The sequence below is a fragment of the Nocardioidaceae bacterium SCSIO 66511 genome (assembly GCA_023100825.1).
Lineage (GTDB): Bacteria > Actinomycetota > Actinomycetes > Propionibacteriales > Nocardioidaceae > Solicola.
In genome coordinates, this window is the sequence record CP095846.1 from 2,068,619 (window position 1) to 2,183,961 (window position 115,343).

General features: G+C 67.3%; 111 protein-coding genes and 4 tRNA genes (2 of these 115 running past the window's edge). 85 read left to right on the forward strand and 30 right to left on the reverse strand.

Annotation, left to right across the window (positions count from 1 at the left end; genetic code table 11):
• From MU582_09685 to MU582_09700, 4 genes are all read left to right on the forward strand, one after another.
• Nucleotides 1–142: the 3' end of an SRPBCC family protein gene (locus MU582_09685; GenBank protein ID UPK76892.1), read on the forward strand. The gene continues 314 nt to the left of window position 1, outside the view; the window shows 142 of its 456 coding nt (coding positions 315–456); its start codon lies off the left edge, out of view; it ends in the stop codon at nt 140–142.
• Complete coding sequence (locus tag MU582_09690; protein ID UPK76893.1) at nt 139–1,242, forward strand: FGGY family carbohydrate kinase; 1,104 nt, start codon at nt 139–141, stop codon at nt 1,240–1,242. Before MU582_09685 ends, MU582_09690 begins: the two co-directional genes overlap by 4 nt.
• A 17-nt stretch (nt 1,243–1,259) precedes the next feature.
• The gene (locus tag MU582_09695) at nt 1,260–1,823 is read left to right on the forward strand and encodes a hypothetical protein (protein UPK76894.1); all 564 of its coding nucleotides are present in this window, start codon (nt 1,260–1,262) and stop codon (nt 1,821–1,823) included.
• A 73-nt stretch (nt 1,824–1,896) separates the two neighbouring features.
• Nucleotides 1,897–2,658 (forward strand): ion transporter, encoded by a 762-nt coding sequence (locus MU582_09700; GenBank protein ID UPK76895.1) that lies wholly within the window; start codon nt 1,897–1,899, stop codon nt 2,656–2,658.
• 30 nt (nt 2,659–2,688) lie between these two features.
• Here MU582_09700 and MU582_09705 read toward each other — a convergent pair whose 3' ends face one another.
• The 3 genes from MU582_09705 to MU582_09715 all read right to left on the reverse strand — a co-directional run bounded on the left by MU582_09705 (nt 2,689) and on the right by MU582_09715 (nt 8,012).
• Complete coding sequence (locus MU582_09705) at nt 2,689–4,842, reverse strand: RecQ family ATP-dependent DNA helicase (protein ID UPK76896.1); 2,154 nt, start codon at nt 4,840–4,842, stop codon at nt 2,689–2,691.
• A gap of 112 nt (nt 4,843–4,954) precedes the next feature.
• Nucleotides 4,955–7,546, reverse strand: a complete 2,592-nt coding sequence (secD, locus tag MU582_09710; protein ID UPK76897.1) for a protein translocase subunit SecD — start codon at nt 7,544–7,546, stop codon at nt 4,955–4,957.
• Nucleotides 7,547–7,613: 67 nt separating this feature from the next.
• Nucleotides 7,614–8,012, reverse strand: coding sequence for a hypothetical protein (locus MU582_09715; protein UPK76898.1), 399 nt, complete (start codon nt 8,010–8,012; stop codon nt 7,614–7,616).
• Nucleotides 8,013–8,135: 123 nt separating this feature from the next.
• Between MU582_09715 and MU582_09720 the strand changes: the two genes are divergently transcribed.
• The 3 genes from MU582_09720 (at nt 8,136) to MU582_09730 (ending at nt 11,649) form a co-directional block, all read left to right on the forward strand.
• A complete protein-coding gene (locus MU582_09720; protein UPK76899.1) occupies nt 8,136–9,422 on the forward strand; it encodes a phosphodiester glycosidase family protein in 1,287 nt (428 codons plus the stop codon).
• 122 nt (nt 9,423–9,544) lie between these two features.
• Nucleotides 9,545–10,432, forward strand: a complete 888-nt coding sequence (locus MU582_09725; GenBank protein ID UPK76900.1) for a virginiamycin B lyase — start codon at nt 9,545–9,547, stop codon at nt 10,430–10,432.
• Between the two features lie 53 nt (nt 10,433–10,485).
• A complete protein-coding gene (locus MU582_09730) occupies nt 10,486–11,649 on the forward strand; it encodes a hypothetical protein (protein UPK76901.1) in 1,164 nt (387 codons plus the stop codon).
• A gap of 722 nt (nt 11,650–12,371) precedes the next feature.
• On the opposite strand, the gene MU582_09735 is transcribed toward MU582_09730, so the two are convergent.
• From MU582_09735 to MU582_09765, 7 genes are all read right to left on the reverse strand, one after another.
• Nucleotides 12,372–13,703, reverse strand: a complete 1,332-nt coding sequence (locus MU582_09735) for a C1 family peptidase (GenBank protein UPK76902.1) — start codon at nt 13,701–13,703, stop codon at nt 12,372–12,374.
• A gap of 48 nt (nt 13,704–13,751) precedes the next feature.
• Nucleotides 13,752–15,107, reverse strand: a complete 1,356-nt coding sequence (locus tag MU582_09740) for an NAD(P)/FAD-dependent oxidoreductase (protein ID UPK76903.1) — start codon at nt 15,105–15,107, stop codon at nt 13,752–13,754.
• A gap of 176 nt (nt 15,108–15,283) precedes the next feature.
• Entirely contained in the window at nt 15,284–15,883 is a 600-nt protein-coding gene (locus MU582_09745) for a hypothetical protein (GenBank protein ID UPK76904.1), read from the reverse strand.
• A 15-nt stretch (nt 15,884–15,898) separates the two neighbouring features.
• Entirely contained in the window at nt 15,899–16,954 is a 1,056-nt protein-coding gene (locus MU582_09750) for a C40 family peptidase (GenBank protein UPK76905.1), read from the reverse strand.
• Nucleotides 16,955–17,038: 84 nt separating this feature from the next.
• Entirely contained in the window at nt 17,039–17,887 is an 849-nt protein-coding gene (locus MU582_09755) for an FTR1 family protein (GenBank protein ID UPK76906.1), read from the reverse strand.
• Nucleotides 17,888–17,927: 40 nt separating this feature from the next.
• Nucleotides 17,928–19,157 carry a ribonuclease D gene (locus MU582_09760; GenBank protein UPK76907.1) on the reverse strand — a complete coding sequence of 410 codons (1,230 nt, stop codon included), beginning with the start codon at nt 19,155–19,157 and terminating at the stop codon, nt 17,928–17,930.
• 3 nt (nt 19,158–19,160) lie between these two features.
• Nucleotides 19,161–19,742: a DUF3000 domain-containing protein gene (locus MU582_09765; protein UPK76908.1), complete on the reverse strand. Its 582-nt coding sequence runs from the start codon at nt 19,740–19,742 to the stop codon at nt 19,161–19,163.
• A 70-nt stretch (nt 19,743–19,812) separates the two neighbouring features.
• On the opposite strand from MU582_09765, the gene hemE reads away from it, so the two are divergent.
• The 5 genes from hemE to MU582_09790 all read left to right on the forward strand — a co-directional run bounded on the left by hemE (nt 19,813) and on the right by MU582_09790 (nt 24,659).
• Nucleotides 19,813–20,865, forward strand: coding sequence for a uroporphyrinogen decarboxylase (hemE, locus tag MU582_09770; GenBank protein UPK76909.1), 1,053 nt, complete (start codon nt 19,813–19,815; stop codon nt 20,863–20,865).
• Nucleotides 20,862–22,286: a protoporphyrinogen oxidase gene (gene hemG, locus MU582_09775; GenBank protein UPK76910.1), complete on the forward strand. Its 1,425-nt coding sequence runs from the start codon at nt 20,862–20,864 to the stop codon at nt 22,284–22,286. The genes hemE and hemG overlap by 4 nt, the downstream gene beginning before the upstream one ends.
• The gene (locus MU582_09780) at nt 22,283–22,990 is read left to right on the forward strand and encodes a chlorite dismutase family protein (protein UPK76911.1); all 708 of its coding nucleotides are present in this window, start codon (nt 22,283–22,285) and stop codon (nt 22,988–22,990) included. Before hemG ends, MU582_09780 begins: the two co-directional genes overlap by 4 nt.
• A gap of 446 nt (nt 22,991–23,436) precedes the next feature.
• Nucleotides 23,437–24,018, forward strand: coding sequence for a dihydrofolate reductase family protein (locus MU582_09785; GenBank protein ID UPK76912.1), 582 nt, complete (start codon nt 23,437–23,439; stop codon nt 24,016–24,018).
• Nucleotides 24,019–24,050: 32 nt separating this feature from the next.
• The gene (locus MU582_09790) at nt 24,051–24,659 is read left to right on the forward strand and encodes a dihydrofolate reductase family protein (protein ID UPK76913.1); all 609 of its coding nucleotides are present in this window, start codon (nt 24,051–24,053) and stop codon (nt 24,657–24,659) included.
• Between the two features lie 15 nt (nt 24,660–24,674).
• Here the strand turns inward: MU582_09790 and msrB are convergent, their stop codons facing one another.
• The 9 genes from msrB to MU582_09835 form a co-directional block, all read right to left on the reverse strand.
• On the reverse strand, nt 24,675–25,079 hold the full coding sequence (msrB, locus tag MU582_09795) for a peptide-methionine (R)-S-oxide reductase MsrB (GenBank protein UPK76914.1): 405 nt from the start codon (nt 25,077–25,079) through the stop codon (nt 24,675–24,677).
• A gap of 31 nt (nt 25,080–25,110) precedes the next feature.
• Nucleotides 25,111–25,638, reverse strand: a complete 528-nt coding sequence (locus MU582_09800; protein UPK76915.1) for a hypothetical protein — start codon at nt 25,636–25,638, stop codon at nt 25,111–25,113.
• A 43-nt stretch (nt 25,639–25,681) separates the two neighbouring features.
• Nucleotides 25,682–26,773, reverse strand: coding sequence for an ATP-dependent DNA ligase (locus MU582_09805; protein UPK76916.1), 1,092 nt, complete (start codon nt 26,771–26,773; stop codon nt 25,682–25,684).
• On the reverse strand, nt 26,770–27,504 hold the full coding sequence (locus MU582_09810) for a pyrimidine reductase family protein (GenBank protein ID UPK76917.1): 735 nt from the start codon (nt 27,502–27,504) through the stop codon (nt 26,770–26,772). Before MU582_09810 ends, MU582_09805 begins: the two co-directional genes overlap by 4 nt.
• A 105-nt stretch (nt 27,505–27,609) precedes the next feature.
• Nucleotides 27,610–28,359, reverse strand: coding sequence for a sirohydrochlorin chelatase (locus MU582_09815; protein ID UPK76918.1), 750 nt, complete (start codon nt 28,357–28,359; stop codon nt 27,610–27,612).
• Nucleotides 28,360–28,417: 58 nt separating this feature from the next.
• Entirely contained in the window at nt 28,418–29,137 is a 720-nt protein-coding gene (locus MU582_09820; protein ID UPK76919.1) for a phosphoadenylyl-sulfate reductase, read from the reverse strand.
• Nucleotides 29,134–29,304 carry a hypothetical protein gene (locus MU582_09825; GenBank protein ID UPK76920.1) on the reverse strand — a complete coding sequence of 57 codons (171 nt, stop codon included), beginning with the start codon at nt 29,302–29,304 and terminating at the stop codon, nt 29,134–29,136. The genes MU582_09820 and MU582_09825 overlap by 4 nt, the downstream gene beginning before the upstream one ends.
• Complete coding sequence (locus MU582_09830) at nt 29,301–30,989, reverse strand: nitrite/sulfite reductase (protein ID UPK76921.1); 1,689 nt, start codon at nt 30,987–30,989, stop codon at nt 29,301–29,303. The genes MU582_09825 and MU582_09830 overlap by 4 nt, the downstream gene beginning before the upstream one ends.
• Nucleotides 30,990–31,358: 369 nt before the next feature.
• Nucleotides 31,359–32,225 (reverse strand): NAD(P)H-binding protein, encoded by an 867-nt coding sequence (locus MU582_09835; protein UPK76922.1) that lies wholly within the window; start codon nt 32,223–32,225, stop codon nt 31,359–31,361.
• Nucleotides 32,226–32,309: 84 nt separating this feature from the next.
• Between MU582_09835 and MU582_09840 the strand changes: the two genes are divergently transcribed.
• Both MU582_09840 and rsgA read left to right on the forward strand, forming a co-directional pair.
• Nucleotides 32,310–33,032: a TetR/AcrR family transcriptional regulator gene (locus MU582_09840; GenBank protein UPK76923.1), complete on the forward strand. Its 723-nt coding sequence runs from the start codon at nt 32,310–32,312 to the stop codon at nt 33,030–33,032.
• Between the two features lie 260 nt (nt 33,033–33,292).
• Nucleotides 33,293–34,369 carry a ribosome small subunit-dependent GTPase A gene (rsgA, locus tag MU582_09845; protein UPK76924.1) on the forward strand — a complete coding sequence of 359 codons (1,077 nt, stop codon included), beginning with the start codon at nt 33,293–33,295 and terminating at the stop codon, nt 34,367–34,369.
• A 4-nt stretch (nt 34,370–34,373) separates the two neighbouring features.
• Here rsgA and MU582_09850 read toward each other — a convergent pair whose 3' ends face one another.
• From MU582_09850 to MU582_09870, 5 genes are all read right to left on the reverse strand, one after another.
• Nucleotides 34,374–35,783, reverse strand: coding sequence for an amidase (locus MU582_09850; protein ID UPK76925.1), 1,410 nt, complete (start codon nt 35,781–35,783; stop codon nt 34,374–34,376).
• 90 nt (nt 35,784–35,873) lie between these two features.
• Nucleotides 35,874–36,206 (reverse strand): hypothetical protein, encoded by a 333-nt coding sequence (locus MU582_09855; GenBank protein UPK76926.1) that lies wholly within the window; start codon nt 36,204–36,206, stop codon nt 35,874–35,876.
• A gap of 186 nt (nt 36,207–36,392) precedes the next feature.
• Nucleotides 36,393–36,467 (reverse strand) — tRNA-Val (locus MU582_09860).
• Nucleotides 36,468–36,490: 23 nt separating this feature from the next.
• Nucleotides 36,491–36,561: transfer RNA gene (locus MU582_09865), tRNA-Cys, on the reverse strand.
• A 39-nt stretch (nt 36,562–36,600) separates the two neighbouring features.
• Nucleotides 36,601–36,672, reverse strand: a tRNA-Gly gene (locus tag MU582_09870).
• Nucleotides 36,673–36,768: 96 nt separating this feature from the next.
• On the opposite strand from MU582_09870, the gene MU582_09875 reads away from it, so the two are divergent.
• The 4 genes from MU582_09875 to MU582_09890 all read left to right on the forward strand — a co-directional run bounded on the left by MU582_09875 (nt 36,769) and on the right by MU582_09890 (nt 38,673).
• Nucleotides 36,769–37,590, forward strand: a complete 822-nt coding sequence (locus tag MU582_09875) for an aminodeoxychorismate lyase (protein ID UPK76927.1) — start codon at nt 36,769–36,771, stop codon at nt 37,588–37,590.
• A gap of 42 nt (nt 37,591–37,632) precedes the next feature.
• A tRNA-Val gene (locus tag MU582_09880) sits at nt 37,633–37,704 on the forward strand.
• A gap of 197 nt (nt 37,705–37,901) precedes the next feature.
• On the forward strand, nt 37,902–38,411 hold the full coding sequence (locus MU582_09885) for a potassium channel family protein (protein UPK76928.1): 510 nt from the start codon (nt 37,902–37,904) through the stop codon (nt 38,409–38,411).
• Between the two features lie 19 nt (nt 38,412–38,430).
• Nucleotides 38,431–38,673, forward strand: a complete 243-nt coding sequence (locus MU582_09890) for a hypothetical protein (GenBank protein ID UPK76929.1) — start codon at nt 38,431–38,433, stop codon at nt 38,671–38,673.
• Nucleotides 38,674–38,696: 23 nt separating this feature from the next.
• Here the strand turns inward: MU582_09890 and MU582_09895 are convergent, their stop codons facing one another.
• Nucleotides 38,697–39,062, reverse strand: coding sequence for a dihydrofolate reductase family protein (locus MU582_09895; protein UPK76930.1), 366 nt, complete (start codon nt 39,060–39,062; stop codon nt 38,697–38,699).
• A 168-nt stretch (nt 39,063–39,230) separates the two neighbouring features.
• On the opposite strand from MU582_09895, the gene thrS reads away from it, so the two are divergent.
• The 26 genes from thrS to MU582_10025 all read left to right on the forward strand — a co-directional run bounded on the left by thrS (nt 39,231) and on the right by MU582_10025 (nt 62,389).
• Nucleotides 39,231–41,207, forward strand: a complete 1,977-nt coding sequence (gene thrS / locus MU582_09900; protein ID UPK76931.1) for a threonine--tRNA ligase — start codon at nt 39,231–39,233, stop codon at nt 41,205–41,207.
• Between the two features lie 41 nt (nt 41,208–41,248).
• Nucleotides 41,249–41,752: an HIT domain-containing protein gene (locus tag MU582_09905; protein UPK77140.1), complete on the forward strand. Its 504-nt coding sequence runs from the start codon at nt 41,249–41,251 to the stop codon at nt 41,750–41,752.
• On the forward strand, nt 41,745–42,350 hold the full coding sequence (locus MU582_09910; protein UPK76932.1) for a CDP-alcohol phosphatidyltransferase family protein: 606 nt from the start codon (nt 41,745–41,747) through the stop codon (nt 42,348–42,350). Before MU582_09905 ends, MU582_09910 begins: the two co-directional genes overlap by 8 nt.
• The gene (locus MU582_09915; GenBank protein ID UPK76933.1) at nt 42,347–43,210 is read left to right on the forward strand and encodes a phosphatidylinositol mannoside acyltransferase; all 864 of its coding nucleotides are present in this window, start codon (nt 42,347–42,349) and stop codon (nt 43,208–43,210) included. The genes MU582_09910 and MU582_09915 overlap by 4 nt, the downstream gene beginning before the upstream one ends.
• A gap of 6 nt (nt 43,211–43,216) precedes the next feature.
• Nucleotides 43,217–44,323 (forward strand): glycosyltransferase family 4 protein, encoded by a 1,107-nt coding sequence (locus MU582_09920; GenBank protein ID UPK76934.1) that lies wholly within the window; start codon nt 43,217–43,219, stop codon nt 44,321–44,323.
• On the forward strand, nt 44,320–44,898 hold the full coding sequence (locus tag MU582_09925; GenBank protein ID UPK76935.1) for a hypothetical protein: 579 nt from the start codon (nt 44,320–44,322) through the stop codon (nt 44,896–44,898). The genes MU582_09920 and MU582_09925 overlap by 4 nt, the downstream gene beginning before the upstream one ends.
• A 256-nt stretch (nt 44,899–45,154) precedes the next feature.
• On the forward strand, nt 45,155–46,003 hold the full coding sequence (pdxS, locus tag MU582_09930) for a pyridoxal 5'-phosphate synthase lyase subunit PdxS (protein ID UPK77141.1): 849 nt from the start codon (nt 45,155–45,157) through the stop codon (nt 46,001–46,003).
• Between the two features lie 12 nt (nt 46,004–46,015).
• Nucleotides 46,016–46,588: a hypothetical protein gene (locus MU582_09935; protein ID UPK76936.1), complete on the forward strand. Its 573-nt coding sequence runs from the start codon at nt 46,016–46,018 to the stop codon at nt 46,586–46,588.
• Nucleotides 46,589–46,866: 278 nt separating this feature from the next.
• Nucleotides 46,867–47,394 carry an alternate-type signal peptide domain-containing protein gene (locus tag MU582_09940; GenBank protein UPK76937.1) on the forward strand — a complete coding sequence of 176 codons (528 nt, stop codon included), beginning with the start codon at nt 46,867–46,869 and terminating at the stop codon, nt 47,392–47,394.
• A 19-nt stretch (nt 47,395–47,413) separates the two neighbouring features.
• Entirely contained in the window at nt 47,414–47,944 is a 531-nt protein-coding gene (locus MU582_09945; GenBank protein ID UPK76938.1) for a hypothetical protein, read from the forward strand.
• Nucleotides 47,934–48,518 carry a signal peptidase I gene (locus tag MU582_09950; GenBank protein UPK76939.1) on the forward strand — a complete coding sequence of 195 codons (585 nt, stop codon included), beginning with the start codon at nt 47,934–47,936 and terminating at the stop codon, nt 48,516–48,518. The genes MU582_09945 and MU582_09950 overlap by 11 nt, the downstream gene beginning before the upstream one ends.
• Nucleotides 48,515–49,069, forward strand: coding sequence for a SipW-dependent-type signal peptide-containing protein (locus tag MU582_09955; GenBank protein ID UPK76940.1), 555 nt, complete (start codon nt 48,515–48,517; stop codon nt 49,067–49,069). The genes MU582_09950 and MU582_09955 overlap by 4 nt, the downstream gene beginning before the upstream one ends.
• Nucleotides 49,070–49,076: 7 nt before the next feature.
• Nucleotides 49,077–50,168 carry a signal peptidase I gene (locus MU582_09960; GenBank protein ID UPK76941.1) on the forward strand — a complete coding sequence of 364 codons (1,092 nt, stop codon included), beginning with the start codon at nt 49,077–49,079 and terminating at the stop codon, nt 50,166–50,168.
• Entirely contained in the window at nt 50,165–50,773 is a 609-nt protein-coding gene (gene pdxT / locus MU582_09965) for a pyridoxal 5'-phosphate synthase glutaminase subunit PdxT (protein ID UPK76942.1), read from the forward strand. Before MU582_09960 ends, pdxT begins: the two co-directional genes overlap by 4 nt.
• A gap of 53 nt (nt 50,774–50,826) precedes the next feature.
• Entirely contained in the window at nt 50,827–51,588 is a 762-nt protein-coding gene (locus MU582_09970) for a YebC/PmpR family DNA-binding transcriptional regulator (GenBank protein UPK76943.1), read from the forward strand.
• A 3-nt stretch (nt 51,589–51,591) separates the two neighbouring features.
• The gene (locus MU582_09975; protein ID UPK76944.1) at nt 51,592–51,990 is read left to right on the forward strand and encodes a hypothetical protein; all 399 of its coding nucleotides are present in this window, start codon (nt 51,592–51,594) and stop codon (nt 51,988–51,990) included.
• A 46-nt stretch (nt 51,991–52,036) separates the two neighbouring features.
• A complete protein-coding gene (locus MU582_09980; protein UPK76945.1) occupies nt 52,037–52,873 on the forward strand; it encodes a MerR family transcriptional regulator in 837 nt (278 codons plus the stop codon).
• Nucleotides 52,870–53,235: a VOC family protein gene (locus MU582_09985; GenBank protein UPK76946.1), complete on the forward strand. Its 366-nt coding sequence runs from the start codon at nt 52,870–52,872 to the stop codon at nt 53,233–53,235. The genes MU582_09980 and MU582_09985 overlap by 4 nt, the downstream gene beginning before the upstream one ends.
• Before the next feature lie 248 nt (nt 53,236–53,483).
• Complete coding sequence (gene ruvC / locus MU582_09990; protein ID UPK76947.1) at nt 53,484–54,011, forward strand: crossover junction endodeoxyribonuclease RuvC; 528 nt, start codon at nt 53,484–53,486, stop codon at nt 54,009–54,011.
• Nucleotides 54,008–54,616: a Holliday junction branch migration protein RuvA gene (gene ruvA / locus MU582_09995; protein ID UPK76948.1), complete on the forward strand. Its 609-nt coding sequence runs from the start codon at nt 54,008–54,010 to the stop codon at nt 54,614–54,616. The genes ruvC and ruvA overlap by 4 nt, the downstream gene beginning before the upstream one ends.
• Nucleotides 54,617–54,626: 10 nt before the next feature.
• Nucleotides 54,627–55,724 (forward strand): Holliday junction branch migration DNA helicase RuvB, encoded by a 1,098-nt coding sequence (gene ruvB, locus MU582_10000; GenBank protein UPK76949.1) that lies wholly within the window; start codon nt 54,627–54,629, stop codon nt 55,722–55,724.
• A gap of 113 nt (nt 55,725–55,837) precedes the next feature.
• Nucleotides 55,838–56,239: a preprotein translocase subunit YajC gene (gene yajC / locus MU582_10005; protein UPK76950.1), complete on the forward strand. Its 402-nt coding sequence runs from the start codon at nt 55,838–55,840 to the stop codon at nt 56,237–56,239.
• Nucleotides 56,239–58,110, forward strand: a complete 1,872-nt coding sequence (gene secD, locus MU582_10010; protein ID UPK76951.1) for a protein translocase subunit SecD — start codon at nt 56,239–56,241, stop codon at nt 58,108–58,110. Before yajC ends, secD (MU582_10010) begins: the two co-directional genes overlap by 1 nt.
• Nucleotides 58,110–59,228, forward strand: coding sequence for a protein translocase subunit SecF (gene secF / locus MU582_10015; GenBank protein ID UPK76952.1), 1,119 nt, complete (start codon nt 58,110–58,112; stop codon nt 59,226–59,228). Before secD (MU582_10010) ends, secF begins: the two co-directional genes overlap by 1 nt.
• The gene (locus MU582_10020) at nt 59,225–59,779 is read left to right on the forward strand and encodes an adenine phosphoribosyltransferase (GenBank protein UPK76953.1); all 555 of its coding nucleotides are present in this window, start codon (nt 59,225–59,227) and stop codon (nt 59,777–59,779) included. The genes secF and MU582_10020 overlap by 4 nt, the downstream gene beginning before the upstream one ends.
• 255 nt (nt 59,780–60,034) lie before the next feature.
• Nucleotides 60,035–62,389: a bifunctional (p)ppGpp synthetase/guanosine-3',5'-bis(diphosphate) 3'-pyrophosphohydrolase gene (locus MU582_10025; GenBank protein UPK76954.1), complete on the forward strand. Its 2,355-nt coding sequence runs from the start codon at nt 60,035–60,037 to the stop codon at nt 62,387–62,389.
• An 80-nt stretch (nt 62,390–62,469) separates the two neighbouring features.
• On the opposite strand, the gene MU582_10030 is transcribed toward MU582_10025, so the two are convergent.
• Both MU582_10030 and MU582_10035 read right to left on the reverse strand, forming a co-directional pair.
• Complete coding sequence (locus tag MU582_10030; GenBank protein ID UPK76955.1) at nt 62,470–63,387, reverse strand: hypothetical protein; 918 nt, start codon at nt 63,385–63,387, stop codon at nt 62,470–62,472.
• A gap of 165 nt (nt 63,388–63,552) precedes the next feature.
• On the reverse strand, nt 63,553–64,785 hold the full coding sequence (locus MU582_10035) for a DUF349 domain-containing protein (GenBank protein ID UPK76956.1): 1,233 nt from the start codon (nt 64,783–64,785) through the stop codon (nt 63,553–63,555).
• A 160-nt stretch (nt 64,786–64,945) separates the two neighbouring features.
• On the opposite strand from MU582_10035, the gene MU582_10040 reads away from it, so the two are divergent.
• From MU582_10040 to MU582_10100, 13 genes are all read left to right on the forward strand, one after another.
• Complete coding sequence (locus tag MU582_10040) at nt 64,946–65,650, forward strand: MBL fold metallo-hydrolase (protein UPK76957.1); 705 nt, start codon at nt 64,946–64,948, stop codon at nt 65,648–65,650.
• Nucleotides 65,647–66,999: a histidine--tRNA ligase gene (gene hisS / locus MU582_10045; protein UPK76958.1), complete on the forward strand. Its 1,353-nt coding sequence runs from the start codon at nt 65,647–65,649 to the stop codon at nt 66,997–66,999. The genes MU582_10040 and hisS overlap by 4 nt, the downstream gene beginning before the upstream one ends.
• Nucleotides 66,996–68,747, forward strand: a complete 1,752-nt coding sequence (gene aspS, locus MU582_10050; protein UPK76959.1) for an aspartate--tRNA ligase — start codon at nt 66,996–66,998, stop codon at nt 68,745–68,747. The genes hisS and aspS overlap by 4 nt, the downstream gene beginning before the upstream one ends.
• A 117-nt stretch (nt 68,748–68,864) precedes the next feature.
• A complete protein-coding gene (locus MU582_10055) occupies nt 68,865–70,631 on the forward strand; it encodes an ABC transporter substrate-binding protein (protein ID UPK76960.1) in 1,767 nt (588 codons plus the stop codon).
• 207 nt (nt 70,632–70,838) lie between these two features.
• Entirely contained in the window at nt 70,839–71,861 is a 1,023-nt protein-coding gene (locus MU582_10060; GenBank protein ID UPK76961.1) for an ABC transporter permease, read from the forward strand.
• Nucleotides 71,862–71,914: 53 nt separating this feature from the next.
• Nucleotides 71,915–73,672, forward strand: coding sequence for an ABC transporter substrate-binding protein (locus MU582_10065; GenBank protein UPK76962.1), 1,758 nt, complete (start codon nt 71,915–71,917; stop codon nt 73,670–73,672).
• A gap of 95 nt (nt 73,673–73,767) precedes the next feature.
• Nucleotides 73,768–74,760 carry an ABC transporter permease gene (locus tag MU582_10070; protein ID UPK76963.1) on the forward strand — a complete coding sequence of 331 codons (993 nt, stop codon included), beginning with the start codon at nt 73,768–73,770 and terminating at the stop codon, nt 74,758–74,760.
• Nucleotides 74,761–74,795: 35 nt separating this feature from the next.
• Entirely contained in the window at nt 74,796–75,917 is a 1,122-nt protein-coding gene (locus tag MU582_10075) for an ABC transporter ATP-binding protein (GenBank protein ID UPK76964.1), read from the forward strand.
• Nucleotides 75,910–76,941: a dipeptide ABC transporter ATP-binding protein gene (locus tag MU582_10080; protein ID UPK76965.1), complete on the forward strand. Its 1,032-nt coding sequence runs from the start codon at nt 75,910–75,912 to the stop codon at nt 76,939–76,941. Before MU582_10075 ends, MU582_10080 begins: the two co-directional genes overlap by 8 nt.
• 166 nt (nt 76,942–77,107) lie before the next feature.
• Nucleotides 77,108–78,094: an ABC transporter permease gene (locus tag MU582_10085; GenBank protein ID UPK76966.1), complete on the forward strand. Its 987-nt coding sequence runs from the start codon at nt 77,108–77,110 to the stop codon at nt 78,092–78,094.
• Between the two features lie 44 nt (nt 78,095–78,138).
• A complete protein-coding gene (locus tag MU582_10090) occupies nt 78,139–79,881 on the forward strand; it encodes an ABC transporter substrate-binding protein (protein ID UPK76967.1) in 1,743 nt (580 codons plus the stop codon).
• A gap of 67 nt (nt 79,882–79,948) precedes the next feature.
• Nucleotides 79,949–80,947, forward strand: a complete 999-nt coding sequence (locus tag MU582_10095) for an ABC transporter permease (GenBank protein UPK76968.1) — start codon at nt 79,949–79,951, stop codon at nt 80,945–80,947.
• Nucleotides 80,944–81,993 (forward strand): ABC transporter ATP-binding protein, encoded by a 1,050-nt coding sequence (locus MU582_10100; protein UPK76969.1) that lies wholly within the window; start codon nt 80,944–80,946, stop codon nt 81,991–81,993. The genes MU582_10095 and MU582_10100 overlap by 4 nt, the downstream gene beginning before the upstream one ends.
• A 1-nt stretch (nt 81,994) precedes the next feature.
• Here the strand turns inward: MU582_10100 and MU582_10105 are convergent, their stop codons facing one another.
• Nucleotides 81,995–82,570 (reverse strand): GNAT family N-acetyltransferase, encoded by a 576-nt coding sequence (locus MU582_10105; protein ID UPK76970.1) that lies wholly within the window; start codon nt 82,568–82,570, stop codon nt 81,995–81,997.
• A gap of 107 nt (nt 82,571–82,677) precedes the next feature.
• On the opposite strand from MU582_10105, the gene MU582_10110 reads away from it, so the two are divergent.
• The 19 genes from MU582_10110 (at nt 82,678) to MU582_10200 (ending at nt 101,244) form a co-directional block, all read left to right on the forward strand.
• Nucleotides 82,678–84,006 carry a replication-associated recombination protein A gene (locus MU582_10110; GenBank protein UPK77142.1) on the forward strand — a complete coding sequence of 443 codons (1,329 nt, stop codon included), beginning with the start codon at nt 82,678–82,680 and terminating at the stop codon, nt 84,004–84,006.
• 153 nt (nt 84,007–84,159) lie between these two features.
• Nucleotides 84,160–84,780 (forward strand): hypothetical protein, encoded by a 621-nt coding sequence (locus MU582_10115; protein UPK76971.1) that lies wholly within the window; start codon nt 84,160–84,162, stop codon nt 84,778–84,780.
• Nucleotides 84,777–85,034, forward strand: a complete 258-nt coding sequence (locus MU582_10120; protein ID UPK76972.1) for a DUF6167 family protein — start codon at nt 84,777–84,779, stop codon at nt 85,032–85,034. Before MU582_10115 ends, MU582_10120 begins: the two co-directional genes overlap by 4 nt.
• The gene (gene alaS, locus MU582_10125) at nt 85,031–87,724 is read left to right on the forward strand and encodes an alanine--tRNA ligase (protein UPK76973.1); all 2,694 of its coding nucleotides are present in this window, start codon (nt 85,031–85,033) and stop codon (nt 87,722–87,724) included. The genes MU582_10120 and alaS overlap by 4 nt, the downstream gene beginning before the upstream one ends.
• Nucleotides 87,724–88,179, forward strand: coding sequence for a Holliday junction resolvase RuvX (gene ruvX / locus MU582_10130; GenBank protein UPK76974.1), 456 nt, complete (start codon nt 87,724–87,726; stop codon nt 88,177–88,179). The genes alaS and ruvX overlap by 1 nt, the downstream gene beginning before the upstream one ends.
• The gene (gene mltG, locus MU582_10135; GenBank protein ID UPK76975.1) at nt 88,176–89,381 is read left to right on the forward strand and encodes an endolytic transglycosylase MltG; all 1,206 of its coding nucleotides are present in this window, start codon (nt 88,176–88,178) and stop codon (nt 89,379–89,381) included. The genes ruvX and mltG overlap by 4 nt, the downstream gene beginning before the upstream one ends.
• A complete protein-coding gene (locus MU582_10140) occupies nt 89,375–90,187 on the forward strand; it encodes a shikimate dehydrogenase (GenBank protein ID UPK76976.1) in 813 nt (270 codons plus the stop codon). The genes mltG and MU582_10140 overlap by 7 nt, the downstream gene beginning before the upstream one ends.
• A gap of 113 nt (nt 90,188–90,300) precedes the next feature.
• Entirely contained in the window at nt 90,301–91,797 is a 1,497-nt protein-coding gene (locus tag MU582_10145) for an FAD-binding oxidoreductase (GenBank protein UPK76977.1), read from the forward strand.
• A gap of 19 nt (nt 91,798–91,816) precedes the next feature.
• Complete coding sequence (locus MU582_10150; protein UPK76978.1) at nt 91,817–92,506, forward strand: A24 family peptidase; 690 nt, start codon at nt 91,817–91,819, stop codon at nt 92,504–92,506.
• Between the two features lie 37 nt (nt 92,507–92,543).
• A complete protein-coding gene (aroC, locus tag MU582_10155; GenBank protein UPK76979.1) occupies nt 92,544–93,722 on the forward strand; it encodes a chorismate synthase in 1,179 nt (392 codons plus the stop codon).
• Nucleotides 93,719–94,249, forward strand: coding sequence for a shikimate kinase (locus MU582_10160; GenBank protein ID UPK76980.1), 531 nt, complete (start codon nt 93,719–93,721; stop codon nt 94,247–94,249). Before aroC ends, MU582_10160 begins: the two co-directional genes overlap by 4 nt.
• Nucleotides 94,246–95,340, forward strand: coding sequence for a 3-dehydroquinate synthase (gene aroB, locus MU582_10165; protein ID UPK76981.1), 1,095 nt, complete (start codon nt 94,246–94,248; stop codon nt 95,338–95,340). The genes MU582_10160 and aroB overlap by 4 nt, the downstream gene beginning before the upstream one ends.
• A 2-nt stretch (nt 95,341–95,342) precedes the next feature.
• A complete protein-coding gene (locus MU582_10170) occupies nt 95,343–96,431 on the forward strand; it encodes a Xaa-Pro peptidase family protein (protein UPK76982.1) in 1,089 nt (362 codons plus the stop codon).
• Nucleotides 96,432–96,995, forward strand: coding sequence for an elongation factor P (gene efp, locus MU582_10175; GenBank protein ID UPK76983.1), 564 nt, complete (start codon nt 96,432–96,434; stop codon nt 96,993–96,995).
• A gap of 17 nt (nt 96,996–97,012) precedes the next feature.
• A complete protein-coding gene (gene nusB / locus MU582_10180) occupies nt 97,013–97,423 on the forward strand; it encodes a transcription antitermination factor NusB (GenBank protein UPK76984.1) in 411 nt (136 codons plus the stop codon).
• A gap of 196 nt (nt 97,424–97,619) precedes the next feature.
• Nucleotides 97,620–98,270 (forward strand): ABC transporter permease, encoded by a 651-nt coding sequence (locus MU582_10185; GenBank protein ID UPK76985.1) that lies wholly within the window; start codon nt 97,620–97,622, stop codon nt 98,268–98,270.
• A 61-nt stretch (nt 98,271–98,331) separates the two neighbouring features.
• A complete protein-coding gene (locus tag MU582_10190) occupies nt 98,332–99,480 on the forward strand; it encodes a betaine/proline/choline family ABC transporter ATP-binding protein (protein ID UPK77143.1) in 1,149 nt (382 codons plus the stop codon).
• The gene (locus MU582_10195) at nt 99,480–100,274 is read left to right on the forward strand and encodes an ABC transporter permease (GenBank protein ID UPK76986.1); all 795 of its coding nucleotides are present in this window, start codon (nt 99,480–99,482) and stop codon (nt 100,272–100,274) included. The genes MU582_10190 and MU582_10195 overlap by 1 nt, the downstream gene beginning before the upstream one ends.
• A 1-nt stretch (nt 100,275) precedes the next feature.
• Nucleotides 100,276–101,244, forward strand: a complete 969-nt coding sequence (locus tag MU582_10200) for a glycine betaine ABC transporter substrate-binding protein (GenBank protein ID UPK76987.1) — start codon at nt 100,276–100,278, stop codon at nt 101,242–101,244.
• Nucleotides 101,245–101,313: 69 nt separating this feature from the next.
• Here MU582_10200 and MU582_10205 read toward each other — a convergent pair whose 3' ends face one another.
• Nucleotides 101,314–101,787, reverse strand: a complete 474-nt coding sequence (locus MU582_10205) for a transcriptional regulator (protein UPK77144.1) — start codon at nt 101,785–101,787, stop codon at nt 101,314–101,316.
• 278 nt (nt 101,788–102,065) lie between these two features.
• Between MU582_10205 and pyrR the strand changes: the two genes are divergently transcribed.
• From pyrR to MU582_10250, 9 genes are all read left to right on the forward strand, one after another.
• Nucleotides 102,066–102,647: a bifunctional pyr operon transcriptional regulator/uracil phosphoribosyltransferase PyrR gene (gene pyrR / locus MU582_10210; protein ID UPK76988.1), complete on the forward strand. Its 582-nt coding sequence runs from the start codon at nt 102,066–102,068 to the stop codon at nt 102,645–102,647.
• Nucleotides 102,644–103,612: an aspartate carbamoyltransferase catalytic subunit gene (locus tag MU582_10215; protein UPK76989.1), complete on the forward strand. Its 969-nt coding sequence runs from the start codon at nt 102,644–102,646 to the stop codon at nt 103,610–103,612. Before pyrR ends, MU582_10215 begins: the two co-directional genes overlap by 4 nt.
• Nucleotides 103,605–104,897: a dihydroorotase gene (locus tag MU582_10220; GenBank protein UPK76990.1), complete on the forward strand. Its 1,293-nt coding sequence runs from the start codon at nt 103,605–103,607 to the stop codon at nt 104,895–104,897. The genes MU582_10215 and MU582_10220 overlap by 8 nt, the downstream gene beginning before the upstream one ends.
• Nucleotides 104,898–104,931: 34 nt before the next feature.
• Nucleotides 104,932–106,041 (forward strand): glutamine-hydrolyzing carbamoyl-phosphate synthase small subunit, encoded by a 1,110-nt coding sequence (gene carA, locus MU582_10225; protein ID UPK76991.1) that lies wholly within the window; start codon nt 104,932–104,934, stop codon nt 106,039–106,041.
• Nucleotides 106,041–109,352: a carbamoyl-phosphate synthase large subunit gene (gene carB, locus MU582_10230; GenBank protein ID UPK76992.1), complete on the forward strand. Its 3,312-nt coding sequence runs from the start codon at nt 106,041–106,043 to the stop codon at nt 109,350–109,352. The genes carA and carB overlap by 1 nt, the downstream gene beginning before the upstream one ends.
• Nucleotides 109,349–110,215, forward strand: a complete 867-nt coding sequence (locus tag MU582_10235) for a dihydroorotate dehydrogenase electron transfer subunit (protein ID UPK76993.1) — start codon at nt 109,349–109,351, stop codon at nt 110,213–110,215. Before carB ends, MU582_10235 begins: the two co-directional genes overlap by 4 nt.
• Nucleotides 110,216–110,305: 90 nt before the next feature.
• Nucleotides 110,306–111,226 carry a dihydroorotate dehydrogenase gene (locus tag MU582_10240; protein UPK76994.1) on the forward strand — a complete coding sequence of 307 codons (921 nt, stop codon included), beginning with the start codon at nt 110,306–110,308 and terminating at the stop codon, nt 111,224–111,226.
• Entirely contained in the window at nt 111,219–112,034 is an 816-nt protein-coding gene (gene pyrF, locus MU582_10245; GenBank protein ID UPK76995.1) for an orotidine-5'-phosphate decarboxylase, read from the forward strand. The genes MU582_10240 and pyrF overlap by 8 nt, the downstream gene beginning before the upstream one ends.
• A gap of 405 nt (nt 112,035–112,439) precedes the next feature.
• Nucleotides 112,440–115,205: an aconitate hydratase gene (locus tag MU582_10250; protein UPK77145.1), complete on the forward strand. Its 2,766-nt coding sequence runs from the start codon at nt 112,440–112,442 to the stop codon at nt 115,203–115,205.
• Between the two features lie 69 nt (nt 115,206–115,274).
• On the opposite strand, the gene MU582_10255 is transcribed toward MU582_10250, so the two are convergent.
• A protein-coding gene (locus tag MU582_10255) for a glucose 1-dehydrogenase (protein UPK76996.1) crosses the window boundary here: on the reverse strand, nt 115,275–115,343 show its 3' end. 690 nt of this gene lie beyond the right edge of the window; the window shows 69 of its 759 coding nt (coding positions 691–759); the start codon falls outside the window, past its right edge; its stop codon occupies nt 115,275–115,277.

Below are 115,343 nucleotides of genomic sequence, written 5' to 3' on the forward strand. Positions count from 1 at the left end.
GCAGCGGGTCACGGTCGGCCGCCGACTGCTTCGTTTGGCTGCGCCGTTCGCTCGCCCGGCGCTGCGCTGGAACCACGCGGTGATGATGCGATCGGGCGAACGCGGCCTTGCTGCGTATGTGTCTCGTCCGGCGGTGCAGTGAGGTTCGCAGGCGTCGACATCGGTACGAGCGGACTGAAGCTCGCGGTGCTCGACGAGACGGGAGCGGTGGTCGCGGAGCGGGCTGCTGCGTACCGCACCCTCGAGTCGCGACCGGGGTGGTGCGAGATCGACCCGTACGAATGGCTGCGTTCCTTCGACTCGGTCGCCGCTGATGTGCACGGCGCGACGGCGATCGGCTGCACCGGCCAGATGCACGGCGTGGTGCTGACCGGGCGTGACGGCGAACCCGTACGTCCCGCGATTCTGTGGCCGGACCGGCGCGCGAGCGACATCGTCGCGGAATGGGTACGCACGGACACCCTCGCCGATCTGGGCACGCCGCGCCTGCCCGGTTATGCCGCGGCCATCCTGGCGTGGCTGCACCTGCACGAGCCGACGACGGCGGCGAAGGTGGAGACCGTGTGGTTCGCCAAGGACTGGCTGCGCGCGCAGCTGACCGGCGATCGCACCGCCCGCACCGACCGATCGGATGCCGCGGGCTCCCTGCTGTGGGACCCGCGCACGCAAGACTGGTCCGACACCGCGGCCGAGACCGCCGGTATCGATCGACGTCGGCTGCCCGCTGTACGCCCGTCGGCCGAGGTCGTCGGGCACTGGGGTGGCGCATCGGTCGTCGTCGGCGCGGCCGATACGGCCGCGGCGCTCGTCGCGTACCGCGAGATCGACGATGGAGGGTCGAGCGCGGTCGCGTACGTCAACCTCGGCAGCGGTTGCCAGGTGCTGCGTGCCGACACCGACTGGCATCGACCGGTCGATACCGCAGAGGCGGTGTTCGCCGACGCGGGAGCCGGTTGGTACACGATGTATGCGTTCGACGCCCGCGCCATGCCGTCTCGTGGGACGCTGCTCGATGCGGTAAGTGATGCCGTGACGCGGCTGAACGTCGGCCGGGTTGTCGTCGGAGGAGGCAGGGCAAGTGATCCCGAGCTTCGCGCAGCGCTGGCGCGGAGGCTTGAGCTACCCCTCGCGTACGCTCCGTTACGGAGTCTTTCGGCATGTGGGGCAGCGATTCTTGCCGCACAGCCGATAGCACCTAGGATCGGTCTCCGACGCGGAACCGTCGAGGTGAGCCCGGACTGATCTGGAGGAGAAGCACGATGAGGCAGTACGTAGCCGCAACAGTCGTGCTCGCATGCGTCCTGTCCGGCTGCGCGTCGGCGCAGGACATCGCCACCGACGTGCCGAAGGGCGGAGACAACGGCAAGGGCAACCACGGCGGCAAGCGCGACAACGGCGGCAACACCGACGGCAAGAAGAAGCAGAAGAAGAACAAGAACAATAAGGGCAAGAAGAAGCCGCTCGAGGTGAAGCTGCGCAACGTCGTGGGATCGGTCAAACGCTTCTCCAGCCCGTCGAAGAACATCGGCTGCCAGATCACCGGCGACGGAGTTCGGTGCGATATCAACAAGCGGCGGTACAAGCCGCCGCGCAAACCCGCCTGTGACCTCGCCTTCGGCAACGCGCTCTCGGTCGGTGACGGCGAGCCGGACTTCGTCTGTGCCGGCGACACCGTGCTCGGCGCCAGCACGCAGCTCGGCTACGGCACGGCGACCCGCGTCGGTGACTACGGCTGCCAGAGCAGGCGCGACGGAATGCGCTGCTACAACCTGCGTACTGGGCGCGGATTCCTGCTGTCCCGCGAGCTGTACGAGTTCTACTGATCGGTAGTCAGCGGCGACACACCATCGTCGACGATCCGGTACCGAACGATCCTGGGTGCGAGAGACTTTCCGAGTGACGCTACGAACCCGGCTGCGACAGCTGACCGTCGTCGACATCGCGATGATCGTGCTCGCGCTGGTGTCGGTCGTTCTCCTGCTGTATGCGGACTACGGCAATGTCGACGACAAGACGTACGACCGCCTGCGGATCATCGACATCGCGATCTGCGCCGTGTTCGCGGTCGAGTTCATCTGGCGTTGGCGGCGAGAGGGGTGGCGCCGAAGCTTCTTCTGGCGCAACTGGTTCGAGATCCTCGGCATGATCCCGCTGTCGTACCCGGCGCTTCGGTCGTTCCGGCTGTTGCGGGTCGTTGTCATGGTGGCACGACTCGCTCGGCTCACCGACCGCGCCGCCGGTGCGCCGTTGAGTGACCGGATCCTGTCGAAGGTGCTGTCGCCCGTCGTCGAACAGATCAAACATCCGATCACGCTGGCCGTGCTCGAGGAGGTGAGCGAGGTCCTGCGCGCGGGGCAGTACAACCACAATGTCGCGCGGGCCTTGGAGGAGAACCGCGACGAGCTACGCGCGATGATCCTGGAGAAGATCAAGGAAGACCGTCGGATGGGGCGCCTGTCGATCCTGCCCTTCCACGACCGGGTGATCGAGGCGAGCACCGACACGTCGATGCGGGTCATCCTCGCCGTCCTCGAAGACGCGCGTACCGAGGAGCTGATCAACGACGTGCTGCGGGAGAACATCCTGCAGATCCGTCACGACGTACGCGAGCTCGGCGTCTCCGGTGCGGCTCGCGAGGCCGAGTCGAGAGAGATCTGAGCTCCGCCGCGGGTTGGAGACGGCCGGTCGTTACGCGTCGGTCGCCAGCACCAGCGGAAACACGGCCTCAGCGCCGGCAAGCCGCAACGTACGGGCGGCAACGGCGAGGGTCCAGCCGGTGACGACACGATCGTCGAGGAGCAACACGCGCCGGCCGATGACACCGGAAGGGTCCGACAGCGCGAACCGCTGCGCGACCGCGGCGAGTCGTTGTGCGGAGTTCGTCGCGCCTTGACCGGGCTCCGCGTGGCCGTCGATGCGTAGCCGGGCGACGACCGGCCAGCCCGTGTAGCGGGACATACCGTCGGCGAGGTGCTCGGTGAGGAGTGGTCGCGTGAGCGAGTCGACTCCGACAATGGCATCGGGACCGCCGCCGTCGGGCCACTCCCAGTCGTCGAGCACCGCGACGAGTGCATGTCGCAGCGGCACCGGGGCCTCGCGGTCGGGCGCGCCCGCCGCGAACAGATCGCGTACGTGCTGGCCCAGACCGAGATCGGTCATTCGGGCAACGGCCATGCCCTGCTCCGCCTGCTCGCCGGGTGGGATCTTGCCGCGCAGGTCGACTCCGAGGTTGGTCATCGCGCTGGGCCACATCCGCCGCGGCGCGATGGCGACGCCGGCCCTGCCGAGCCACTGGCGCGCGGCGTCCATCGCCTCGGTCGAGACCTCGGTCGGCAGCGCGAGAGCGTCGCAGTTATCGCACCGCCCGCATGGCTTGGCCTCCGGATCATCGAGCGCCGCACGGAGGAACTCCAGGCGGCACCGCTCGCTCGACTCGTACTCGAGCATCATTGCCTGCTCGCGTTCACGCGCCTGGGCAACGCGCTGGTAGCGCTCGGCGTCGTACGTCCACTGCTCGCCGGTCGACTCCCAGCCGCCACGTACGCGGCGCACCGCACCGTCGACGTCGAGCACCTTCAGGAGCATCTCGAGACGCGTCCGGCGAAGCGCAACCCGCGTCTCGAGTGTCGCAACGGAGATCGGACCGGCCGCATCGGCGAGCGCGTCGAGGGTCTCGTGCACCTGCTCGCCGGGCGGGAACGACAACGAACCGAAGTACGCCCACACGGCGCGGTCCTCCTGACCGGGCAGGAGGACGACGGTGGCGTTCTCAACGGCGCGGCCCGCGCGGCCGACCTGCTGGTAGTACGCGATCGGGCTCGGGGGTGCGCCGACATGGACGACGAAGCCGAGATCGGGTTTGTCGAAGCCCATGCCGAGGGCGGAGGTGGCGACGAGCGCCTTGACTCGGTTGTGCAGCAGGTCGTCTTCGGCGGCGAGGCGCTCGGCCTGCTCGGTCTGGCCGGAGTACGCGCGTACGTCGTGGCCGCGCTCACGCAGGAAAGCCGCGATGTCTTGGGTCGCGGCGACGGTGAGGCAGTAGATGATGCCCGAACCGTCGAGCTCGTCGAGGTGGTCGGCGAGCCAAGCCAAGCGACTTGCCTGGTCGGGCAGGCGTACGACGCCGAGGTGCAGCGACTCGCGGTCGAGGGTGCCGCGCAGCACGAGCACGTCGTCGAGCGTCGCCGTGCCGGTGACGGACAGCTGCTCGGCGACGTCGGCGGTCACGCGTTCGTTTGCAGTCGCGGTCGTGGCGAGCACCGGGATGCCCGCGGGTAGGTCGGCGAGCAGCGTGCGGATACGCCGGTAGTCGGGGCGGAAGTCGTGGCCCCAGTCGGAGATGCAGTGCGCCTCGTCGACGACGAGCAGGCCGGCGCTGCGGGCGAGGTCGGGCAGGACGTTATCGCGAAACGACGGGTTGTTGAGCCGCTCGGGGGAGACCAGCAGCACGTCGACCTCGCCGCGGGTGATCGCGTCGTAGGTCTCCTGCCAGGCCTCCGGGTTGGTGGAGTTGATCGTGACCGCACGGATGCCCGCTCGCTCGGCCGCGTCGATCTGGTTGCGCATCAGCGCGAGCAGCGGCGAGACGATGACGGTCGGGCCGGCGCCCTCGTTGCGACGCAGCGCGGTGGCGACGAAGTACACCGCCGACTTGCCCCACCCGGTGCGTTGGACGACGAGTGCCCGACGACGGCCGACGGCGAGCGCTTCGATGGCGGTCCACTGGTCGTCACGCAGCCGTGCATCGGGCGAACCGACCAACGCCTGCAGTACGGACTCCGCCCGCGCGCGTATATCGGCGGGGGAGTCGGCGGCGGGCGGGTGGCCGGACGGGTCAGTCATGCGAGTGACCGTACCCAAGGGTGCGGACAATCCGCCAAGCCCGCTGAGCCGGACGTACGAGCGTCGACACGCGCTCGTGTCGCATGGAGCGTCCCGCTCAGCGGGCAGGAGATCAGAGTTCGCCTGACTCCCGGCCGCCGGCCGCGACATTCGCGTACGGGTCGGCGACCTTGTTCTTCTTCTTCGCCTCGGCTCGTTCCGCGGGCCAGATCCGCTCCATCAGCAGCGCAAGCGGCGATGCGGTGAAGATCGAGGAGAAGATGCCGATGCCGAGACCGAGCAGCAACGCAATCGAGAAGTCGGTCAACGACGAACCGCCGAGGAACGCCAACGCGCCCAGGATGAACATCGCGCCGAGACCGGTGTTGATCGTACGCGGCAGCGTCTGCAGCAGCGCATCGCTGGTCACATCGGACAGAGTCCGGTCGGGCTCTTCTCGTCGTCGTTCTCGGATGCGGTCGAACACGACGATCGTGTCGTTGACCGATAGGCCGATGATAGACAGGATCGCGGCCAGGAACACGCCGTCGATGGGCTTGTCCAACCAGGCGAAGACACCGACCACGGCGATCACGTCGTGCACCATCGCGAGTACGGCCGACAGCGCCCACGTCCAGCGGAACCGGAACGCCAGATAGATCATCTGGGCTGCGACCGCGACACCGAACGCGATCAACGCCTTGTTGCGGAGCTCCTCGCCCAGCGTCGGCTCGATCGTCGTCGCGCTCTCCTGCACGACGTCCTCGCCGACGGACGCGACGGCCGCCTCGACCTCCTTCGCCTCGTCGTCGGAGATCTCGTCGGTACGAACGCTGATGTTGGGGATGTCCTGGTTGGCGTTGCCCGACTCCTGGACGACCGCCTGCGGGAAGCCGGCGTCGGCGACCGCTGCGCGTGCGTCGTCGACATCGATCTCCTGCGAGGTGGAGTACTCCAGCACGCGGCCGCCGGTGAACTCGACGCCGAGGTTCATCCCGCGCACGAGCATGCCGCCGATCGCGACGATGACGATCGCCGCAGAGACCGCCAGCCAGGTGGTACTGCGCTTCATCAGCCGCACGCCGCTGTTGTTCAGCCACTCGCGGATCTTTCCTTGGCCGGCGATGCCGGTGATCGACGGGTGGTTCTTCGCCCAGGCGCGGCGGACGAGCCAGTCGGTGAGGACCCGCGCGATCAGCAGCGCGGAGATCATCGAAGCGATGACACCGAGCGACAGCGTGACACCGAAGCCCTTCACCGGACCGGAGGCCAGGAAGAACAGCAGCGCGCCGGCCAGCAACGTCGTGACGTTGGAGTCGATGATCGCGCTCCACGCCTTGCGATAGCCCGTGTCGAGTGCCGGGCCGAGGCCCTCGCCTCGTCGCTTCTCGTACTCCTCACGCGCTCGTTCGAAGATCAGCACGTTCGCGTCGATCGCCATACCGATCGACAGCACGAAACCGGCGAGGCCCGGCAACGTCAGGGTTGCTCCGAGCATCACCAACATCGCGTACGAGATCGCGGCGTACGACGCCAGCGCGATGGTCGCCATCAGGCCGACGAGGCGGTACACGAACAGAATGAAGATGCCGGTGACGGCGATACCGATGATCGCCGCTTCGATGGAGGCGTCGATCGCCTCGTCGCCGAGGGTCGGGCCGACGACGCGCTCCTCGATCGGTTCGATCGGCACCGGCAGGGAACCGCCCTTGATCAGGGTTGCGAGATCGTCTGCCTCGGCGTTGGAGAAGTCGCCGGTGATCTGGGTGCTGCCTTGGTTCTGGACGCCGTCCTGCACCTCGGGTGAGGAGATAACCTCGCCGTCGAGCACGATCGCGATGCGGCGCTTCGGGTCACCGAGCTGGTTCTGCTGTGCGGCGGTGGTGATCTGCTCCCATTTGTCGCCGCCCTTGCCGCTGAAGTCGATCGCGACGACCCAGGCGTTCGTACCTTCTTGCTCCTGCTGGGCAGATGCGTCCTTGACGTCGTCGCCGGTGAGCGCGGCCGGGGCGAGCTTGATGATGTCGCCGCCCTCGGTCTTCATCACCGCGGGCTTATTCGGGTTGATCTGCTCGATTCCGGCCTCGTCGTCGGACTCCTTCGACGAGCCGTTGTCGCCGGAGTCCTCGCCGTCGGAGTTTTCGTCGGAGGTCGAGCCCTGGTCGGAGCCTTCGTCGGACCCGGAACCGTCCTTCGGCTCGTCGCCGTCCTCGGGCGCGACCCGATTGGCGCCGTCGTTCGCGGGCGACTGCTGGTCTTCCGGCAGCTTCTGTCCGGGGAGGTTCTCGTCGCCGTTGTTGCTGTCGTTGCCGCCTTGAACCTGTTCGTTCTGCTCGAACTGCTTGAGCTCCTGCTCGGTCGCCGACCCGGTGACCGTATGGAAGGTCAGCTGGGCGGTCGTGCCGATGACTTCCTTGGCCTGCTCGGGATCCTGCTCACCCGGCAGCTCGACGATGATGCGCTTCTCGCCGGAGCGGGTCAGCGTCGGCTCGGAGACGCCGAGCGCGTCGACGCGACCGCGCAGGATCTCCAGCGTTCGGTCGGTCGCCTCGGCGTCGGCGTCGACCGTTTCGGTGCTTTTCGTCTCGTACGTGAGCTGCGTGCCGCCGGACAGGTCGAGGCCAAGCGTGGCGGAGTTGGTGAGGGCGGTGTAAACCGCGATGACGACGATGAGCAACGCCGCGACGGCGCGCCAGATGGGCGCCTTTGAGCGTGAGGATGCCAAGGGACTACTCCGGAGGAGGGAGCGGCGGTGAGCCGCTCAGGGGGTCAGCGTGGGGTCGGAAGCGGCGTCAACGCGGCGGCGCGCGGCCCTGCGGAGTGGTGAGGTCGTACGAATGCCAAGGAGCCACGACCGGCTCGGCGACGGCCAGCGTATCGCTGGGTAGGTCGAGGTCCGGCTCATCGGCCGTGACGGCCAGCGGTGTCCACGGAACGGCGCGGTGCAGCGGTTGCTCGGAGCGATCGACGCCGACGCTGACCCGGGTCTTCGTCGGCTGATGGCCGACGATCTTCTCCGAGTCGACGGTGTGTGTGGTCACCGGTGCTGCCGACGCGGTGTTGGCGCTGGCGATGATTCCCGCCATCGACGCGATGACGAACGCAACGCCGGACAGCACGCTCACCACGGCCGACGGCATGCGTGAGCGCCGCGCTGTACGCGCGGTCACGGTGTCGGGGCGGGTGAGCACCGGGACAGTCTAGAGGAGAGGTCCGAACGCGTGGCGTACGGCACATGCCGGCCACCGACGGCTCACCCTCTCGTCACGAGGAAGCATCCGCACGGAAACGCTCGATTCCTAGCGTCGTCGGCCATGGTGACAAAAAGAGCAATGGTGATGGCGACCGTGGCCGGGGGAGTGGCGGCGTTGGTCCTGGGGATGCCAGGGGTCGGTACTGCCGACGATCCTGCGTCCTCGAAGGCTGCGGGCGGTGAACGAGCCGGAACGCTTCCGCTCGGTGACGACGATCTGGTCGAATCGCGAGACACTCGTTCGCTCGCTCCAGGCGTGACGCTGACCAGCATCGTGCGTGGTGATGAGCCCGCCGAGGAGGACGAGTACGAGACCACGACTCGCGGTCCGTGGCAGGTGCAGGTGCTGCGGATCAACCCGCGAAAGGCCGACGGGCGGTTGTTCGCGATCTACGGTGCGGATCTGGCGAAGACGGAAACGACCTCCGCACTCGCTGAGCAGTCCGGAGCGCTTGCGGCGATGAACGCGAGCTTCTTCACGTTCACGGCGTCCGAGGAGTACCCCGGCGATCCGGTCGGTACCGGGATCTACGACGGCACGCTGCTCAGCGAGCCCGTCCGAGAGAACCCGAACGCGCTCGCCGTGCTGGTCGACAGCCGGCGGGATCGGGTACGGATCGAGAAGCCGTCCTGGTCCCGTGTCGTCACCAACAAGCGGTCGGGCCACAGCGCCCAAGTCGAGTACCTGAACCATCCGCCGGTCGTACCCGAAGACTGCGCCGACCTCGACGACCAGCGGGAATGCACGACCGACGGCGACCTCTCGCTGTTCACTCCGCAGTTCCACGAGCGCACTCCGAGCGGTGCCGGGTTCGAGGCGGTTCTCGATGCCCGCGGGTGTGTCGTTCGTACTGCTCGAACGCGGGGCACGGCGCTCGAGCCGGATCAGACCGCCCTGCAGGCCACGGGCCGTGACGTACTTGCCCTCGAGCTCGCTGCCGGCAACGGCTGTGTCCGGCAACGCGAGGTCCTGACCGATGAGAGCGGTCGGCGGTTGCGGGTCGGTGAGGACACGTTTGGTGTCACGGGCAGGTACGAGCTCGTCCGCGACGGCGAGAACGTCGCGCCCGGCGTCAGCGACGACTTCACGAACCGGAACCCCCGCTCGGCGATCGGCACCACCCGCGGCGGGGAAATCGTGCTGTTCACCGTCGACGGCCGCCAGCCGGCGAGCGTCGGGTCGACCTTGCAGGAGACCGCAGAGGTCGCGAGGTCGCTCGGGCTGGTCCAGGCGGCGAACCTCGACGGGGGCGGCTCGACCACAATGGTGGCAGAGGGCGAGGTCGTGAACTCGGTCAGCGGCACGCAGGAGCGGTCGGTCGGCGACGCGCTGGTCTACACGAGGTAGGGATCGGGGATCCCGTGGCCGGCATCGCGAGTGATCGCGGTGTCGGCACGCTCTCGCTCCCTTGGTACGGTGCCCGCCCTTATCCGGACGGGCGCTGAGCGTCTGTATTTCCGAGGAGTTCGATGACAGACGTCACGATCGAGAAGGTCGTCGTAGCCGAGTCCGACGCCGGTCCGTACGCCCTGACGACCGGCCCGGACGGTGCGCTGTGGTTCACGCTCGTACACAGCTCCCAGGTCGGGCGGTTGGTGCCGGGCGAGCAGCCCGTACTGCACCAGGTCGGCGATGGCGCCGGGCCGACGATCGTGACGAACGGCCCGGACGGCGCTGTCTGGGTAACCGAGTACCACGGGCATCGACTCGCTCGCGTCGCCATAAACGGCGCGGTCGACGAGTTCGAGGTTCCGACGCAAGAGGCAGGTCCGTACGGGATCGCCGCCGGGCCGGATGACGCACTGTGGTTCACCGAGATCAACGCCGATCGCATCGGCCGGATCACGACCAGCGGCGCGGTGAGCGAATACGAGCTGCCCGTGGAGAAGGGCGCGTTCCCGTCGGCGATCGTTCGTGGCCCCGACGATGCTCTGTGGTTCACGATGAACCAGGCGAACGCGATCGGGCGCATCGACACAAGCGGAGCGGTCGATGTCCACCCGCTGCCGACCGACGGTGCTGCTCCGGTCGGCATCACGAGCGGATCCGATCGACTGTGGTTCGTGGAGATCGATGCCGGCCAGGTGGGTTCGATCGACCTCGCCGGTGAGATCACGGAGTACCCGTTGCCCGACCGAAGCGCGCGGCCGCATGCGCTCGTTGTCGCCTCCGACTCGGCGGTCTGGTTCACCGAATGGGGCGCCAACCGGATCGGCAGACTCGCGCCCGGCGGCGCGATCGAGTCGTACGACCTGTCGACGGCCGGCTCGGAGCCGCACGGCATCGCAATCGGCCCGGACGGCGCCGTTTGGGTGGCTCTCGAGACCGGTGCGCTCGCTCGAGTGACGGTCGGGTGACGACACCGGGCATTGACCCGCGCGGTGGGCCGACGACTCGCTAAGGTGCGGCCATGAGCCAATCGCCCTCGGGAGACGATCCAGTCGTACGCGCGCTCGATGAGCTCGTTCGGTCGGGGCAGATTCCGCCGGAGCGGGCCCGTGCCGCGTACGAAGGAAGCCTTGGCCGCAACACACCTCCGCCCGCGAGCGACCCGCCGACCGGCACGGTCGATCAGCCGGGCCGCCAGCTCGGACTCGAGAACGCCGCGATCGCCATCGGTGTCGGACTGCTCGGCGCCACGGTTGGCATCGCAGCGACCTTCTCGCGCGAGACGTCCGACCTCGACGTGTCGAACTTCCTGCTCGGCGTGATCGCGTCGCTCGCACTGCTCGGCGGTGCGGGCGCCGCGTACTTCTTCGTCAAGGACGACGTGCGTCGGCGCAACCTCGCCGCCTGGCCCGGCGCGATCGGCGCCGCCGGTGCAGGTGTGATGCTGGGTGTGCTGCTCGACGACGATCCGACGACCGGCTATCTCGCCGGTGCCGTCACCACGCTGCTCGCCGTGGTCGGGTACTACCTGGTCCGTCGCGGCGCGTACGTCGTGGTCGCGATCCTCGGCTTGCTGAGCATCTACGGCTCGCTGGTCGACGACATCGTCGACCTGGGCAGTTCCGAAGGCGACAGCACCGCGCTGTCGGTCTCGGCAGCCCTGATGGTCTTCGCGATCGGGGTCACGGCTGCCGGATGGCGGCTCCCGACGCGCGATCTCGGCGCCATCTTCGTCGGAGCCCTGACCGTGGTCGCGTACGCGGGCCTGCTGGTGGTGCTGACGGTCGTTGCGGCCTTCGAGCGATCGTTCGGACCTGCGACGTCAAGCGTTCTCGGTGCGGCGTCGGGTTCGTCGCGTGACGCCGACCGGTTCAACGACGACATCTCCTTGACACTGCTGTTCGCGGCGATCCTGGTTGTCGGCTGGGCGGCGTGCTCCGTGCTCACCGGGCACACGGGCTATCGCGTGCTGATGCTGGTGATGGTGTCGTCGGTCGTACCGCTCGCCGTCGTCGGCCTCGCGGTCGAACACCCATCGTGGTGGAGCCTCGGCGCGGGTGTCATCGGCGCCGTCATGCTCGGGGCCGTCGGCCTGCGCGCGCTCGGGCTCATCGGCGATTTCGGGCAACGCCCGCCTTCGCGCCCCAGCGGCGGAGGCCCGATCGACCTCGACCAGCCGCACTGAGGTCGTTTGTACGCCTTTGGTGCGACTACCCGACTGCCCGGTTCCGGCACGCTGTCGGCCCCGACTTCCTTTGGCTGGGTAAAAGACGCGGCGACGCGCGGAGGCGGCTCTTCGGTTCGGTTGCTCGGCGGCTTTCCCGGCACTTTGGGGTGGTTTCGGGGTAAGGTTGGGTGCTTCCCAAGGCGGGTTGTCACGGTCCACGGGACGTGTCCCTTGGGTCAGTGCGGTTTGCCGTGGGGCGTACGACTGCGGGCTGCGGTTTGCCTTGGTACCAAGGCAAACCGCACGACGGTTGGCGCGAGGCGGTACGACTGAGTGAACTCCTGCCACGGCAGCCACGTACGTACCGACGGGCACGGCAACCTGTCACTCTGCACGGTGTCCCTGCCGTGCACAGTGGAGTTTCACCATGTCTACTTGGTAAAGCACCACCACCGACCCCGCAAAAGCCGACCGGAACCCGTTAGCCGGCGGCGAACCTCACCCGATAGCTGCGGCTCCCGCGTCGCCGCGTCTTTTGCCGAGCCGTCCCAGTGGGGAAGGCCGACAGCGCCGAGAATCGGGCAGTCGGTTGGTCGTACCGAAGGAGCGGGAAAGCCGACAGCGACGAGGAGTAATGCGTCGGGTGGTCGCACTGAGCCGGATTCAAAGCCCTCCGCTGGGCCGCACGTTTCGGCCCGATTTCGGGCGATTCTGGGGCAGATACGTGCGGCCCAGGCGGGCTACGCGAGGGCTCCCATCGGATCCCAGGCCGGGAGTACGACCGGCTCGGAGTCCATCGCCTGCTGCAGCTGAGCGGGCAACGACGAGCGGCGTACGGCGATCTCGAAGACGTGCTCGCCGAACCAGTTGTCGTTCATGGTGTAGAAGCCCTTATCGGCGCGCTCGGTGCCCCAGCTGTTCTCGACCCGCCAGCGTCGCGGCTCACCGTCGACGAGGTCGACGCCGGTGAAGAGCATCGCGTGGGTCATCAGCGAGTCGTGGAACAGCAGCCGATCGGCCTTGTCCATTGTGCTGTCGCTTCGGTAGACCGCGTCGAAGTCGTAGAGCTCGGCGTCCCACATGCCGAGCTCGGGGTTACACATCTTCTCGGTGTCGCAGCCGAACCACACGGGCTCGCCGCCCACGATCGCGTCGACGGCGAGCGACTTCATCTGCTCTGCCTCGACGTTGAGGTACGTGACGGGCGGTCCTCCGACGACGTTGCCGAGATGCTCGACGGTGTACGTACGCCCGTACGTGCTCTTCGGCCGCGGATCGTGTACGACGCAGACGTACTCGTCCAGGGGGACCGTCACGTAGCGTTCGGCGAACTCCAGCGGAGTCATCTCGCCGTCGCGGTGGAAGCCCTTGTCCTTATCGGCCCACTGCCACAGGAACGACGCAGGGGGAGTGCCGAGATGGATGCTGAGCAGACGGTGGATCGCTGCGAGCGCTGACTCCTTGTGCGACTGCAGCGCATCGGCGTCGTCGCCCGCGGCGGCGCGGGTACGAAGATCGAGCGCTGCACGGCGCAGGACCGCAGAGATATCGCGGTTCATCGGGGCGGTCTTGCTGGACGACCAGGTCTCGGGCATCGCGACCTTCGGTACCAGGCCGTGCTTTCGTACGAGCGCGGTGAACATGTTCCACTGCCCACCGTCCTCGGCCGGGGTTTCGAGCAGATGCGCCACCGTGCGGTCGTCGACGTCACGGTCGGCGGTCGCGATGATCGACTCCAGCCAGTGGTTCGCCTTCTCGAACTTGTCCCAGAACAGCAGGTAGTTCTGGGAGAACTCGAAATCTTTCACGCCCAGCTTCCTCGCCGCACCTGCGCGCAGGAGGTTCGTACCGGCGAACAGCCAGCAGCGTCCGCTCTGCTTCTGGTCGGTGGCGTCCCAGTCGTCGAGCAGGTTCGAGACCGAGTGGTCGATGCTCGTCACGACCCGGCGGTCGAGCGCGATGTCGTTGACGGGGGTCTTCGTGACGGCGTTCTGCATCATCCGCAGCGTCGGGTCGGAGTCGAACTCCTTCCCGAGGCGGTCGAGCAGGTCGATGGACAACGCGCGAGTCATTGAGGTCCCCTCGTGAACGGTAAGACAGTACGAACAGCCTATGGGTTGCTACGTGAGGTCCGCGACCGCCGTCTCGATGGCGCGATGGAAGGTCGGGTACGCCCAGAGCGAGTGGGCCAGCGTAGCGACGGGAACCTCGCTGCGGACGGCGACGGCGAGGGCGCCGAGCACCTCGCCGCCCGACGGACCCGCGCTGGTCGCTCCGACGAGTACGTCGCGATCGGCATCCACGACGAGCTTGATGAATCCTTCGTTGCCGACCTTGTGCAAGAAGCCGCGGGTGCTCGCGGTCAGGTCGGTGTAGCCCGTATGTACGCGCACGCCCTGCTCACGCGCCTGCGACTCCGTGAGACCGACCGCGCCGATCTCGGGGTCGGTGAACGTGACGCGGGGGAGCGCGCGATAGTCGCCGTCGGGTCCTTCGTTGCCGAGGATACTGCGCACGGCGATTGCCGCCTGGTACATCGAAACGTGGGTGAACGCGCCCTTGCCGGTGATGTCGCCGATCGCCCACAGCCCATCGGACACACGCTGTTGCGCGTCGGTATCGATCGAGCGCGCCGACTCGTCGATGCCGAGTGTGTCGAGTCCGATGTCGCCGATGTTGGGCGTACGCCCGGATGCGACCAGGAGCCGCTGCGCGTAAACGACCTCGCCGCTGACGGTGACCGCGAACTCGTTCCCGTCGTGAGCGACCGCCGACACCGCGGCTCCGGTGCGTACGTCGATGCCCTCGCGCTCGAACACTGTCGCAAGCAGTGCGCTCGACTCCGGCTCCTCCGGCCCGAGGATCCGCGGTGCGGCCTCGAGAACTGTTACCTGCGTGCCGAAACGGGCGTACGCCTGAGCGAGCTCGAGCCCGATCGCGCCGCCGCCGATGACGATCAGCGACTCGGGGAGGTCATCGGACTCGAGGATGCCGTGGTTCGTCCAGTACGGCGTCTCGGCGAGCCCGTCGATCGGAGGCACAGCGGCCGAAGTGCCGGTGTTGAGCAGGATCCCGCGTCTCGCTGAGTACTCGGCATCGCCGACTCGTACGCGCCCGCGCCCGGTGATGACCGCCGTGCCGCGGACCAGGGTGGCGCCGCGACGGGCGAGACGCTCGGCAGCGACGGTGTCGTCCCAGTTGTCGGTCGCTTCGTCGCGGATGCGGCGTGCGGCGATCGCGAAATCGGCGCGGACGTCTGCAGTGCCGGCGAGCTCGGGAACGCGGCGAGCCTCGGCGAGGGCGTTCGCTGCGCGGATCAGCATCTTCGACGGGATGCAACCCCAGTAGGGACATTCGCCGCCCACCAGGCTGCGCTCGACGGCGACGACATCCAAACCTGCCTCCGCGAGCTTGCCCGCGGCATCCTCGCCACCTGGTCCGGTGCCGATCACAATGACATCGCACTCGGTTGGCACGCTCGTCCCCTCTCGACGTCTGTGCCTTGACGGTACGCGCACCGAACCTCGTACGCACGCGGCGACGTGGGGGAGAGCCCGGGTGCGTCGGGCCGGGAGCGCCTCACGGCGCGTGGCCGCTCGTAGCGGCTTCATTTTGGGACCCGGGGCTACCGCGGCCCGACGCAGGGACGAGCCTAACGCAACAGGCCAAGTCTTTCCTGTCGGGCGGCGTGCTGCAGGGCCTGCCCGGTTTCGACCAGCCGGGCCGCGCTCAGCGTCGAACTGGGCGGGTCGTCGGCGAGGTGCGCGCGTCCGACGCCGACGAGGCGGGCGAACGCTGCGGCGCGGTCGAGAGTGCTGGCCAGATCGGAGCCGACGACGCCGCGGATCAGCGTGTCGACGAGCTCAGCGACCTCATGCGGGCCAGGTGGGTCGACGACACCGGCGATGACCTCGTCGACGGGTGCGAACTGCTTACCAGCCGCGAACTCGCGCGCCGCCAGCTCGGGCTCGCGACGAACCCACGTACGGAGTACGTACAGCCGCCAGAGGCACCCGGGAAGTGAATCGTCGGGCGCACCGGCCCACAGCTCGGCAAGGGAGTCCAGACCCTCGTCATCGGCGAGATGGAGGACTCGGTCGACGATCACCTGATCGTCGGTGTCGCGTGCACCGCGCACGAGCAATGCAGCGACGCGTGCACCGGCTTCGAGGCGCTCGGCCGGGTCGGGCGCACCAGGCTGATCCTCGAACATCTCAGGACCGGGCATCGCCGGTCTGTCGAACTGGCTCACCGCACCAGCGTACGGTCAGTGCGCGTCGGGGAGAATGCGGCGGGCACCGGCGTACTCCCAGTAGTAGCGATGCTCTTTCAGTGGTACGTACTCCAACGGACTCTCCTCGGTGTCGGAGTTCGATGGCGCGTCGATGACGTACCCGTCGCCCGCGTACATGCCGACGTGGTGGATGCGGCTCTCGCCGAAGAACACGAGGTCGCCGGGGCGCAGGTCGTCCTCGGCGACGGGGGTGCCCGTCTCGAACTGAGGGCCGGCATCGCGCGGGATGCGTACGCCGTGCACCGCGTACACGGTGTGGGTGAAGCCGGAGCAGTCGAACCCGTACGCAGAGGTGCCGGCCCACAGGTACGGCAGGCCGAGGAACTCCTTGCCGGTGCGCACGAGGTCGTTACCGGACGGCGCGGGGATGTCGCTCTCGTCGTCATAGACCGCAACGTCGTCGGCGGGCAGCCAGCCAGGACCCTTGGGGGTTGCGACCCGGACCGAGTCGCCCACCCGGCGCAGCTTCGGGAGCCTGGTGTTCATCGAGAGGTCCATCATCGTCGCGCCACCGCGGCGCCCCTTCGTCAGGCGTGTCGAGGTCGACGTGACCATCGCGAACGGTCGCGAGTCGAGCGCGTCACCGTACTTTTCGGCTTGCCGGAGCTGCGCTGCCGGGACCCAGCCCGGGTAGCCGAGGTCGTTGCGCGGCGTCGGCTGACCGTGCACCGCCACCTTCACCCAGTCGCCGGACGTCTCCAGCACGCTGACTTCCGTGCCGAACAACGCCTGCGTTTCGAGGTCGCCGATCAGGTCGCGCCGCTCGGCGAGCGACATCGTGTCGATCCAACCGGAGATGTCGACCGGGTCGCCGGTCGCCTGCGCATCGAGCGGCCGGTCGCGACCGGGCTCGACCCACGCGGTCGCGACCGAGACGTCGACGTACGCGGTGTCACCCGGCTGCGGGAAGGCAGCGGGTGTTGACACCTCGTCCGGCGCGGACGTGGCCGCGCCTGTCATGGTGCCGGAGATGGTTACTGCCGCGAGGAAGACGGTTGCGGTACGAGTACGGATCGATGACAGACGCATGGCGGTACCTCCGTTCCGTACCATTTCGTACCAGAGCCCTTACCACAAGGGGTTTCCGGCGACAGTGGTCGAGTCCGCGCCGGGTCAGCGAGTGCGAGACGCCTCGTCGGTGCGAACCGGCGCCGGCTTCTTCGTACGCGCGCCGCGAAGGAACAGTGTCATCACCGGAATGAGGTACGCGAGCCATACTCCGACCTGTAGCCAGGTGGGGTTCGGCTGGAAGTTGACCGTGCCCTTGAGCAGGGTGCCGACCCAGCTGTCGGGCGGGATCGTCTCGCTGATGTCGAAGGCGAGGTTGTAGAGCCCGGGCAGGAAATCGGCCTCCTGCAGATCGTGGAAGCCGTACGCGAGTACGCCCGCGGCGACGACGATCAGCAGTGCTCCGGTGATCGTGAAGAAGCGAGACAGGTTGATCCGGAGCGCACCACGGTAGATCGCGTACCCGAGCAAGGTCGCCACGGCCAGGCCCAAGACGATGCCGAGCAGCGGTACGGCGGTACTCGATGACGACTGCGCGGCCGCCCAGAAGAACAGCGACGTCTCGACACCTTCGCGTCCGACGGCGAGAAATGCGACCGTGGTCAGCGCCAGAGGGCCGAGTTCGAGCGCCTGGTCGAGCTTGCCTTGCAGCTCGCCCTTGAGCCCGCGTGCGGCGCTGCGCATCCAGAACACCATCCAGGTCACGAATCCGACCGCGATGATCGACAGGCTGCCGCCGAGCAGCTCTTGCTGCTCGAACGTCATCGCACGCGAGGTGAACTGCAGAACCGCCCCGATGGTGAGCGCGAGCACGATGGCGATGCCGACGCCGAGCCAGATCGCCGGCAACTGGCCTCGACGACCGGTCTTGACGAGATATGCGACGAGGATGCTGACGATCAGGGCGGCCTCGAGTCCCTCGCGCAGACCGATCAGGAAGTTCGCCAGGAGCATGTGCTCTCCTCGCTCGGACGGTTAGGTGTGCCTAACCAACCTACAGACCGTCGAGGACTTCCGCGAGACCAGGGGCAGTCAGATCGACCTGCCACTGCCGCGCGCCGTGGGTGGTGAGCGCGGCCGCGACGTTGTCGGGTGAGACGGGATCGGGGGGTTCCCAGGCGAGTCGACGCACGCTGTCGGGTGCCAACAGGTTCTCGGCGGGCAGGTCGTGCTCCTCGGCGAGCTGCGTGATGACCTCGCGAGACGCGCCGAGTCGCGCGGCCGCGGCCGGGAACTTCTCGCTCCAGGCACGTGCCGGAGGCGGACCGTCGTACCTGGCCGCGACACCGGGTAGCTCCGAGTCGGGTAAGGCGAGGGCGGAGCCGACGGCGTCGACCCATTCGTCGAGATGTCTGCGGGCAGACCGGTTGCGCATCGCGGGCAGCGCCCGCAGCGCGGACCGATCGCGCGGTTGTGCCGAGGCCACGGCGACGATCGAGGAGTCCTGCAGCACGCGGCCGGGCGCGGTGTCGCGGGAGGCCGCGATCTGGTCACGGGCGTTCCACATCGCACGTACGATCGCGAGCTGGCGTCGCCCGCGCGCGCGGTGGATGCCGGAGGTGCGTCGCCAGGGCTCGCTTCGCGGTGCCGGACCGGTGAAGTCGAGCAGCGCCTCGAACTCCTGCGCCGCCCACTCGCGTTTGCCCGAAGCCTCCAGGCGCTCCTCGATGGCGTCGCGCAGCTCTGGGAGCACCTCGACGTCGAGCGCGGCGTACTCGAGCCAGGGTTCGGGCAGTGGCCGAGTCGACCAGTCGACGGCCGAGTGCTCCTTCGCGAGGGTGTGGCCGAGCAGGGTTTGTACGAGGGACGCCAACCCGACCCTCGGGAGGTTCAGCAGCCGGCCGGCGAGCTCGGTGTCGAAGAGTCGGCGGGGGACCAACCCGATCTCGCGCAGGCACGGGAGGTCCTGGGTGGCTGCGTGCAGGATCCACTCGGTGTCACCGACGACGTCGTCGAGCGGAGTGAGGTCGTCGAACGCGACCGGGTCGACCAGATGCGTTCCGGACCCGCGCCGGCGTAGCTGCACGAGGTACGCGCGCGCGGAGTACCGATAACCGGATGCGCGCTCGGCATCGAAGGCGACCGGGCCTTCGCCTTCGGCGATCGCGGCAATGGTCTCCGCAAGCGCGTCGGCGTCGTCATCGACCGCAGGCAGGGGTTCCCTGAGTCGCAGGGGTGGCAGGCTCTCCTCGGAGGAGGAGGCGTCGGAGTTGCCTTCGGTCAAGACCTATCCTCTGCGGGCTCGGCGGCTCGGCAGCATCGCGACGCCGGGCGCAAGGGGCGGTAACCCTGCGACCGTACACAGCAGATCACCCCAGGCGGAGACGTGGCCCCCGATATCGGAGGTCGGAGTCCAGGAGGCGCGGATCTCGAGCTGACCCGATGATCCGTCATCGGCGAGGCCGCCGAATCCCTCCGACGCGATCGTGGTGACGCTGCCACTCGGCGCGATCAGAGTCGCGTCGTTCGCTTCGAGCGCATCGGTGAGCCAGGTCCAGCCGACCTCGGCTATCACCGGGTCTCGAAGCATCTCCGGGTCGACGTCGGCACGGGCGAACGTGACGAGGCGGAACGTGCCGTGCCACGCATCATTGCCCGTCGGGTCGTGCAGTAGGACGATGCGTCCGGTGCCGACCTCGTCGCCCGCGACGAGGATGTCGCCCGTCATCGCCGCCGAGTACGGTGCGATCCGCTGGGGAGCGGGCATGTCCTCGCATCGGATCTCGGGGCGCAGAGGGGCGGCTCGCAACTGCTGGAGGGCGCTCTCAAACTCCGGAGGTGGGCCGTCCAGCTCCTTTCCGGCTGCCATACCTGCAGCCTAGGCTGAGCAGGCCAGACCTGACGCCTCGACTCGCCGCGCCACCTGCGACGATTACCGCGTGTCGTCGCCATCTGTCTCCGATAGTCCGTTCCTCGCCGCCTGCAGGCGCGAGAGTCCCGCGCACGTTCCCGTGTGGTTCATGCGCCAAGCGGGCCGCTCGCTTCCCGAGTACCGAGCCGTACGCGAGGGCGTGCCGATGCTCGAGGCGTGCGCGACACCCGACCTGATCGTCGAGATCACGATGCAGCCGGTGCGCCGGTACGGCGTCGACGCGGCGATCTTCTTCTCCGACATCGTGGTCCCGCTCAAGGCGATCGGGGTCGACCTCGACATCGTCCCCGGCACCGGTCCGATGGTCGAGCGGCCGATCCGCAGCGAGGGCGAGCTGTCGCAGCTACGTGACCTCGTACCCGACGACGTGCCCTACATCAGCGAGGCCGTGACGGCGCTCGCCGGCGAGCTGGGCGGTACCCCGCTGATCGGCTTCGCCGGAGCACCCTTCACCCTCGCCTCGTACCTGATCGAGGGCGGCCCGTCGCGCGACCACCGGCGTACGAAGGCCCTCATGTACGCCGAACCACAGCTGTGGCACGCGTTGCTCGGACAGCTCGCCCGCATCGCTGCGGCCTTCCTGCGGGTCCAGATCGAAGCCGGCGCGAGTGCCGTGCAGCTGTTCGACTCGTGGGCTGGTGCGCTGTCGCCGGAGGACTACCGGACGTACGTCCAGCCGCACTCGGCCGCAGTGCTGGCCTCGGTCGCCGACCTGGGCGTACCCCGCATCCACTTCGGCGTCGGCACGGGTGAGCTCCTCGCCGATATGGGTGATGCCGGCGCGGAGGTGGTCGGCGTCGACTGGCGGGTTCCGCTCGACCAGGCGACGCGACGGATCGGTCCCGAACGAGCCGTCCAGGGCAACATCGACCCGACCTTGGTGTTCGCGCCGACCGAGGTCATGACCGATGCGGCGGCACGCGTACTCGATGCGGGTGCGGCCGCGCCGGGCCACGTCTTCAACCTCGGTCACGGCGTATTACCGCAGACCGATCCGGACGCGTTGTCCAGGCTCGTCGACTTCGTGCACTCGTACGAACCCGCGACGGGTCGCGCATGAGTCAGCCCGCACGACCGAGGATCGCCGTCGTCGGCGCGGGCATTGCGGGCGCCGCTGCGGCCGAGGAGCTGAGCGTCCTGCTCCCCGATGCGGAGTTGCTCGTCCTCGAGTCGAGCGATCGGCTCGGCGGCAAGCTGCATCGGGTCGAACTCGCCGGCGCAACCGTCGACGTGGGCGCGGAGTCGATGCTTGCACGGCGCCCGGAGGCGCTCGACCTCGCGACGAGAGTCGGCCTTCGCGACGCGATCATCCACCCCGTCACGACCAAGGCCGCACTGTGGACCCGTGGGTCTCTGCGCCCGCTCCCACCGACCGTGATGGGCGTACCCGCCGATGTCGATGCGCTCGCCGAGAGCGGGGTCATCTCGCGCGTGGGCATGATCCGCGCCGTCGTACCGCGCCGGCGCACTCCGCTGACCGCGGATGTGTCCGTCGGCGACTATGTCGCGGCGCAGCTCGGCGACGAGGTCTGCGACCGACTGTTGGAGCCGCTGCTCGGCGGGGTGTACGCGGGCCACGCGCGTTCGTTGTCGCTGCTGGCCGCCGCACCGCAGATCGCCGCACTCGCCGACCGAGACGGGTCGTTGATCGAGGCGGCCGCGCAGGCCCGACGCGAGAAGCCGGACCCTGGCGGTCAGGTGTTCGCCGGGCTTCGTGGGGGAGTCGGTCAGCTCGCGCCCGCCGCACTCGAGTCGTCGGGCGCAACGGTCCGTCGCCGCGCGACCGTACGAGAGCTTCGCCGGTCTCCGCGCGGGTGGCAGCTGACGGTGGGACCGACCACCGATGTCGAAGTGATCGACGCCGACGCCGTCGTCCTCGCGACTCCCGCAGCGCCGTCGGCTCGGCTGCTGTCAGGCATCGCAGAGGCGGCCTCGACCGAGCTCGCGTCGCTCGAGTACGCCAGCATGGCGATCGTGTCTTTGGCCGTGCCACGGGCCGCGATCGACGGCCTCCCGCACTCGTCGGGATTCCTGGTGCCGCCCGTCGACGGTCGGGTGATCAAGGCCGCGACTCTCTCTTCGCGTAAATGGGGCTGGGTCGACGAGGCGAGCGGCGATCTTGTCGTCCTGCGCGCGTCGGTCGGGCGGGCGGGTGAGGCAGAGCTCCTGCAGCGTGCCGACGACGAGCTGGTCTCGCTCGCGGTCGCCGACCTTCGCGCCGCCGTCGGCCTACGCGGCGAGCCGGTCGACTCACATGTCCAGCGGTGGGGCGGAGCGCTGCCGCAGTACGCGGTCGGCCACCTCGACCTCGTCCGCCGAGTCGAGGAGTCGATCGCTGCCGTGCCGGGTCTCGAGGTCGCCGGAGCCGCGTACTCCGGCGTCGGTATACCCGCCGTGATCGCTACCGCGCGTCGGGCGGCCGAGCGAGTGGCGAACCACCTACGTTCGCGCACCGGCGCAAGGGAGACAATGGAGCCATGACCCGAGCAGCGAACGCCGGCAAACGCGCCAAGGAGATCAACGACACGATCCGCTACACGATGTGGTCGGTGTTCCGGCTACGCGAGCAGATCGGCGAGGGGGAGCGGGCCTGGCTCGCGCAGCCCGTCGAGGAGTTGTTCGAGCAGCTCGAGCGCAAGGACGTCACGATCCGCGGCACGTACGACGTGAGCGGCCTTCGCGCCGACGCCGATCTGATGATCTGGTGGCATTCGGAGTCCTCGGACTCGCTGCAGGACGCGTACAACCAGTTCCGCTCGACCGGGCTCGGCCAGCGGATGGACGCGGTCTGGTCGCAGCTCGCCGTGCACCGCCCGGCGGAGTTCAACAAATCGCACGTACCCGCCTTCATGGCCGACGAGGAGTCACGCGCGTACCTGTGCGTCTACCCGTTCGTACGGTCCTACGAGTGGTACCTGCTGCCCGACGACGAACGCCGCGACATGTTGCGCGAGCACGGCATGCAGGCTCGCGACTACCCGGACGTACGCGCCAACACGGTGCCTGCGTTCGCACTCGGCGACTACGAGTGGATCCTGGCCTTCGAGGCCGATGAGCTCTATCGGTTGTCGGACCTGATGCGTGAGCTGCGTGCCAGCCGGGCGCGCCGCCACGTGCGTGAGGAGATCCCGTTCTACACCGGTCGCCGCCGCCCGATCGGCGAGATCGTGCAGTCGATGCCGTAGGTCGCGTCGGCTTCAGCGCTTCTTACGGGCGAACACTCGCCGCCTCGGCGCTCGTCGCTGTCGGCTTCCCGTCCAACTTCGGTACGAGTACCCGCCCGCCCCGCTGGCTTCGCTGTCGGCCTTCCCTGCGTGGTCGGACGGGCTAAAGACGCGGCGACGCGGGAGCCGCAAGTACGGGGCTCGGTTTGCTTGCCGGCTTTCCCGATTCGGTGGCCCATGCGGGCCGGTGGTGGTCGTTCACCAAGTAAACATGGTGAAACTCCACTCTGCATGGCAGATTCGCCGTGCAGAGTGGCAGGTTGCCGTGCCCGCTGGTACGCCGGAGGCCACCGTGGGAGGAGTTCACTCACGCGCGCCGTCCGCCGTCGCTATGGACCGCCGCCGATGAGTTTCGCCGCTGATCGTCGTCTGTCGTTCGTACGCATCGACGAGCACCAGGAGTCAGCATGACCGCGATCTACACCTTCGACGTGTTCTCCAGCCTCGACGGGTTCGGCTCCGTCAGCGGCGGTGACTGGAGCGGTTACTGGGGCAAACAGGGTCCGGAGCTGCTCGACCACCGCCTGGCGCTGTACGACGAACCACAGCGCATGGTCTTCGGCGCCAGCACGTACCGGGCTTTCGCGCAGATGCTCGCCGAGAGCACCGACGACTCCGACGTACGCGACCCGTGGGTCACGCGGATGCGTCATCTCCCTGCAACGGTCGTTTCGAACACGCTCGAGGAGCCGCTCGACTGGCCCGACGCAACCGTCGTTCCCGGCGACGCCGTCGACGTGGTCGCCCGGCTGAAAGCGGAGTCCGCGGTGCCGTTGCGCTCGCACGGCAGCTTGTCCATGAACCGCGCGCTTATGGCTGCCGGTCTGGTCGATCGTGTTCAGGTGACGGTGTTCCCGGTGATCACTGGCGAGAACGGATCCGAACCGGTGTTCGCGGGCGCTGCCGATTTCGACCTGGACCTGATCGAGACACGCACGTTGGACGGGCGCACCCAGCAACTCATCTACCGGCCCAGCCTGCACGGTTGAGCCTGGGCGCAACGCAGAGATCGAGGAAGCTCATGACCAGAGTCATCGCAGAACAGACCATCTCGGCAGACGGCTACGCTGCCGGACTGAACCAGTCGGAGGAGCGCCCCTTCGGCGACGACGCCGGCGATGGGTGGGGCAACCGGCTGCACGCGTGGATGTTCGACGACGGCGAGGAGAACGCCGCCGAGGTCGAACGGATCAATGCCGCGGGAGCGGTTGTCATGGGGCGGAACATGTTCGGTCCGGTACGCGGGGAGTGGGATCGGCAGTGGAACGGCTGGTGGGGCGACAACCCGCCGTTCCACGCCCCGGTCTTCGTACTCACCCACCATCCGCGCGATCCGCAGCCGATGGAGGGTGGCACCACGTACTACTTCGTCACTGACGGCATCGAGTCGGCGCTGTCACAGGCGCGCGAGGCGGCGGGCGACGCCGACGTCTCGATCCACGGCGGTGCGAGCACCATCAACCAGTATCTCGCCGCCGCCCTCGTCGACGAGCTGCGGCTGCACGTCGTGCCGGTCACGATGGGTGCGGGAGTGCGCATCTTCGACGGTGTACCACCGCTGAGCCTGCGGCAGCTGGACTCGCGGGTCGCGAGCTCGGTGACGCATCTGAGCTACCAGGTGCTGCCCTGATCGTACGAGGCAGAGCTACGCCGACGGATTGAGCCGCAGCGCCACGCCGTTGATGCAGTAGCGCTGGTCGGTCGGCGTCTGGTGCCCCTCACCCTCGAAGACATGGCCAAGATGGGAGCCGCAGTTCGCGCAGCGCACCTCGACGCGCTTCATGCCGAGCGAGTTGTCCTCGATGTACTCGACCCGATCTTCGGCGAGCGGCGTCCAGAATGCCGGCCAGCCGCAATGCGCATCGAACTTCGTCTCGCTGGAGAACAGCTCCGCGCCGCAGCCGCGGCATGCGTAAACGCCGACAGTTTCATCGGTCTCGTACGGGCTGCTGAACGGGCGCTCGGTGCCGGAGTTACGGAGTACGTCGTACTCCTGCGGGCTCAGCTCGGAACGCCATTCGTCATCGGTCTTGGTCACGTCGTACGCCATGCTTCCAGCGTACGACCGCACCGAAGGGGCGCTACATTCCGTCGACGCCCTCGCCGGCTCCGGCGCTCTGCTCATCGAGCGTCTCGTGCTCCAGCAGATGCAGGCACGGCACCTCGAGCTTGCGTCGCGCGCGCGAGGTCCAGTCGAGGTGGAAGAACTCGGAGACGACATGCGGCTCGGTCAGCACGATCGCCTCGCTGCCGTCGACCTTCTTGATCAGTGACGCCAACGCGCGTACCGGATCTTCGCGGGTGAGCTGGGCGGTGGTCTGCTGCCGGCGCTGCTGCAGCAGGGCGACGCTTGCGTCGAGTTCCTGCTGCGCGGTGTTGTCGATGCTCTCCTGGATCATCTCGACCTCGCTGGAGTCCGGCGAGACCACCGGGACGAGTTCGGGGCCGCCGAGGGCGCCGAGAGAGGTGGTGAGCTGACCGGCGGCATCCTCGACCGGCATCACCAGGTGATAGCGGACGGGCTCGTCGAGTGCTTCGTGTAGGGCGACGACCTGATCGGCGTCGACCTCGGTGAGCTGATGCTCGATCAGGAGTGCGACGTTGTACATCGGGAATCCCTCTCTCCTCGGAGGCGTCCCCCGTACCCTAACTTTACCCCTCGCCGCCCGCCGAACCGAGCACTTCCGCCAAGTCGAAGGACACGACCTCCTCGAGCTGGGCGTACGTGCACGACGTCGGCTCCCGGTCGGTGCGCCAGCGCTTGAACTGCGTGGTGTGCCGGAACCTCGTGCCTTCGAGGTGGTCGTACCCCACCTCGGCGACGAGACGGGGTTCGAGGGGTACGAACGACAGGTCTTTACCGGCGTTCCAGCGACTCTCGCCGCCCGGTCGGCGATCTCCGGTCTCCGGGTCGTCGCCGGCGTAGGCGCCCCACGGATGCTCCGACATCGGAATGCGGAGCCGGTCGAGCTGCGGCACCATCTCGGCGCGCACCTCGGCGCGGAATGATGCGCTGACGCCGACATGCTGGAGCACGCCCTTGTCGTTGTAAAGACCGAGCAGTAGCGAGCCGAGCAGCGGCTTCTCAGGTGTCGACGTCTTGTGCAGCCGGTATCCCGCGACAACGACGTCGGCAGTACGTGTGTGCTTGATCTTCAGCATGCTGCGTTCGCCCGGCGCGTACGTAGAACCGAGGAGCTTGGCCACGACACCATCGAGGCCGGCGCCCTCGAACTGGTCGAACCACACGTTCGCCTCGTTCTCGTCCTGCGTCACAGGCGTCAGGTGCAGCGGCGCTTCGACCGATGCAAACGCGTCGATGAGCCGCTCGCGCCGGTCTGCGTACGCGACCCCGAGCAGATCGTCGTCGCCTTCGGCGAGCAGGTCGAATGCGACGTACGAAGCGGGTGTCTGTTCTGCGAGCAGGTTGACCCGTGACTCCGCCGGATGGATCCGGTTCAGCAGATGCTCGAACTCCAGGCGGCCGTTGTCGACGATGACGGCCTCGCCGTCGAGCACGCACCTGCTGGGCAGCGCCGATTCCGCGATCGCGCGGGCGACCTCCGGGAAGTAGCGCGTGAGCGGTTTGGTCGACCGTGCGTACAGTTCGACGGAGTCCTCATCGCGAAACACGACGCAGCGGAAACCGTCCCACTTCGGCTCGTACGCGTAGCTGCCGCCCGGGATCCGGGTGACCGACTTCGCGAGCATCGGTTTGAGCGGGGGCTGGAGCGGCAACGTCATGAGGTCCTCCGGTTGCGTACGTAGCGGGCGAGGAGGACGTCGTCCTCATAGAGCAGATGTCCGAGGGTCAGCGCCCGGTCGACCGTCTGCGAGCCGACGCTGATCCGAGTCGCGCCGTCGGCTGCCAGCCGCGGGGCGACGGTCAGGCACAGCTCATCGACCACATCTGCCTCGATCAGCGCGCCGAACAACGACGGGCCACCTTCACACAGGATTCGGTTCAGGCCGCGTTCGGACAAGGCCGCGGGGACCGCCGCGAGGTCGGTCTCGTCGTAGCCGGCAACGATCACATCGCAGTGTTCGCGTAGCGACTCGACTCGTTCGGCCGGTGCGCTGCCGGCGGTGACGACAAGGGTCGGCGCGGCCGTGGATCCGCGATGCACAAGGGGCTTCGGCACATCCAGGGAAGCCGACACCACTGCGATCTGGGGGAGCGGTGCCAACCCGAGAGACTCGCGGAGCTCGCCGTCGACCTCATCGGGACGGACCGGTTCGTACCCTTCGTGGCGGGTCGTGCCGGCCCCGACGAGGATCACATCCGCCAGGCTGCGCAGTAGAGCGAAGACGCTTCTGTCGACGGCCGGGGAGATGCTCGCCGACAGACCGTTCGCGCCGGTTGCGGCGCCGTCGACCGTCGATACGAAGTTGGCGCGGAGCCAGGTTCGGCCCTCGGGATACGCGTACGCATCGATGAGTCCGGCCTTGTCCGGGACCGGCGAGATGAACGACATACCCCGATCCTGCCATTGACCGCCCCCGGGCCCGCATGTTCGACGAGAAGCGGCAGGCGTGTCTCGTACCGAACGTGCCGGACCGGGGACGTCGGGGTGCGACGATCAAGCGGGGATGGGCACCAGGTCGACCGCACCGACTGCGTAACGCGCGAGTACGACGCGGGCGATCTCCTCGTCGACCCCGAGCGGCGCCGACACCGCGACCGCGCCGGCTTCGAGCGCGAGCTCGGCCGCGCGGTCGGGCAGGAAGCCCGGCGCGAGGAACATCGAACCGACCGCGATGTGCCGCCTGCCGTCGGCTCGGAATGCGCGTACGGCCTCACCCGTCGCCGGGGGAGCAGCGGTCGCGAATGCGGCGACCGCCGGCAGGTTATGGCGCACGCCCCAGGTACGGGCCGCACGTTGCATCGCCTGGTTCGCGGCCGAGTCGCTGGAGCCTGCGGCCGCGAGGACCAACGCGTCCAGCTCGCGTACGCGAGCCTCGGCCAGAGCCGTACGAAGGCGCTTGTCGAGCAGGTCGAACAGCGCCGCTTCGACGCCGAGAACGTCGGTCGCATGTACCCGGAGATCCGGGTGCCGAGTCGTCGCCGACGCGATCACTGCGGGGATGTCGACCTTCGCGTGGTACGCATCGCTGATCAGCAGCGGCACGATCACGATCTCGTCGTACCCCTCGGCGTACAACCGGTCGATCACATCGCCGGCGAGCGGATCGGACAGCTCCAGGAAGGCCGGTTCGACTCGCAGGTCGGGACGCATCCGCGCGACCTCGTTCGTGAGTGCTGTGATGGTTGCGGCTGAGCGCGGGTCTCGGCTCCCGTGTGCGAGAGCGACCAGTGCCGGTGCGGTCACTGTGTATTCCTCCTCTGCGGATGGTCGTTGTTGTTCTTGTTCATCAGTGAGCGGCGGGTCATGCGTGTATCCCGCATTCGGTCTTCGAGCGCCCCGCCCAACGCCCGCTGCGGACTTCGGCGCCGGCCTCGACTCGCTGCGTGCACGGCCAGCATCCGATCGACGGGTAGCCGTCGTACTGCAGCGGATTGACGAGCACGCCGTTCTCCTGGATGTAGCGGTCGACGTCATCGGACGTCCAGCGGGCGAGCGGCGACACCTTCACTTTCTGCTTGCCGGCATCCCACCCGACGACGGGAGTGATGACTCGGTTGTGGGTCTCCTCACGGCGTAGCCCGGTCGCCCATGCCTCGTACGAGCCGAGCGCCTGCTGCAGCGGCTGCACCTTGCGGAGGAAGCAGCAGCGATCCGGACTGGACGCGAACAGATCCTTGCCCTCACTGGCATCCTGCGCGGCGACGCTCTGCTCCGGCTCGACCGTGATCAGGTTGACCGGCATCGTCGCCGCCACCGCGTCACGCGTACCGATCGTCTCGGCGAAGTGGTAGCCCGTGTCGAGAAACACGACGTCGATGCCGGGCGCGACCTTCGAGGCGATGTCGATCAGCACAGCGTCGGCCATCGACGACGTGACGCAGAATCGCTTGCCGAACGTCTCGACCGCCCACTGGACGATGATGGACGCGGGCGCGAGCTCCAGCTCGGCACCGGCGACCGTCGCGATGTCGCGGAGCTCGTCCGCGCTGCGACGGTCGACGCCGATATCGGTGATCGTCATGCCGATGCACCTCCCTGTGTGTACGTACCGGAGAGCAGCCCCACGAAGCGCAGACCGAATGCCCGCATGCAGGAGCGGCACTCCCACTCGCCGTGCTTCTCACCGTGTGGGCGAAGGTCTTCGTCGCCGCAGTACGGGCAATGGAACGGAACGGCGCGCCTGCTCATCTCAGCACCGCCTCGTCGGCGCGCCCGACCCATTGGGCGAACAGCTCACCGTCTTCGCGCTCGGCGAGGTACGTACGCGTGAGCCGCTCGACGTAGTCGGCCAGGCCGTCGCCGGTGACCTTGTGCGCGCGCAGCTTGCGGCCGAATCCCGCTTCGAGTCCGAGTGCACCGCCGAGGTGCACCTGGAAGCCCTCGACCTGCTCGCCGTTCTCATTGACGACCAGCTGGCCCTTGAGGCCGATGTCGGCGGTCTGGATCCGCGCGCAGGAGTTCGGGCAGCCGTTGACGTTCACGCTGATCGGGGTGTCGAGCTCCGGTACGCGGCGCTCGAGTTCGTCGATCAGCTCGGCGGCACGGTCCTTGGTGTTGATGATCGCGAGCTTGCAGAACTCGATGCCCGTGCAGGCCATGGTGTTTCGGCGCCAGGCCGACGGCCGCGCGTACAGGCCGAGGTGCTCGAGCGCTCCGATGAGTGACTCGACGCGATCCTCTTCGATGTCGAGGATCAGCAGCTTCTGGTGCGCGGTCGTTCGTACGCGACCGCTGCCGTGCTGCTCCACGACGTCGGCGACCTTGGCCAGCAGCGAACCCGACACCCGGCCGACGGTCAGCGCGGCGCCGACGTAGTAACGGCCGTCCTGCTGCTTGTGCACCCCGACGTGGTCGCCCGGTGTGTGCGGTGCCGGCGCCTCCGGTCCGTCCGCGAGCGGGCGGCCGAGATACTCGGTCTCGAGTACGTCGCGGAAGCGCTGCACGCCCCAGTCGGCGAGTAGGAACTTCAACCGGGCACGCGTACGCAGCCGACGGTAGCCGTAGTCGCGGAAGATACCGGTGACGCCTGCCCACACCTCCGGGACGTCCTCGAGCGGAACCCAGACACCGAGCCGCTGGGCGAGCATCGGGTTGGTGGACAGGCCACCACCGACCCAGAGGTCGAAACCGGGTCCGTAGTCGGGGTGCTCGACGCCGACGAAGGCGATGTCGTTGATCTGCGGCACCGTGTCGTGGCTCGGATGGCCGCTGATCGCGGTCTTGTACTTGCGCGGGAGGTTGGAGAACTCCTTGCTACCGATGTAGCGGCGTTCGATCTCCTCGACCGCCCACGTGCCGTCGATGATCTCGTCGGCGGCGATACCGGCGACGGGGCTGCCGAGGATGACGCGCGGGCAGTCACCGCACGCCTCCTGCGTGGTCAGGCCGACCGCCTCCAGCTTGCTCCAGATGGTGGGGACGTCCTCGATGCGTACCCAGTGCAGCTGAATGTTCTGCCGGTCGGTCAGGTCGGCGGTGTCACGGCCGTACGTGGTCGACAGTTCGGCGATGGTACGGAGCTGGCCGAGATCGAGTTGGCCGCCGTCGATGCGTACGCGGAGCATGAAGTAGCTGTCCTCGAGCTCCTCGGGCTCCAGCGTCGCGGTCTTACCGCCGTCGATGCCGGGGCGGCGCTGGGTGTAGAGGCCCCACCAGCGGAAGCGTCCACGCAGGTCGACGGGGTCGATCGACGCGAAGCCGCCGTGCGCGTAGATGTTCTCGATCCGGGCGCGGACGTTGAGTGCGTCGTCGTCCTTCTTGACCTGTTCGTTGGAGTTCAGCGGCTCGCGGTAACCGAGAGCCCACTGTCCGCTGCCTTTCTGGGCTTTGCGTGGCTTCGCGTTACGTACCGGAGCGTCGGTCGTCGTGGTCATGGAGCGCGTCCTTCGAGCTGGTGGACACGCGGGGCTCGGGCGTCAGAGGTTCATTCGGCGCTGAACGAAGAGGCAGCCCGGCGACCGCGTGCCCGAGGGGAGTTCGGGCGGGTCAGACCGGGCGACACATCATGCTGCGCACACGACCGAGGTCGACGTGACGTCGAACCACCAGGTGTGTGGAAACCGCAGCGAGCATGGCAAGAAGTCTCGGCGACGGGAGCGCCACCTGACAAACACTGATCTTACTATTTGGACTTTGCGCCCGAATAGTAAGATCGTGTTCGATGGAGACGTGGATCGTCGCAGGTCAGCGTCTTGCACAGGCTGAGCCGTGCGACGCCGATCACAGCCGTGGAGCGGCCCGTTTCAGTCCGCTTCGGTGAGGTGGGCGCGAAGTGCCGCGCTCAGTGGAGTGGGCTCACGGCCGATCAGATCGGCGAGGGCGGGGTTCACTGTTGCGAACTCCTTGGCCCGGCTGGCCATGAAGATGCCGATGAACTGTCGGGCGTACTCGGCGGGGACGCCGTTCTCGATCAGACGCTCCGAGAAGGTGTCGTCCGGTTCTGTCGTGCGCACGCACGGGCGTCCGGTGGCCCCGGTGGCGATCCGGGACACATCGTCGAAAGTGAATGCTTCCCCGGCCGTCAGTGGGGGAGTTGGGCCATTGAAGCGGCCCTCGTCGGCGAGGATCGCGGCGGCGGCGTCGGCAAGATCGGCGTGTGTCGTCCAGCTCACCGGTCCATCGGCGGGAAGTGTGAGCTGCCCCGACACCCATGCCCGGTCGAAGAACTGCAGCGCGCTATCGGTGTAGAAGCCGTTGCGCAGGGCGGTGAACGGTACGCCGCAGGTACGCAGGATCTCCTCGGTGGCGGCGTGGTCGCGGCACGCCTGGAAGTGTGATGCCGCGTCCGCGCCCATCTGGCTGGTGTAGAGGATCCGGCGAGCGCCTGCCGCGACGGCGGCGTCGATGGCGGCACGGTGCTGCTCGACGCACTCGGTGCCGAGCTTGTCGACCGAGATGATGAGCACCTGGGTGGCGCCCTCGAAGGCGTGGGTCAGGCTCGCGGCGTCGGTGAAGTCGCCCCGGCGAATGCGTATCCCACGGTCGACGAGCGCCTGAGCCTTCTGTGGCTCACGGACGCTGACGCCGATCTCGCTCGCCGGGATCAGGGTCTGAAGTCGTTCGACGATTCGGCTTCCGAGTTTGCCGGTCGCTCCGGTCACGATGATCATTGAGTTCTCCATTGTTCCAATGGAAACGAAAGATTGGTATCAGTGATAGTAACACCGGAATCGCTCATGCAGTAGCATCGATTCATGATCACCCCACCACGTACGGCACCCGCAGGGCGCGACGAGACCCGGCGGCGCGTGATCGACGCCGCGATCGACCTGCTCGACCGCGACGGGCGCGATGCGGTCACCACCCGCGCTGTTGCCGATGCCGCCGGGGTGCAGGCCCCGGCCATCTATCGCCTGTTCGGTGACAAGGACGGTCTGCTCGACGCAGTGGCCGAGCACGGGTTCGCCACTTTCGTGGCCTCGAAGAACGTCGACCCGGACCCGGACGACCAGATTGCAGACCTGCGAGCGGGCTGGGACCTCGCAGTCGAGTTCGGTCTGTCGAACCCGGCGCTGTACACCCTGATGTACGCCGAGCCGAGGCGCGAGTCGCCGGCCACCAAGGCGGGCATGGAGATTCTGATGGGCCGAATCCGACGACTTGCCGTCGGCGGTTGGCTGCGTGTCGACGAACGGCTCGCGGCCCAGATCATCCATGCAACGGCGCGCGGTGCGGTACTCACCTGGCTGTCACTGCCCGAAGACAGCCGGGATCCTGCGCTCCTGGCAACGCTGCGCGAGGCGATGGTTGCGGCCATCACGACCGAGGATCCGGTCGTCGGCGAGGCGACTCCGTCTGCGGCCGCGCAGGCGTTTCGCGCCAGCCTGCCCGACCAGACGCCGCTCAGCGACGGTGAGCGGCGGTTGTTGACGGAATGGCTGGACCGACTGGCGGCCGACCCCAGCTCCACGCAGTGACCAGGACGAAGGTGGACGATCCGTTCGCGCAGCGTCACGGTGAGATGCGACGTCCCGTCGATAACAGCCGTGCGTCGAGCGTCGGTGGGGCTAGGGCGAAATTCGGATGCGCCGTCGCGTACGGCGACGTAGCGTTCACCACGTCGACCAGAACCGATAGAGGAGGTGGGGGACATGGCCGAGCTGAAGCGATCGAACCACGCACCTTCCCACCGCCGCCGTCGCGCCTGACGCCACGCGGACTCACAGAAAGCCTCTCGATGCACGATTCAGTCGATTCTGCGTACCCTCATGCCCTCATCCACCTTGGTTGGGACGACCGCTGGGCCGCCATGCTCGGTGAGACTTCGCTGCGGCCGGCCCGCATCACTCGGGTCGACCGCGGGCTCTACGGCGTACACGCGGCTGACGGCCCAGGACGGCACGGGCTCGGCCCGAACCTGCTCGAAGCGACAGCCCACGACCCGGTCGACGGGCCCTGCGTCGGTGACTGGGTCACCTTGCGGGACTGGTCCGACGATCGCGTCACCATCGACGCCGTGCTGCCCCGGCGCACCGTATTGGTACGCGCCCAGGTCGGCGGCACCTCCCGAGACCAGGCCCTTGCCGCGAACGTGACGACGACCGCGGTGGTCGCGGGTCTGGACCAGCAGCCGTCGATGACCAAGCTGGAGCGCCTCGTCGCACTGGCTTGGGAGAGCGGCGCGGCTCCGGTTGTCGTACTCACGAAGGCCGATCTCGCGCCCGATGCGGACGACGTCGCTGCCGATCTGATGGCCGTCGCGCCCGGTGTCGAGGTGATCTGCGCGAGCGTCGTCGACGGTCGCGGCCTCGACCGAGTACGCGAGCTGGCGGCCGAGGGCACGGTCGCTCTCGTCGGCTCGTCGGGTGCCGGGAAGTCGACGCTCATCAACGCGCTCGTGGGTGCCGAGATGCTCGACACCCGCACGATTCGCTCCGACGGTCGCGGCCGGCACACCTCCGTACGGCGCGAGCTCGTGGTGCTGCCGTCCGGCGGGTGCCTGATCGATACGCCGGGGGTACGCGGCGTCGGCCTGTCCGATAGCGGACACGGCCTTGCGGCGGCGTTCACCGACGTCGAGGACTTGATCGCACAGTGCCGATTCGCCGACTGCGGCCATGACACCGAGCCGGACTGCGCGATCCGGGCGGCGCTCGACGACGGGACGCTCGACGTACGCCGCTACGAGAGCTGGCAGAAGCTGCAGCGAGAGGTGGCGTGGATGGCGCGGCGCAAGGACGCCCGACTCCGTGCTGAGGAGCTCAAGCGCTGGAAGCAGCGTACGAAGAACAACCGATCGGCTCGCCGGGACTGACGCTCTATGCGTCCTGGATGCGTGCCCATCCGTGGTCCTGCTCCACCTCGTACGCGAGCTCGAGCAGCGTGCGCTCGTCGCCGTGTGCCGCGGAGAACTGCACGCCGATGGGCAGGCCGGCATCGGACATCGCCATCGGAAGTGACACCGCGGGGCCGCCGGTCGCGTTGTTCAGCGGCGTGAACGCGACGTAGCGCAGCAGTCGATCGAAGAGTTGCTCGAAGGGCTGCGCCGGCGACAGGTGGCCGAGCTGCGGTGTCGTATGTGCCAGAGTCGGCGACAGCACCACGTCGTAGTCGGCGAAGATCTGGGCGTACGCGTGCTCGGACTTGCGCAGCCGGTAGATGACTCCGGGCGTACGAAGCAGATGCCGGCGGAACTCCGCAGTCAGCCCGCGGGTGAGGTTGTCGGTACGTTTCGCATCGAAGTCGCGGCCGAGCGTGCGCCGCCCGGTCGCGCTGATCGCCGCAGCGAGCACGCCCCAGTAGTGCGCGAAGTCGTCGGCGAACTGCCGCTCGACCGGCATCGGCATCTCGACGACGTCATGGCCTGACGAGGTCAGTCGGCTCGCTGCTGCGGCAACGGCCCATCGGGTCTCGTCGTCGGTCGCGTGCCCGGTCACGGACTCGGTCAGGACCCCGACCCGCAGTCGGCGCGAGGACGGGCCGACGACCAGGCCGATACGCGGGAACCGCGGGTTCGCGTACACCTTTTCGGCGCCGGCGAGGAAGTGTGCGGTGTCTCGGACGCTGCGGCTGACGATGCCCTCGCTCACGATCTTCACCGGTGCGCCGGCCGAGAACGCCTCCGAGCGCGTACGCCCTCGGGTCGGTTTGAGGCCGACGAGCCCGCAGGCCGCGGCGGGGATCCGGATGGACCCGCCGCCGTCGTTCGCATGCGCGATGGGCAGCGCGCCCGAAGCGACCAGCGCCGCAGACCCGCCGGATGAGGCGCCGGGGGAGTAGGCGGTGTTCCACGGGTTGCGCGTCGGCGGAGCATCGGCGAACTCGGTCGATGCGTTGAACCCGAACTCGGGTAGCCGACTCTTGCCGACACCGATCAGGCCCTGCGCGAGCAACTGGCGTACGAAGTCTCCGTCGTCGGCTGCCGGCTGTGGCGTGAACGCGGACGACCCCTGCCCGGTCGGGAGCCCGGCGCGGTCGGAGTTGTCCTTGATGATCGTGGGTACGCCCGCGAACGGTCCGGTGTGCTGGTCGACGGCCGATTTGCGGGCTCGATCGAAGTCGGAGACGACGACGGCGTTCAGCTCCGGCTCGACCTTCTCGATGCGTGCGATGGCGGCCTCGATGGCCTCCAGCGAGCTGATCTGGCCGTCGCGGATCCGGGCTGCGACTCCTACTGCGTCATCATCGCCGAGCGCATCGTCGCTGAATGCGTGCACATGGGTCGCCATCGGCTGCCTCTCGCCTCGTCATCGGGTACAGCCCGCAGCGTACCAATCGGTAACTTCTGTCGTCGTCCCTGAAGCGCTGGCAACGACGGGTCACAGCGACGGTCGTACCAGCCCGTCGGCGACCGACGCCGCCGCGTTCAGATGCTCCGCGAGCCGGCGCGACTCGTCGGCGGTCAGTTCGCCGCTGCGATCTTCGAGCGAGATCCACACCGCGGGCAGCATCGTGCCGTCGTCGAACTCCGACGCACCGGCTTCGACGCGTACGGCGCCGGTGCCGTCTCGTGGCACCGACGGCCAGGTGGCGGCGAGGTGTTCGCGTACGTACCCCGAGTCGACGGCCGACCACCGATGTTCGGGTGTGTCTTGGCGAATGCAGAACTGCGGGCACGGCGTGTTGTCGGGCGCGGCCTGGCCGTCGTTCATCGATTCCTCTCGCAGGTGGCGCCAATTGCGGTGAGTCGCGAATCCGCCGGGCTCAGAGACTCGGCCGGGTTCGCATTCAGCAGTATGGCGCTCGGGCGCGTACCTTGCCCGACGACGCGCGGTAGTCGATCGAACCGATCGGGTGACGGAGAGCGACGAGGATGAAGTGACCTCAGAAGTTGTTGCTGGTGGGCGATACAAGAATTGAACTTGTGACCTCTTCCGTGTCAAGGAAGCGCGCTACCACTGCGCCAATCGCCCGTGCCCCGGTCGTACCGGGATCGAGGTGGAGACGGGATTCGAACCCGTGTACACGGCTTTGCAGGCCGTTGCCTCGCCTCTCGGCCACTCCACCAGATAGTGCTTGGGAGGTGGGCCTGCATGACCCGCTCCGAGCGGACGACGGGATTCGAACCCGCGACCCTCACCTTGGCAAGGTGATGCTCTACCACTGAGCCACGTCCGCATGCGCTCCAAGAACAGTCTCTTTGGAGGCGTTCGAAACCTTAGCCGATCGCGACCGTCGAGACCAAACCGGGGCGGCTTGGGTAGCGTGTCGACCATGCGCGTGTGGATCAACGGCCGACTGCTCGACCGTAGCGATGAGCCCGCCGTCAGCGTTCTCGACCACGGGATCACGGTCGGAGACGGCGTGTTCGAGACGGCTCAGATCGTCGACGGTCAAGCGTTCGCCTTGACGCGCCATCTCGATCGGCTGACCACTTCGGCGCTCGGCCTCGGGCTCGCGCCGCCCGATACCGAGGCTGTACGCGCAGGTGCGAAGGCGGTCATCGAGGCCCAGGAGATCCCGTACGGAGCATTGCGGATCACGGTGACGGCCGGGATCGGCCCGCTCGGGTCGGCTCGGCTGGACAGCGAGCAGACGGTCATCGTCGCCGCGCAGCCGATCAAGCGCCCCGGGCCCACGACTGCGATCGTCACTGTGCCGTGGCCGCGTAACGAGCGCGGCGTTCTCGCCGGCCTCAAGACCACGTCGTACGCCGAGAACGCGCTGCTCGTGTCGCGTGCGCGAGCCGAAGGCGCGACGGAGGCGGTCATGCCCAACACCGTCGGCGAGCTCTGCGAGGGGACGGGATCGAACGTGTTCTACGTACTCGACGGCACGCTCGTCACGCCGACGCTCGCCTCCGGGTGCCTGGCCGGCATCACCCGGGCGCTGGTCACGGAGTGGTGCGATGTCGTCGAGCGCGACGACACGATCGACGTGCTGCACACCGCCGACGAGGTCTTCCTGACCAGTTCGACGCGCGCGGTGTTGCCGGTGCATGCGGTCGACCATCGTTCGCTCGATGCGCCCGGACCCATCACCCGAGACGTCCTCGAGACATGGGAGCGCAGGGTCAAGGACGACGTCGACCCGTGATTTCAGCGCGCCGGCCGGGTGCGTTAAGGTTGCGACGCTAAGGGGCGATTGGCGCAGTGGTAGCGCGCTTCGTTCACACCGAAGAGGTCACTGGTTCGAACCCAGTATCGCCCACCCTTGTCTGCGCATTGGCGGATTTGCCCGCCGAAGTACGTTGTCCTGCCAGTACGGCGGCTCCTATTGGCCCGACCGCGTACCTCGGCGGTTGATGCGTCGCCATGATCTGAGCGATATCGCGCGGCGGGGACCGCACGGCGCGATGATAGGAGCGCGGGTACGCCACAGTGGATCGACCCGTACCGGAGGCGTACGTGTCGAGACTCAAGCGATTCGTGACCGGTCCGCCGGGCCGGACCATCGGTTCTCTGGTGTGTGCGCTGCTCGTCCTTTACGGCTTCCCGACCGAGCTCGCCTTCCGGCGCGACGCCGTCGGGCTGGTCTGTCTCGTCGTCGGCACGGTCGGCATGTCGTGGCTCGTCGCCGTGCAGATCCAGCGCATGACCGCACAGAAGAACCGTCCGAGCAGACGGCTGGGCGGGGTACTCAGCCTGATCGCCATCGCAACGTGCTTCTTCGCGCTCACGTACTACTTGATAGAGGTCAACGCACCGCGGCAGTTCGACGGTCTCTCCACGCGGACCGATGCGTTGTACTACGCGGTCGTCACGCTCGGCACCGTTGGGTACGGCGACGTGCACGCCGTCGGCCAGATCGCTCGCATCGCGACAATGGTGCAGGTTGTCTTCAACCTGATCGTGATCGGCGCGCTGCTCGCAGTGTCGTCGTCACTGCTGGCCGAGCGACTCAGCAGACGCGACTAGCGGGCGTTAGCGTTCGCACATGGCAGAGAACGTGGACGACTCGTCCGACGACGGCGAGTTCTGGCTCTGGGTCGAGGTGTTCCTGGCCGGCTGCCTCGCGTTCCTGATGTTCGACGCGCTAGCAGTCTCGCGGGGCTGGATGAGCGAGGAACCACTTTCGTGGGGACAGGCTCAGGTGGCGCTGGGCGGCGTGCTCCTGGTGTGGCAAGGCCGCAAGGCGATGCGTGCCGCGCGCAAGATTCGCGCTCGTCGGGCCGAGTAACTGAGCGGCTACGGCGCAGGGCACTAGCCCGGGATCGCCCGGTACGTGAGCGCCGCGACGCCATCGTCGTACGTGGTGGCGCTCGTGGGTTCGAGGCCGGGAATGGCGTCGATCTGGTCGTACCAGCACCTGCCCTTCGAGACGACCGGATAGACGAAGAAGCGATACTCGTCGACGAGTCCGAGACGTACGAAGGTCTGCGCCAGTGTCGCCCCGCCGGACAGGTGGATGTCGCCACCGGGCTGCGCGGTCAGGTCGGCGACGAACGCGCGGATGTCGTCGTCGCCACGGACCCGGACCCCCTCGGCGTTGGTCCAGCCGAGGTCACCCGTTTCTGCGGACGAGAAGACGTACTTGTCTGACGGGCGAACATCGACATCGAGGGGCATCGTTGCTCCGCGGTACGTGGTCACAGCGTATCCGGCTCCGCGGAGGCGGCCGACGTTTCACAACGCGGTGGGCACCGCGAAAGTCGGGTGCCGATAGCATCGACGCGTCGATACCGTGGCGGATGCGGAAGCATTCGGCGTCCGCCTCAGCCATCCGAAGGAGAAGCCGTGTCCGAGCTGAACGTCATCGTGATCGCCGCCGCCGAGCGAGCCGAGCGCACGGTGACGACGGGCACGAAGGCGTGGGAGCTGTTCGCCGATGATCCGGAGATCATTGCGGCTCGCGTCGACGACGACCTACGCGACCTTTCGTACGAGCTGCGCGACGGTGACACCGTCGAAGGCGTTGCGATCGACAGCCCCGACGGGCTCGACATCCTGCGCCACTCGACGGCCCACGTGATGGCGCAGGCTGTGCAGGATCTCTACCCCGAAGCCAAGCTCGGCATCGGCCCGCCCGTCGAGAACGGCTTCTACTACGACTTCGACGTCGCCGAGCCGTTCACACCCGACGATCTCGCCAAGATCGAGACCCGCATGCGCAAGATCGTCAAGGAGGGTCAGAAGTTCGCGCGTCGCGACATCTCCGACGACGACGCGCGCGAGGAGCTGTCCGACGAGCCCTACAAGCTCGAGCTGATCGGGCTGAAGAGCACCGCGGGCGACGCAGCCGAAGGAGCCAGCGTCGAGGTCGGCGAAGGCGGCCTCACGATGTACGACAACCTCAAGCGCGACGGCGAGCTCGCCTGGACCGACCTGTGTCGTGGTCCGCATCTGCCCACCACCAAGCGCATCCCGGCGTTCAAGCTGATGCGGGTCGCCGCCGCGTACTGGCGGGGCAACGAGAACAACAAGCAGCTCCAGCGCATCTATGGCACCGCGTGGCCGAGCAAGGACGCTCTTGCCGACTACTTGCACCGGCTCGAGGAGGCGGAGCGCCGCGACCACCGAAGGCTCGGCCGCGAGCTCGATCTGTTCAGCTTCCCCGACGAGCTGGGCTCGGGGCTGCCGGTCTTCCACCCGAAGGGCGGTGTGCTCAAGCGGGAGATGGAGGACTACGTCCGTCGGCGGCACATCGAGGAGGGCTTCGAGTACGTAGGTACGCCGCACATCACCAAGGAAGGCCTCTTCGAGACCTCCGGGCATCTGTCGCACTTCGACCACGGGATGTACCCCCCGATGGAGCTGGAGGGCGTCAACTACCGCCTGAAGGCGATGAACTGCCCGATGCACAACCTGATCTACCGCTCCCGCGGCCGGTCGTACCGTGAGCTGCCGCTGCGGTTGTTCGAGTTCGGTTCCGTCTACCGGTACGAGAAGTCGGGCGTCGTGCACGGGCTCACCCGCGTACGCGGCATGACCCAGGACGACTCGCATTCGTACGTGACCGCCGAGCAGGCCCCCGACGAGATCAAGCATCTGCTGAGTTTCGTGCTCGGGCTGCTCAAGGACTTCGGGCTCGACGATTTCTACCTCGAGCTGTCGACTCGCGACGACAAGGGCAAGTTCATCGGCTCCGACGAGGAGTGGGCGGTCGCGACCAAGGTTCTCGAGGACGTCGCGAAGGAGACCGGGCTCGAGCTCGTACCCGACCCAGGTGGGGCCGCGTACTACGGGCCGAAGATCTCTGTGCAGTGTCGCGACGCGATCGGACGGTCCTGGCAGCTGTCGACGATCCAGTACGACTTCAACCAGCCCGAGCGGTTCGAGCTCGAGTACACCGCCGCAGACGGCTCGCATCAACGCCCGGTGATGATCCACTCCGCGAAGTTCGGCTCGATCGAGCGGTTCATCGGCGTACTGACCGAGCACTACGCGGGTGCGTTCCCTCCGTGGCTGGCGCCGGTTCAGGTCGTCGGCATCCCGATCGCCGAGCGGCACGTCGACTACCTGTACGACGTCGCAGCCCGCCTGAAAAAGCGCGGCATCCGCGTCGAGATCGATGAGTCCGATGACCGGATGCAGAAGAAGATCCGCAATGCACAGCTGCAGAAGGTGCCGTACATGCTGATCGCCGGCGACAAGGACGTCGAGGCGGGGGCGGTTTCGTTCCGATACCTCTCCGGTGAGCAGGACAACGGCGTTGCCGTCGATGAGGCGGTCGAGCGCATCGCGACGGCCGTCGCGGAGCGGGCCTCAGCGTGACACACGAAGAGCCCGATCTGGAGCACCGCGAAGGCGTCGGCATGCCCGACCGACTGCAGCGGCTCTGGACCCCGCATCGGATGGCCTACATCAAGGGCGCATCCGAAGACGGCGCCGATGAGGAATGTCCGTTCTGCCGGATCCCGAAGCTGTCCGACGACGACGGGCTCATCCTGCATCGCGGGCAGTCGATGTACGCGGTACTCAACCTGCATCCGTACAACCCTGGTCACCTGATGGTGCTCCCGTACCGCCACATCGCCGACCTCGAAGATCTCGACGACGAGGAGGCGCGGGAGCTCACATCGCTTACGCAACAAGCGATCCGAGCGATCAAGCAGGCATCTGCTCCGCACGGCTTCAACGTCGGCCTCAACCTCGGTGGTGTTGCGGGCGGGTCGCTGTCGGAGCACCTGCATCAGCACGTCGTACCCAGGTGGTCCGGTGACGCCAACTTCATCACCATCACCGCTCAGACGAAGGTGATTCCGCAGTTGCTGTCGCAGACCCGAGAGATCCTGGTGGAGGCCTGGCCCGATGCTTGAGCGGTTCCGGAGCTTCTTCACCGCCGTCTTCCGTCCGATCGCCGACCTGTTGCTGCGGATGGGCGTCAGCCCCAACACCGTGACCTTCGTCGGCACGCTCGGCGTATGTGCGGGCTCCCTCGGATTCTTCCCGCGGGGCGAGCTTTTGATCGGCGTACTCGTCGTCACGGCGTTCGTCTTCTCCGACCTCATCGACGGCTACATGGCGCGTTCGTCGGGCCAGACCAGCGTCTGGGGCTCGTTCCTTGACTCCACCCTCGACCGGGTCGGCGACGCCGCGGTGTTCGGCGGCCTGACGCTGTGGTTCGCGTGGGGCGGGGACAACAAGGTCCTCGCGTGCGTCGCCCTGTGGTGTCTCGTCATGGGTGCCGTCACCTCGTACGCCCGCGCGAAGGCCGAGAGCCTCGGCATGCAGGCCAAGGGCGGCATCGCCGAGCGGTCCGACCGGTTGGTGTTGATCCTGGTGATGACGGGGTTCTCCGACATCTTCGATCTGGAGCTGCTGCTCGCGATCGCGCTGTGGCTGCTGGCAGCGGCAAGTGCCGTGACCGTCGTGCAGCGGATGATCATGGTCCGCCGCCAAGCCCTCGCCGAATGAGGACGGACTGGGCGTACCGGCTCGGCTGGAGCGTCGCCTGCCGGCTGCCCGAGTCAGTCGTACACGTGGCATTGGACCAGGTCGCCGACCAGCTGTGGCGGCAACGCGGCAAGGGCGTACGCCGACTCGAGAGCAACCTCGCGCACGCGGTCGCTCCGGAGGTCGCCGCCGACGAGAGCGCCGTGCGGGAGCTGGGGCGCCGGGCGATGCGCTCGTACCTGCGTTACTGGGGTGAGGTTTTCCGCCTGTCACGTTGGTCGCACGATGACATCTTCGCCGGCGTCGAAGTGGAGAACTTCCATCTGCTCCGGGATGCACACGAGGCCGGCCGCGGAGTCGTCGGTGCGCTGCCGCATATGGGCAACTGGGAGCTGGCCGGCGCCTGGTCGTGTGCGATGGGCATCCCGCTGACCGCGGTCGCCGAGCGGTTGCACCCGGAGAGCCTCTACCAGGACTTCGTCGCGTTCCGCGAGAGCCTCGGCATGGAGATCGTTCCGATCAACGGCGGTCCGCCGGTCATGCCGTTGCTCGTCGAGCGGCTCGAAGCCGGCGGATTCGTCTGCCTGCTGTCCGATCGCGACCTCTCCCGCAACGGCATCGAGGTGGAGCTACTCGGGGCACCAGCTCGTGTCCCGCAGGGCCCGGCGTTGCTTGCTCGGCGTACGGGCTCGCTGTTGATCCCGATCACGAGCACGTACGACGATGGACTGATGAGGCTGCGGCTGCACGATCCGGTGCCCGAGACCGACGCGCCGACGATGATGCAGGGCGTCGCCGACGCGTTCGGCGATGCGATCCGAGCGCGTCCGGTCGACTGGCACATGTTGCAGCGGGTCTTCGTGTCGGACCTGGATGAGTGAGCGGTCATGAGAATCGGCATGGTGTGCCCCTACTCGCTTGCCGTGCCCGGTGGAGTCCAGAACCATGTGCAGGACCTGACCGGATCGTTGCTCGCCTCCGGCCATGAGGTGTCGGTGCTTGCACCTGCCGATGACGGCGCGGTCGTACCCGACCACGTCGCGTCCGCCGGGCGGGCCGTTCCTGTGCACTACAACGGAGCGGTCGCGAGGCTCGCGTTCGGACCGGTGGCGATGAGGCGTACGCGACGCTGGATTCGCGACGGTGACTTCGACCTGCTCCACATTCACGAGCCCACCGTGCCGAGCGTCTCCATGATCTCGCTCGGGATGTCGGCATGCCCGGTGGTCGCGACCACGCACAACGCGACACCGAGGCTGCGGGCGATGGCGGTGTCCGAGCCCGTACTGCGTCCGGCGCTGGAGAAGATCAGTGCGCGCATCGCGGTGTCGGAGCATGCGAAGCGGTTCATCGACGAGCACACCGGGGGAGAGGCCGTCATCATCCCGAACGGCCTGTACGCCGAGCATTTCACCGGCCCGCGTACGAACGACCCGGACGAGCCCACGATCGTCTTCCTCGGCCGCTACGACGAGCCGCGCAAGGGTCTCACGGTGCTGTTCGAGGCGATGGGCGACATCCTCGCTGCGCGACCCGACGTGCGCGTGATCGTCGCCGGTGTCGGACACGAGGCCGAGGCGCGATCGCGACTGCCGGGTCACCTCGGGTCGCGGGTGAGGTTCGTCGGGCCGATCGACGACGAGGAGAAAGCGAAACTACTACGCGGAGCCGACCTGTACGTCGCCCCCAACACCGGCGGCGAGAGCTTCGGCATCGTGCTGATCGAGGCGATGGCCGCGGGTGCGCCGGTGGTCGCGAGCGATCTGCCTGCGTTCGCGACGGTCCTGGAGGACGGCCGACTCGGCCGGTTGTTCCACAACGGTGATCCGAAGTCGCTCGCCCGAACTGTGGTCGACGTACTTGCCGATCCGGATGCCGAGGCGAGGGCGAAGCTCGCTGCGGACGCCGTGTGGAAGTACGACTGGAGCGTCGTCACTCGCTCGATCGTGCGCGTGTACGACGCCGTCGTCGGGCAGACGGGGAGCACGCCATGACGGAGCTGAGCTGGATCCTTGCGGCGTTGCTCGTCATCGGCGTCGTCGCCGTGTTTCTGTCGTGGACGGCGGGCCGCCTCGACCGGATGCACATCCGGCTCACGACGGCACATGCGTCGTTGGACCGCCAGCTGATCGACAGGTCGTCTACCGTGCGCGACTTCGCGGTCTCGGGGCTCGTCGACCCGGCAGCGACCCTCGTACTCGTGGAGGCCGCCGACAGCGCCCGCGCCGCGCCGCCGGCCGAGCGCGAAGACGCCGAGGGCGAGCTGTCGCGGCTCGTTCGTACCGTGTTGGGGCCGGCCGAGGAGGCCGACGATGTCTGGAACAGAGCCGACGAGCCACACCGCGAACTGTTGGCGGATCTGGTCGCGTCATGCGAGCGCGTGCGGTACGCGCATCGCTTCCACAACGACCTCGTCGAGCGTACGCAGGCGATGCGCCGGCGTCCGGTCGTACGCGTCTTCCGGCTCGCCGGCCGCGCACCATGGCCGCAGCCGTTCGTGTTCGACGACGCGGCACCCGAGGGCCTGACCCGGCTGGTCGGCCAGGCCGCTTCGGGCCGCGCGGGCTGAGCGCTGCCCGCGAATTACCACGGGCCCGTGGTAATTCGCGCCGCTACCCCGGCAAGTTTGCTCCGTAGCGGCGATAAATCACTGGGGAGCGGTGACCGCGTGGGTCGGACCTCCGCGTACGGACCGGTGTCTGGCGGCCGTACGATGGGAACCGGAGCCACTCACCCCGCAGAGAACCCGAGGAACACCCGTGACTGAAGCTGTGACCGCCCCCGAGCCCACCCACGACGTCGGCACCGCTCGCGTCAAGCGCGGCATGGCCGAGATGCTCAAGGGCGGCGTGATCATGGACGTCGTCGATGCCGAGCAGGCGAAGATCGCCGAGGATGCCGGCGCCGTTGCGGTGATGGCCTTGGAGCGCGTACCTGCCGATATCCGCTCGCAGGGCGGCGTCGCACGGATGAGTGATCCGGACCTGATCGACGGCATCGTCGAAGCCGTGTCGATCCCCGTGATGGCCAAGGCGCGCATCGGCCACTTCGTCGAGGCACAGGTGCTGCAGTCGCTCGGCGTCGACTACATCGACGAGTCCGAGGTGCTGACCCCGGCCGACTACGCGAACCACATCGACAAGTGGCAGTTCACGGTGCCGTTCGTATGCGGCGCGACGAACCTCGGCGAGGCACTCCGCCGCATCACCGAGGGGGCGGCGATGATCCGTTCCAAGGGCGAGGCAGGCACGGGTGACGTCTCGAACGCCACGACCCACATGCGCCAGATCCGCGCCGAGCTCCGCCGGCTCACCAGCCTGCCCGAGGACGAGCTCTATGTGGCCGCCAAGGAGCTGCAGGCGCCGTACGCGCTGGTCCAGGAGGTCGCTGCCGCGGGCAAGCTCCCTGTCGTGTTGTTCACCGCCGGCGGCATCGCGACGCCGGCCGACGCCGCGATGATGATGCAGCTCGGCGCCGAGGGTGTGTTCGTCGGTTCCGGCATCTTCAAGTCGGGCAACCCGGCGCAGCGTGCCGAGGCGATCGTCAAGGCGACGACCTTCCACGACGATCCCGATGTGATCGCCAAGGTCTCCCGTGGCCTCGGTGAGGCGATGGTCGGCATCAACGTCGACGACGTGCCCGAGCCGCACCGACTCGCCGAACGCGGTTGGTGACGCGGGCACCGGATGGGTTTCCGCAGCGTCCCGAAGCTGACGGTAGATGAGGAGCTTCGCGGGTTCGCACGCGTCGTCGTCCGGGCAGGTACGTACGACGACGAGCGTACGTACGCCGAGATCGTCGAGGCCGTACGCGCATCCGGCTCTGCCGAGCCGGAGGTCCGCGCCACGGCGTTGCTCGAGGAGGCGACCTCGGCGCTGAACCGTGATCAGACGTCGTGGCCAGACGTCACCGACTTCGACCGGCTGCAGGGCGTGTTCGCCGACCTCGACTCGCGCGGACTCCCGGTGCTGCAGGCGATCGAGGACCACTGGGTCGCGCAGGCCGAACTCGAGCGGCGCGCGCGTACGGGTCCGGCATGCCGGGGTGTCGTCTGGTTCACCGCACCCGACGTCTGGCACGCGGTCGACCACGGGATGCTGGAGCTGAACGTCTGGCATGCCGACTCCGCGAACGTCGCCGACGGCGATCCGCTCCTTGCCGAGGTGCTGGAGGCGCTTGCGACGGCGGGTTTCGACGCGCAGTTCGATGAGGGCCGCATCGAGGTCTCCGCTTCCTGGCACCGACGCCTCGGCACCTGACGTACGCCCTCCTCTTGAAGAGTTTGCGGACTTTTCAGTGCTGGCGCAGCGTACGAACACCGAAAAGTCCACAAACTCCGTCACGCGCCCGCGGATGGCTCGAAGTAGCCGCTCCGCATAGCCCTTTCGAGGCATCTTTACTTGAAGTTTGAATAACTGTCCGTGATCTCGTGTTTGCATGAAGTGACTCCACCGAGCGTCTCTGAGCCGGGTTACTGCGAGTCGTCATGTCAGCCGAAGGCGCGTGCTCACGCGCCCATGCGTAGAAAGACCACGAGATGAACAAGACAACCAAGGGCGCCCTCGCTGCCGCGACTGCCGCAGCCCTGCTCATCGGCGGTGCGGGCACGCTCGCGTTCTGGTCCGACAGTGACAGCGTCGACGCGGGGACGATCACGGCCGGCAACCTCAGCCTGACGCCCGCCGCGCCTGCCGCGACGTGGACCGACGCCCACGACTCGTCCACGATCTCCGACATCGCGAGCTTCCGTGTCGTACCCGGCGACAAGCTGGTCTACGAGGCAGGGTTCACCGTCAACGTCGACGGCGACAATCTCGAGGCCGCTCTCGACGTCGACGATGCCTCGGTGTCCGGCGCGCTGCTCGACGAGTCGAGCGTCAACGTCGCCGTGACCGACTCCGGCGGTGGCGCGATCGACGCGATCACGCCTGCCCAGGACGGCGAGACGATCACCGCCAGGGTCACCTTCGACTTCCCGTACGCGGCGGCGACCAACGATTCGCAGCAGCAGGCCGTGGACCTCAGCGGTCTGCGACTCACGCTGACCCAGCAGCCGGTTTCCTGAGGCCGGGGAGACGACTGACATGCGGATGCGCTCGGCGTTCCTCGTCGCGGGCTTGGTTGTCGTCGTGACCGGCGCGGTCATGACGACAACGAGCGCGCGCTGGCACGCCGAGCGCGGATTCGATGCGGGCGTCGTCAGCGGTGGAGAGCTCTCCGTCGCGGTCGGAGCGGGCGGGGCTCAGTCCTCGAACCTTGCGCTGGACGGGCTCAGCGGCGAGAACCTCGGTCCGGGCAGCTACCGGCAGTCCCCGCTCACGGTCAGCAACGACGGCGACATCGACCTGCGCTATCGCCGAGCCGGCGTGTCATGGGGCGCGCTCGCCGGGCAGGCGACGTTGACCGCCGTACGCGTTTCGGCCGAGTCTGCGTGTCAGCCGACCGGATCGCCGGCGAACGCCGGGGGCGACTTCACGCAGTTCCGTACGCTCGCGCCTGGCGATTCGGAGACCTGGTGCCTGCGGCTCGCCTTGGGCGACAACCCGCCGCAGAGCGTCTCCGCAAACGTCGTCAGCGTCGAAGTGCGGGCAGAGCAGGTGCGTCATGGCGCCTGATCACGTCGCTGGCGCCTGGTCGTGGGTACGCCAGGTCGTCGCGTGGTTCGTACTTCTCGCGGCGATCGCGGTCCTCGCAGTCGCCGTGATCGTGCCGCGTATCGCGGGGGCGACCCCGTACGCGGTGCAGACCGGTTCGATGCAGCCGACGTACCCGCCGGGCACCCTCGTCGTCACGAAGCCGGTCGACAACGCCGACATCGGTATCGGTACGCCGATCACGTATCAACTCGACTCAGGGCGCAGCACTGTCGTGACGCACCGCGTCGTGGGCGTACGTCTAGGCGCCGACGGCAAGAACTGGTTTCAGACCCAAGGCGACGCCAACAACGCGCCCGATGAGGAGTTGGTGCGCCCGATCCAGGTCCGCGGCGAGGTCTGGTACGACGTCCCGTACCTCGGCCGGCTGAACGCCGTACTCACCGGGAGTCAGCACCAGCTCCTGGTGTTCCTCGTGGCGGGCGCCCTCGTGGCGTACGCGCTGCTGATGTTCGGGTCTGCGTTGCGTGACCGAGCGCGTGATCGTCGTGGAGAGACGACGGACGTCGGTCGACACCGGGAGCTCGCATCATGACCATTGGAGAACGCATCCGCCACGCATGGACCTCCGCACGGGTCCGTGCCGTGCTTTCGCTCGGTTTCGTCGCCGGCCTTGCCGTCGCTACGACGTCTGCGTACTGGACCGACACCGCGACCGCGACCGCGACGATCAGCACCGGCAGCATCGATCTCCGGCTCGGCGCAGCAGCGGTCGACAACGACCCGGTCGAGACGACGTCGTTCTCGATCAGCGACATGGTTCCCGGCTCGACGAAGGATCAACCGCTGCCCGTCGCCAACGTCGGCACAGTCCCGATCACGTACGCGATGTCAGTCACCGCGTCAGGTGGGCTTGCTTCGGGACTCCGGATGCAGGTGTACTCCGCGGACAGCGATGGTGCGTGTACCGGGACGGTGGTCGCCGACGGTCTACCGATGTCCGCCGCGAGCTTCTCCGGTCGGCCGCTGGCAGCGGGCGGACACGAACGACTCTGCCTTCGGGTGACGCTTCCGGTGGGAGCATCGTCAGCCCTGCAAGGCACGTCGGCCACCGCAACGCTCACCTTCACGGCGACGTCGAGGTGATGCCGCTGTGAATTCCTTCCCTCGACCCGCGCGGCTCGCGCGTGAGGCCGCGCTCACGCTCGGCGCGTTCGCGGGCATTGTCTGCATCGTGCTTGCGCTGATGCCGGCGTTCGGCATCCGCCCACTCGTCGTCACATCTGGTTCGATGGAGCCTGACATCGCCACCGGGGCGCTCGCGTTCACGCACGGTGTCGGAGCGGGAGACCTCCGCGTCGGCGATGTCGTGAGCGTGCGTGACGAGTCGGGTGTTCGGGTCACGCACCGGATCGAGTCGATGCGCGGCAACGACGGGCTCGCTCAGTTGACGCTGCGAGGCGACGCCAACGCGGTCGCCGATGCGCGCGCCTACGAGGTCAGCCGCGCGGACCGAGTGCTGTTCTCGGTCGACGGACTCGGGTACGCATTGGGCTGGTTGCGTACGCCTTTGGGCATCGTCGTCGCGAGTGCGATCGCGATTTCGCTGCTGTGGTTGGCTTTCCGGGACGGCGCCGACAACACGCGTACGCAGAGATCAGCAGGACGCAGGGGAGTGGCGAGCGCCGCCGCGATCGCTGTCGTCGCGGTGGCCGCGGCGGGGGCGTACGAGTTCGCTTCGGCCGAGCCGACGCGGGCGGCGTGGACGGACCAGGCGAGTGCGCGCACCGGCCAGTTCGATGCGGCCACGGTGCTTCCGCCCACGACTGCACCGGAGTGCACGAACCAAGGCGGCCTGCTGGGGCTGCTCGGCTACGCACAACTCACCTGGCCCCACCGAGACGCGGCGTACTCCTACGCCTACACGATCACCCGAGTGTCCAACGGCCAGGTCGTCGGCGGAGGCAGCGTGTCGGCGAGTGGTGGGGTCGGATCGACGGTCACGCTCGATGTCCGCACCGCGCTACTGGGCAACAACCTGCTGGAGAACACCGACTATGACGTGACGGTGCGATCCGTACTCAACGCATCCGGCGGGTGGCAGTCGACCGGCAGATGGACCACGCGCGTGCACTCGGCCAACCTCCTCGTCGGCCTGAGCATGCGGTGCGGACCCGGCGGAGTCAACCGAATCGTGTCCTCGACGACCGACTCGCCAGCGGCGACAACTAATCTGGAGCGGTGAGCACAACCCCCACCGTCGGCGTCTTCTCGCTCCAGGGCGACGTACGCGAACACCTGCGCGTACTGTCCGATCTCGGCGCCGAGGCGATCGCCGTACGAAGGCCGAGCGAACTCGAGCGCTGCGACGGCTTCGTGCTGCCCGGCGGCGAGTCGACCACGATGTACAAGCTGGCGCGTACGTTCGAGCTGTTCGAGCCGCTGCAGAAGCGGATCGCGGGCGGGATGCCGACGTTCGGTACGTGCGCCGGGATGATCATGCTGGCCGACGAGATCAAGGACGGCATCGAGGGCCAGGAGACGCTCGGCGGGCTCGATGTCACGGTGCGACGCAACGCGTTCGGGCGTCAGGTCGACTCCTTCGAGACCGATCTCGAGTTCGATGCGTTCGCAGCACCCGTGCACGCGGTGTTCATCCGGGCGCCGTGGGTGGAGCGTGCCGGCCCCGACGTCGAGGTGCTCGCCCGCGTACCCACAGGTGACGAGGCGGCCGGAGCGGTCGTCGCGGTCCGCCAGGGCCATCTGCTGGCGACGTCGTTTCACCCGGAAGTCGCGCATGACGACCGCATCCACCGCTACTTCCTCGACCTGGTACGCGCGGGAGGCTGACCCCGGCCCGGTAAGGTGGACAAGGCCCGAAAGCAGGCAAGGGAAGGATCGTCATGTCAGGCCACTCCAAGTGGGCGACTACGAAGCACAAGAAGGCCGTGATCGACGCACGGCGCGGCAAGATGTTCGCGAAGCTGATCAAGAACATCGAGGTTGCCGCGCGTACGGGCGGTCCTGACCCGGCCGGCAACCCGACCCTGTACGACGCGATCCAGAAGGCGAAGAAGTCGTCGGTCCCCAACGACAACATCGACCGGGCCGTCAAACGCGGCGGCGGGCTCGACGGTGCGGGCGTCGACTACACGACGATCATGTACGAGGGCTACGGGCCCGGTGGCGTCGCGTTCCTGATCGAGTGCCTCACCGACAACAAGAACCGCGCCGCGATGGAGGTACGCACCGCGATGACCCGTGGCGGCGGTTCGATGGCCGACCCGGGCTCGGTGTCGTACATGTTCAACCGTAAGGGCGTCGTCATCGTCAACCGCGAGCAGGAGTCGGGAGAGACCAACGAGGACGACATCCTGTTGGCCGTGCTCGACGCGGGCGCCGAAGAGGTCAACGACCTCGGCGAGAGCTTCGAGATCATCAGCGAGCCGACCGATCTGGTGCCGGTACGCACGGCGCTGCAGGACGCCGGGCTCGACTACGAGTCCGCAGAGCAGTCCTTCGTACCGACCGTCACCGTCGAGGTCGACGCCGAAGGTGCCGGCAAGGTGGTGCGGTTGATCGAGGCGCTCGAAGACTCCGATGACGTACAGAACGTGTTCGCCAACTTCGATGCGTCCGACGAGGTCATGGCCGAGGTCGGTTGATTCATGCGGTTGACCGACTCGACCGGCACCAGATGGCGAGTCAAACGCCGCTGGGTGCCGTGGCGCCGGCGCGTGCGCGACTTCGGCTACGACATCCCGTACGTCAGCGGGATGGGCGACGACCCGATCAGCATGGTGCTCGGCGTGATCGCGTTCATCATCGCGATCCCGCTCCTCGTTCTCGCGTTCGTCGCGATGCTCGAGCTGTTGGTTCTGTTGCTGCTGGTGCCGATCGCCATGCTGATCCGGGCGTTGTTCGGCGGCGCATGGCCGATCGAGGTGTTCTGTGACGGCAAGCTGCAGGGCACCGAGTACGTCAAGGGCTGGCGCGCGTCCCGCGAGCGCATGCGCGCCATCATGGCGCAGCTCCGGCATCGTGGCGGCGTGCGAGAGGGCGCCTGACGACGGCGCTTGACCCTCCCCCTGGGGGAGACCGCAGGCTGTAGCCATGAGTCAAGGACTTCTGGCGATCGGCGCCTTCTCCCGGGCGTGCCTGCTCTCGGTCAAGTCGCTCCGTGCGTACCACGAGTCGGGCGTGCTGGTGCCGGCGAGCGTCGACCCGCACACGGGCTACCGCGCGTACCACGCTTCGCAGCTGATCGACGCCGCGGTGATCTACCGGCTGCGTGCGCTCGACCTGCCGCTCGACGAGGTACGCGAGGTGCTGCGCGCACGCGATCCGGATGTGACGGCGAAGGTGCTTGCGGCCCATCAGGACGTGATGCGCGAGCGGCTCGCCCACGTCGAGCGGATCGTCTCCGAGCTGCACGAGGGACTCGAGCGGCCCGCGGCGCACACTCCGGTCTTCGTACGAGATGAGCCGCATCAGCACACTCTTGCGGTTCGGGGCCAGGTCGGCAGTGACGAGTACGCGGCGTTCCTCGACGGCGCGTACTCCGCGATCGGTCAGACGGTCGAACGCCACGCCGTACGGCCGACCGCGGAGTCGGGTGCGCTGTATCCCGCGGAGATAGCAGGAGACGACTCGGACGATGTCGAGGCGTTCCTGCCGATCGCCGAGCCGGTCTCATTGGGTACGTGCGGGGCCGTCGTCAACGGCGAGGTGCCCGCGGCCAGGGTGGCCGTTCTCGTACACGCCGGGCCGTACGACGACATCGAGGACTCATACCTACGACTCGGGGCCTGGGTCGCCGAGAACGCCGAACCGTCGGGGCTGCGCGTACGCGAGCGGTACCTCGTCAGTTACGGCGACACCGACGACCTGACGAGGTTCCGGACCGAGATCTGTTGGCCAATCATCAGCAAAGAGGAGATCGTTACATGACAGTTCAGCTAGCCGCAGTGACCTTCGACTGTGCAGACGCGTTGACCGTAGGCAACTTCTGGTCTGCGGCCCTTGGCCGCCCGCTCGACGGGCACTCCAGCAACGGCTTCGCCACGATCGGGATGGCAGAGGGCCACGCCACGGGCGGCGACAATGCGTGGATGTTCGCCAAAGTTTCAGAGCCGAAGGTCGCGAAAAACAGGATGCACATCGACTTCGCCGCCGATGATCGCGAGGCTGAGGTCAACAGGTTGGTCGGCCTCGGCGCGAAGCGCGGCGACGACCACGAGCAGTGGGGCATCGCCTGGACGGTGATGCAGGACCCCGAGGGCAACGAGTTCTGCGTGGCGCAGACTCCCTGACTGATGAGCGACGCGGGGACCCTCGCCCGCCGCTATCGCTGAGTCGTCGGTCCTGCACGCCTGAGTCGTCGGTCTTGGACGGCTGAGTCGTCGGTCCCGCATGGCAAGACTGACGAGCGAGCGGTGCAGAGGTGACGAGTCAACGGGCTTCGGCGCGTCGGTACGAGCGTGACGGCGAGGGCCGTTAAGGTGTCGAACATGCGTTCGCTGTGCCGTTGTCCGTCCGTACGCCCAGGCGGTGTCGTCTGATGCGCGTACTCGGCATCGACCCCGGCCTTACCCGCTGCGGCATCGGCGTCGTCGACGGTACGATCGGCCGCCCGCTGACGATGGTCGAGTATGGCGTCGCGCGTACGCCCGCGGACGAGCACGTCTCGAGGCGGTTGCTCGCCATCGAGACGGAGGTCGAAGCCTGGCTCGATCGCCACCGACCCGACGCCGTCGCGGTCGAGCGCATGTTCAGCCAGCACAACGTACGCACCGTGATGGGCACTGCCCAGGCCAGCGGTGTCGTGATGACCGCCGCGGCGCGACGCGGCCTACCTGTCGCGCTCCACACGCCGAGCGAGGTGAAGGCCGCCGTCACAGGCAGCGGCCGCGCAGACAAGACGCAGGTCGCGTCGATGGTCACTCGACTGCTCCGCCTCGGTGCGCCGCCGAAGCCGGCAGATGCGGCCGATGCGCTCGCGCTCGCCATCTGCCATGTGTGGCGCGGGCAGGCCGCGTCACGGCTCGAGGCCGCCGTACTCGCCAACACCCCGAGGAGGACCCCATGATCGCCTTCGTCTCCGGCCGGGTCGCCGCGACCAACCTCACCTCCGTCGTCGTCGAGGTCGGCGGCGTCGGCATGCTCGTCCACTGCACGCCGAGCACGATCGCCGGCGTACGCCTCGGCGAGTCGGCGACGCTGGCCACATCGATGGTCGTACGCGAGGACTCCCTCACGTTGTACGGGTTCGCCGACGACGAGGAGCGCGATATGTTCGAGCTTGTACAGACCGCCAACGGGGTCGGCCCCAAGGTCGCACAGGCGATGATCGCGGTGCTCAGCCCCGACGACATCCGGATGGCCGTCGCGGGCGACGACCACAAGACGCTCACCTCCGTCCCGGGCATCGGTGCGAAGGGCGCGCAACGGATCGTGCTGGAGCTCAAGGACCGCGTCGGCCCCGCTCCGTCGGCGGCAGCGCCCGCACCGACGCCCGGGGGAGGCAACGCATGGCGTGATCAGGTGCACGAGGCGCTGATCGGCCTCGGCTGGTCCGCGCGCGAGGCAGATAAGGCCGTCGCGGCCGTCGCGCCGATGGCTGCCGAACAAGCCGATGCGCTCGACGTACCCGCGCTGCTACGCGGAGCATTGCGTACTCTGTCGAGGGCATGAGCACGCTGGCATGACCGAACGACCGAGCGCGGAGGTGGAGATGACCTACGACGCGCACCCCGACGAGTCGCCGGCCGAGTCCACCCGCGCGCTGGTCGACCCCGGTGTCGAGGGTGACGAGCGCGCATTCGAGGCCGCACTGCGACCCAAGACGCTCGACGAGCTCGTCGGCCAGGATCGCGTTCGCGAGCAGCTGACGCTCGTACTCCACGCGGCTCGCCGTCGTGAACGTACGCCCGACCACGTTCTGCTGTCGGGTCCGCCCGGTCTCGGCAAGACCACGCTGGCCATGATCATCGCCGGCGAGATGTCGGCGCCTCTGCGGCTGACGAGCGGTCCGGCGATCCAGCATGCCGGCGATCTCGCCGCGATCCTGTCCGGTATCAACGAGGGCGATGTGCTCTTCGTCGATGAGATCCATCGCATGTCGCGACCGGCCGAAGAGTTGCTGTACATGGCGATGGAGGACTTCCGGGTCGACGTCGTGATTGGCAAGGGGCCGGGTGCGACGGCGATCCCGCTGGAGATCCCGCAGTTCACGCTCGTTGGCGCGACGACGCGGGCCGGCTTGCTACCCGGACCGCTCCGTGACCGGTTCGGCTTCACCGCTCAGCTGGAGTACTACGAGGCGGCCGAGCTGCACCGCATCGTTCGGCGATCGGCCAGGCTGCTCGAGGTCGACGTCACCGAAGACGGCGGTCTCGAGATCGCGTCCCGTTCGCGCGGCACACCGCGCATCGCCAACCGGCTGCTGCGGCGCGTACGCGATTATGCCGAGGTACGCGCCGACGGCACGGTCGACGAAGACATCGCACATCGCGCCCTCGATCTCTTCGAGGTCGACCGGCTCGGCCTCGACCGCCTCGACCGCGCCGTGCTCGACGCGCTCTGCCGCAACTTCGGCGGGGGACCGGTCGGAGTCTCGACCCTCGCCGTCGCCGTCGCGGAGGAGCGCGAGACGGTCGAGGAGCTGGCCGAGCCGTTCCTGGTTCGGATGGGGTTCCTGGCGCGTACGCCGCGGGGCCGCGTCGCCACCGGCGCGGCATGGTCGCATCTCGGCCTCACCGCGCCCGCGAACGCCGTCGCAGACACGCTTCCGCTGGACTGACGTCTGACCCCGTCAGGAGGCGAGGGGTATCGTCGGGAAGCGGGGGCTAGGATGCGCGTGGTCCGGCAATCGGCCGGCGACGCCCCGCAAAGTTCTTTTCTGGAGTGACCTTCGTGACGCAAGAAGACCTGTACGCATTGCTCCCTTTCGTGCTGCTGGCGCTGGTGTTCTGGTTCCTGGTGTTCCGACCGGCACGCAAACGGCAGCGGGAGGCGGCGCAGACGCAGTCGAGTCTCGAGGTCGGCGCCCGGATCATGCTGACGAGCGGCATCTTCGGCGAGGTCGTGGCGGTTCATGACGCCGAGATCGAAGTGGAGATCTCACCGGGCACGGTGATCACTGCGCACCGGCAGGCGGTCGGACGCGTGATCCCTGAGGACGTCGAGCCCGCCGAGTCGCTTGCGCCGGCCGCCGACGACGAGACCGCCGACGACAGCGTGAGTGGTGAGGATCCGACCACCGACACCGCGAGCGTCGAAGAAGCCCCCGAGCTGCCGACGCACAAAGAGAAGTAATGTCTACCGCGCGCTCCGGGCGAATGTCCAAGAAGACACCTCGGCCGGGGCGCGTGCTCGCGGTGTTCCTCGCCGCGATCGTCGTCCTGTACGGGATCGTCGCCCTCGTCGGCGACTGGCAGCCGCGTCTCGGCCTCGACCTGCAAGGTGGTACGCGGATCGCGCTCGAGGCAAAGACGTCGAGCGGCGACGTGACCCAGGAGAAGCTCGACGAGGCGCGCGACATCATCGACCAGCGCGTCAACGGCAGCGGCGTGTCCGAGGCCGATGTCACCACCCAAGGTGGCGACCAGGTCGTGATCGAGATCCCCGGGGAGAAGCAGGCAGGGATCGTCGACGAGGTCGGTCGTACGGCGCAGCTGCGGTTCAGGCTCGTCTGGGCGACCGGCGCGGCCGATGGCCAGCAGAGCCAGCAACCGCAGCAGCAGCCGACCCAATCGCCGAAACAGTCCGGCAACGATCAACTGCCCTTCGAGAAGCCGCCCGATCAGCAGGGCACGAAACAGAACGCCGGCAAGAACCGAGCCGCGCCGGTCGACGGCGCACAGACAGCGTCTGCCGACTCCGGAAACGACTCGGCCAAGGCATCCGGCGACGACGCCGACCAGACGAGCGGGCAGCAGTCCGATGACAACGGCGCCGACGACAACGACGATGCAGATGACCCCGTCGCCGACTTCGACTGGACGGGCCTATCACTCGACCAGATGATCGCGGGGGAGGCACAAGGGTTGGACTCGCTCCCGCCCGACACTCGTCCGGCGATAGCCGAGCTCAACGATCAGCTCTCCTCCTTCGAATGCAATGACAAGTCAATCGAGAAGATCGACGATGTGGCCGATCAGCCGCTCGTCACCTGCGACCCCGAATCGGGCGAGACGTTCCTCCTCAGCCCCTCGGTCATCCCCGGCACCGATGTCAGCGACGTCAGCGCGGCATTGCCGCAAAACCAAGCCAACTGGGTGGTCAGCCTCGCCCTCGGCGGCGACGGCAAGGCCACCTTCGACAAGGTCACCGACGCGCTCACCCAGCAGTACAACAACGGCAACTCTGCCGGCAGTCGCTTCGCAATCGTCCTCGACGGCGGCGTTCTGAGCGCCCCGCAGAGCGAAGCACACATCACCGACGGCCGATCCCAGATCTCTGGCAACTTCACTCAGGACTCCGCACAGTCGCTCGCCAACTCCCTCAAGTACGGCGCACTCCCGTTGACGTTCGGTGTCAACAGTGTCTCGGTCGAGGGCCCGTCGCTGGCCGGTAGCCAGCTCGACGCAGGACTGCTCGCGGGTGCGATCGGACTGCTGCTCGTCGTCTTGTACAGCCTCTTCTACTATCGCGGCCTCGGCCTCGTCGTCATCGCCTCGTTGCTCGTCGCGGCGGCCACGACGTACGCGCTCGTACTTCTGCTCGCCGCGAGTGCGGGCTTCACCCTGACCCTGCCCGGTATCGCGGGCCTCATCGTGGCGATCGGCATCACCGCCGACTCGTTCGTGGTCTTCTTCGAACGATTACGCGATGAGGTACGAGAGGGCCGCTCCCTTCGAGTGGCCGTCGAACGCGGCTGGCACCGCGCGCGAATGACGATCATCGCCGCCGATTCGGTTTCGTTCATGGCCGCACTTGTGCTGTACATCTTCGCGATCGGCGTCGTACGCGGTTTCGCGTTCGCACTCGGCCTGACCACCTTGATCGATGTGTTCATCGTCTTCTTCTTCACCAAGCCGTTGGTCGCGTTGTGCGCGCGTACTCGCTTCTTCGGTGAGGGCCACAAACTGTCCGGCCTCGACCCGGGACACCTCGGCATCAGTGGCCGATCGGTATCCCAGATGGCGTCGCGCCCGACACCCGCAACCACCGGAGGCGATCGCTGATGGGTCGCATCTCTTCGCTCGGGCACAACCTGTACGAGGGCCAGGTGTCGTTCGACTTCGTCGGTCGGCGACGTCTATGGTACGCGATCTCGATCGTGATTCTGATCGTCGCGGGTCTGGGTCTGTTCGTACGCGGCCTCGACATGGGCATCGAGTTCCGCGGTGGCGTCGAGTTCACCGCCAAGATCGCGCCGACGAGTGCGAACGTCGACGCGATGCGCAACGCGGTCGTCGACTCAGGCATCGCCGACGCCGGCGACCCCACCGTGACGACCTCGGGCCAGAGCGCCGTACGGATCGACACCAAACCCCTCAGCCAGGACGAAGCGACGAAGGTCGAGTCCGCCCTGCGGGACGCGGGCGCCAGCGACATCAGCCAGAACCTCATCGGGCCGACCTGGGGTCAGCAGGTCGCGAAGAAGGCGGCTATCGGCCTGGTGGTGTTCATCGGGTTCGTGGTGATCTTCATCTGGGCGTACTTCCGAGAATGGAAGATGTCGGTCTCGGCGATCGTCGCGCTCATCCACGACCTCGTCATCACCGTCGGCGTCTACGCGTTGTCCGGGTTCGAGGTCACGCCTGCCACGGTGACCGGACTGCTGACCATCCTCGGGTACTCGCTGTACGACACGGTGGTCGTCTTCGACAAGGTCCGGGAGAACACCCGCGGCTTCGAGCGCTCACTTGCGCGTGCGTACGCCGAGTCGGCCAACCTCGCGGTAAACCAGACACTCGTCCGCTCCATCAACACCTCGATCATGGCTCTACTACCGGTCGGGTCGCTGCTCGTCGTCGGCGTCGCGGCGCTGGGCAGCGGACCGCTGAAGGACCTTTCGCTCGCGCTCTTCGTCGGCATGGCGGCCGGCACGTACTCCTCGATCTTCATCGCGACGCCGCTCGCCGTACAGCTCAAGGAGTCCGAGCCGGTCGTACGCGAGCAGGCCGAGAAGGTCGAGCGCCGACGTGCCCGGGAGGCCACGAGCGGGGAAGACGAGGGCGGGGACGCTAGGGTCGGTTCGTCGACGGCACCGACCCGGACCGTCACGAAGTCAGGTGCGGCCAAGCGTGCACAGCCGAGCCGCGCACCGAGGTCGAGACGTGGGAGGCGACCCAAGTGAGCCAAGCCCGGCAGACCCCCGAGGTCGAGGCCTTGTTGCACGAACTCATCCGAGACATACCCGACTGGCCCGAGCCCGGCGTCACATTCCGCGACATCACGCCGTTGCTCGCCGACCCCGAGGCGTTCGGGGCCGTTGTCGAGGCGATGACCGAGCTCGGCCGCAGCCTGGCCGGAGGGCCGATCGACCGCGTGCTCGGTATCGAGGCGCGCGGGTTCATCCTCGCGGCGCCCGTTGCCCTCGCGCTCGGCGCCGGGTTCGTCCCGGTACGCAAGGCCGGCAAGCTGCCGTCGTTCACGCACGCTGTCTCGTACCAGCTCGAGTACGGCGACGCGACGCTCGAGATGCACACAGATGCACTGAGCCCGGGCGATCGTGCACTTGTGATCGACGATGTGCTCGCGACCGGCGGCACCGTCGCCGCCACCATCGACCTGATCGACAAATGCGGTGCGACTCATGTCGGTACTGCGGTGCTGCTGGAGCTGGAGGCGCTGCGAGGTCGCGATAGGCTCACCGGACTGCCGGTCGGCGCACTTCGCTTGGTGTGAGCCCGCCGGCTCGCGTACGCATCTCGCCGGAGCCGCCATGAATGACGACCAACGCCGCATCGTCGCCGCCGTGATCGTGGTTGCGATGCTGCTCGCCGGTATCGCAACCCTGTTGAGCGTCGTGGTGCGGTGAGAATCCTCGACCGCTTGCGACCACGCCGACGCGGCTGCGCCGTGCGCTGGCGTGCGGGCATACGATGAAGATATAGACCGTACGCCGCGCAACGCGGCAGCGACGGGCGAGTGGAGGTGCGCATGGCCGACGACGCGGGATCCGGCACGGAGACGAAGTCGGGCGCCGACCCGACGGTCCGATCGGGGTCAGTGTCCGCGTCGATGCGCGTGCGCAGCCGCCTGGCGAGATTGGGTAGCCGATCGACCTCGACCATTCCGGTGCTCGACCCGCTGCTGCACATCGTGCGTACGACCCACCCCAAGGCCGACCTGGCGATCATCGAGCGGGCGTACCTCACGGCCGAGCGGCTCCACGTCGAGCAGCGGCGCAAGAGCGGCGATCCGTACATCACCCATCCGCTCGCCGTGACCACGATTCTCGCCGAGCTCGGCATGACACCGACCACGCTGTGCGCGGCGCTGCTACACGACACGGTCGAGGACACCCCGTACTCCATCGACCAGTTGCGCAACGACTTCGGCGACGAGATCGCCCAGCTGGTCGACGGGGTCACGAAGCTGGACAAGGTCAAGTACGGCGACTCCGCTCAGGCGGAGACGATCCGCAAGATGATCGTCGCGATGAGCCGCGACATCCGGGTGCTCGTGATCAAGCTCGCCGACCGGCTGCACAACATGCGTACGCTGCGGCACCTTCGCCAGGACAAGCAGGAGCGCATCGCGCGCGAGACGATCGAGATCTACGCGCCGCTCGCGCACCGCCTCGGCATGAACACGATCAAATGGGAGCTCGAGGACCTCTCGTTCTCGACGCTGCATCCCAAGGTGTACGACGAGATCGTGCGCCTTGTCGCCGATCGCGCGCCGGCGCGCGAGGAGTTTCTCGCGACCGTGATCAAGCAGGTGCAAGATGATCTGCGCCGGCACAAGATCAAGGCGACCGTCACCGGCCGGCCGAAGCACTACTACTCGATCTACCAGAAGATGATCGTGCGCGGCCGAGAGTTCGCCGATATCTACGATCTCGTCGGTATCCGCATCCTCGTTGACTCCGTACGCGACTGCTACGCCGTACTCGGCGCGCTGCACGCCCGCTGGAACCCCGTACCCGGACGGTTCAAGGACTACGTGGCGATGCCGAAGTTCAACATGTACCAATCGCTGCACACGACGGTGATCGGTCCGCAGGGCAAGCCGGTCGAGCTGCAGATCCGGTCGTTCTCGATGCACCGACGGGCGGAGTACGGCGTCGCGGCGCACTGGAAGTACAAGGAGAACTCCGAAGCCGGCCGCGACACGGAGAAGGGCAAAGACAAGAGCGGCAAGGCCGATAAGGAAGCCCAGACGACACAGGGCGATATGGCCTGGCTGCGTCAGCTCGTCGACTGGCAGCAGGAGACCGCTGACCCGGGCGACTTCCTCGACTCGCTGCGCTTCGAGATCAACACCGCCGAGGTGTTCGTCTTCACGCCGCGCGGTGACGTGATCCAGCTGCCCGCCGCTTCGACGCCCGTCGACTTCGCGTACGCCGTGCACACCGAGGTCGGCCACGCCTGTATCGGTGCGCGGGTGAACGGTCGGCTCGTACCGCTGGAGTCGAAGCTGGAGAACGGCGACGTCGTCGAAGTGTTCACGTCGAAGGCGTCGACGGCCGGGCCGAGCCGCGACTGGTTGGAGTTCGTACAGAGCCCGCGAGCGCGGAACAAGATCAAGCACTGGTTCACCAGGGAGCGCCGCGAGGAAGCGATCGAGCGCGGCAAGGACTCCATCACCCGCGCGATGCGCAAACAGGGCCTGCCGCTGCAGCGGCTGCTGAACCACGATTCGCTGACGTCGGTCGCGAAGGACCTGCACGTCGCCGACGTGTCGGCGTTGTACGCGGGTGTCGGCGAGGGGCACATCGGCGCTCAGAACGTCGTACACCGGGTGGTCGAACTACACGGCGGTGCGGACGGTGTCGCGGAGGATGTCGCCGAGGCAGTCGCGATGCCGAACGACACCGATCGTCGGCGCAGCGCCAAACGCGGCGACGCGGGTGTGATCGTACGCGGGATGAGCGATGTGCTCGTCAAGCTCGCGCGTTGCTGTACGCCGGTGCCCGGTGATGAGATCGTGGGGTTCGTGACGCGTGGCGACGGGGTCTCGGTGCACCGCGGCGACTGTCCGAACGTACGCAACCTCGAGCGTGAGCCCGAGCGGATGATGGACGTCGAATGGGCGCCGACCGCGCAGAGCGTGTTCTTGGTGGCGATCCAGGTCGAGGCGCTCGACCGGCCTCGGTTGCTCAGTGATGTGACCCGAGTGCTGTCGGACCACCACGTCAACATCTTGTCGGCGACGCTGTCGACCGGCCGCGACCGCGTCGCAAAGAGCCAGTTCACCTTCGAGATGGGCGATCCGAAGCATCTGGGACACGTGTTGAAGACCGTACGCGGTGTCGAGGGCGTCTTCGACGTCTACCGCGTCACCCAATAACCGCTTACACGCGAGAAGCACCACGCTGACACGCGAGAAGCACCACGCTGACACGCGAGAAGTGTGCGGTCGACACGTGACTACCACGAGCGCGGCAGCGGCTCGCGGCCGATCCATTCGCCGATCTGTTGCTCGAACGCCATGTTGGTACCGAATATGTCCTCGCGCCGGCCAACGACTATTCGCCATCCGTGTACATCACGGAAGTACCTCCGCCGCCTGGCGTCGTGACTTGTGTCTGCGTCTTCGGTATGAAACTCGCGCCCGTCGTACTCCGCACCGACTTTCCATTCCTTGAGTGCAAGGTCGAGCCACCCGCGGACCTCGCCGTTTGCATCCGCGACGGGGACCTGAGGTTCCGGACGCGGGAACCCGGCATCGATGATCCGAAGCCGAGACCACGACTCGCCGGGACTATCGGTCAGCGGTTCTATGAGGAACGCCAGCTCTCGTCCCTGGATGATCCACCTATAGCCCTTGAGCTTGGCGACGTAGTCCTGAACCTCTTCAGGCTCTACCAAGCCGGCGTGCGCCATGCCGTCAGCAGCGGCGAGCGCGTACGGACGCCACTGTTCGCGAAGCATGTCGGAGGTGGTGCGTACGTCGACGGTCAAGAGAACGTCGTCGATCTCCATCACGTCCGCGTCAGGAATGAGCGCTTCGCGACACTTCACGAGTCGGCTGGTGCAGCGGGTCGAACCGATGGGAACGACGCACTGCGGCTTCAGCAGAAAGCGCTCAGACGGCTTGAAGGTGTCGACCCCGCGCAGCCAGGCTGCTGTGCTGTTGCAGAAGACGGCGTGCTCGGGCTTGATGAGTCGTGCGGCGGCGAACCGGCACTCAGCAGCATCCGGTACGGAAGCGTCAACCCATACGCCACGGGTGACCTGACGGACGAGATGAAGTCTGCGGAGTTCCTCGAACTCGCGCGGCGAGATGGACAGATCGGAAAGCTGGCGACGCAAGAAGACGTCGCCGCCGTTGATCGGAGTAGTCATACCCACAATGAACATCCGTACGACAGAAACCTGTCGATTAATCCACAGCCGTAGCGAATCGGCCTGTGGGTAACCGTGAACACGTGCCGCGTGTCGGTGCCGTGTTACTCGCGTCTGAGCGAGGCGCTACTCGCGTGTGAGCGTGGTGCTTCTCGCGTGTCAGCGTTAGGAGAAGTCGGAGAGGGCCTTACGGGCTTCGGTGAGCCACGATTCGCGAGCGGCGATCGACTCCTCCACCTCGCGTACGCGCTTGTCCTTGCCCGCGGCCTTCGCCTTCTCCAGATCGGCCTGCAGATCGGCGATCGAGCGCTCCAACTGCGAGACCGTGTCGGACGCGCGGGCGCGCGCCTCCGGGTTGGTCCGCTTCCACTGCGCGTCGCCCGCGTCGCGGATCGCGCTCTCGACCTTGCGGATTCGCTGCTCCAGCTCGCGCATCTGTGACCGCGGCACCTTGCCCGCCGCCTCCCAGCGGTCCGCGATGTCGCGCCAGGCGGTACGCGCGGCGTCGACGTCGGTGACCGGCAGCAGTGCCTCGGCCTCGGTCAGGATCGCGACCTTGACCTTCGCATTGGCTTCGTACTCCGCGTCGAGCTCGCGATTGGCCGCATCGCGTGCGCCGAAGAAGACATCCTGCGCCGAGCGGAACCGCTTCCACAGTCGATCCTCGACACCGCGCGGAGCCGGACCGGCCGCCTTCCACCGCGACATCAGATCGCGGTACTTGCCGGAGGTGGGTCCCCATTCGGTCGAGTCCTGCAGCGCCTCCGCCTCGACGCACAGCTTCTCCTTGACGACCTGAGCCGACTGCCGCTGCTCGTGTTGCTCGGCGAAATGCGCCTTGCGCCTGCGGGTGTACGAGGTGCGCGCCGACGAGAAGCGGTGCCACAAGGCGTCATCGGTCGGCCGGTCGAGCCGCGGCAGCGCCTTCCACTGGTCGAGTAGCTCGCGCAGGGTGTCGGCGCCCTTGCGCCAGTCGTTGCCGGTGGAGATCTTCTCCGCGCGTTCGACGATCGCCTCCTTGGCGGTACGCGCCTCTGCGAGACGCTGCGCCTTGGCCTCCTTGCGCTGCTCGCGTTGCTCGTCGATCCGCGGGGCGAGCGCATCGAGCCGTCGCAACAGACCGTCGAGATCGCCGACTGCCTGTGCGTCGGTGACGCTGTCGCGTACGGTGGCGACCGCTTTGTTCGCCTCCTCCGGACCGAGCGACCCAGCTGCCACCCGCTTCTCCAGCAGGTCGACCTCGAGGGCGAGTCCTTCGTACCTGCGGGTGTAGAACGCCAGTGCCTCGGTAGGGTTGCCGTCCGGCCATTGGCCGACCGAACGCTCGCCATCGGCGGTCTTGACGTAGACGGTGCCGTCGGAGTCGACGCGGCCCCACTGGCTTGACTCTGTGCTCACGAATCCACCTTGTCGTCTGTGCTGCCGGAAGTCTAGAACAGTCGCGGCCGTGGGCTCGGCCGACCGAGCATATAGACATCTGTCCGGTCGTGGCGGGACAAATGCCGATTCGCCTCGGCGGGTGCGCGCCGCCGAGACCGCCTCGCGTAACCTGAGCGGCGTGCTGATCGCATCGTTTCCCGCCGGACCCCTGCAGGCAAACTGTTATCTCGTCGGCGCCCGCGCCGGCGCGGGCTGCGTGGTCATCGACCCCGGACAGGGCTCGCTCGACGGTGTCTCGACCGTCGTTGCCGAGCACGACCTGACGCCGGAGGCCGTGCTCGTGACCCATGGACACTTCGACCACATGTGGTCTGCCTATGACGTCGCGGAGCGCTATGACGTCCCGGTGTGGATCCATCCGGCCGACCAGCATCTGCTCGCCGATCCGATGGCCGCAATCTCCAACGACTCCGCGACGATGCTGCGTGAGCAACTCGGCATGACCGAGCTCCCCGAGTTCACCGAGCCCGGAGACGTACGCCCGGCGACCGATGGGGCGCGTATCGAGGCAGCCGGTTTGACGTTCACCGTTGACCACACCCCGGGCCACACACCCGGCACGGTCGCGTACCGGGTCGCGTACGAGGGGCCCGAAGACGTGTCGGAGCTGATGTTCACGGGTGACTTCCTGTTCGCGGGCTCCATCGGCCGCACGGACCTCAACGGCGGTGACCACTCCGCGATGCTCGACAGCCTGACCGCGAAGGTGCTGCCGTTGCGCGACGACGTCGTGGTCCTCCCCGGCCACGGACCGCAGACGACCGTCGGCCGTGAGCGCGCAAGCAACCCGTATCTCGCCGAGCTCGTCGGGGAGCAGCAGTGAGCAAGCCGACTCCGCTCAGTGGCTTTCCGGAGCTGCTGCCTGCCGAGCGCAACGCGGAAGCGGCGGTGATCGCCCGGCTGCAGCGTACGTTCGAGCTACACGGCTTCGCCTCGATCGAGACGCGTGCGGTCGAGCCGCTCGACCGGCTCGCCAAGGGCGGCGAGATCGACAAAGAGGTGTACGTACTCCGCAGGTTGCACGCCGAGGAGGGCACCGACTCCGGCCTGGGCATGCACTTCGACCTGACGGTGCCGTTCGCCCGGTACGTGCTGGAGCACGCCGGCAAGCTGGACTTCCCCTTCCGGCGCTACCAGATCCAGAAGGTGTGGCGCGGGGAGCGTCCGCAAGAGGGTCGCTTCCGTGAGTTCACCCAGGCCGATATCGACGTGGTGGCGCGCGACGACCTCCCGTTCTATGCCGACGTCGAAGTCGCGACCGTGATGGCCGAGGCGTTGTCGGAGCTTCCCGTGCCGACCCTCCACCTTCAGGTCAACAACCGTCGGCTGCTCGAGGGCTTCTACCTCGGCCTCGGCATCGCTGACCCCGCTGCCGCGATGCGCGCGGTCGACAAGCTCGACAAGCTGCCCGGCGAGAAGGTCATCGAGCTCCTGACAACCGAAGCCGGCGCCACTGCCGAGCAGGCGGCCGCATGTCTGCGCCTTGCCGAGATCCGTACGCCCGATGCGTCGTTCGCCGATCGGGTACGGGCTCTCGACGTCAAACACGAGCTGCTCGACCGTGGAGTCGATGAGCTGTCGCAGGTGATGGAAGCCCTCGCCGCGCTGACGCTCGACGGCGTGACGGTGACCGCCGACCTGCGTATCGCGCGCGGCCTCGACTACTACACGGGCACGGTCTTCGAGACCCGGATGGAAGGCTACGAACGCCTCGGGTCGGTCTGCTCGGGCGGCCGCTACGACGCACTGGCGAGCGACGGCAAGACCACGTACCCGGGCGTCGGCATCTCGCTCGGCGTCACCAGGATGCTGTTGCCGCTGATCCAACACGGCGCCCTCACGGCCAGCCGGTCGGTACCGTCGGCGGTGCTGGTCGCGCTCGTCGACGAGGCGTCGCGCCCACACAGCAACGCGATCGCGCAGCGGCTGCGCGCTCGCGGCATTCCGACCGAGGTCGCAGCCGCGCCGCAGAAGTACGGCAAGCAGATCCGCTACGCGGAGCGGCGCGGCATCCCGTACATCTGGTTTCCCGCCAGCGAAAGCGACGCCGACCAGGTCAAGGACATCCGTAGCGGTGACCAGGTCGAGGCCGACGCCGATGCCTGGCGTCCGAGCGACGAAGACCTGCACCCGACCATCGTCACAACCGCATCCGAGGAGCAACCGAAGTGATCCGTACCCATGACGCCGGAAGCCTGCGTACGAGCGACGTCGGGGGCCAGGTCACGCTCGCGGGCTGGGTCGCCCGGCGCCGCGACCACGGCGGGGTCGCGTTCATCGATCTGCGCGACGGCAGCGGCGTCGCGCAGGTGGTGATCCGCGAAGAAGAGGACGCTCATCCGTTGCGCAGCGAGTTCTGCCTCAAGGTCACCGGGCAGGTCGAGCAGCGGCCCGAGGGCAACGAGAATCCCTCCCTGCCGAGCGGCCAGATCGAAGTGATTGCCGACGAGGTCGTCGTGCTGAGCGAGGCGGCACCGCTGCCGTTCCCGGTCGAGGAGCACCATTCGACCGGCGTGAACGAAGAGGTACGCCTGCGCTATCGCTACCTCGATCTTCGCCGCGAAGACATGGCGCGCAACCTGCGGCTGCGCGCCGACGTCACCCGGATCATCCGCGAGGTGATGGCCACGAACGACTTCCACGACGTCGAGACGCCGTACCTCACCCGGTCGACACCCGAGGGTGCCCGCGACTTCCTGGTTCCCGTACGCCTGCAGCCCGGCAGCTGGTACGCGCTGCCGCAGTCGCCGCAGCTGTTCAAGCAGCTGCTGATGGTGGCCGGCATGGAGCGCTACTACCAGATCGCGCGCTGTTTCCGAGACGAGGACTTCCGTGCCGACCGGCAGCCGGAGTTCACCCAGCTCGACGTCGAGATGAGCTTCGTCGAGCCAGACGACGTGCTCGGGCTGACCGAGGAGCTCCTCGTACGCCTGTGGCGCGAGGTCGTCGGCTACGAGATCTCGACCCCGATCCCGCGCATGACCTACGCGGAGGCGATGCGTCGGTTCGGCATCGACCGGCCCGATCTGCGGTTCGGCTGTGAGCTGGTCGATTTCACCGAGTACTTCAAGGACACACCGTTTCGCGTGTTCTCACCGAAGGGCGAGCGCTGGCACGTCGGTGCGGTGGTCATGCCCGGTGGTGCGTCGCAGCCCAGGCGCCAGCTCGATGCCTGGCAGGACTGGGCGAAGGCCCATGGCGCCAAGGGTCTCGCGTACGTACTCGTCGGCGAAGACGGCACGCTCGGCGGTCCGGTTGCCAAGAACCTCTCCGACGCAGAGCGTGAGGGGCTCGTCGCGCATGCGGGGGCCAACCCCGGCGACTGCATCTTCTTCGCCGCCGACGAGCGGAGCTCGGCGCTCAACCTGCTCGCATCCGTACGCCTCGAGGTGGGGGAGCGGTGCGGTCTGATCGACCACGAACGCTGGGAGTTCGTGTGGGTGACCGATGCGCCGATGTTCGAGCGTACCGACGACGGTTCGTGGACCGCGATCCATCACCCGTTCACCGCGCCGACCGCAGAGTTCGCCGACGACTTCCAGGACCGACCCGACGACGCGCTGAGCCAGGCGTACGACATCGTGCTGAACGGAAGCGAGATCGGCGGTGGGTCGATTCGTATCCACCGCTCGGAGATGCAGCAACGAGTGTTCGACACGATCGGGCTGAGCGCCGACGAGGCGCAGAGCCAGTTCGGCTTCCTGCTCGAGGCGTTCGCGTACGGCCCGCCGCCGCATGGCGGGATCGCGCTCGGGCTCGACCGGCTCTGCGCGCTGCTCGCCGGCGCCGACTCGATCCGTGACGTGATCGCGTTCCCGAAGACTGCGTCCGGGGGAGACCCGCTCACCGGCGCCCCGAGTCCGATCACGCCCGCACAGCGCAAGGAAGCCGGTATCGACGCCAAACCTGAGGCTCGCTGATCGCCGTCCGATCACCGAACGTGGCCGAACCGTTACCACGACGAGTCCCAAGCGTGTGCAGGTAGCCATAGCGTTCGACCCATTGGTCTCGGTGGGCACGATGGGGAGGCAGTGCGCATGCACTTACGAAAGACAGCCTTGTTCGCGGCAACGGCGGCCCTGGTGGGCGTCGCGGCATGCGGCGGAGGCGACGACGACAGTAGTGGCCCCGAGGGCATCGAAGGTGCAGACGAGGCAGGCGCCGCCGGCGGCCAGATGGTCGAGGATGCCGAGGCGCCGGCGCCGGAGGTCGAAGGTGCCCAGGAGGGCGGCACAGCAACGGTGATCGCCGATGTCGCGCCGACGACACTCGATCCGACCCGCTCGTACTACACCGACTCGACGGCGATCCTGTCCGGTCTGGTGACGCGGTCACTGACGCAGTACCGCTACAACCCCGAGACCAAGGGCCTCGAGCTGGTGCCGGATATGGCGACCGACCTCGGTACGCCCAACGAGGACTTCACCGAGTGGACCTTCGAGCTGCGTGACGGGTTGAAGTACGAGGACGGCTCGGATGTGAAGGCCGAGGACGTCGCGTACGCCGTGAAGCGGTCCTTTGCGATCGACGAGCTGCCCGATGGTCCTACGTACAACACGCAGTTCTTCTTGGACGGCGACAAGTACAAAGGCCCGTTCAAGGACGGCAACGACTACAAGGGCGTCGAGGTCGACGGCAACAAGATCACCATCAAGATGCGCCGTCCGTTCGGTGACATGCCGTACTACGGTTCGTTCCCGTCGTTCACTGCGATCCCGCAGAAGGCAGACAAGAACCCCGAGCAGTACGGCAACCATCCGTTGTCGACGGGTCCGTACAAGTTCGACGACTATAAGCAGGGTCAGTACCTCAAGCTCGCGAAGAATGAGCACTGGGACCCCGCAACGGACACGACGCGACACCAGTACGTCGACGGCTGGGACTTCCAGTGGGGCCAGGACCAAGCCGCGATGGACCAGACCATGATCGACGACCAGGGTTCGGCGCAGACGACCTTGAGCTACACCAACGTCGCGCCCGCGGTCTACGACAAGGCCAAGGAGTCCGGGCGTTTGGTCGAGGGTGTCGCCCCGTGCACCCGGATGTGGTTCCTCGACATGACCAAGATCAAGGATCTGAAGGTGCGCCAGGCCATCGGCTGGGCGTTCCCCTACGACGGCTACTGGAAGGCCGACGGCCAGGTGCCGGGCGTGACCAAGGTTCCGTCGACGACGATCATGGCGCCCGGTAGCGCCGGCCGGGTCGAGTACGAAGCGCCCGAGGGCCAGGACGGTAAGTCCACCGACCCGGAGAAGGCGAAGGCGCTTCTCGAGGAGGCCGGCGAGGAGGGCTTCGAGCTGAGCTGGCCGTACGCGCGCGACGACAAGCAGCAGGTCGCCGCGATGGAGGTCGTCAAGCAGGCGTTCGAGGAGGCCGGTTTCACGACCAAGCCGTACGCAACGACGACGGATGCCTTCCGTGACGTCTACTCCGATTACGACGCCCCTATCAACATGCGTACGAGCTCGGGCTGGTGTGCGGACTGGCCGTCGGGCAGTGCCTGGTTCCCGGCGCAGTGGGACGGCGAGCTGGTCGGCGTCGCGGGCATGCCGAACCCGGCGAACTTCGACGAGCCGGACGTCAACAAGCAGATGAACCACATCCTCGACACGATGTCTGGCGAGGAGACGGCGGAGAACCACGCCTGGGGAGACCTCGACAAGTTGATCCAGACGAAGTACTACCCGGCGGTCACTGTGGGTTACGACGGCCTCGCGCTGCTGCACGGCAGCAAGGTCGGTGGAGTGTCCATCGACAACGTACGCGGCGAGCCGTTCTTCCCCGACATCTACGTGGAACAGTGACCGGCGACCAGCAATTCGTACGGCGGTGAGCGACCGGCCGTGGGATGCCCGACGAGTTCGGGTGCCCACGGCCGGACGTCTTCCGGCCGGTTACGGTCGGCGCAAGCGTAGCCAAACCGTTACCGCGACGAGTCTCAAAGGTGCGCCCCTGTCGTCTATCGTCTCCGACGGTGCGTAATAGAGGTGCGGCCAGAAAGGTGACCCCCTGTGGCAATCTCACCCCTGGGGATCGACGACTCCGCTGACCAGGCGGACGCCGATCCCGAGAAGGCACTCGCCGGTGAGGCGATTGCCGGTCGATCGCCGATGCAGCTTGCGATGGAGCAGCTGCGCAACGACAAGGTCGCGATGACCTGTCTCGGCATCGTCGCGTTCTTCTATCTCGTGGCGATCTTCGCTCCATGGCTCTGTGACCTGTTCGGCGTTCAAGTCGACCCGGAGACCACTGCGGATCTGACCGAGCTGACCGAGTACGACGGCTATCCCGCGGTCGGGCCGCCACGGCATCCGTTCACCTGGGACCACCCGCTCGGCCTGTCCGCGAACGGCACTGCCACCGACAACCTCGCCTCCTGGATCTACGGTTGCCGTACGTCTGTCCTGGTCGCGACCATCTCCGCGGCGGCCGCGACGCTGATCGGCATCGTGATGGGGCTGCTCGCCGGCTTCGCCCGCGGCGCCTCGGCGACGGTGCTGAACTGGATCATTGATTTCTTCCTATCGCTGCCGTTCATCCTGGTCGCACTGGCGACGGCGCCGATCATCATCATGCGGTTCGCCGATCAGCCCGGACTCCTCGACGCAGCCAGCCTGATCGCACTCATCCTGATTCTGTCGATCTTCGGCTGGATGACGCTGGCCCGGTTGATCCGCGGCGAGGTGCTGTCGTTGCGCGAGCGTGAGTTCATCCAGGCCGCGCGGGTGATCGGCGTGCCGACCCGCACCATCCTGCGCCGCGAGCTGCTGCCGAACCTGGTGGCACCGATCGTCGTGTACTTCTCGCTGATGCTTCCGGCGTTCGTCGCCGCCGAGGCAGGTCTCGCATACCTCGGTATCGGCGTTGTGGGCACGCCGTCGTGGGGCCAGACGATCAACGAGGCGGCCGGTTACTACGACTCGTACTGGCTTTACCTGTGGGCGCCGATCATCGGCATCCTCGTTCTCGTCGTGGCGCTGAACCTGCTCGGTGACGCGGTCCGCGACGCATTCGACCCCAAGACTCGTCGGTGACAGGGATCGCCGAGAGATAGAGCATCGACCCAGGAAAGGTGGGAGGAGTTTCGATGCGTTTGAAGAAGACAGCACTGGCTCTGGCTTGTGTGTCGTTGGTGGGTGTCGCGGCCTGTGGAGGCGGCGACGACGACTCGAGCAGCGGTCCGGGCACACTGGAGGGATCCGACGAGGCCGGCGCCGCCGGCGGCGAGATCATCAAGGACGCGCCGGCGCCGGCGCCCGAGGTGGAAGGCGCCCAAGAGGGCGGCACCATCACGTCGATCGCCGACGTCGCACCGACGACACTCGATCCGACGCGTGCGTACTACACCGACTCGACGGCGATTCTGTCCGAGCTCGTGACGCGTTCGCTGACGCAGTACCGCTACAACCCCGAGAACAAGCAGATGGAGCTCGTCCCCGATATGGCGACCGACACCGGTACGCCCAACGAGGACTTCACGGAGTGGACGTTCGAGCTGCGTGACGGGTTGAAGTACGAGGACGGCTCGGACGTGAAAGCCGAGGACGTCGCGTACGCGGTGAAGCGGTCGTTCGCGATCGACGAGTTGCCCGACGGCCCGACGTACAACACGCAGTTCTTCTTGGACGGTGACAAGTACAAGGGTCCGTTCAAGGACGGCGACGACTACAAGGGCGTCGAGGTCAACGGCAACAAGATCACGCTGAAGATGTCCAAGCCGTTCGGCGACCTGCCGTACTACGTCTCCTTCCCGCAGTTCACTGCGATCCCGCAGAAGGCCGACAAGAACCCCGAGCAGTACGGCAACCATCCGCTGTCGACGGGTCCGTACAAGTTCGAGGACTACAAGCAGGGTCAGTATCTCAAGCTCTCGAAGAACGAGCACTGGGATCCGGAGACCGACAACACCCGGCACCAGTACGCCGACGCGTGGGACTTCCAGTGGGGCCAGGACCAGGCCGCGATGGACCAGACCATGCTCGACGACCAGGGTTCGGCGCAGACGACGTTCAGCTACACCAACGTCGCGCCAGGCGTCTACCAGCAGGCGAAGGACTCCGGCCGACTGGCCGAGGGCACGTCGCCGTGTACCTACATGTGGTACATCGACATGACCAAGATCAAGGATCTCAAGATCCGCCAGGCGCTCTCCTGGGCGTTCCCGTACGACGGCTTCTGGAAGGCCGACGGCAAGGTCCCGGGCGTGACGATGCGTGAGGCGACCAGCCTGCTGCCCCCGGGCACGGCGGGTCGCGCGGAGTTCGAGAGCCCCGAGGGCCAGGACGGTTACACCACCGATCCGGAGAAGGCGCAGGCCCTGCTCAAGGAGGCCGGCGCTGAAGGTTACGAGATCAAGTTCCCGTACGAGCGCGACGACAAGCAGAAGGTCGCCGGTATGGAGGTCATCAAGAAGGCGCTCGAGGAGGCCGGCTTCAAGGTGACGCCGATCGCCACCACGACCGATGCCATCCGTGACGTGCTGTCGGACTACGACAACGGCGCGAACGTCCAGTACCAGGGCTGGTGCTCGGATTGGCCGTCGGGCAGCTCGTGGTTCCCGGCACAGTGGGACGGCCGCCTGGTCGGCGTCAACGGACGCCCGAACGTCGCCAACTTCAAGGTGCCCGAGATGGACAAGCTCCAGGACGAGATCCTGAAGATGGGTCCGGAAGAGGCCGCCGAGGAGTGGGGCAAGTTCGACGAGAAGATGCAGACGGAGTACCAGCCCGCCATCCCGATCGGATACTCCGGTGTCGCGATCCTGCGTGGCAGCAAGCTCGGTGGCATGGCCATCGACAATGTGCGCGGCAACCCGTACTTCTCGAACCTCTACGTGAAGCAGTGACGTAGGTCGTACGCTGACCGTCGTCGGGGGCGGCGACCCCGCCCCCGACGACGGTCGACCTTCCGTGCTTCGCATGGTCGTCCAAGGAGTCTGCTTTGTTCGGATACATCGTTCGACGCGTGATCGCCGGCTTGCTGGTGCTGCTGGTGATCTCGTTCGGCGTCTACCTCTTCTTCTTCTACGGGCCGACGGATCCGGCCCTGGCCTACTGTCCGAAGGGCAGTTGTACGGGTGACGATCTCGCCCGCATTCGCGACAACTTCGGCCTCGACGAACCCGTGCTGCAGCAGTACGGCGAGTACCTCAAGGGCATCTTCGTCGGCCGCGACATCGCCAACGGCGCGAACGTCATTCACTGCCCGGCGCCATGCCTGGGGCAGTCGTTCAAGTACAGCGTCCTGGTGACCCCGTTCCTGTGGGACCTCTTCCCGGCCACCCTGTCGATCGCGGTCGGCTCGGCCGTCGTGTTCCTGGTGGTCGGCGTGACGATCGGCATCATCTCCGCTCGTAAGCGCGGCACCGCCCTTGACCGCGGCCTCGTCGGCACGGCGATGCTGGTGACCGCGATGCCGTACTACCTGGTCGCGCTGCTCGCGTTCCTCTACCTCTTCAGCCAGTGGGGACTTTTCCCCGAGCCCGGCTACTATCCGCTCACCGAGGACGGCCCGGTCGCCTGGTTCAAGGGCCTCTTGCTGCCCTGGCTCGCGCTCGGCCTCTTCACCTCGACCGCGTACGCGCGCTACTCGCGCGGGTCGATGATCGAGGCGCTGGGGGAGGACTACGTCCGTACCGCGCGAGCGAAGGGCCTCCGCGACCGCACCGTCGCACTCAAGCATGGCTTGCGTGCGGCCGTCGTACCCGTCGTCACGATCTTCGGCCTCGACTTCGCCGCGATTCTCGCGGGTACGATCTTCACCGAGAAGATCTTCCGCGTCCGCGGCATCGGGCTGCAGGCGCTCGAGTCGATCACCAACAAGGATCTCCCGATCGTGTCGGCGACGGTGCTGTTCGCCGCCGCGTGCGTCGTGGTGATGAACATCCTGGTCGACCTCGCCTACGCCGTGCTCGACCCGAGGGTGCGACTATGACAAGTGAGATGACCGATTCGACGAGGGATTCCGCGTTGACCGACCCAACGGCAGTAGAGCCCGCTCACGCCGCCGACAACCCGTACCTGGTGGTCGAGGACCTGAGCGTGAGCTTTCCGACCCGCGACGGCCTGGTGAAGGCGGTCTCCGGTCTGAGCTACTCCGTCGAGCTGGGTAAGACCCTCGGCATCGTCGGGGAGAGCGGCTCGGGCAAGAGCGTCTCGTCGATGGCCGTGATGGGTCTGCACGATCTGAAGCGCACCAACCTGAGCGGTTCTATCCGGCTCGACGAGACCGAGCTCATCGGGTTGCCCGACTCGCGTATGCGTCAGCTGCGCGGTAACGCGGCGGCGATGATCTTCCAGGATCCGCTGACGTCGCTGCACCCGTTCTTCACGATCGGTGCGCAGATCGTCGAGGCGTACCGCACGCATCACCCTGGCGTCGGCAAACGCAAGGCGAAGGCCAAGGCGATCGAGATGCTCGAACGCGTCGGCATCCCGCAGCCGAACCGTCGCATCGACGACTACCCGCATCAGTTCTCCGGCGGTATGCGCCAGCGGGCGATGATCGCGATGTCGCTGGTCAACGACCCGAAGCTGTTGATCGCCGACGAGCCGACCACGGCGCTCGACGTGACGGTGCAGGCGCAGATCCTCGACCTGCTGCAGGAGCTGCAGCGCGACTTCGGATCGGCGATCATCATGATCACCCACGACCTCGGCGTCATCGCCGAGATGGCCGACGACGTGCTGGTGATGTACGGCGGCCGCTGCGTCGAGTACGGCTCGGGCCGCGACATCATGACGCATCCGGAGATGCCCTACACCTGGGGTCTGCTGAACAGCGTCCCCGACCTGCGCGGCGACGTCAACGAGGAGTTGAACCCGATCCCCGGGGCACCGCCGAGCCTGCTGAACCTCCCGCAGGGGTGCGCGTTCAACCCGCGCTGCGGCTACAAGCACCTCGTACCCGGAGAGGCGTGCGAGACCGAGCTGCCGACGCTCGAACCCGGCAGCCACGGATCGGGCCACCTGAAACGCTGTCACCTGCGCGATCCTGAGAAGGTGCTCCGGGCAGAGGAGCCCGTCGTCGAGGAGATCGAGGACGCCGCGTTCGACGCACACGATGACGCCGAGGAGGGCGACGATGAGTGAGGGCCAGACCCCGCTGCTCGAGGTGAAGGACCTCGTCAAGCACTTTCCGGTCAAGTCGAGCGGGCTGATCCGGCGCACGATCGGGCAGGTGCAGGCCGTCGACGGCGTCAGCTTCGAGCTGCAGGCCGGCGAGGCGCTCGGCCTGGTCGGCGAGTCCGGCTGCGGTAAGTCGACCACCGGCCGGGTCCTGACCAAGCTCTACGAGCCGACGAGTGGCGAGATCCGCTTCGAGGGCACCGACCTGGCACCGCTGTCGAACAAGCAGATGCTCCCGTACCGCAAGGACATCCAGCTGATCTTCCAGGATCCGTACTCCTCGCTGAACCCGCGGCACACCGTCGGTGCGATCGTCGCGACCCCGCTGCGAGTGCACAACGTGGTTCCGGAGAAGCAGGTGATGAACCGCGTCAAGGAGCTGCTCGAAGTCGTGGGTCTGAACCCCGAGCACTACAACCGCTATCCGTCGGAGTTCTCCGGCGGTCAGCGTCAGCGCATCGGCATCGCACGCGCGTTGGCCTTGCAGCCGAAGCTGATGATCGCCGACGAGCCGGTCTCCGCGCTCGACGTTTCGATCCAGGCGCAGGTGATCAACCTTCTGCAGGGGCTGCAGAAGGAGTTCAACATCGCGTTCCTGTTCATCGCGCACGACCTCGCTGTCGTACGCCACTTCTGCCCGCGCATCGCGGTCATGTACCTCGGCAAGATTGTCGAGATCGGCGACCGTGACGACATCTACAACAACCCGCACCACCCGTACACCCAGGCGCTGCTGTCGGCCGTACCCGATGTGAAGCAGGCCGAGGTCGGCGGGCGACGCGAGCGGATCATGCTCGAAGGCGACGTGCCGAGCCCGATCAACCCGCCGTCGGGTTGCCGCTTCCGTACGCGGTGCTGGAAGGCGCAGGAGATCTGCGAGCGGGAGGAGCCGCCACTGCTGCAGATCGGCGGTCCGCATCAGGCGGCGTGCCACTTCGCGGCGCCGATGGAGGCCGACCGCGGCGCGCCCGCGCGCGCCTCTGCCTGACCGGGCGTAACGAGCGGAGCCCCGCAATTGCGTGGTGCGGGGTCTTCTCGTCGGCGTTGCGAAACCGTTACTACCGTACGGCCCAACGTTGGTAGTCCATTGGTCTACGCTGTGGCCTGACCCACCCTTACAGTGAGGGTGGCGCATAGGTTCTTGGACGGTGTTCATGGCGCTCGCGCCCACGGAGATGACCGAGGTCGCAACGACTGAGGTAGTCGACGTCGAAGGACGCTCGCCCGCACAGATTGCGTTCGAACGGCTCCGACACGACAAGGTTGCCGTCATCTCGGCCGCGGTGGTGCTGTTCTTTGTGCTCATTGCGATCTTCGCTCCGCTGATCGCGGACCTGTTCGGCGTCGGCTACCGCACCGAGAGCGGGGCCGAGACGCTCGACGTGACGACCAACTACGGCAAGGTGGGACCACCGGTCCACGGCTTCACCTGGGAGCACCCGCTCGGCATCGCGCCGAACAGCGGATACGACCTACTCGGTGAGTGGCTGTACGGCGCGCGTACGTCGATCGGCGTTGCCGTGGTCGCGACGCTCATCTCCACCGTCGTCGGCGTCGTGGTGGGCCTGGTCGCAGGGTTCGCGACCGGCTGGCTCGACAAGGTGATCAGCTTCGTCATCGACACCTTCCTCGCCTTCCCGTTCGTGCTCGGTGCCCTTGCGCTGACGCCGATCATCACGAGTCGCTGGGCCGACGACGAAGAGACCCTCAAGGTCGCGACGTTCTTCAGCGTGGTGTTCGTGCTGTCGGCGTTCGGCTGGATGCTGCTGGCCAGGCTCGTCCGCGGTGAGGTGCTGTCGCTGCGGGAGCGCGAGTTCGTCCAGGCGGCGAGGGTGATCGGTGTGCCGCAGCGCAAGATCCTGTTCCGCGAGGTGCTGCCGAACCTCACCGCGCCGATCATCGTCGCCGTCTCTCTCGGCCTCCCGGCGTACGTCTCGGCCGAGGCGGGGCTTGCGTACCTCGGCATCGGCATGTCAGGCGTCGCGTCGTGGGGGCAGACGATCAATGAGGCGTCCGGTTATGTCGGGCCCTACCCACTCTACCTTTGGGCACCGGTTGCCGGTGTCCTCTTCCTTGTGCTGTCGCTGAACCTTCTAGGTGATGCCATCCGCGACGCATTCGACCCGAAGACCCGGCGATGACCGTCCAGCGGCCCGCGCCACGAAGAAGGAATGGAAACACAGCGATGCGATTGAAGAGATGGATCGCCACCGGTAGTGCGGCTGGCCTGCTGGTGCTGGCCGCATGCGGCGGTAACAGCGACCTCGAGAGCGACACCGAGGACTCGATCAACAGTCAGGCTGCGGCCGGCACGGGTAAGGACCCCGACGCCGAGGCCCCTGCGCCCGAGATCGAGGGTGCGGAGGAGGGCGGCACCTTGAAGGTGCTGTCGACCGAGGGAATGAACTCGATCCACCCGCAGGACACCTACTACTACAACACGATGTCGATCACGACCGGGTTGATGTTCCGTACGCTCACGCAGTACGTCGAGCGCGACGGCCAGATGGTGCTGGTGCCCGACCTCGCCACCGATCTCGGCCAGCCCAACGACGATTTCACCGAGTGGACCTTCGAGATCCGTGACGGCGTCCGCTGGGAGAACGGCGACGAGGTCACCGCCGAAGACGTCGCCCGCGGCATCAAGGCGTCGTTCGACCGCGACACGTTCACGGCCGGTCCTGCATACGCCAACACCTACTTCCAGGGCGGCGACTCGTACAAGGGTCTGTACTCCGATCCGAAGACCGAACCGGAGGCCGTCAGCGTCGACGGCAACAAGGTCACCATCAAGATGGCCAAGCCGTTCGCCGATATGGACTACTTCGGCGCGCTGCCGGCGATGAGCCCACTTCCGGACACGAACGAGGACCCGGCCGAGTACGCACGGCACCCACTGTCGACCGGCCCGTACAAGATCGACTCGTACGACATCGGCAAGAAGATGACACTCGTGCAGAACGACGAGTGGGACCCCGAGACCGATCCGGGCCGTCATCAGTACCTCGACGGCTACGACTTCGACCTGCAGATCGGTGACTCGGCTCAGATCGAGAACCTCATCCTCGGCGACCAGGGCGACGCACAGACGACGGTCAGTATCGACAACGTCAACCAGGCCAACATAGGAAAGGCCAAGGAGCAGGACCAGCTGGTCTCCGGCGCGAGCGCCTGCGGGTACTTCCTGAACCCGGACTACCGCAAGGTCACCGACATCAACATTCGCAAGGCGATCGGCCTGGCGTTCCCGTACGAGGACACCTGGCTGGCCGAGGGCCAGATCATCGGTACGACTCGTGCGCCGGCGACGATGATCTCGGCGCCGAGCGTGCCGGGCCGCATCGACCCGCCGTACGACGTGCTCGGCAACAAGGGCCAGGAGACCGACACCGCCGAGGCGAAGAAGCTGCTGGAGAAGGCGGACGCGGTCGGCTACGAGCTGAAGTTCGTCTACACCAGTGACGACCCGATGCTGGTCGATATGAAGGATGCGATGGTTCGCTCCTTCGAGGAGGCCGGGTTCAAGGTCTCGCCGGTCAAGGCGGCCGACGACCAGGAGACCTCGAAGATCAACCAGGACCCCGATGCGCCGGTCAACCTGCGTCGGACCTCGTGGTGCGCCGACTGGCCGTCCGGTGCCGTGTGGATCCCGCCGGTGCTGTCCAAGGCGTACCCGGGCTCCAACTACGCGCACTTCACCGAGCCGGACGTCGAGAAGAAGATCGACGAGGTGCAGCAGCTGCCGAGCGAGGAGCAGGCGGAGGCGTGGGCCGAGCTGGAGAAGTACGCGATGGAGAAGTACTACCCGACCATCCCGATCGGCTACACCGGTTCGGCGATGCTGGAAGGTTCGCGTGTGGAGGGGATGAGCGTCGACGAAGTGTTCGGCAACCCCACCTGGAAGAGCATGTGGATCTCGTCTGAGTGACCATTGCACCGATGCCCGCGGTTCATACCGCGGGCATCGGTCAGCGCGCTGAGTCTCTGGAGCGTCTGTGTTCAGTTATGTGATCCGCCGGCTGGTCGGCGCGGTGCTCGTCATCGTGTTCGCGTCCATGCTGGTGTTCGGGCTGTTCTTCTACGGCCCGTCCGACCCGGGCCGGGTGCTGTGCGATGCGTCGTCGGGGCGGTGTACGCCCGAGCAGGCCGAGCGCATCAACGACTCGCTCGGCTTCAACGACCCCGTGCATGAGCAGTACGCCGTATGGGCAAAGGGCATCTTCACCGGCCGGGAGATCGACATCGGCGGATCGACCATCGACTGTCCGGCACCGTGCTTCGGCATCTCGTACCAGACGAAGGAGCCGGTCACCGACATTCTCACCGAACGAATGCCGGCCACCATCTCGCTGGCGATCGGTGGTGCGATGGTGTTCCTTCCGCTCGGCGTACTGCTCGGCGTCCTCGCGGCCCGAAAACGCGGCACCGCGACCGACAAGCTGCTCGTCGGCTCGTCCTTGCTGATCAGCTCGGTTCCGTACTACCTGCTGGCCTTGATGGTCTATCTGTACGTCGTCACGCAGTGGGGGCTCGTCTCGGCTCCCGAGTACCACCCGATCACCGACAACCCGCTTGCCTGGGCAGGTGGTCTGATGATGCCGTGGTTGGTTCTCGGTATCGCCTCGTCGACGCCGTACGCGAGGTTCAGCCGGGGGTCGATGGTCGACGCGCTCAGCGAGGACTTCGTACGTACGGCGCGGGCGAAGGGCATGGGCGAACGCACTGTGCTCGTCAACCATGCACTGCACGCCGCGCTGGTTCCGGTCGTGACGATCTTCGGGCTCGATATGGCGACGCTGCTCGCGGGCACGGTGTTCACGGAGAAGATCTTCGGCATCGACGGCATGGGCCTCGAAGCATTGGAAGCGGTCAAGGACGACGACTTCCCGATCCTCGCGGCGACCGTGCTGCTCGCGGCGGCGCTGGTGGTGGTCGCGAACATGCTGGTCGACTTCGTCTACTCGGTGATCGACCCGAGGGTGAGGCTGTCATGACGGATGCCACCGCAAACACCGACGAGCCGTTCGTCGTCGTTGAGGACCTCACGGTTCGCTTCCCGACCGCTGACGGGCTGGTCAACGCCGTCACTGGTCTTTCGTACTCGGTCGAGATGGGCAAGACGCTCGGCATTGTGGGGGAGTCGGGCTCGGGCAAGTCGGTCTCGAATATGGCGATCCTCGGTCTGCACGATCCGCGACGTACGCAGATCGAGGGCTCGATCCGCGTCAACGGCACCGAGATCGTCGGTCTCGACCGGCGGCGGCTGCAGCGCATCCGGGGCAACGAGGTCTCGATGATCTTCCAGGACGCCCTGGCGGCGCTGCACCCGTTCCACCGGGTCGGGCGCCAGATCGCGGAGTCGTACGCAGCGCATCATCCGTCGGCGAGCAAGCGCGATGCGCGGCGCCGGGCGATCGAGATGCTCGACCGCGTCGGCATTCCGCAGCCCGATCAGCGTGTCGACGACTACCCGCATCAGTTCTCCGGGGGCATGCGTCAGCGGGCGATGATCGCGATGGCGTTGGTCAACGACCCGAAGGTGCTGATCGCCGACGAGCCGACCACGGCGCTCGACGTGACGGTGCAGGCGCAGATCCTTGACCTACTGCAGGATCTCCAGCGCGACTTCGGATCGGCGATCATCATGATCACCCACGACCTCGGCGTCATCGCCGAGCTGGCCGACGACGTGCTGGTCATGTACGCCGGCCGCGCCGTGGAGTACGGCAGCTGCAAGACGATCCTGTCGCAACCGCGGATGCCGTACACCTGGGGTTTGCTGGAGTCGGTGCCCGACCTGGACAGTGACCCGCAGGCTCAGCTGTTGTCGATCCCGGGCCTGCCGCCGAGCATGCTCGCGCCTCCTAGCGGTTGTCCGTTCCACCCGCGCTGCCGATACACCGACGAGGTGTCCGGAGACCTGTGCTCGGGGGAGCTGCCGGTGCTGGACACCATCGACGACGGACACCTCGTACGTTGCCATCTCGGCGAGAAGGCGGCCAAGCTCGCCGATGCGGCGCGTGGGGAGCAGCCGGCCTGACTCAGGCGACGTCTCGACGCATCACGAGTCGCGGCAGCTTGCTCGCCACCGCGTCGGTCGTACCGACGACGTCGAAGCCGGCCCGCTCGAACATGGCGCGGGTGCCGACGAAGGCCATCGTGGTGTCCATCCGCCCCGGTGGGTCGACGGGGTACGCCTCGACCGCCGGTGCGCCGTGCTCGGCGGCGTACGCAACGGCTCCGTCGAGCAGCTGCGACGTGACACCGCGACGACGGTGACCGCTGCGTACGACGATGCACACGATGCTCCACACCGGCACGTCGTCTATCGGCCGGATGAGCCGGGACTTGGTGAGCACCGGGATCTCCGCGCGCGGGCCGATGTTGCACCAGCCGACGGGTACGTCGTCGGCGTACGTGACGACCCCCGGCGGATGTTCCCGCTCGCACAGACGACGCATCGCCTGCTCGCGGTCGCCGTCGCCGAGCTCTCGGACATCGGCCGCGCGCAGCCGATGAGGAACACACCAGCAGTGCGTCGATCGCCTACGCGGGTTGACGACGTCGGCGAAGTCGTCGAAGCGATCGGGCGTCACGGGGTGCGTCTGCCAGGTCATCGAATCATCGGATCACATGGCGCCGACAGTCCGCGACGATCGGACCGGCGGGTACGCTCGCACGCGTGAATTCCGACGGGTTGTTCGACATCCCCGAGGCGCCGGAGCTGGCGCCGGAGGGTCGCGGGAGTCTCAGCGCCGCCGACCATGCGTCGGCCCCGCTGGCCGTCCGCATGCGCCCACGTACGCTCGACGACCTGATCGGCCAGCAGCAGTTGCTCGGCGCGGGCTCGCCGCTTCGCCGGATGATCGACGACGACCAGCCGATGTCGGTGATCCTGTGGGGTCCGCCGGGTACGGGAAAGACGACGATCGCATCGCTGATCAGTGCACACACCGATCGCCGGTTCGTGGAGATCTCCGCGGTGTCGGGCGGAGTCAAGGACGTACGCGAGGCGATCGACGGCGCGAAGCGGCGGTTGGCTCGCGGCGGCCGCGAGACGGTTCTGTTCGTCGACGAGGTGCACCGGTTCAGCAAGGCACAGCAGGACGCGTTGCTTCCCGGTGTCGAGAACCGCTGGGTGTCCCTGGTCGCCGCGACCACCGAGAACCCGAACTTCAGCGTGATCTCGCCGCTGTTGTCGCGCTCGCTGCTGTTGACGCTGGAGTCGCTGAGCGAGGACGACGTCGGTGTGATGATCGACCGCGCACTCGCCGATTCGGCCGGCCTCGACGGCGCTGTCGAGCTGACCGACGAAGCACGCGCCCACCTCGTACGCCTGGCGGGCGGTGACGGCCGCAGGGCGCTCACGTACCTCGAGGCGGCGGCCGGTGCCGCCGCAGCGCAGGGCTCGACGACCGTCGACGTCGACGCGGCAGCCGTGGCCGTCGACCGGGCGGCCGTGCGGTACGACCGGCAGGGCGACCAGCACTACGACGTGACGAGCGCGTTCATCAAGTCGATCCGTGGCTCCGATGTCGACGCAGCACTGCATTACCTCGCCCGGATGGCAGAGGCGGGCGAGGACCCGCGCTTCATCGCGCGGCGACTGATGATCCTCGCCAGCGAGGACATCGGCATGGCAGACCCGACCGCGCTGCCGACGGCCGTCGCGGCCGCACAGGCCGTTGCGCTGATCGGGTTCCCCGAGGCGCGCATCACGCTTGCGCACGCCGTTATCGCGCTCTCGCTCGCGCCCAAGTCGAACGCCGTCGTACGAGCGATCGGTGCCGCCGGTGACGACGTACGCGCCGGCAAGACGGGCGCCGTACCACCGGCGTTGCGCGATGCGCACTACGCGGGTGCGAAGAAGCTCGGACACGGGCACGACTACAAGTACGCGCACGACGCGCCGCGGGGCATCGCAGCGCAGCAGTACGCACCAGACGACGTACACGGTGCGGAGTACTACACGCCGACCGACCACGGGGCTGAGGCGGCGTACACCGAGCGGCTCGCGAAGATCCGCGCCATTCTCCGCGGCGACGACCGCTGAGACGTGAGAAGTTTCGCGCTGACCCGCTGATTCTTCACCGCTGACCCGTGACTTCTACTGTGCAGAACTCGCGGGTCAGCGCGAAACTTCTCACGTCTCAGCGTTGGCGGGGGAGGGCTACGCCACCACGGCGTACGACGGTAGGGTCGGCCCATGTCGACGGAGCAGTGGATAGCGCTGTTGGCGGTGGTCGTCGCGGTCCTCGCGCTCGGCGCAACCGCGTTGCTCGCTGTCGCGCTGCGCCGGATGCGCGCCGACGTCCGCCGCATTGCCGACGCTGCCGATGCTTCTGCATCGTCCGGGCCGTCCACGATCCCTGTAGCGGGCCAGTCGACCGGCGCCCCGGGCGAGGTCGCGACTGCATCGACGTCGGCGGCGGTGACCGTCACACCGATCCGACCCTCGACCGACCTGCCCGTCGCCACACCCGTTCCGCTCGGCGAGCAGCAGCCCTCCGACGAGCCGCAGATCGTCACCCGCGACGGTCGCGTGGTCGTCGTACCCTCGACCAGGCAGGTCGTCGAGGCGACGATGGGCAAACCGATGATCCGCGGTGCGGTGCTCGGCCACGGCCTGCGGTACGCGCTGCGTCCCGAGAGCCGCGACCGGCTCCGCGGCCTCATCCGCCGCGAGTACCGCCGACGCCGCAAGATCCGCCTCCGGGCGGGTCGACGGGCCGCGCGTACGGCAAGCATCCCGCCGCGCGATCTGCAGTCGTGGCTCGGCACTCCGGCAAAAAGTGGGTTGAACGTCGATCACGACGGAGGATCATGAAGGGTAGGACGCTATGGTTTCTGGTCGGCGCGGGTGCGGGTGTCTACACCAGCATCAAGGCGCGTCGGCTCGCGTACCGGCTCACCCCGGCCGGTCTCGCGGACCAAGCAGCAGCGGTCGGTCTGGGTTTCCAGGCCTTCGGTGACGAGGTACGCGCCGGTATGGCCGAGCGCGAGGCGCAGATCGCCGAAGAGCTCGGGCTGCCGCCGCAGCGCACCCCGCAGATGATCGAACAGAGAGGCAGCACCCGATGAAGACAGCGGAGATCAAGCGCCGCTACCTCGAGCACTTCGAGCGGCTCGGCCACACCGTGGTGCCCTCCGCCCCGCTGCCGTTCGACGATCCGAACCTGCTGTTCATCAACGCCGGCATGGTCCAGTTCGTGCCGTACCTCAGCGGCCAGCAGACACCGCCGTGGCAGCGCGCGGTGAGCGTGCAGAAGTGCATCCGGACCCTCGACATCGAAGAGGTCGGCAAGACGTCGCGGCACGTCACGTTCTTCCAGATGAACGGCAACTTCAGCTTCGGTGACTACTTCAAGGCCGGCGCGATCGAGTACGCCTGGAAGCTGCTCACCGATCCGATCGAGGCCGGCGGCCTCGGACTCGACCCGAACCGACTCTGGGCGACGACGTTCTCCAACGACGACCCCGACCTGCCCAACGACGACGAGGCGACCGAGCTGTGGCGCCGCTTCCTCCCCGAGGAGCGCATCCAGCGCCGCGGCATCGAGGACAACTTCTGGTCGATGGGTATCGCCGGCCCATGCGGCCCGTGCAGCGAGATCTTCTACGACCGCGGGCCGCAGTACGGTCAAGACGGTGGTCCCGTTGTCGACGAGGACCGGTTCGTGGAGATCTGGAACCTCGTCTTCATGCAGTTCGACGGCGACCGCGGTCACAAGGAGCCCGGGTTCAAGATCATCGGTGAGCTGCCGAACAAGAACATCGACACGGGCATGGGTCTCGAACGAGTCGCGTCGATCCTGCAGGGCGTCGACAACCTGTACGAGATCGACGAGGTCTTCCCGGTCATCGAGCGCGCGTCCGAGCTGAGTCGGCGTACGTACGGCTGGCATCAAGAGGACAACGTCCGGTTCCGCATCGTCGCAGACCACGTACGCAGCGCGCTGATGCTGATGAGCGACGGCGTGACCCCGGGCAACGAGGGTCGCGGCTACGTGCTGCGCCGGCTGATCCGCCGCGCGGTGCGCTCGATGCGCCTGCTCGGTGTCGAGGGGCCGACGATGCCGGAGCTGTTGCCGGTCAGCATGAATGCGATGAAGAACGCCTACCCCGAGCTGGAGGCCGACTTCGACCGCATCGCGAAGATCGCCTACGCCGAGGAGGACGCTTTCGCGCAGACGCTCGTCAAGGGCACGCAGATCTTCGACGCCGCAGCTGCCAACGCGAAGCAGACGGGCAACACGAGCCTCTCTGGCGATGAGGCGTTTCAGCTGCACGACACCTACGGGTTCCCGATCGACCTCACGCTCGAGATGGCCTCCGAGCAGGGCCTTTCGGTCGACGAGGAAGGCTTCCGCGGCCTGATGGCCGAGCAGCGCCGGCGGGCGAAGGCCGATGCCGCCGCGAAGAAGGGCCAGCACGCCGACACCACCGTCTACCGCGGCGCATTGGAGCGCTTCGGCGAGACCGAGTGGGTCGCGTACGACGAGCTGCGCACCGAGTCGCGGGTGAACCTGCTGATCGGCGACGCGGGCGAGCTTCCCGAGGCCACGGAGGGGCAGGTCGCGGAGGTCGTGCTGAGCCGCACCCCGTTCTACGCCGAGTCCGGCGGTCAGAGCGCCGACGGCGGCACGATCGTTTGGGACGGCGGCCGCGCCGAGGTGATCGACGTGCAGCGTCCGATCAACGGCGTCGTCGCACATCAGGTACGCGTACTCGAAGGTGCGTTGCGTCCGTCGTCGACCGTCGAGGCGACCGTCGACGAGCAGTGGCGGCTCGGTGCGTGCCAGGCGCATTCGGCGACGCACGTGATCCACGCCGCGTTGCGCCAGCATCTCGGCCCGACCGCGTTGCAGCGCGGTTCGTACAACCGGCCGGGTTTCCTGCGTCTCGACTTCGGCTGGAACTCCTCGCTCACCGACGAGGAGCTACAGCTGCTGGAGTCGACGGCAAACGACGCGCTGCGCCAGGACATCCCCGTGACGGCGTCGACGATGCCGCTCGCGAAGGCGAAGGAGATGGGCGCGCTCGCGCTGTTCGGGGAGCGCTATCCCGACGTCGTACGCGTCGTCGAGATCGACGGCCCGTGGTCGCGTGAGCTGTGCGGTGGTACGCACGTCGAGAGCACCTCGCAGATCGGCACCATGGTGCTCACCTCGGAGGGTTCGGTCAGCGCCGGCAGCCGACGGGTCGAGATGGTCACCGGCCGCGAAGGCTTCGGCTATCTGGCGAAGGAGCGCGATCTGGTGCATCAGCTCTCCGAAATGTTGAAGACGCCGCGAGAGGACCTCGCGAGCCGGGTCGAAGACATGGTCGAGCGGCTGCGTGCTGCCGAGAAGGAGCTGGAGCGGCTCAAGGTCGGCCAGCTGCTCTCAGCGGCGCCAGAGCTGGCCGCGGCGTCCAAGGACCTCGCCGGCGTCTCGTACGTCGGTCACCGCGCGCCGGACGGCGCGACGGCCGGCGATGTACGCAAGCTGGTGCTCGACGTACGCGGCCGGCTCGGCAATGAGCGGCCAGCCGTCGTCGCGGTGGTCGGCTCGGCGAACGGCAAGCCGTCGTGCGTTGTCGCGGTCAACGATCGCGCGCGAGAAGGCGGCTTCTCGGCGAACGAACTGGTCAAGGTCGCAGCCGAGATCCTCGGGGGCAGCGGGGGCGGCAAGGACGATATCGCGCAAGGTGGGGGAGTCGACGCGTCGCGCGCCGGCGCTGCGCTCGATGCACTCGAGCAACGCGTCGCGCAGCGGGCTACCAGCGTCTGATGCGTATCGGTGTGCGGCTCGGCGTCGACGTCGGTGACGCCAGGATCGGCGTTGCGGTGAGCGATCCGTCCGGGTTGCTGGCGACGCCGGTCGAAACCGTGCCCGCGGGCGGCACCGCGCTGGCCAGACTCGTCGCGCTTGCCGTCGAGCACGAGGCGATCGAGATGGTGGTCGGCTTGCCGAGGTCGATGTCCGGAGGTCTCGGTCCTGCGGCGCGTAAGGTACGTGCCTATGCGTCTCAGCTGGCCGTTGCCGTCGCGCCGACACCCGTACGTCTCGTCGACGAGCGGCTGTCCACGGTGACCGCAGAGCAAACCCTTCGTACGCAGGGCAAACGGGGCAAGAGCAAACGCGCCGTGATCGACCAGGCGGCAGCGGTCGTGATCCTGCAGTCGGCGCTCGACACCGAACGTACGAGCGGCACTGCCCCGGGCGAGATCGTGGAGGCCGCGTGAGCGACCACGAGCGCCCGGAGACCGACTGGGGTACGCCCGCCGACACCCGTGACGACGAGGTGCGCCCGGATGACACGACGACCCTGCCGACCGAGTCGCCTCGCCCGGCGGGCCACCGCCGCGCAAAGAAGCAGAAGCGTCGTGGGGGCATCGGCTGCATCGTCGTACTCGTGATCATCGCCATCCTCGGCGTACTCGGCTATTGGGGTGTCCAGAAGGCGTCGTCGTTCCTCGACGACCAGTTCGGGCCGCCGGAGGACTACAACGGCAACGGCACCGGCAAGGTGGTCGTACACGTCGCACAGGGCGCTGCGGGGGCCGAGATCGGCCGCGAGCTCAAGGAGGAGGGCGTCATCGCGAGTGTCGATGCCTACCTCGAGGCCGCCGCGGCCAATCCGGAGGCCCGGTCGATCCAGCCGGGCTACTACAAGCTCGCCCACGAGATGTCGGCCGAGGCGGCGCTCGGTCGGCTGCTCGACTCCGACTTCCGTACGCAGGGCGCGCTCGTCATCCCCGAAGGACTGCGCTCCGACCAGGTCGTGGACACGATCGTCGACGGTACGGACCTCGAGAAGGCCGACGTCGAGAAGGCCCTGAAGCGGACGAACGCGCTCGGGCTGCCCGGCTACGCCGACGGCGATCCGGAGGGATTCTTCTATCCGGGGTCGTACGATCTGCCGGAGAAGCCGAGCGCTGCTGGGATTCTCCGGTCGATGGTCGAACGCGCGAAGACCGAACACCGCAAGCTCGGACTCGAACCCAAAGCCGCCGACCTCGGCGTGAGCGCACGCGACGCGCTCATCGTGGCGAGCCTGATCGAGCGCGAGGCCAGCCGCGACCAGGACCGCGCAAAGGTCGCACGGGTCATCTACAACCGTCTCGACGAAGGCATGCCGCTACAGCTCGACTCGACCGTGCACTACGTCGCAGAGCGCAGCGGCGACGCGTTCACGACCGACGAGGAACGCGATATCGACTCGCCGTACAACACGTACAAGAACACCGGCTTGCCGCCGGGGCCGATCGATTCGCCGGGCGCCGAGGCGATCAAGGCCGCACTCAAGCCGGCGAAGGGCGACTGGACGTACTTCGTCACGGTCAACTTCGACACCGGTGAGACGCTGTTCGCGACCTCGTTGGAAGAGCACAACAAGAACGTCGACAAGCTGCAGGAGTACTGCGATGACTCCGACGCATGCTGACTGACCCGGCACGCCGCAGCTGCGCGGTGCTGGGAAGCCCGATCGCGCACTCTCTGTCGCCGGTGATGCATCGGCGTGCGTACGCCGAGCTCGGGCTCGACTGGACGTACGACGCGATCGAGGTCACCGAGGCGGAGCTCGCAGAGTTTCTTGACGGGTTGGACGGCTCCTGGCGGGGGTTGTCGCTCACGATGCCGCTCAAACGGGTGGCGGTCGACCTCGTCGACGAGGTCTCGGATGCCGTGCGCTCGGTGTCGGCGCTGAACACGATCGTCCTCGACGGCGGTCGTCGCCTCGGTGACAACACCGACATCCCGGGCATGGTCTCGGCGCTCGAAGAGCGAGGCGTGCGGGAGGTTCGCACGGCGACGGTCGTCGGCGCCGGCGCGACCGCGGCATCCGCCCTCGCGGCATTGCAGTCGGCCGGGTTGGAGTCGGTGAGCCTGCTCGTACGCGAACCCGCGCGGGCCGATGAGCTCGCCCGCCTGGTGCGCGGTTGGGGCGTCGAGGTGGCCATCGGTCGACTCGACGAGCCCGTACCCGGCGCAGACCTGCTCGTCTCGACTGTCCCGTCGGCAGCCGTCGGGACGTACGCGCGTACCTGGTGCGAGCGGTCGGGCGCGGTGTTCGACGTCATCTACGACCCCTGGCCGACTGCGCTCGCCTCGGCTGCCCGAGAGGCAGGCCGACCGGTGGTCTCCGGTCTCGACCTGCTCGCGCACCAGGCAGCCTTGCAGGTCGCGCTGATGACCGGCGCGACCGTCGACGCCGCCGCCCTACGCGAGGCCGCCATCTCCGCCGTCTGAGCGTCCACCCGACGCGTTGACCGGCGCGACCCCACCGAGCTGATCGATGTGCACGGGTCAACACGGATCCCGAAACCGCCCCGGCAATTGCCGATGCGAGGCATGCTGGGGGAATGAGCGAACTCGATCGAAGGACAGTCCTGCGGGGGACGATCGCAGGAGCATTGGCTACAACGAGTGCCGGAGCGTCCGCGCTGACGAGCTCGGCTGCGGCGCGTACGTCCGCGCCCGCGCCGATCGCGGCCGGCCGCAGCGGTCCGACGCCGGCCGACTGGCGGGCCCTCGAACGCGGCCTGAAGGGCGGGTTGCTGCGCCGCGGCGAGAAGGGTTACCGCAAGGCGACTCGGCTGTTCGACCCGCGCTTCGACGGTGATCACCCGCGCGGGATCGTGCGTGCCGCGAACGCACACGACGTCAGTGAGGCGCTGCGCTTCGCGCGCAAGTTCGATGTACGGCTGCGGCCGAAGTCCGGCGGGCATTCGTACGTCGGCGCTTCGATGTTCGACAAGGGCATGGTGATCGACACCGGCACCATCGACGGCATCGCGTACAAGTCCGGCTCGAAACGCGTCGTGATCGGCCCCGGCACTGAACTCGGCCGCCTCCACGACCGCCTCGACCGACACGGGCGTACCGTTCCGACAGGCACGTGCCCGACGGTCGGTGCAGCGGGGCTCGTCCTCGGCGGAGGGATCGGCGCCGAGAGCCGTATGTACGGGCTGACACAGGACGCCGTGGTCGACATGCAGATCGTCACGGCCGACGGCAAGATCCGCCACGCCAACGCTCACACCAATGCCGACCTGTTCTGGGCGCTGCGCGGCGGTGGTGGTGGCAACTTCGCGATCGTCACACACCTGACCATGAAGACTTTCAAGGCACACCGGGTCGGGTTCTTCTTCCTGAGCTGGTCGGGCAAGGACGCCGTCGCCGTCGTCCGCGGCTGGCAACAGCGCCTACGGCACATGCCGCGCACCTCCTGGGCGAACGTCCACCTGGACGCGAACAACGGCAGCATCGCCGCGCGCATCGTCGGCCTCTCGCTTACCGGCGACGGGCATCACGAGGCGCGGGCGCTGATCCGCGCGATCGGCCGCGACCCCTCGAACCAGTCGTACTCGACGAAGTCCCACCGCGAGGCGATGCATCTGCTCGCCGGCCCGACCGGCCACCAGCGCCAGTCGTTCGTCGCGGGCACCGACGTCATCGGCGCACCGATGAAGCGCCCCGCGTTGCGCGACCTGGTGGGTGTCGTACGCCAGCGTGCCCGGCACGGCGGCGGTGCCTCGGCGATTCTGGATCCGCTCGACGGGCGGGCGGGCAAACCGAAGGTGAGCTCATCGGCATTCCCGTGGCGCAATGCGGTCGCCTCGCTGCAGTGGTACGTGGCGCTGCCGAACCCGACGCCGAAGGCGGTCAAGAGCGGGCGTACCTGGATCAAGCACGGGCACCGCGCGGTCGCAGCGCGTTCGATCGGCGGCTACGTCAACTACCTCGAGCCGGGCAAGCCTGTACGCCGCTACTACGGCAAGCACTGGAAGAAGCTGCGGCGCATCGCCAACAAGCATGATCCACAGGGAGTGTTCCGGTCGCCGTACTCGATCCGCTGAGCGACTATCCTCCCTGAGCGTGACGACCGACCATCTCCTCGCCGCGCTTGCCATGGCCGCCATCGCCGCTCTCGGCGCGTGGTGGTCGCCGCGCGTCGTCGCCCGGCTGCCGGATCCGGTCGAGATCGAGGTGCCGTACGCGGAGCTCGCCGTCAGCCCACGCCTCGGCCTGCGACTCGCGGTCGCCGCGGCTGTCGTCGCGGGTTCGATCGGGTTCGCGCTGGGGCCGGACCCGTCGCTGCCGGCCTGGTGCTTCCTGAGCGTCGCAGGTGTTGTGCTCTCGTACGTCGACTGGCGAGTGCGTCTGCTCCCGTTTCGCATCGTGGCGCCGTCGTACGCGATCGTCGGCGTGCTGCTGATCGTCGCGGCCGTCGCCACAGGTGACTACGACGCCGCTCGTCGTTCGCTGATCGCCTGGGTCGCCACGTACGCGGTGTTCACCGGCATGTGGTTCGTCTACCGTCGCGGCATCGGGTACGGCGATGTGCGGCTGTCTGGTGTGCTCGCGATGGCGCTCGGCTGGCTCGGGTGGAGCGAGCTGATCGTCGGGATGTACGCCGCTTTCATTCTGGGCGCGCTGATCGGCGGCGGGCTCGCGCTGGCGAAGGTCGTCGACCGCAAGGGTTATCCGTTCGGTCCGTTCATGTTCGCGGGAGCGTGGGTCGGTGTCGTGTGCGCGCCGTCGATCACCTCGTGGCTGGGTGCCTGACCCGCTCGCGTACGACCGTGCGTGAAAGACTGGCAGCATGCTGCGTTGGTTGACGGCGGGCGAGTCACACGGCCCCGCCTTGGTCGCCGTGCTCGAGGGCGTTCCTGCAGGTGTCGAGGTGACGAGCGCCGATATCACCGCCGCGCTCGCCAGGAGACGGCTCGGGTACGGGCGGGGCGCACGGATGAAGTTCGAAGCCGATGAGCTCGAGGTCGTCGGGGGCATCCGACACGGCCGTACGCTCGGCGGCCCGGTCGCCCTGCGCATCGGCAACTCCGAATGGCCGAAGTGGCAGACCGTCATGGCTGCCGACCCGGTCGACCCGGAAGAGCTGGCGAGCACCGCCCGCGGTGCACCCCTGACCCGGCCGCGACCCGGTCACGCCGACCTGGTCGGCATGCAGAAGTACGACTTCGACGAGGCCAGACCGGTGCTCGAGCGGGCCAGCGCGCGCGAGACTGCTGCGCGAGTGGCTCTCGGCACGGTCGCCTCCCACCTGCTGCGCCAGACGAGTGGAGCGACGGTCGTCAGTCACGTGATCGAGTTCGGCACCGTACGCGCGCCCGCGGGCAAGCTGCCGACCATCGATGACGTCGAACGCCTCGACGCCGATCCGGTGCGTTGTCTCGACCCCGACGCGAGCGCCGCGATGGTCGAGGAGGTCGACCGCGCACACAAGGACGGCGACACGCTCGGCGGAGTCGTCGAGGTCGTCGTCGACGGGCTGCCGCCCGGGCTCGGCAGCCATGTGCACTGGGACCGAAAGCTCGACGCGAGACTTGCCGGAGCCCTGATGGGCATCCAGGCGATCAAGGGCGTCGAGGTCGGCGACGGCTTCGAGCTCGCACGTACGCGCGGTTCGCAGGCACACGACGAGATCGTCGCGACCGACGGCGGCATCCACCGTTCGTCCGGTCGCTCCGGCGGCATCGAGGGAGGCATGAGCACGGGGGAGACCCTGCGCGTACGTGCGGCGATGAAGCCCATCGCGACCGTGCCGCGTGCCCTTCGTACCGTCGATGTCGCGACCGGCGAGGAGACCAAAGCACATCATCAGCGCTCCGACGTGGCTGCCGTACCGGCGGCGGGCATCGTCGCCGAGGCCATGGCCTCGCTCGTCATAGCCGATGCGCTGCTGGAGAAGTTCGGCGGCGACTCGGTCGGCGAGACCAGCCGTAACGTGGAGGGCTATCTCGCCGCGCTGAGGTTCCGGTGAGTGGTCCGGTCCGGCCGCGGGTCGTGCTCGTCGGCCCGCCGGGTGCCGGCAAGTCGACCGTTGCGCGCGAGCTCGCCGCATTGCTCGACCTCGAGGTGCGCGACTCCGACGAAGACGTTGAGCGTACGCATGGTACGACGATCGCCGACATGTTCATCGACAACGGGGAGGCGTACTTCCGCGAGGCGGAAGCCGCGGCAGTACGTACGGCGCTGTCCGAGCACCCCGGGATCCTCTCGCTCGGCGGTGGAGCGGTGCTGCACGAGGCGACGCGGCAGGCGCTTGTCGGACACCGCGTCGTGTTCCTCGACGTCAGCCTGTCTGAGGCGGCGAGGAGGGTCGGTCTCAACACCGCCCGACCGTTGTTGCTCGGCAACGTACGCTCACAGTTGAAGACTTTGATGGACCAGCGGCGCCCGATCTACGCCGAGGTGGCGACTCACGTCACGTCGACCGATGCGCTGACGCCGCGCCAGGTCGCCGACGACATCGTCGCCTGGCTGGAGACAGGAGGAAGTTCGACATGACGCGTCCGGTGCGGTTGCGAGTGGAGACGGAGCGGCCGTACGACGTGTCGATCGGCGCAGGAGCGCTCGAAGACCTCCCCGGGCTGGTCGGTGACGCCGCGCAGCGCGTGGCGATCATCCACCCGACTCCGCTCGCCGGCCCGGCCGAGTCGATTCGCAAGCGCCTGATGACCGACACCCGTGAGGCGCACTGCATCGAGGTGCCCGATGCCGAGTCGGCGAAGACGGCCGAGGTCGCGGCGTTCTGCTGGCGCGTGCTCGGCGAGACCGGCTTCACCCGCAGCGATGTCGTCGTCGGCATCGGCGGCGGGTCGACCACCGATCTCGCGGGGTTCGTGGCCGCGAGCTGGCTGCGTGGCGTTCCCTACATCGCCGTGCCGACCTCGCTGCTCGGCATGGTCGACGCGGCAGTCGGCGGAAAGACGGGCATCAACACCGAGCAGGGCAAGAACCTCGTCGGTGCGTTCTACGAGCCCCGCGGCGTGCTCTGCGACACCGCCGTACTCGCCTCGCTCCCGGACAACGAGCTGCGTAGCGGCCTGGCCGAGGTGATCAAATGCGGGTTCATCGCCGACCCGACGATCCTCGATCTGGTTGAGGACGATCCAGCCGCTGCACTCGACGTGCAGAGCCCGATGCTCGCCGAGCTGATCGAACGCGCAGTGCGGGTCAAGGCCGAGGTCGTCGCGGGCGACCTGCGCGAGTCGGTCGACGGTGACGCTGTCGGCCGCGAGATGCTGAACTACGGACACACCCTCGGTCACGCGGTCGAGCGCGTCGAGGAGTACACGTTCCGGCACGGCGCCGCCGTCGCGATCGGTATGTGCTTCGTCGCCCAGCTCGCCGGCTTGAGCGGACGGATAGACCGCTCGCTCGTCGACCGGCACCGCAACCTGTTGCAGCTGGTCGGGCTCCCGACGGCGTACCGCCCCGGGGTCTGGCCCGAACTGTACGATGCGATGCGGCTCGACAAGAAGGCAAGAGGTGACGTGCTTCGGTTCGTCGTACTCGACGGCCTCGCGGAGCCCGCCATCCTTTCCGGACCCGATCCTGCGCTGCTCACCGCGGCGTACGCCGAGATTTCGAGGTGACGATGCCTGCCCAACACGAGAGTCGCCGTGCCCGGCTCGCCACGACCCTGCAGGAGCGCGAGCTCGCTGCCGCGCTGGTCACCGATCTCGTCAACGTCCGCTACCTGACCGGCTTCACGGGGTCCAACGGCGCAGTTCTGGTGCATGCGGACGGTCGTACGGCCTTCGTCTCCGACGGCCGCTACACCGATCAGGCGGCGGCCGAGTGTCCCGATGTCGATCGCTACACCGACCGCGACCTCGCCGGGACCCTGCTCGCACACGCGAAACTCGAGTCCGGTGCGCAGCTCGGCGCCGAGACGCATGCGCTGTCCGTCGACGACTTCGAGGTGTTGACGCAGCTCGTCACCGACCACGGGCTCGGAGTGGCGTCGCTGCGTCGCGTCGTCGAAGGCCTCCGGGTGGTCAAGGACGCCACCGAGATCGCAGCGCTCACCGAAGCCTGTGCGATCTCGACTCGTGCGCTCGAAGGCCTGCTCGCCGGCCCGCTTGCCGGGCGTACCGAGACCGAGATCGCGCGCGACCTCGAATGGCGGATGTTCGAACACGGCGCGGAGGCGGTCGGCTTCGACACGATCGTCGCATCCGGGCCGAACTCCGCGATTCCGCACCACAGCCCGACCGGCCGCGTCGTCGAGCGCGGCGATCTGCTCAAGATCGACTTCGGTGCGCGCTACGACGGCTACCACGCCGACTGCACGCGTACGGTCACCATCGGTGCCGCAGCAGACTGGCAGCGCGAGATTCACGCCGCCGTACGCGCCGCGCAGCAGAAGGGCGTCGACACCCTGGTGGCGGGCAATCCGATCGCCGACGCCGACGCTCTCCCGCGTGAGGTGCTCGACGAAGCCGGCTACCTGGATCGCTTCACGACGGGTATCGGCCACGGCGTCGGGCTGGTGATTCACGAGGACCCGTTCATCCGCAAGACCAACGCCGGTACACTTCTTGCTCGCACCCCCATCACGATGGAGCCCGGCATCTACCTGCCCGGCCGCGGGGGAGTGCGCATCGAAGACACCCTCGTCGTCGAGGACGGTGCGCCCACCATCCTGACGACCATGACCAAGGAACTGCAGGAGATCGGCTGAATGGCAACGACGAACGACCTCAAGAACGGCATGGTGCTGAACCTCGACGGGCAGCTCTGGGCGGTTCTGTGGTTCCAGCATCACAAGCCCGGCAAGGGCGGCGCCGTTGTGCGTACCAAGCTGAAGAACGTGCTGTCGGGCAAGATAGTCGACAAGACCTTCAACGCCGACGTCAAGGTCGACACGGCGAGCGTCGACAAGCGGGATATGCAGTTCCTGTACCACGACGGCGACGCGTACGTGTTCATGGACACCGAGACGTACGAGCAGCTGAACATCCCGGCCGACACCGTCGGCGAGGCCGCGAACTTCCTGCTGGACAACCAGGAGGCGGTCGTCTCGGTGCATGACGGCCAGCCGCTGTTCATCGACCTGCCCGCGTCGGTCGAGCTGACCATCGAGTACACCGAGCCCGGCCTGCAGGGCGACCGCTCGAGCGGCGGAACGAAGCCGGCCCGGCTCGAGACCGGATACGAGACCCAGGTGCCGCTGTTCATCAGCCAGGGCGAGCGGGTCAAGATCGACACCCGCGACGGCAGCTACCTCGGCCGCGTCAGTAGTTAAGGCACTGGGCATACTCGATGGCTGCTCGTACGAAGGCCCGAAAGCGCGCACTCGACATCTTGTACGAGTGCGAGCTGCGCAGTGTCTCGCTCGGCTCGACACTCGCCGAGCGGATCGCCGAGGGCGAGCCGCCGGTCAACCCGTACACCGTCACGCTCGTCGAGGGCGTCGCCGAGCATCAGGAACGCCTTGACGGGCTGATCGCCGAGCACGCCGTCGGCTGGACGCTCGCGCGGATGCCCGCCGTCGACCGCAACCTGCTGCGCATCGGCGCGTACGAGATCCTCTACGCCGACGACGTACCCGATGGCGTCGCGGTCAGCGAGGCCGTCGCACTCGCCAAGGACCTCTCCACCGACGAGTCACCCGGCTTCGTCAACGGTCTGCTCGCGCAGCTGGTGAAGGTGAAGCCCACCCTTCCGGCCTAGGTCTCCCAGAGTTCGGCGCGTAGTCGTTGGTGTTCGGCGCGCGTACGAACGACTGCGCACCGAACTCCAAACGGGTAACGATCGCGCCACACTCGGCCTGGCGAGCGCACAATCGCGCAATCTTCGGTAAGTTGCGGTACGCACGCGGTTCGGGCCCGTTGAGGCTCCGGCCGGACCTCCGACGACGAGGGAGCCGATGGGCAGCTACTGGGATTTTGCGCGGGATGAAGGTTCTGATTTCGTCTTCGCCTGCTACCAGCATGTGAGTTATGTCGTTCAGTCGCTGCTATTAGGTCTGGTTATCGCGCTGGTGATCGCGGTCTTGGCGTACCGCTCCCGGATGTGGACCGGCTTCGTCAATGCGTCCAGCGCCATGGGACTCACGCTCCCTTCGTTTGCGCTGTTCGGCCTGATGATCGGCATTATCGGCGTCGGGGTCACCCCGTCGGTGATCGTTCTGGTGTTCTACGGGACGCTTCCGATTCTGCGCAATGCGGTCGTCGGCCTGCACGGTGTCGATCCGGGCCTCATCGAATCTGCGCGCGGCATGGGCATGTCGCCGTTGACCGCGTTGCTGCGTCTACAGCTCCCTATGGCCTGGCCGGTCATCATGACGGGGGTCCGCGTCTCTGCCCAGATGATGATGGGCGTAGCGGCAATTGCTGCCTATGTCGGCGGTCCTGGGCTCGGTGGATACATCTTCACCGGGCTGTCACGACTCGGCGGCGCAAACGCCACCGAACAGGTCGTCGACGCGACAGTTGCGATCATCATCCTTGCCATCGTCCTTGATCTCGTGCTCGGTCTCATTGCACGGCTGACAACCTCGAGGGGTATTCGTGTCTGAACAAACCGCAGTCGCCCATGCCGACGAGCCCGACAGCGCCGCCGAGACACACGGCGAGCGGATTCGACTGGAGAACGTCACCAAGCGCTACCGGGGCCAGGACGCAGCTGCTGTCGACGATGTGACGATAGAGATCCCCGCCGGTGAGATCGTGATGCTGGTCGGCCCGTCCGGCTGCGGCAAAACGACCACGATGAAGATGATCAACCGGTTGATCGAGCCCACCGACGGACGGATCCTGATCGGCGACGAGGATGTCACGAACAAGGACCCGGACGAACTGCGCCGCCGGATCGGCTACGTGATCCAAGGCGCTGGGCTGTTTCCCCATTACACGGTGGGAGACAACATCGGGCTCGTCCCTAAACTGCTGAAGTGGGACTCCGCGACGGTACGTGCGCGCGTCGACGAGATGCTCGAGCTCGTCTCGCTGGACCCAGACCAGTATCGCGACCGCTACCCGCGTGAGTTGTCCGGTGGTCAGCAGCAGCGTGTAGGTGTTGCACGCGCACTCGCGGCTGATCCGCCGGTGCTGCTCATGGATGAGCCGTTCGGTGCGGTCGACCCGATCACGCGGCAGCGGCTCCAGGATGAGTTGCTCAGTCTGCAAGAAGAGCTGCGAAAGACGATTGTCTTCGTCACCCACGACTTCGACGAGGCTGTGAAGCTCGGCGATCGGATCGCGATCCTGGATGTCGGGTCGGAGATCGTCCAGTACGACACTCCCGACCAGATCCTGACCAATCCGGCGTCGGAGTTCGTCGAGAGCTTCATTGGACACGGCGCTGCGCTCAAGCAGCTGACCCTGACCCGGGTCCGCGACGTCGAGTTGCACGACGCAGCGACGGCTCACCAGGGTGACGATCCGAAATCCGCCGCGGACCGTGCTCGAGAGATCGGCCGGGAACACGTCCTCGTGTTGGACGATCGCGAGCGACCGCAACGGTGGGTGTCGTTGCGCGACCTCGACGCGGGCGGGGGGATCGCACGTGTGGCGCGGGACCGAGACCTCGACGTCGTATCCGGCGCTTCTACGCTGAACGACGCCCTCGACGTCATGCTGACCTCGAGCCACGGAGTCGTTGTGGTGACCGGGAGCCGCAACCGCTATCAGGGAGTTGTCCGGGTCGAGACGATCATGGAAGCAATGAGCACGATCCAGACGACCAGCGGCGGGTCGTCGGAGTCCACGGCATCCGCGGAGGCGTGATGAGTGCGACGCAGCAGATCGATATGGAGGGGGAGCAGCAACACGCGGCTGCGGTCGACGTCGACAAACCCGGGATCGCCCGTTGGTTCGTGCAACCGGTGCTCGCTGTCGGACTGGTTGCCGGGGTGCTCATCTACACCGAAGTAGGCGACATCTCCGGGCAGGAGAAGCGGTCACTGGAGGTTCCCCACCTGCTGGACCTCCTTGGCGAGCACATCTGGATCAGCTTCGTCGCGACCGTGCTCGTGTGCGTCATCGCCATCCCAGTCGGCATCCTGTTGACTCGCGGACCGATGCGACGCTACCGAGATCCGATTCTCGCGGTAGCGGGGTTCGGTCAGGCGACTCCGGTCATCGGGCTGATCGTGATCGCCTGGATGATCCTCGGCACCTCCAAGTCGTTTGAGGCCGCGATCCTCTCCCTTACGGTTTACGGAGTCTTGCCGATCATCGCGAACACGGTCGCCGGCCTCAACGGAGTGGATTCACGCGTGGTCGAGTCCAGCCGTGGCATGGGTATGTCCGGCATCGCAACCCTCCTCAGAGTGGAGATTCCGCTCGCGCTACCGGTGATCGTTGCGGGTATGCGTACGGCGCTGGTTCTCATGATCGGCGCGGCCTCTCTGGTGGCGCTGATCGGCGCGGGCGGTCTCGGTGAGCCGATCGATATCGGCATCAAGCGCCAACAGGACACCGTGCTGATCTGCGGGGCGCTCCTGATCTGCGCTCTCGCTCTGTTTGTCGACTGGCTGGCACACCTGATCGAGATGGTCGCCGCGCCGAAGGGAGTATGACGTGACGCGCTCACGAGTCCGCAGCAGTTTGGCCGCCGTCGTGCTGTGTTGTGCGCCGCTTCTCGCAGCCTGTGGCCTGGAGCCCGCAACGAGCGGCGTGGAGACCGCCGACCCCGGCAGTGTCAAGCACTACGACTCACTCGATGGAGTACCCATCACCGTGGGTGCGAAGGACTTCACCGAGCAGATCGTGTTCGGCAACTTGATCTCGACGGTGCTGTCGACTGCCGGTGCCGACGTGACGAACCGGAGCAACACGGCTGGCAGCGCGACAGTACGGAAAGCGTTGTTGTCCGGGGAGTTCGACATCACGCCCGAGTACACCGGTACCGGTTGGATCACCTACCTCGGACACCCGAAGCCGATCCCTGACGAGAAGAAGCAGTGGCAGGCGGTCGCCGATGAGGACAAGCAGAAGAACGATCTCATCTGGCTTCCTCCGGCACCGATGAACAACACGTACGCATTCGCAATGGGGCCGGATGCCGCCGAAAAACTAGGAATATCGACGTTGTCGGAGATGGCGGACCTGCCGAAGGAGGATCTGACATTCTGCGTCGATTCCGAGTTCGCGAGCCGCGACGATGGATTCGTGCCGATGCTCGAGCACTACGGACTCAAGGAGTCCGATGTGTCATCGAACAACTACGGCGTCGGCCAGATCTATCAAGCAACGGCCGAGGGAACCTGCAACTTCGGCGAGGTGTTCACCACCGATGGTCGAATCCAAGCCCTGGATCTGACCGTGCTCGAGGACGACAAGAGTTTCTTCCCGTTGTACAACATGACCGAAGTTGTCAATGGTGAACTGCTGCGGAAGCATCCGGAGATCGAAGAGATCTTCGCCCAGATCAATCCGAAACTGACCAACGAGACGATGCAAGAGCTCAATGGGCGAGTAGACGTCGACGGCGAGGATCCGGCTGACGTCGCACTGGACTGGCTCAGGGACGAGGGATTCGTCAAGTAGCGCAGTTGACGAAAAGCGGGGCTTCCGGAATTGTCCGGAAGCCCCGCTTTCAGTTTGAAGCGAATATTGTTACTCCGACGGCCGCACAACGCCCCAGTCGGTGAACTTGCGGGCGAGGTCATCGGGATCCTCGTCGTAGATGATCGACAGGTTGCGCAGGTCGTCCTCGCGGATGGAGAGTACGCGGCCGTTGTAGTCGCCGCGCTGCGACTGGATGGTCGAGATGTACCGGGCGAGCGGTGCGCCCTCGACGGCGCGGATCTCCTTGAGCCGCTCCAGATCGATGACCAGCCGCGAGGCACCGTCGGGGGAGCCGTGCTGGTTTTCATCGACTTCGGGGAGAAAGTGCTCGATTGGAACACCGTAGAAATCGGCGAGTTCGGAAAGGCGCTGTACGGTCACGGCGCGGTCACCGCGTTCGTACGAGCCGATGACCACCGCTTTCCAGCGGCCGCCTGACTTTTGCTCAACGCCTTGAAGCGAGAGACCTTGCTGCTGACGGATTGCGCGCAGTCGACTCCCTAGCGCCTTGGCGTATTCCATGAATTGCTCAACTTTCGTCCCGAGACTGTCACTTAGAGTTACATTCTGAAGGTTACTCGCCTTCCAGCGTACCCGTGCGTAGCTCACGAGGTGTGGGAAAGAACGAAACCGGGCCGTGCGCCGATCTCGTCGAACTACGCACAGTGATCAGATGATGGGCATCTGTCGCGGCGCGCCAGTGTTGACCCGATGCATCATAGACCCACCCGGTGAGATACGTTGGCGAGGACAGACATCCTTTAACGACCGTCCCGTGAGGCGGGCAAGGAGGTCAGACGGTGTCATCACGCACCCCTGATACGGCTGCGCCGACGGCGCGCACGGTCCTCGACGACCGAGATATCTCCCGCGCACTGACGCGCATCACCCACGAGATCCTCGAACGCAACCGCGATGCGTCCGATCTCGTCATCCTCGGCATCCCACGCCGCGGCGTACCGCTGGCCGCCCGCATCGCCGGCCGGATACATGAGGTCGAGGGCATCGAGATGCCGTACGGCTCGCTCGACATCACGATGTATCGCGACGACCTGCGAATGCGTCCGGCGCGGGCACTCGAGCACACCGACATACCCGCCCGCGGCATCGACGACGCGGTCGTCGTCCTCGTCGACGACGTGCTGTTCAGCGGTCGTACGATCCGGTCGGCCCTCGATGCACTGAACGACCTCGGCCGACCCAAGGCAGTCCAACTCGCGGTCCTCGTCGACCGCGGCCACCGCGAGCTGCCGATCCGGGCAGACTTCGTGGGCAAGAACCTCCCGACCTCGTTGGCCGAGAACGTCCGCGTACACCTTGCGGAGAGTGACGGTGAGGACGCGGTCGTGATTGCGACCACAACGCCGGGGGCCGACGCATGATCCGCCATCTACTCAGCGCCGGCGACCTCAGTCGCGACGACGCGACTGCCGTGCTCGACACCGCGCAGGAGATGCTGTCGGTCGCGAGTCGGCCGATCAAGAAGCTACCCACCCTGCGCGGGCGTACGGTCGTGAATCTCTTCTTCGAGGACTCCACCCGTACGCGAATCTCCTTCGAGGCGGCCGCGAAACGGCTGTCGGCCGATGTCATCAACTTCTCGGCCAAAGGTTCGAGCGTGTCCAAAGGCGAGAGTCTCAAAGACACCGCGCTCACCCTGCAGGCGATGGGCGCCGATGCCGTCGTCGTACGCCACCACGGCTCCGGCGCACCGCACCGGCTCGCGAACGCCGAGTGGATCAACGGTGCCATCGTCAACGCGGGCGACGGAACCCATGAGCATCCGACCCAGGCGCTCCTCGATGCGTTCACGATGCGTCAGCACCTCGGCGCGCTCGACGGCAAGAACGTCACCATCGTCGGCGACGTTCTGCACTCGCGGGTCGCACGCTCCAACGCGTTGCTGCTCGACACACTCGGTGCCAACGTCACCTTGGTTGCGCCACCGACGCTGCTGCCCGTCGGCGTCGACAGCTGGCCCGTCGAGACGTCGTACGACCTCGACGATGCGCTGGAGAAGGCCGACGGCGTGATGATGCTGCGGGTTCAGCGGGAGCGGATGAACGCCGCCTTCTTCCCGAGCGCACGGGAGTACAGCCGGCGGTACGGCCTCGACTCGCGCCGCATGGCGCGGCTACCCGAGCACGCCATTGTCATGCACCCCGGTCCGATGAACCGCGGTATGGAGATCACCGCCGACGTCGCGGACTCCGACCGTTCGGTGATCGTCGAGCAGGTGACCAACGGCGTCGCGATCCGGATGGCCGTCTTGTACCTGCTACTGAGCGGTGAGCGCGATCGAGCACACAGCGAAGAACGAACCGGGGAGGCCGGCGCCGATGACTGAGACCTTGATCCGTGGAGTCCGGCTCCTCGGCGGCGACAACGCCGACGTACGTATCAGAGACGGTGTGTTCGTCGAGATCGGTTCGAGCCTCGACGAAGGCGACGCCACGGTCGTCGAAGCGCAGGATCTGATCGCTCTGCCCGGTCTCGTCGACATCCACACGCATCTCCGCGAGCCCGGCCGGGAAGACGCCGAGACCGTCGAGTCGGGTACGCGCGCGGCTGCCCGCGGTGGCTACACCTGTGTGTTCGCCATGGCCAATACCGATCCGGTCGCCGACACCGCAGGCGTGGTGGAGCAAGTGTGGCGCTTGGGCCGCACGGCCGGCCATTGCGACGTGCAACCCGTCGGCGCGGTCACCATCGGCCTGGAGGGCGAGCGTCTTGCCGAGCTCGGCGCGATGGCGGAGTCCGCGGCCGCGGTACGCGTGTTCTCCGATGACGGCAAATGCGTGAGCGATGCGCTGCTCATGCGCCGCGCGCTGGAGTACGTGAAGGCGTTCGACGGCGTCGTCGCCCAACATGCGCAGGAGCCGCGGTTGACCGGCGGCGCGCAGATGAACGAGGGCGATGTGTCCGGGCAGCTCGGTATGGCCGGCTGGCCTGCGGTCGCCGAGGAGGCGATCATCGCTCGCGACTCGCTGCTCGCCGCTCACGTCGGCTCCCGGCTGCACGTGTGCCACCTCTCGACCCGAGGCTCCGTCGAACTGGTCCGCTCGGCGAAGGAGAAGGGCTGGAACGTCACCGCCGAGGTGACACCGCACCATCTGCTGCTCACCGACGAGCTGGCGCGTACGTACGACCCGATCTACAAGGTCAACCCTCCGCTGCGTACGGCCGACGACGTTGCCGCCGTACGCGAGGGGCTGGCCGACGGCACCATCGACTGTGTCGGCACCGACCATGCACCGCATCCGATGGAAGACAAGGAGTGCGAGTGGAGCGCGGCGGCGTTCGGCATGCTCGGGCTCGAGACCGCCCTGTCGGTGGTGCAGCACACGATGGTCGACACCGGACTGCTCACCTGGGCCCAGGTCGCCGATCGGATGTCGACCGCACCCGCACACATCGGCCGCGTCGGCGGCGAACACGGGCGTGGCATCGTGGTCGGCGAGCCGGCGAACCTCACGCTCTACGACCCGAGCACCACGCGTGTGGTCGATCCGTCCGACAGCGCATCGCAGTCGCGCAACAACCCGTACGCCGGCCTCGAGCTGCCCGGCACGGTCGTCGCCACGTTCCTGCGCGGCGTACGAACACATGAGCAGGAGAGGGCAGCGGTATGAGCGGCGAACAGGCAACCAGCGCGGAGGGCGCCAAGTGACGGCGGTACTCGTCCTGGAAGACGGCCGCGTCTTCCAGGGAGAGGCGTACGGCGCGATCGGCGAGACGATCGGCGAGGCGGTCTTCGCGACCGGGATGACCGGATACCAGGAGACGCTGACCGATCCGTCCTACCGTCGACAGGTCGTCGTCATGACAGCGCCGCACATCGGCAACACCGGCGTCAACGACGAGGACGACGAGTCGGCTCGGATCTGGGTTGCTGGCTACGTCGTACGCGACCCCGCGCGGGTGCGCAGCAGCTGGCGGGCGGACGACGACCTCGGCTCTCGGCTCGAACGCGACGGTGTGGTTGGCATCTCGGGCATCGACACCAGGGCCCTGACCCGACATCTGCGCGAGCGTGGGGCGATGCGCGTCGGCATCTCGTCGGCGTCGGGCACGGTCGACGACCTGCTGGCCCGCGTACGCGAGGCGCCCGCGATGTCCGGCGCCGACCTGGCCGGCGAGGTGACCACAGACGAGGTGTACGTGGTGCCCGCGGTCGGTGAGAAGCGCTACACCGTCGCCGCCATCGACCTGGGTATCAAGGGCATGACGCCGCGGCTGCTCGCCGAGCGCGGCGTCGAGGTGCACGTACTCCCGTCGACCGCGTCGATCGATGACGTGCTTGCGGTCGAGCCGGACGGCGTGTTCATGTCGAACGGCCCCGGCGATCCGGAGGCGACCACCGACGCGGTGTCGCTGCTGCGGGAGGTCCTGGCCCGACGCATCCCGTACTTCGGCATCTGCTTCGGCAACCAGCTGTTCGGTCGCGCCCTCGGGTTCGGCACCTACAAGCTCAAGTACGGACACCGGGGCATCAACCAGCCGGTGCTCGACAAGACGACCGGCCGGGTCGAGATCACCTCGCAGAACCACGGTTTCGCGGTCGACATGCCCACCGATGCGCCGGTGCGTACCGAGTTCGGCACGGCCGAGGTCACGCATGTGTCGCTGAACGACGGTGTCGTCGAGGGTCTGGCGCTGACCGATGCACCGGCGTTCAGCGTGCAGTACCACCCCGAGTCGGCCGCCGGGCCGCATGACTCGGCGTACCTGTTCGACCGGTTCACCCAACTCATGGACGAAACGAGGGGCGCCTGATGCCGCGGCGTACAGATATCTCGTCGGTGCTGGTCATCGGGAGCGGACCGATCGTGATCGGTCAGGCAGCCGAGTTCGACTACTCGGGTACGCAGGCCTGCCGCGTGCTGCGCGAGGAGGGTTTGCGCGTCGTCCTGGTCAACTCCAACCCGGCGACGATCATGACCGACCCCGAGGTCGCCGACGCGACGTACGTCGAGCCGATTACGCCTGAGTTCGTGGAGAAGGTCATCGCGCATGAGCGTCCTGATGCGTTGCTGGCGACGCTCGGCGGCCAGACCGCGCTCAATGCGGCGATGACTCTCGACGCCGACGGCATCCTCGAGAAGTACGGCGTGGAGCTGATCGGTGCGTCGATCCCGGCGATCGAGAAGGGTGAGAACCGCGAGTCGTTCAAGGCGGTTGTGGAGTCGTTGCCGGCGGAGTGGGAGGCCGAGGTCGCCCGCTCGGCGATCTGCCACACCCTCGACGAATGCTTCGCCGCGGTCGACGACCTGAACTACCCGGTGGTCGTACGCCCGTCCTTCACGATGGGTGGTAGCGGCTCCGGCCTCGCATACGACGAGCACGATCTACGCCGGATAGCCGGCGCCGGTCTGCTGGCGAGTCCGACGACGGAGGTGCTCCTCGAGGAGTCGATCCTCGGCTGGAAGGAGTACGAGCTCGAGGTCATGCGCGACGGTGCCGACAACGTCGTCATCGTGTGCTCGATCGAGAACCTCGATCCGATGGGCGTACACACCGGTGACTCGATAACGGTCGCCCCTGCGATGACGCTGACCGACCGCGAGTATCAACGGCTGCGCGACATCTCGATCGGGGTGATCCGCGAGGTCGGCGTCGACACGGGCGGCTGCAACATCCAGTTCGCGGTGCATCCCGACAACGGACGCATCGTGGTGATCGAGATGAACCCGCGGGTGTCGCGGTCGAGTGCGCTCGCGTCGAAGGCGACCGGGTTCCCGATCGCCAAGATCGCTGCGAAGGTGGCGGTCGGTTACACCCTCGACGAGATTCCGAACGACATCACCCAGGAGACGCCGGCGAGCTTCGAGCCGACGCTGGACTACGTGGTGGTGAAGGCGCCCCGGTTCGCGTTCGAGAAGTTCCCGGCGGCCGATGCCCGGCTGACGACGCATATGAAGTCGGTCGGCGAGGCGATGGCGATCGGCCGCAACTTCACCGAGGCGCTGAACAAGGCGCTGCGCTCGCTTGAACGCCCGGAGGCACCGTTCTCGTGGGTCGGCGAACCCGGCGACAAGGCCGCTCTGCTCGAGACCGCGCAGGTGCCCCACGACGGCCGGCTGCGCGCGGTGATGGATGCGATCCGCGCCGGCGCCACGCCGCAGGAGGTCCATGCAGCGACATCGATCGACCCGTGGTTCGTCGACCAGTTGTTCCTGATCGACGAGGTGGCGACGGAGGTACGCGAGGCTCCGGCGCTGTCTCCGGAGGTACTGCGCCTTGCGAAGCGTCACGGCCTGTCCGACGCTCAGATCGGCGGGCTACGCGGAATGCGCGAAGACGTCGTACGCGGCGTACGCCATGCGCTCGGCATTCGACCGGTCTACAAGACGGTCGACACATGTGCGGCAGAGTTCGCGGCGCGCACGCCGTACCACTACTCCAGCTACGACGAGGAGACCGAGGTCGAGCCGCGTGAGCGTCCGGCCGTGTTGATCCTCGGCAGCGGGCCGAACCGGATCGGCCAGGGCATCGAGTTCGACTACTCGTGTGTGCACGCATCGCTTGCGCTCGCCGAGGCCGGGTACGAGACGATCATGGTCAACTGCAACCCGGAGACGGTGTCGACCGACTACGACACCTCCGATCGGCTCTACTTCGAGCCGCTGACTCTCGAAGACGTGCTCGAGGTAGTCGGCGCAGAGCAGCAGGCCGGGCCGATCGCGGGCGTGATCGTCCAGCTCGGCGGGCAGACTCCGCTCGGGCTCGCGGCCGGGCTGGAAGCCGAGGGCGTACCCATCGTGGGCACGCCGCCGGGTGCCATCGACCTCGCGGAGGACCGGGGCGCGTTTGGGCGGGTGCTCGCCGAAGCCGAGCTGCCTGCGCCCAAGCACGGCACTGCCACGACGTACGCATCGGCCAAGCGGATCGCCGACGAGATCGGCTACCCGGTGCTCGTACGCCCGTCGTACGTGCTCGGCGGGCGTGGCATGGAGATCGTCTACGACGACGCGGCACTCGAGGACTACATCACCCGGGCGACGCAGATCTCTCCGGAGCATCCGGTGTTGGTCGACCGCTTCCTCGATGATGCGGTCGAGATCGACGTCGACGCGTTGTACGACGGCGAGGAGCTGTTCCTCGGCGGCGTGATGGAGCACATCGAGGAGGCTGGCGTACATTCCGGGGACTCCTCGTGTGCGCTGCCGCCGATCACACTCGGCGCGTCCGACATCGAGCGCATCCGGGCGTCGACGGAGGCGATCGCCAGGGGAGTGGGCGTACGCGGGCTGCTGAACGTCCAGTACGCGCTGGCGTCCGATGTGCTCTACGTGCTCGAGGCCAACCCGCGGGCCTCCCGGACGGTGCCGTTCGTCTCGAAGGCGACCGACGTCGCACTCGCGAAGGCGGCGGCGCGGGTGATGCTGGGCGAGTCGATCGCGAGCCTGCGCCGTGACGAGGTGCTCCCGCGAAGCGACGGCGGCGAGGTCGTGCGCCATGGGCCGGTGGCCGTCAAGGAGGCGGTGATGCCGTTCAACCGCTTCCGCACCCTCGAAGGCAAGGCAGTCGACACCGTGCTGGGCCCAGAGATGCGCTCGACCGGCGAGGTGATGGGCATCGACGCGGGCTTCGGCACGGCGTTCGCGAAGGCGCAGGCGGCCGCGCAAGACGGCCTGCCCGTACGCGGCAAGGTGTTCGTCTCGGTCGCCAACCCCGATAAGCGGCATATGATCTTCCCGGTCAAGCGGCTGGCCGATCTGGGCTTCGAGATCCTTGCGACCAGCGGCACCGCCGAGGTGCTCGATCGCAATGGAGTCGACGCGACGGTCGTACGAAAGCTCAGTGAGCGCGGTGACGGCGACGACGGACCGACCATCGTCGAGCGGATCCACTCGGGCGAGATCGGGCTCATCATCAACACCCCGCACGGTGTGACGACCGGTGGCAGCCCGCGCGTCGACGGCTACGAGATTCGTACCGCCGCCGTGACCGAGAACGTCCCGTGCGTGACCACGGTGCAGGGCCTCGCCGCAGCCGTGCAGGGCGTTGAGGCGCTGCTCGGTGAGGGCATGCCGGTACGTTCCCTGCAGGACTGGGCACAGATCGTGAAGAAGGCGCGAGCATGACGGGTGCGACGACGTCGGCGGCCGGAGCCGTCCAGGTCAACGGACAGGTCGTGTCGATGAAGCCCGTCGGCGACTACCTGCATCTGACGATGACCGCGCCGGGTGTTGCAGAGCGGATGCGCCCAGGCAACTTCGTGGCGCTGTCGGTCGGCGGCGAGCAGTCGGCGATGCTGCTTCGGCGGGCGTTCTCGATCTACCGCGCTCAACCGAACACCCGCGGCGGTACGGTCGAGATCGTGTTCGCCGAGCATGGCAAGGGCACTCGCTGGATGACTCGGTTGGCGCCGAAGGACCCGATCGACGTTGTCGGTCCGCTCGGCCGTCCCTTTGCGCTGCCGAAGGAGCCAGTGGCATGCACGCTGGTCGGCGGCGGGTACGGCATGGCACCGATGTTCAGCCTGGCCGAAAGGCTGCGCGAACGCGGCTGCTCGGTGCACATGCTGATCGGCGCGGCGACGGAGACACGGCTGTTCGGCGTCCTCGAGGCCAGCCGCGCGGCGTCGTCGGTGCGTACGACGACAGAGGACGGTTCGATGGGCCACCGCGGGCGGGTGACGGACGTACTCCCGGAGCTGATCGAGCGGACCGGCTCCGATGTGGTGTACGCGTGCGGGCCGATGCCGATGTTGCGCGCGGTCGCCCAGGTGGCCGAGGAGCACGGTGCACACAGTCAGTGTGCGGTCGAGGAGTCGATGGCCTGCGGCGTCGGCGTGTGCATGACCTGCGTACTCCCGGTGCGCGGCGACGACGGGGTGATCCGGATGGTGCGCTCGTGTGTTGAGGGTCCGGTGTTCCGCGGTGAGCGGGTGTTGTGGGACGACGTGGGTACGATCCCGCACGGCACGTTGGGAGCGCCGCGGTGACCGCGCTGAGCCGGACGTTCGCGCGGCGACACGCCGGCGTTTCGCACTCGAACGTCACGCCCACGGTGGGGTTGCGTGAGGTGATCGCAGATGGCTGACCTGACGACCGACGTGGCCGGCCTGCGGCTGCCGAACCCGGTGATGACGGCGTCCGGTTGCGCCGCGGCGGGCCAGGAGCTCGCGCAGTTCTTCGACGTCACCGAGCTGGGTGCGATCGTGACGAAGTCGATCATGCGATTCCCGCGGTCGGGGCGCCCGACACCGCGGATGGTCGAGACCCCGTCGGGGATGCTCAACTCGATCGGGCTCCAGGGCCCGGGCATCGACGCCTTCCTCGCTCGCGACCTGCCTTGGCTCGTACAGCAGGGTGCGCGGCCGGTCGTCTCGATCGCCGGGTCGACGGTCGATGAGTTCGTCGAGCTCACCCGACGGGTCGTCAACAGCCCGGGTGTTGCAGCGCTCGAGGTCAACATCTCGTGCCCCAACGTCGAGAACCGCGGGCTCGTCTTCGCATGCGATCCGCTACAGGCGGCACGGGTGATCGAGGCAGTACGCCCGCACGTACCGCAAGGTCTGCCGATGTTCGCAAAGCTCACTCCGGATGTGACGAGCATCGTCGATGTTGCGCGGTCGGTGGCCGATGCGGGCGCCGACGGCGTGACGATGATCAACACGTTGCTCGGTATGGCGATCGACCCCGATACGTTGCGGCCGACCCTCGGCGGTGTGACCGGCGGGCTCAGCGGCCCGGCGGTCCGGCCGGTCGCCGTACGCGCGGTCTACCAGGTGTACGCCGCGATGCCGGAGCTGCCGATCATCGGCGTCGGAGGCATTCGTACGGGCGCCGACGCCCTGGAGTTCATTGCCGCCGGTGCGACGGCGGTGCAGGTGGGCACGGTGATCTTCAACGATCCGTCCGCGCCGATGCGGGTCGCCCGTGAGCTCGAGGCCGAGCTCGACAGCCGGGGCATCCCGTCACCGGAGAAGGTAAGGGGAGTAGCGCATGGGTGAGTCGTTCGGATCCAGGCTGTATGGCGCCATCGAGAAGCGTGGACGCTTGTGCGTCGGCATCGACCCGCATGCGGCCTTGCTTGCCGACTGGGGTTTGGCCGACGACCCGGCCGGACTCGAGACGTTCGCGCTGACCGCGGTCGAGGCGCTCGCGGGTGAGGTCGCGGTGCTCAAACCCCAGTCTGCGTTCTTCGAGCGACATGGCGCCGCGGGGATCGCCGTGCTCGAGCGCGTCGTACGCGAGGCGCGCGCGGCGGGTGCGCTCGTTCTGCTCGACGTCAAGCGAGGCGACATCGGATCGACAGCCGCGGCGTACGCCGATGCGTACCTGCATCCGGACTCGCCGATCTCCTGCGATGCGGTGACCGTCAGCCCGTACCTCGGGTTCGGTTCACTCGCGCCGTTCCTCGATGCGGCCGACCGTTACGACCGGGGGGTCTTCGTGCTCGCGCTGACCTCCAACCCCGAAGGCCCCGAGGTGCAGCATGCGCGGGTCGAGGGCGGCACAGTGGCGGGGTCTGTGCTTGCTCAGCTCGCAATGCGCAACGGCCGGGCGGAACCGCTCGGATCGTACGGTGCAGTCGTCGGCGCCACGATCGGTGAGCTGTCGGAGGACGTCGCCATCAACGGCCCGCTGCTGGTGCCGGGGCTCGGCGCACAGGGCGGTACGCCCGCCGACCTGCGCCGGCTGTTCGGCGAGGTGTACGCGAACGTACTGCCGGCAACGGCTCGCGCCGTGCTCGCCGCAGGCCCGGATGTGCACGCGTTGCGCGCGGCCGCCCGGCGTACCGCCGACGATCTCGACTGACCGCGGCACCACCCGCCGCTGGCCCGCACGTATCAGCCCCAGATTCGCGCAGATCGGGGCTGATACGTGCGGCTCAGCGGGGTGGGCGGGGTCGAAAACTCGCTCGATCTCATGTATCTTGATGTCGAGATACTTCGCTCGCGTGTCTTTGTATCTATCACGCATAGCTACAAACCTATTGGAGCTATGCGTGATAGATACAAAACGCGCCAAGACCCCAGCAAACGACCCCCAGCAAGTTAGCCGAACCTGAACTCGCGGCCGATCGGTACGCGCGCGAGGATGGAAGGGCGTGCGGCTCGACCGCCGCGCCCGCGCAGGTATGCGAACAAGGAGAGACGAGTGAGCAGCGCAGACAGCTTCAACGCCAAGGACTCCCTGCAGGTCGGGGACGCCTCGTACCAGATGTACCGCCTCGACGCGGTTCAGGGCGAGGGTGTCGACGTCGCCTCGCTCCCGTACAGCCTGAAGGTGCTGCTGGAGAACCTCCTGCGCACCGAGGACGGCGCCAACATCACCGCAGACGACATCCGCGCGCTGGCGGCCTGGGATCAGAACGCCGACCCGAGCAAGGAGATCCAGTACACCCCGGCGCGGGTGATCATGCAGGACTTCACCGGAGTCCCGTGCGTCGTCGATCTGGCCACGATGCGCGAGGCGATGTCCGACCTCGGCGGTGACGCCACCAAGATCAACCCGCTTGCCCCGACCGAGTTGGTCATCGACCACTCCGTGATCGCCGACGTCTTCGGTACGCCCGAGGCGTTCGAGCGCAACGTCGAGATCGAGTACGAGCGCAACAAGGAGCGCTACCAGTTCCTGCGCTGGGGCCAGAGCGCATTCGACGACTTCAAGGTCGTACCGCCCGGCACCGGCATCGTGCACCAGGTCAACATCGAGCACCTCGCGCGTACGGTCTTCACCCGCGAGATCGACGGCGAGACGGTCGCGTACCCCGACACCTGCGTCGGCACCGACTCGCACACCACGATGGTCAACGGCCTCGGCGTCGTCGGCTGGGGCGTCGGCGGCATCGAGGCTGAGGCGGCGATGCTCGGCCAGCCGGTGAGCATGCTGATCCCGCGGGTCGTGGGCTTCAAGCTGTCCGGCGAGCTGCCCGAAGGCGCGACCGCGACCGACCTCGTGCTCACCATCACCGAGATGCTGCGCGAGCACGGCGTGGTCGGCAAGTTCGTCGAGTTCTACGGTTCCGGCGTGGCGGCCGTCCCGCTGGCGAACCGCGCGACGATCGGCAACATGAGCCCCGAGTACGGCTCGACGATCGCGGTGTTCCCGATCGACGCAGAGACCACGCGGTACCTCAAGCTCACCGGTCGCACCGACGAGCAGATCGCGCTGGTCGAGGCGTACGCCAAGGAACAGGGTCTGTGGCACGATCCCGATCACGAGCCGCGCTACTCCGAGTACCTCGAGCTCGACCTGGCGAGTGTCGTGCCGTCGATCGCCGGACCGAAGCGGCCGCAGGACCGCATCTCGCTGTCGGACGGCAAACAGGCCTTCCGCGGCGCGCTGCGCAACTACGTCGAGCATGACGCCGAGCCGAACATCGGCGCGTACGACGAGGCCCTGCTGGAGTCGTTCCCGGCGTCGGATTCGCCCGCCGCGCATGAAGACGCGCACGGTCAGACGCCCGCGGTCGACTACCTGTCGTGTGCCGCGAAGGACAACGGCCGCGCGAGCAACCCGCAGCTGGTGACCCTTGCCGACGGTACGAAGTTCGAGGTCGACCACGGAGCGGTGACCATCGCAGCGATCACGTCGTGCACCAACACCTCCAACCCGTCGGTGATGATCGGCGCGGCGCTGCTCGCGAAGAACGCCGTCGAGAAGGGCCTCAACCGCAAGCCCTGGGTGAAGACCTCGCTCGCGCCGGGTTCGAAGGTCGTCATGGACTACTACGAGCGCGCCGGTCTCACGCCGTACCTCGACAAGCTCGGCTTCAACCTGGTCGGCTACGGCTGCACGACCTGCATCGGCAACTCCGGCCCGCTGATCCCCGAGGTCAGCAAGGCCGTCAACGACGGTGATCTCGCGGTCACCTCGGTGCTGTCGGGCAACCGCAACTTCGAGGGCCGGATCAACCCCGACGTGAAGATGAACTACCTCGCGTCGCCGCCGCTGGTCGTCGCGTACGCGCTGGCGGGCTCGATGGACCTCGATCTGTTCAACGACCCGCTGGGCCAGGACCACGACGGCAACGATGTCTACATGAAGGACATCTGGCCGTCCGCGGCCGAGATCGAGGACGTCGTCGCAGGCGCGATCGGCTCGGAGATGTTCACCGACGGATACTCCGATGTGTTCGCCGGTGACGAGCGCTGGACCTCGCTGCCGACACCCGAGGGCAACACGTTCGACTGGGCCGGCGACTCGACGTATGTACGCAAGGCGCCGTACTTCGACGGCATCTCGCGCGAGCCCGAGGCCGTGACCGACGTCAACGGGGCGCGGGTGCTGCTCAAACTCGGCGACTCCGTGACCACCGACCACATCTCGCCCGCAGGTGCGATCAAGAAGGACAGCCCAGCAGGTCGGTACCTCACCGAGCACGGGGTCGAGCAGCGGTCGTTCAACTCCTACGGCTCACGGCGCGGCAACCACGAGGTGATGATCCGCGGCACGTTCGCGAACATCCGCCTGCGCAACCAGCTCGCGCCGGGCACCGAGGGCGGCTTCACCAGGCAGCTCAACGGCGACGGTGAGGTCACCCCGGTGTACGACGCCGCGCAGAAGTACGCGGACGACGGCGTCCCGCTCGTGGTGCTCGCCGGCAAGGAGTACGGCTCCGGCTCGTCGCGAGACTGGGCGGCCAAGGGCACGGCGCTGCTCGGCGTGCGCGTCGTGATCGCCGAGTCGTACGAGCGCATCCACCGCTCGAACCTCATCGGCATGGGCGTGCTGCCGCTGCAGTACCCCGACGGTCAGACCGCGGAGTCGCTCGGCCTCACCGGCGAGGAGACGTTCGACTTCTCCGGCGTCACCGCCCTGAACGACGGCATCCCCGAGACCGTGCACGTGACCGCGACGCCCGACTCGGGAGACGCGATCGAGTTCGACGCGATCGTGCGCATCGACACCCCGGGTGAGGCCGGCTACTACCGCAACGGCGGCATCATGCAGTACGTGCTTCGCCAACTTGCCGGTCATTGAGGCGGTCGGCTCGAGTACGAATGGCTCCGGGGGACGCAGTCCGAGCGGATCGCCGTCGACTCCGTCCCGTCAGGGATACACCTGGACCTCGCCGCCGTCCACGAACAGCTCGCCGCCTGTGATGAAGTTGGACTGATC

Bases quoted from the DNA above. Each gene is read 5' to 3' on its own strand.
- MU582_09695 (UPK76894.1), top strand. From the start codon at position 1,260: ATGAGGCAGTACGTAGCCGCAACAGTCGTGCTCGCATGCGTCCTGTCC.
- MU582_09705 (UPK76896.1), bottom strand. From the start codon at position 4,842: ATGACTGACCCGTCCGGCCACCCGCCCGCCGCCGACTCCCCCGCCGAT.
- MU582_09720 (UPK76899.1), top strand. From the start codon at position 8,136: ATGGTGACAAAAAGAGCAATGGTGATGGCGACCGTGGCCGGGGGAGTG.
- MU582_09725 (UPK76900.1), top strand. From the start codon at position 9,545: ATGACAGACGTCACGATCGAGAAGGTCGTCGTAGCCGAGTCCGACGCC.
- MU582_09730 (UPK76901.1), top strand. From the start codon at position 10,486: ATGAGCCAATCGCCCTCGGGAGACGATCCAGTCGTACGCGCGCTCGAT.
- MU582_09735 (UPK76902.1), bottom strand. From the start codon at position 13,703: ATGACTCGCGCGTTGTCCATCGACCTGCTCGACCGCCTCGGGAAGGAG.
- MU582_09750 (UPK76905.1), bottom strand. From the start codon at position 16,954: ATGCGTCTGTCATCGATCCGTACTCGTACCGCAACCGTCTTCCTCGCG.
- MU582_09755 (UPK76906.1), bottom strand. From the start codon at position 17,887: ATGCTCCTGGCGAACTTCCTGATCGGTCTGCGCGAGGGACTCGAGGCC.
- MU582_09765 (UPK76908.1), bottom strand. From the start codon at position 19,742: ATGGCAGCCGGAAAGGAGCTGGACGGCCCACCTCCGGAGTTTGAGAGC.
- hemG (UPK76910.1), top strand. From the start codon at position 20,862: ATGAGTCAGCCCGCACGACCGAGGATCGCCGTCGTCGGCGCGGGCATT.
- MU582_09780 (UPK76911.1), top strand. From the start codon at position 22,283: ATGACCCGAGCAGCGAACGCCGGCAAACGCGCCAAGGAGATCAACGAC.
- MU582_09785 (UPK76912.1), top strand. From the start codon at position 23,437: ATGACCGCGATCTACACCTTCGACGTGTTCTCCAGCCTCGACGGGTTC.
- MU582_09790 (UPK76913.1), top strand. From the start codon at position 24,051: ATGACCAGAGTCATCGCAGAACAGACCATCTCGGCAGACGGCTACGCT.
- msrB (UPK76914.1), bottom strand. From the start codon at position 25,079: ATGGCGTACGACGTGACCAAGACCGATGACGAATGGCGTTCCGAGCTG.
- MU582_09800 (UPK76915.1), bottom strand. From the start codon at position 25,638: ATGTACAACGTCGCACTCCTGATCGAGCATCAGCTCACCGAGGTCGAC.
- MU582_09805 (UPK76916.1), bottom strand. From the start codon at position 26,773: ATGACGTTGCCGCTCCAGCCCCCGCTCAAACCGATGCTCGCGAAGTCG.
- MU582_09810 (UPK76917.1), bottom strand. From the start codon at position 27,504: ATGTCGTTCATCTCGCCGGTCCCGGACAAGGCCGGACTCATCGATGCG.
- MU582_09820 (UPK76919.1), bottom strand. From the start codon at position 29,137: ATGACGATCACCGATATCGGCGTCGACCGTCGCAGCGCGGACGAGCTC.
- MU582_09825 (UPK76920.1), bottom strand. From the start codon at position 29,304: ATGAGCAGGCGCGCCGTTCCGTTCCATTGCCCGTACTGCGGCGACGAA.
- MU582_09830 (UPK76921.1), bottom strand. From the start codon at position 30,989: ATGACCACGACGACCGACGCTCCGGTACGTAACGCGAAGCCACGCAAA.
- MU582_09835 (UPK76922.1), bottom strand. From the start codon at position 32,225: ATGATCATCGTGACCGGAGCGACCGGCAAACTCGGAAGCCGAATCGTC.
- MU582_09840 (UPK76923.1), top strand. From the start codon at position 32,310: ATGATCACCCCACCACGTACGGCACCCGCAGGGCGCGACGAGACCCGG.
- rsgA (UPK76924.1), top strand. From the start codon at position 33,293: ATGCACGATTCAGTCGATTCTGCGTACCCTCATGCCCTCATCCACCTT.
- MU582_09850 (UPK76925.1), bottom strand. From the start codon at position 35,783: ATGGCGACCCATGTGCACGCATTCAGCGACGATGCGCTCGGCGATGAT.
- MU582_09855 (UPK76926.1), bottom strand. From the start codon at position 36,206: ATGAACGACGGCCAGGCCGCGCCCGACAACACGCCGTGCCCGCAGTTC.
- MU582_09875 (UPK76927.1), top strand. From the start codon at position 36,769: ATGCGCGTGTGGATCAACGGCCGACTGCTCGACCGTAGCGATGAGCCC.
- MU582_09890 (UPK76929.1), top strand. From the start codon at position 38,431: ATGGCAGAGAACGTGGACGACTCGTCCGACGACGGCGAGTTCTGGCTC.
- MU582_09895 (UPK76930.1), bottom strand. From the start codon at position 39,062: ATGCCCCTCGATGTCGATGTTCGCCCGTCAGACAAGTACGTCTTCTCG.
- MU582_09905 (UPK77140.1), top strand. From the start codon at position 41,249: ATGCCCGACCGACTGCAGCGGCTCTGGACCCCGCATCGGATGGCCTAC.
- MU582_09910 (UPK76932.1), top strand. From the start codon at position 41,745: ATGCTTGAGCGGTTCCGGAGCTTCTTCACCGCCGTCTTCCGTCCGATC.
- MU582_09915 (UPK76933.1), top strand. From the start codon at position 42,347: ATGAGGACGGACTGGGCGTACCGGCTCGGCTGGAGCGTCGCCTGCCGG.
- MU582_09920 (UPK76934.1), top strand. From the start codon at position 43,217: ATGAGAATCGGCATGGTGTGCCCCTACTCGCTTGCCGTGCCCGGTGGA.
- MU582_09925 (UPK76935.1), top strand. From the start codon at position 44,320: ATGACGGAGCTGAGCTGGATCCTTGCGGCGTTGCTCGTCATCGGCGTC.
- pdxS (UPK77141.1), top strand. From the start codon at position 45,155: ATGGCCGAGATGCTCAAGGGCGGCGTGATCATGGACGTCGTCGATGCC.
- MU582_09935 (UPK76936.1), top strand. From the start codon at position 46,016: ATGGGTTTCCGCAGCGTCCCGAAGCTGACGGTAGATGAGGAGCTTCGC.
- MU582_09940 (UPK76937.1), top strand. From the start codon at position 46,867: ATGAACAAGACAACCAAGGGCGCCCTCGCTGCCGCGACTGCCGCAGCC.
- MU582_09945 (UPK76938.1), top strand. From the start codon at position 47,414: ATGCGGATGCGCTCGGCGTTCCTCGTCGCGGGCTTGGTTGTCGTCGTG.
- MU582_09950 (UPK76939.1), top strand. From the start codon at position 47,934: ATGGCGCCTGATCACGTCGCTGGCGCCTGGTCGTGGGTACGCCAGGTC.
- MU582_09955 (UPK76940.1), top strand. From the start codon at position 48,515: ATGACCATTGGAGAACGCATCCGCCACGCATGGACCTCCGCACGGGTC.
- MU582_09970 (UPK76943.1), top strand. From the start codon at position 50,827: ATGTCAGGCCACTCCAAGTGGGCGACTACGAAGCACAAGAAGGCCGTG.
- MU582_09975 (UPK76944.1), top strand. From the start codon at position 51,592: ATGCGGTTGACCGACTCGACCGGCACCAGATGGCGAGTCAAACGCCGC.
- MU582_09980 (UPK76945.1), top strand. From the start codon at position 52,037: ATGAGTCAAGGACTTCTGGCGATCGGCGCCTTCTCCCGGGCGTGCCTG.
- MU582_09985 (UPK76946.1), top strand. From the start codon at position 52,870: ATGACAGTTCAGCTAGCCGCAGTGACCTTCGACTGTGCAGACGCGTTG.
- ruvC (UPK76947.1), top strand. From the start codon at position 53,484: ATGCGCGTACTCGGCATCGACCCCGGCCTTACCCGCTGCGGCATCGGC.
- ruvA (UPK76948.1), top strand. From the start codon at position 54,008: ATGATCGCCTTCGTCTCCGGCCGGGTCGCCGCGACCAACCTCACCTCC.
- ruvB (UPK76949.1), top strand. From the start codon at position 54,627: ATGACCGAACGACCGAGCGCGGAGGTGGAGATGACCTACGACGCGCAC.
- secD (UPK76951.1), top strand. From the start codon at position 56,239: ATGTCTACCGCGCGCTCCGGGCGAATGTCCAAGAAGACACCTCGGCCG.
- secF (UPK76952.1), top strand. From the start codon at position 58,110: ATGGGTCGCATCTCTTCGCTCGGGCACAACCTGTACGAGGGCCAGGTG.
- MU582_10025 (UPK76954.1), top strand. From the start codon at position 60,035: ATGGCCGACGACGCGGGATCCGGCACGGAGACGAAGTCGGGCGCCGAC.
- MU582_10030 (UPK76955.1), bottom strand. From the start codon at position 63,387: ATGACTACTCCGATCAACGGCGGCGACGTCTTCTTGCGTCGCCAGCTT.
- MU582_10055 (UPK76960.1), top strand. From the start codon at position 68,865: ATGCACTTACGAAAGACAGCCTTGTTCGCGGCAACGGCGGCCCTGGTG.
- MU582_10065 (UPK76962.1), top strand. From the start codon at position 71,915: ATGCGTTTGAAGAAGACAGCACTGGCTCTGGCTTGTGTGTCGTTGGTG.
- MU582_10080 (UPK76965.1), top strand. From the start codon at position 75,910: ATGAGTGAGGGCCAGACCCCGCTGCTCGAGGTGAAGGACCTCGTCAAG.
- MU582_10085 (UPK76966.1), top strand. From the start codon at position 77,108: ATGGCGCTCGCGCCCACGGAGATGACCGAGGTCGCAACGACTGAGGTA.
- MU582_10090 (UPK76967.1), top strand. From the start codon at position 78,139: ATGCGATTGAAGAGATGGATCGCCACCGGTAGTGCGGCTGGCCTGCTG.
- MU582_10100 (UPK76969.1), top strand. From the start codon at position 80,944: ATGACGGATGCCACCGCAAACACCGACGAGCCGTTCGTCGTCGTTGAG.
- MU582_10105 (UPK76970.1), bottom strand. From the start codon at position 82,570: ATGACCTGGCAGACGCACCCCGTGACGCCCGATCGCTTCGACGACTTC.
- MU582_10115 (UPK76971.1), top strand. From the start codon at position 84,160: ATGTCGACGGAGCAGTGGATAGCGCTGTTGGCGGTGGTCGTCGCGGTC.
- MU582_10120 (UPK76972.1), top strand. From the start codon at position 84,777: ATGAAGGGTAGGACGCTATGGTTTCTGGTCGGCGCGGGTGCGGGTGTC.
- alaS (UPK76973.1), top strand. From the start codon at position 85,031: ATGAAGACAGCGGAGATCAAGCGCCGCTACCTCGAGCACTTCGAGCGG.
- ruvX (UPK76974.1), top strand. From the start codon at position 87,724: ATGCGTATCGGTGTGCGGCTCGGCGTCGACGTCGGTGACGCCAGGATC.
- MU582_10140 (UPK76976.1), top strand. From the start codon at position 89,375: ATGCTGACTGACCCGGCACGCCGCAGCTGCGCGGTGCTGGGAAGCCCG.
- MU582_10145 (UPK76977.1), top strand. From the start codon at position 90,301: ATGAGCGAACTCGATCGAAGGACAGTCCTGCGGGGGACGATCGCAGGA.
- aroC (UPK76979.1), top strand. From the start codon at position 92,544: ATGCTGCGTTGGTTGACGGCGGGCGAGTCACACGGCCCCGCCTTGGTC.
- aroB (UPK76981.1), top strand. From the start codon at position 94,246: ATGACGCGTCCGGTGCGGTTGCGAGTGGAGACGGAGCGGCCGTACGAC.
- MU582_10170 (UPK76982.1), top strand. From the start codon at position 95,343: ATGCCTGCCCAACACGAGAGTCGCCGTGCCCGGCTCGCCACGACCCTG.
- efp (UPK76983.1), top strand. From the start codon at position 96,432: ATGGCAACGACGAACGACCTCAAGAACGGCATGGTGCTGAACCTCGAC.
- nusB (UPK76984.1), top strand. From the start codon at position 97,013: ATGGCTGCTCGTACGAAGGCCCGAAAGCGCGCACTCGACATCTTGTAC.
- MU582_10185 (UPK76985.1), top strand. From the start codon at position 97,620: ATGGGCAGCTACTGGGATTTTGCGCGGGATGAAGGTTCTGATTTCGTC.
- MU582_10195 (UPK76986.1), top strand. From the start codon at position 99,480: ATGAGTGCGACGCAGCAGATCGATATGGAGGGGGAGCAGCAACACGCG.
- MU582_10205 (UPK77144.1), bottom strand. From the start codon at position 101,787: ATGGAATACGCCAAGGCGCTAGGGAGTCGACTGCGCGCAATCCGTCAG.
- MU582_10215 (UPK76989.1), top strand. From the start codon at position 102,644: ATGATCCGCCATCTACTCAGCGCCGGCGACCTCAGTCGCGACGACGCG.
- MU582_10220 (UPK76990.1), top strand. From the start codon at position 103,605: ATGACTGAGACCTTGATCCGTGGAGTCCGGCTCCTCGGCGGCGACAAC.
- carB (UPK76992.1), top strand. From the start codon at position 106,041: ATGCCGCGGCGTACAGATATCTCGTCGGTGCTGGTCATCGGGAGCGGA.
- MU582_10235 (UPK76993.1), top strand. From the start codon at position 109,349: ATGACGGGTGCGACGACGTCGGCGGCCGGAGCCGTCCAGGTCAACGGA.
- MU582_10240 (UPK76994.1), top strand. From the start codon at position 110,306: ATGGCTGACCTGACGACCGACGTGGCCGGCCTGCGGCTGCCGAACCCG.
- pyrF (UPK76995.1), top strand. From the start codon at position 111,219: ATGGGTGAGTCGTTCGGATCCAGGCTGTATGGCGCCATCGAGAAGCGT.
- MU582_10250 (UPK77145.1), top strand. From the start codon at position 112,440: ATGTACCGCCTCGACGCGGTTCAGGGCGAGGGTGTCGACGTCGCCTCG.